The sequence below is a fragment of the Streptomyces sp. NPDC002602 genome (assembly GCF_042889445.1).
Taxonomy (GTDB): domain Bacteria; phylum Actinomycetota; class Actinomycetes; order Streptomycetales; family Streptomycetaceae; genus Streptomyces.
This window is the reverse complement of the sequence record NZ_JBIAQX010000010.1, coordinates 168,983-268,065: the sequence shown is the minus strand read 5'-3', so window position 1 is coordinate 268,065 and position 99,083 is coordinate 168,983. Positions and strand designations below refer to the sequence as shown.

Sequence of the window (99,083 nt, the reverse complement as noted above, 5' to 3'; positions counted from 1 at the left end):
CGCCCGCCCCCAACGCCCATGGGGCCCCGCCCCCCGGCCAATGAATATAAAATTGCCGGCCTTACTGCCCCCCCCCCCCGCCCCCGGGGGGGGGGGGGCCCCCCCGGGGGCCCCCCCCCCTCCAGCACGTTCGTCGTGGTGTGTGGATCGGCATCAACATCGGCAGTGTCAGGAGTGCCAGGCGGGACGACCGCCGAATGCACGGGACACACGGGATGCGCGGGATGCGCGGGACGTCGCACGGGACACACGGGATGCACGTGTACGCAGGTCCATGCCGGGCCGGGACGGCTACTGCTTCCCTGGAGGCGGGTTCCTGCTACATCGCGGCAACCGCCCCGGCAAGGGTTCTCATGCCCTCGATATCCGACTTCATCCGACATGGGGAAACCAATTTCTCGGGGCACTCGACAGCATGGCGGTGGCCCGTCCCGATACCGGGACGGGCCACCGCCACACCACTGTGAGATACCGGCTGCCTACCAGCGGTACCAGCGGCCGCTACCCCCCTTGGGACGGGCAACGAAACCGACCAGCCACAACACCAACACCGCGATCGCGACCCACCAAAGGATCTTCACCGCGAAACCGGCGCCGAAAAGAATCAGAGCGAGCAGAAGAACAAGAAGCAGGGGAACCATGATTATCAACCTCCGAAGCGCCTACTGCCCGTGATTCCAGGTCTCACACCTCGCCCTTTCTCGTGCTCATCTCGTGCTCATCTCGCGCTCATTCCCGCGTGGATGCCGGCACGACCGGAGCGTGTGTGCCGGTGCATGTACATGAGGCATGCAAATGAGGGACGGCCCGTTTGAGACGGTTCTTGCGGGCCACAAGGGGTTCCGTAAGACGTTTTCCAACACACAGGGAGTGATCAGCCGTGTCGGGTGAGCAGAAGATCGAGGCCAAGGCCGAGCAGGCCAAGGGCAAGCTCAAGGAGACCGCCGGCCGCCTGACGGGCAACGAGCGGCTGACCGCCGAAGGCCGCGCCGAACAGGCCAAGGGTGATGCCCGCGAGGCCAAGGAGAAGGTCAAGGACACCTTCACGCACTGATCCACCGAAACACCGCGCCCACGGGGCCGGGACAGCAGCTACCTGCGGTCCCGGCCCCGCGGCATGTCCGCACTGTGCCGCGCGGTCACCGACGGGCTCCCTCATCAACGTCCGCGCCCGCGCCCACGCCCACGTTCCACTCCTGCGGCAGTTCCCCGTCGCAGAAGACACAGACGAAGTCCTCCTCCCGTACGACGTTGAGTCGGCGGCAGACGGGACAGCGCCGGAACACCACCTCGTGGGTGAAGCCGTCGGGGTGCTCGATCCCGGCCGAGTCCAGCGCCCGCGCGACGGCCGGCCACGAGTCGGCGTCCGGGCAGTACCCGGTCGACTGGTTGGTGACCTCACCCACCTCCCATGGTCCGGACTCCTGGTGGAAGCTCATCTCCCCGGCGCCCAGAACCCTTTCTCCGCCGGCACACACCACGTGCTCGCTCCTGCGCGGCGCCAACCGCAGTACACCCGTGGCATCGACGACGAACGTGAACGGCTCGGCCAGTTCCTCGGGCGTCAGAGCCGATGCCCAGTCGTGGAAGTCCGCCGCCGAGCGAACGGGGCGACCCTCGCGCCCCGGTCGAACCAGTGCCCGCAAATCGTCCGGGCCCACATATCCGTAGTTCCGCCCCCGCGCGTCCATGCCGGTCAATGTAGTGGCGCCGCCGGAGCTTGCGATGGCTCGCCGGCCCGGTCCTGGCGGCAGTTGTCCGGAGGGGCCGGGGGCGGAGGTGCGGAACCTGACACAGCTCTGGACGCGCCGCCGGTGACAACGGTGATCGCCTGGCCGCGCGGAGCCGACTCCGCGCGGCCGCCGACCTGATCCGTGTCGCACCGGGGCTGTGACCCTCCTCGGTCGCCTTCGCCCCTGGCCTCACCGCCACCTTCGCGTTCCAGGGCCGCACTGCGGAGCCGGGAGGCGCGCCCTTCGGCCCTTCGGCGCTCTCCTGTGCGCTGATGCCCGGCGCGGGGCGCAAGGGGGCCGGGGACGCACGCCACACACTGCCGGAGGGCGACTGACCGCCGCCCGCACACTGATCGAGGGACGGTAGCTGCGGTACGGCCGGCGAGCCGTGTCCGTCCGCCTGTCCGCCTGTCCGCCCGTCCGCCCGTCCGTCCGCCCGTCCGCCTGTCGCCTGTCCGTTCGATCGTTCGTTCGTTCGTGAGACCGGGACGGTGCCCGCATCTTGTGGTTTCTGCCAGTACGGACGCTCCGCCGGGGTGCGCGAGACTGCCCGCCAGAGGCTGCGGGGCGTCCCGGTACGGGGGTGGCCCGCGATCGAACGCATGACGAGGTGTGGGGGGGTTGACGGCACTGTGAGCACGCAACAGTACGACGGTATCGGTGAGGCGTACGAGGGCTTCAAGGCCCTGCCGTTGGAGCGGTACGCGGTGGTGCCCGGTTTCCTGGCCATGGTCGGGGACGTGCGCGGCAGGTCGGTCCTCGACCTGGCTTCCGGCACGGGCTTCTACAGCAGGGAGTTCAGGCGGCGCGGCGCCTCGGAGGTGCTCGGAATCGACATCTCCGGTGAAATGGTGTCGGTGGCACAGCAGTTGGAGGAGAGCGACCCGCTGGGCGTGCGCTACGAGGTCGGTGACGTGGCCGACCTGCGGACCTTCGATGCGAGTTTCGACGTCATCCTGGCGGTCCAACTGCTGAACTACGCGCCGGACATCGCCACGACGGAGCGGATGTGTCGCAATGCGCACCGGAGCCTGAAGCCCGGCGGCGAATTCTTCGGGCTCAACCAGTCGCCCGATTTCCGTTTCGACGGGCCGCCCCCGGACAGGTACGGCTTCCACACCGAGCTCACCGGTGAGGAGGTCGAGACCGGCCGGCAGGTGCGGACCACGGCGCTGCTCGACCCGCCCGTCTCGTTCGTCGCCAACCTCCCGCGTCGGGAGGTCTACGAGAAGTGCCTGCGGGCAGCCGGATTCAGCGACGTGACCTGGGTCCCGGTGACGGTGTCTGATGCCGGGGTGCGCGAGTTCGGTGCGGACTTCTGGGCGGACTTCCACGCCAATCCCCCGCTGGAGATGCTGCGCTGCCGCGCCTGACCGCCGAGCGCACATCCGCCCCGGCCCGGCCCTCGTGACGTGCCCGAGCACGCGCCCGAACAAGCACCCGAACGAGTGGCCGAACAAGCGGCCGGGGCGGGGCCCGCGACTTCGTGGCGGGAACATCGGCCGGGCCGGGTCGGGGCGTCGGTGACGGCGCCCGGGGGCGCCGCTCAGGCAGGCGCGTTCCAGGCGGTCGTCAGGCCGTCCAGCCAGGCGGGCGGCAGCTCCGCGGCGTCCCACTCCTCCCGCAGCCCCTGGGGGGCGGCGACGAGCCGTTCCAGTACCGCGATGCTGGTGACGGAGTGGACGAGCGAGTAGCGGCCGTGCACCGTGATCGCGCTGCCCGGTCCGAACGCCGCGAACAGCCTCTCCAGCCGGGGCCGGTGGGCCGCCACGAATGCCGTCAGCCGCCCGGCGTACGCGGCCCGCTGGCGGGGGGTCATCGTGGAGAGCACGGCGGCGAGCACCTCGTCGGTCACCTCCGGGTCCAGCTCGGACACCGCGGTGTACGACAGGTACAGAGGGGTGAGGGCCACGCGCGCCCGCTCCACTTCCATGCGACCGGGCCGTGGACGTTCCTCGGCCTGGGCCGGCAGCCCGTCGGGCCCCACCACCTGGAGCAGGGTCCGCTCGGCCACGTCGCCGAGTTCCTCCAGGAGGTCCCGGGCGCCGTCGAGCCAGCCGGACTCGTACATCTCGCCCTTGTCCCCCGGCGCGCTGCGGCCGGTGCCGCTCAGCTCCTCGTGCGCGAGGGCCAGCGCGCCCGCCTCCAGGAGCCCGATCAGTTCCCGTGCGTCGCCGGAAGGGACCCCCGCCCGCGCGAGGAGCTGCAGCAGCATCGTCCTCGCGTTGTCGACACTGGCCTCGTCCGGCCACTGCCGTCCCTCATCGGCCGTGCTCATCGGGTCCTCCTCATCGTTCGGGTGGTGCGGTGTGTCCAACGAGATCGTTCCCTTCGACGGTCCAACGTCCGACACCCGGGCTGTGCTCCCCTCGGTGTTCACGGCGGTCATCATGCCGCAGAGCGGGGACGATCGGGGCGTCACGATCAGTCCCCCGGTGCGGATCCCGGCCGACCCTCCGCTCGCGCCGGGGTCGGGCCCGCCGGGCCGGACCACATGGGGTCCGTGCGGGAGCCGAATGGGCGAGTGTCCGGGTGCGGAAGGTGTTCTCGCGTGTGTATGTGGTGATGGGTTCCGTGTGGATCCGTACCGGCGCCATCTCGCTTGAGGAGTTCCCATGAAGCGTCTTCCCGTGATCGGCGTGCTCTGCGCCACCGCGGTCTTCGGTCTCACCGCCTGCTCCGACGACAGCAGCTCCCCCGCGGAGGAGGCCACCAAGGCCGCGAGTGAGCTGTGCAGCGATCTCACCGGACTCAAGGCCGACAACGCCAAGCTCAAAGCGCTCAACCCGTCGTCCGCGACCAAGGACCAGATCAAGGATGCCGTCCAGTCCGTCCAGGACGGCTGGAACAGCGTCAAGGAGAACACGAAGCAGCTCAAGGAGGCCGAGGCCTCGGCCGTCAAGAGCGCCGCAGAGGACCTGAAGAAGTCGTACGAGTCACTGCCGGGCGACACCACGGGCCAGAACGCGATGACCCAGCTCCAGCCGCAGATCCAGAAGCTGGACGAGGCCACGAGCGCCGCGACCACCCGCCTCAAGTGCTGACGACGGCACCGCGGCGGTGACCCAGACGTCCGGCCGGCCGACGCGGGACGGCCCGCCCGTCATCCGTCTCTGACCGGGCGTCGGGTCGGCCGCCCGTTTCCGGCTCCGGGGCGAAGGAGTACGACTCGTCGCCCCGGGCCGCACGTCGCCGTGCGCGCCCGCTCGCGGACGGTGGCCGAGCGCTGAACCGGTCGGCGCGGCGGCAGCCTGGAGGAGGTGGCCGACGCCCTGCACCGGATCGATCCGGCGTGGGGCAGACGGTTCCGCGGTGGTGGCGGCCCGGACGACACGGGGCGGCCGGCCCCACCGGGACGGTCAGTGGGAGCTGTTGTCCCCGGCAGGCAGGCGGGTGGACGTTCCCGCCGCACCACGACACGCCGCCGGGGGCCTTCCCGGAGGGGGAAGTGCGGGCGGCGCAGTGGGCCGGGCAACAGCGGTGGGAGCGGCCGTCGATTGGTTCAGGAGGCTTCGGCGGGGGTCCACACGAGCGGGTACGCCTCGCGGCCGGTTGTCTCGACCCACCGGAGCCGGTCGTGCAGGACGGCGCGCCTGCGCTCGGGGGCCCGCTCCGCCAGCCCGCGCAGCAGGTCGCGCATTCTGCGCAGGGCCATCGGGGAGCCGGCGGCGGCGAAGACCACGTCGTCGACGGCGGTGCGGACGTAGCGGTCCCAGTCGGGCACCGGGACGCTCACCCTCAGCCGTCCGGCGGGGTCGTCGAACCCGCCGATCTCCAGGTCCCGGTCGGCGAGGCGGGTCAACAGGTCTTCGAGCCGGTCCAGGGCCTCCACCGCCGTGGCCGGATCGTTCACCGCCGGGGACAGGGCGCGCAGCGCGATGTCGGCGAGGAGCCGGAACGGCAGTTCGGGGTCTTGGACGAAGCTCCGCTCGACCCCCGCCGTCAGGGCCGCGCGCAGCGCCTCTCCCGTCGGGCCGTCCGCCGTCACCTCGGCGAGCACCGTGCCGGCCGTCAGGGTCGCGCCCGGGGCCACGTGAAAGGCGACCTCGGAGTCGTGGTCACGGGCCAGGCCCACGAGGGTGCGCATGTCGATCCGCTGGAGCACGGCCGGCGGTCCCGTCCAGCGGACCACCGTACGGCCCGCGCCGGTGTCCGACGGCCGCGGGAGGGGGTCCCGGTCCGGGCGGGCGGGGGGCGCGTCCGGGTCGTAGGGGCGTGGGTACAGGCCGTCGTACACATCGTGCGCGCGGGTGGCGATGGCGGTCAGCGAGTGACCGAGTTGGATGGAGTTGAACGCCCTCATCTGGAGCGACCTCATCAGGCCGAGCGCGATCAGCGTGAGGACCATGGCGACGCAGGGAACGAAGGCGGAGACGCTGTCATGGTTGCCGATGGCCAGGCCCGAGGTGACGCAGAAGACGAACACACCGACGGTGAAGGCGAAGGCGCGCCAGACGATCGGCTCGTCGCGGAACAGGCCCAGGCGCGGAGTGAACATGGTCGAGGAGAACTGCACGACCAGGAACAACATCGAGTAGATGATGCTCACCAGGCTGACGACACCGAAGCCGATGGTGAACAGGACGCTGACCACCCGCCCCGCGGCCACCTGCGGTCCCAGCGTGATGAGGGGGGCGACCAGGCCCAGTACCAGCCCGACGACGGCGCAGAACAGTTGGGCCAGGTCGCGGCGCAGGGCGTTCGCCGGCCGCCTGTACGGCACGCGGCGCCGACGGCCTTCGCGTGCGCCGGGGTGGGCGGGGCCGTCAGCAGAGCCGGGCATCCGGCCTCCTCCAGGGTCGTGTCTCACGGTGGTCGCTCACGGCCCGCGCCGTGCACCGCGCCGGACACCGCGCCGGGCACCGCGCCCGGCCGCCCGTGGCGGAGCGGTGCCGTGCCGGTGCCGGTGCCGGCGTGCACGGGCGTGCGGCGTGCGGCGTTCGGTTCGGGCGCCCGCCCCGCACGGCACCGGAGCATCAGGCAGGACACCGGGCGAGCCGGGCGGTGGTGAACGCGTCGTGTCCGGCGGCCGGACAGCGGCGCTGTTCCGGCCGGACGGCACGAAGGGCTTCAGCCCGGCACGATCCCACAACGACGCGGCGTCACCAAGGACCTTCCGCTCGAACCGCGGGTGATCCGAGCGGTCTCGCGCGCCGGGCACGCTAGGCCGTCTCTTTCGGAGGCCGCGACGGGCACGGGACTGACGGCTGGTCAGGAGCCGTGCGGGAGCCGGTGCGGATCCGGTACGCGAGCCGGTACGCGAGCCGGTGCCGAAGCCGGCACGAAGGGACCGGCACGGGGACGGTACGAAAGAGGCGGCACGGGGCCGGCACGGGGCCGGTACGAAGGGGCCGGCACGAAGGGAGCCGGCACGAAGGGAGCCGGCGCGAAGGGAGCCGGCGCGGGGCCCGGCCGTGCGGCCCTGGCTCGGGCGTCGCGCCGTTGCTCCCGGCTCCCCGCCGGTTGATGTGCTCGGGACCGCCGGCCGGCCGGTTCCGAGGCGTCAGCACGAAGCCTGGACAGCCGTACCGGGTTCAACCTTTAGGGCGACACCCGAACGGTCGAGCGGTCGTAACGTTTCTTCATTCGCGCCCCCTGAACTGCGCGGACGGCGCCGGGATACGCGCACCGCACATCCGCATCGACGGAGGCGCCGCCCGCTCCCTGTAGCGGTGCGGCGAGGGCTGCGTGTTCGCGTGCGCGTGTTCCTGCGCGTGCGCTTCCGCGTGCGCGTGTCCCTGCGCGTGCGCGTCCGCGTGCGCGTGTTCCTGCGCGTGCGCGTCCGCGTGCGCGTGTTCCTGCGCGTGCGCGTCTCGACGGGGTGATGGCTTTCAGGTTCGGCGGGCGGCCCAGACGGTGCGGCGGGTGCGGACGGCCAGGTCGGACCGGTGCAGGATGCCGTGCGCACCCGTGGTGTCCAGGAGCCGGTCGAGTGCGGCGAGGTCCTCGGGCGACAGGTGGTCGCCGACGGCGGCGCGTACGCGCCGCAGGCTGCTCAGGGCGTAGTGGCCGACCGCGTTGGAGGGGGAGGCCTTGATGTCCACCGTGATCGTCCGCTCGGCTTCGACGTCGAATCCGGCGGCCGTGAGCATGGGTCCCCAGTCGGCGCCGCGGTGCGGGAGCCGGCTGTCGTGGCGGCGTTCACTCGCTTCGTGGCAACGTTCCTCCAGGCCGGGGCGGTCTTCCGGGGCGTCCGCGGGCAGGAACCGGGGGAAGCCCGCCAGTTCGACGACGGCGAACAGGCCGCCGGGCGCCAGGCTGTCGTGGACCTGACGCAGGGTGCGTCGGGGGTCGGCCATGTGGTGCAGGGACGCGGACGCCCATACCAGTTCGGGGCGGTTCGGTTCGAGCCTGGCCGGGTCGGTCCGGTCCAGGTCGGGGTGGGACGGATCAGAACTGGCCGGGTCGCGGCCGGACAGGTCGGGCCAGTGCGTGTCGAGGTCGGCCAGGACGGTGCGCACGCGGCCGGCCATCCCGCCGGCGCCGGCCTTCTCCCGCAGACGCTTCAGGTGGGCGGCCGAGGAGTCGACCGCGGTGACCTGCGCCTCGGGGAAGCGTGCGAGCAGGGCGAGAGTGCCCGCACCGGTTCCGCACCCCAGGTCCACGACGTGCCGGGGAGCGGCATCGACCGGCAGCCACGCGGTGATGGACGCGAGATGCTCGGCGAGGACGTCCGCGTCCAGGTCGAGGATCTCCGCGTGATCGTGATCGTGATCGTGGGTGGGTTGGGGGGTGGGATGGGGGGTGGAGGCGGGGGTGGATTCGTGGCCGGCCCGGGCGTGGGGGTGCGAGTGGTGCGTCATGCGGCCAACGTAAGGGGAGCATGCGTCATCGGCATGAAGTCTTGCCGGATGCGCAAGCCATGGACCGCGTGGCCTGCCGAAACCGCAAACGTCCGGCTCTCACGCCGATGGGCGGTCCTGGCGTTCGGCCTCCTGGCCTCGGGGGATGCGTTCGCCGGCTCGCTGATGGCCGCGTCGGGCGTCGCGGTCGAAGATGCCCATGATCTCGCACGGGCCGCCCGCGGTGCCGATGGAGTGGGGAAGCATGGTGGGGAACTCCGCGGCCTGGTTGGTCTCGATCCGGTAGCGCCGATTGCCCAGCAGCAGGATCGCGGTACCGGACAGGACGACGAGCCACTCGCGGCCGGGGTGGGCGCGCAGGCGCGAGGGGTTGTCCGGGGGCGGTTCGGTCATGCGTTGGCGTACCACGGTCATGCCCGGGTCGGCCTTGACGGGCCAGCGCATCAGCCCGTGGGCGCCGTCGATCACCGGGCTGGAGATCACGTCGTCCGTGGCGTTCTCGACCAGCTGGTCCAAGGTGGTGTCCAGGGCGCGGGCGAGGATGACCAACTGGTCCAGGGCGAGGCGTCGCTGCCCGTTCTCGATGCGACTGAGGGTCGACTGGCTGAGGTTGGCGCGCGCCGCGAGCTCCTCCAGGGACCAGCCCTGCGCCACGCGCAGCGCGCGGACGCGTTGGCGGACCAGGCTGTCCAGTTCCCCGTCGTCTTGCGTCATGGGCAAGATGGTATGCCCCTTCCGCAAGGCGCGCGCACGATGTGACGGCCTGGCCGACGCTCTCGCCCACGTGTTCTCGGTCGTCGCGCCGCCGCCGAGCGGGCTTCACCCGAGGGGACCTGGACCTCGTCGACATCTCGGCGAGCATGCGGGGCGTGAGCCGGCTCGCGGCGGCGAGGCGGGCCAGCGCGGCCGGCCAGTGGTGGGGGTTGTCAGGGTCACAGCACCAGGCGAAGGCGCCGACCGGTTCGGCGGTGTCGAAGAGGCGCGGTACGAACGCGGTCGGCCGGCGCTCCGGGCCGCGGCCGTTCGACCGCCATCGGGCGTACGGACGGGTACGGAGCGGTGTGGCGGTGATGTCCGCGCGGGCGGCCGGTCGTTGTGCGGGACAACGAAGGAGAGGTGCCATGCCCACTCAGGAACCCGCCGATCGAACCACGCCCACACCCACACCCACGCCCGCACCCACGACCGAGCTCGACGGGCGCTACAGCTCCGCGCTCAATCCCCGCCCGGGCGCCGAGGACGTCACCGCCACCGAATGGGCCGACGCGCAGCAGCAGTTGGAGACCGCCGAGATCTTCTGGGTTTCCACGATGCGACCCGAGGGCCGGCTCCACGTCACTCCCGTGATCGCCGCCTGGCACGACGGGGTGTTGTACTTCTCGACCGGCCCGGGCGAGCAGAAGGCGAGGAACCTCGCCCGGGACGGCCACTGCGCCCTGACCACCGGGGGGAACTCGCTCACCGAGGGGCTCGACCTCGTGGTCGAGGGCGTGGCGAAGCAGGTTGCCGATCCGGCGGTGCTGGAGGAGGTGATCGCGGCGTACGAGGCGAAGTACGGGGCACACATCACCTCGCCCGAGGGCACCTTCCACGGCATCGGGGACGCCTTCCGGGCGGGGCACGCGGTGGTGTTCGCGGTGGCCCCGGACACCGCGTACGGCTTCGGTCGGGACGACGGGCTGTACACGCACACGCGGTGGACGTTCTGAGCCCCGGCGAGCGCGGGCCCGCCGGGGGTCATGGTTGCGGTTGCCTCGCCGTGAGTCTGCCGTCGGGTGTGAGGGTGAAGTCGGTGGGGAACATCCCGCTCGTTTTGCGGGCTGTTTCGCCGTACGCGTCGAGGTCGACGTCCTCGGCCTTGCCGTAGTGGATACGGGCCTGGGCGGCGTGCACCCAGGAGTTGGTGCGCACATGCGTCGACCAGGCGCCCATCGTTTCGCTCTTCCACGGGCCCCAACTGCGTTCGGGGTAGAGTCCCGGCGTCCTGCCCTGGTGAAAGAGCACACCGGTGAGGGCGAGCACCACCACGGCCACGAGGACAAGGACCCGCGCAATGGCGCGGTCACGTTTCGGCGGCACGGGCCTCACTCCTGACGATCGGTGGGTCGGTGGGTCGGTGGGTCGGTGGGTCGGTGGGTCGGTGGGAACAGCAGGACACACGACACGTCCTGCCAGTGGCTCGTTCGACCTCAGCATCCGTCATCGCGGCCGTCCCCGGGGGCCCTGTTACCGCATCGCCGGGTAGCGGGACTCACCGCGCCCCGGGCGGAGTTGCCCGGCGCTCGGGGCGCGGGTCGTGTCAGGATGCTCGGCATGTCCGGTCGCGCACTGAGTTTCGGAGCAATGGCGGAAGCCTACGAACGGTTCCGGCCGGGGTATCCAGACCGGCTGTTCGACATGGTCGCGGCGTACGCGGGTCATCCGCTCCGGACCGCGCTGGAAATCGGCGCCGGGACGGGCAAGGCGACCCGTCTCTTCGCCCGACGGGGGGTCGAGGTCACCGCGACCGAGCCTGACGGGGCCATGCTCGCCGAGCTGCGCGAGCACGTACCGGCGCACGTCAGGACGGTGCGGGCGGCGTTCGAGGACGTGCGCTCGGGCGAGAGGTACGGGCTGGTCTACGCGGCGGCGGCGCTGCACTGGACGAACCCGGAGGCGCGGTGGTCGCGGGTGGCCGGGTTGCTGGAGCCGGGCGGCGTGTTCGCCTCGTTCGGTGGACCGTTCCGACTGGCCGACCCGGCCGTGGAAGAGGCCGTTCGCGCGGTGCGGGCGCCGTTCCTGGAGAGCGACGAAGTCCCCTCCCCGGACGGGACACCGCCGGAGCACACCATGCAGTGGCCGGGTACGGAACTCCAACGGTCCGAGTGGTTCACCGATGTCCAACAGTCGCTGATCGAACGGAACCTGACGATCAGCGCGCGCGACTACGTCGGTCATCTCTCGACGATCTCGGCCTATCTCGTCCTGCCGGCCGCGGCGCGCAAGCAGGTGTTCGACCGGATCGCGCGGGTCCTGCCGGAGCGGGTCGGGATCGCGGCCGACCTCACCGTCCACCTCGCCCGTCGCCTCGACGAGCGATAGCACGTCGGGGGACACAGGACGGCGCCGCTCCCCCACCGCCCGGCCGCGTCGACCCGTGCCCGCGCGCCGGTGGCCGGTGGCCGGTGCGCCCGCGGGCTGGTGGGCGGTGGCCGGTGCGCCCGCGGGCTGGTGGGCGGTGGCCGGTGCCCGCGCGCCGGTGGCCGGTCACATTACGTCGGGGTGACCGATGCCGGTCACGGGGCGGCCGACCTAACGTCAGTGACATCACCCCACCGTTTCGAAAGCAGGTCCACGTGCGTCGACTCACCTACTACGTCGGCACCACCCTCGACGGTTTCATCGCGGGCCCGGACGGCCAGTTCGACTTCCTCCCCTTCGAGGGGGACCTCGCCGCCGCGCTGCTGGCCGAGTACCCCGAGACCATCCCCGTGCAGGGTCGGGGGCCGTTGGGCATCGAGGGGGTCCCCAACCAGCGCTTCGACACGGTCCTGATGGGCCGGGGCACCTATGAGCCCGGTCTCGCGGTCGGCGTCACCAGTCCCTACCCGCACCTCACCCAGTACGTCTTCTCCCGCACCCTGTCCCGACTCGACCCCGCCGTGGAGATCGTGTCCACGGACCCGGTGGCGTTCGTCCGCGACCTGAAGCGGCGGGACGGGGCGGGCATCTGGCTGTGCGGCGGCGCGGACCTGGCCGGGCAACTGTTGGAAGAGATCGACGAACTGATCATCAAGCGCTACCCGGTCGTCATCGGATCCGGGGTCCCGCTCTTCCGCGCGCCGTTCCTCCCGACGGGTTTCACGCTGACCGACTCCCGCGTCTTCAACACCGGCGCGACCATCACCACCTACTCGACCTCCTCGACACCTCAGAAGTGAGCACACGCATGTTGTTTCGTTCCACGACCGAGACCGACCTCGACCGCGTCACCGCCGTGACCGTCGACGAACCCGTCGGCTGGATTCCCGCCGACCGCTACCTCGAAGAACTGAAGGAGGGCATGTACCGACCGGAGTGGACCTGGATCGCCGAGGACGGCGACCGGGTTCTGGCCCGCGCCCTGTGGTGGGGCCACGCGGACGGTGAGCACCCGCTCGCCCTGGACTGCCTGTACGTCGACCCCTCGGTTCCCGACCGCGCGGCGGTCGGGGCCGAACTGATCACGGCGGGACTGCGGGCCTTCGCCGAACAGGGTGCGACCAAGCCCCCGCTGTACAACCTGACACTGCCGACCGGGTGGCGTCAGGACCCGGCCGTCGTCGCCGCCCTGGACTGGCGGCAGGAGGCCGCACGGGCGGCCGGGCTCACCGACCAGGTGGAGCGGCTGCGCCTGGAGTGGACCCCCGACGCCGGGCTCCCGGTCTCCAGCGGGCGCCTCGCCTTCACCGAGGGCTCGGACGAGGAGTTCCTCGACGTGTTCCGGCGGATCGCGGTGGGCAGCCTCGACGGCGAGACGCGCCGCAACCTCGCGTCCATGGGAGCCGAGGCCACCGCCCGCGAGGAGGTGGACTTCTACCTCGGGTGTCCGGGCGAGCGTTCGTGGTGGCGGCTGGCGCGCACTCCCGACGGGAGGGTCGCCGGGCTGGCGCTCCCCTCGGCGACGCCGTACAACCGCAACGTCGGCTACCTGGGCGTCGTCCCCGAACTGCGGGGGCAGGGGTACGTCGACGACGTACTCGCCGAGATCACCCGGGTGCAGGTGGAGGCGGGCGCCGAGCTGATCACGGCCACCACGGACACCGACAACGCGCCGATGGCCGCCGCCTTCGCCCGGGCGGGCTACCGGACCGTCCAGACCCGGATGATCTACTCGGTGCCGGAGGCCTCGGAGATGACGTCGGGGGCTCCGGACGGTTCCCGGGGGGAGTCGGTCACGGCCTCATGAGTCGTGTACCGGGGCCAGCAACGAGGCCAGTTCGGTGCGGGAGCCGACGCCCAGTTTGGGGAACGCGCGGTAGAGGTGGTGCCCGACCGTGCGGGGGCTCAGGAACAGTCGCGCGGCGATCTCCCGGTTGCTCGCACCGGCCGCCGCGAGCCGGACGACCTCGCGTTCCTGCGGGCTCAGCAGGCTGATCGGGCCGTCCTCGCGAACGGTCAGCCCGGTCTCCCCGCCGGCGGCTCCCAGCTCCGCCCGGGCGCGGCCGGCCCAGGGGTGGGCACCGAGCCGCTCGAAGGCCTCCAGCGCGGCGCGCAGTTGGTCCCGGGCGTCGATCTGGCGGCGCAGGCGGCGCAGCCATTCCCCGTAGAGCAGCGCGGTGCGGGCCCGGTCGTAGTCGCTGCCGTTCTCGTGGAGGGCCAACGCCGCGGTGAAGTGTTCCTCGGCCGTACTGTCGGGGCCGGTCAGCGCCTGGCAGCGGCGAGCCAGGGCGGACAGGGCCGGATGTCCCAGGGCGGTGGCCCATTCCCCGAGCAGCCGTGCCGGTTCCGTCGCCCGCTCCGGGCGCCCGGCACGACCGGCCGCCTCGACGAGGTCTGCCAGCAGGGGCAGGCAGAGCGGCGGGCCGGCCGTCTCGCGCGGCGCCGAGTCGAGTGGTCGCGACGCGGGCTCCGGCACCGAACCCGGATGTCGCGGCGCGCACTCCAGGGGGCGCAGAGCCGACTCCAGGGGTTCCAGCGCCGCCTCCGCGCGTCCCAGGCCGAGTTCGAGCACGCCCAGCGCCCACAGGGCGTCCATCGTGCCCCGCCCCACCCCGCGCGGTCGTGTGTACGCCAGGGCCTCGGCCGCCAGGGCGCGGCCCTGCTCCTCCTCGCCCCGTACGGCCGCCGTCATCGCCAGCGCGGCCCGCAGGTGGGCGGCCCGGTGCGCCAGGTCGTGGTACTCGGCGAGCCGGAGCCCCTCCGCGGCGTGCGCGGACGCCTCGTCGTGGCGGCCGAGCGCCAGTTCCGTCTGCGCCAGCAGGTGGAGCGTGGTGGGCAGCCATCCGCCGATGCCCTGTTCCCGGCAGTGGGCGACGGCTCCGGCAGCGGCCTCCCGCGCGGCCACGTGGTCGCCGATCAACTGACAGTGGATCCCGGTCATCAGCCGGTCCATGACGCCGGTGTCCGGATCCCGGCAGTCCTGGACGAGCGCGCGCAGCGCGTCGAGCGCGCCGGGTACGTCGCCGCCGAACAGCCGGGCGGGCACGGCCAGTACCGGCAGGTCCGGGGCGCGGGACGCGATCTCCTCGATCAGCGTGGCATCGCCCGCGGAGAAGGCGGCGTGGACCGCGTCGGTCAGCAGCGAGGCGACGGTGTCGGGGCGGTCGCTGCCGGTCAGGTCCGCGCTGTCGAGCAGGATCCGGGCGGCCTTCTCCGGTCTGCGGAAGCCGAGTTCGACGACCGCCCGGGCGCGCGCGAAGTCCGCCGCCACGCCGGGGTCCTCCAGCGGCAGCGGCACCTGGTCGGCGAGCGCGCCGCAGCGCTCGTCCTGTCCGGCGTCGGCGGCCCGCTGGGCGGCCCGGACCAGGCGGCGCGCACGGGGTCCGGGTTCCGCGGTGAGCTGGGCGGCCCGCTCGTAGGCCGCGGACGCGGACGCCATGGCCTGCCGGCTCCCGGCCCACTCGGCGACCCGTTCCAGTTCCTCGGCGACCCGCTCGTCGGGGCCCGTCGACGCGGCGGCCAGGTGCCAGGCCCGCCGGTGCGCCTGCCCGGCGTCGCCCAGCGCACGCGCCAACGCCCGGTGGGCGGCGATGCGCCGGACGAGCGGGGCGCCCTGGTAGGCGGCGTACCGCACCAGCGGATGGCGGAAGCGCACCATCGCCCCGGACACCCGCACGAACCCGGCGCGCTCGGCGGGTTCGAGGTCCTCGACCGCCGCGCCGAGCGGTCGCGCGGCCCGCAGCACCACGGCGAGGTCCCCGGAGTCGTCGGCGGCGGCCACCAACAGGACCGCCTGCGACGCTTCGGGAAGCCCTCGGATCTGATCCAGGAAGCCGTCCTGGATCCGGCTCGGCGATCCGGCGCCCTCCTCGGGGAGCGCCAACGGGCCCAGCCGACCGGCGCGCTGGGCCGGGGTGAGCGCGGCCGACAGCTCGATCAGGGCGAGCGGGTTGCCGCGGGCCTCCTCGATGACCCGGTCCGCCACGTACGGCGACAGGCCGGGCAACAACTCTGCGGCGACCGCGCGTTCGAGGCCTTCGACGTGCAGCCGGGGCAGTCCCGTCACGGCGGCGCCGGGCGCCCCGTCGCGGACCGCGAAGAGCATCACGACGCCCTCCGCCCGCAGTCGGCGCGCGGCGAACGTCAGCATGTCCACCGACGGCTGGTCGAGCCATTGCGCGTCGTCGACCAGGCACAGCAGCGGGCCGTCGGCCGCGGCCTCCGACAGCGTCGTGAGCACCGCGAGGCCCAAGGTGAAGCGGTCGCGGACGCCGTCCGCGGTCAGCCCGAAGACGGCCCGCAGGGCTGCGGCCTGCGGTTGCGGCAGGCCGTCGACGAGGTCCAGTACGGGCAGGAACAACTGGTGGAGGCCGCCGAAGGCCAGTTCCATCTCCGACTCGATGCCCTCGACGCGCAGTACGCGCGTCCCGTCCGCCCGGCCGGCGGCGTGGTCGAGCAGCGCGGTCTTGCCGATTCCCGCCTCCCCGTGGAGCAGCAGGGCGCCGCTCTTGCCCTGACGCGCGTCCACGAGCAACTGCTCGATCCGGTCCCGTTCCGCGTTCCGCCCCCGCACGATGTGCCCCTGTTCCTGAGTTGCCTGTACCCGTGTCGCCTGTACCCGTGTTGCCTGTACCCGTGGATTCTCCGCCCGGGGTGTGGCAGCCATTGTCGCTGGTCAGGCGTTCCGCCCGGCGGTCCGGGTCGGATGCCCGGCGGTGCGTGTGCTTCCCTTGCCGGAGGCGGCGGCCGCACGGGCGAGGCGTCGAGTACGGGCGCCCGCCCCTGGAGCCGGAGGAAGGCAAGGAAGGGTACGAGAGGTGACCGAGGTCAACGAACCGGATCTCCAAGGACCGGATCTCCAAGGATGGGTGGAGGAAGGTCGCCGCAACGTCGAGGACGTGGCGGACATGCTCGGCGTACCGCCCGAGGTCTACGCGCGGGACCCCCTGAGTCTCATCCCCGCCCTCCAGGAGTACGTCTCACGTGCTCCGCTCGACGCATTCGAACCGTCGGACTGGATCACCCTGCACAGTGATCTGATGTCCTACGTGGCCGACTGCCTGACGCGCGGGCATGGGGCACGGTGGACGGTCGCGCAGGACGCCCGGGTCCCCCGCGGCCACCGCTTCGTCATCGAGGCGACGGGGCGTGACGGCCGGATCCGCGGCATCGATCCGATCGATGTGGTCAGGAGGGAGTTCTCCGACCTGCCGATCGACATCGCCCGCATGCTCGCGACGGCAGAGCTGTCGTTGGGCTTGGCAGCGTCGGGCGACGCGTGAGGAGTGAGGCGTCAGGCGTGCTTGGGGGCTCTCTCAAGGCGTGGTGGCCGTGAGTACGCCGATCTTGTCGATGCGGTGCTCCGGGTTGTTCTGCGCGTCCCGCCAGTGATTGCCCGCCGCTTCGTCCTCGGGTGTGAGGCAGGTGGTCACGGTGATCATCGCTCGGCTCGGTACGGCGCCCGGGGAGCCCGGGACCGCGGCCCGTTGGGCGTCCATGGAGGCCGGCGACCGGAACGAGGTCGTCCGCGTCGCGGTGATGGTGTACTCGTACGTCACGCCGCCGGCGGTGACGTGGACCGCCGCGCCGTTCGGCAGTGACGGCAACGCCCGCAGGGGCCCGCCCGCGACGATGCGGTGGCCCGTGACGATGTAGTTCCCCACGTCGCCGGGGCCGACCCCGCCGCCGGGACCGTGGGGGCTCGCCGCCGCGCCCTGGTCCTGGATCCGGGTGCCCGGCGCGTCGTCGGGGGTCCCCTGGTACGGGACGACCGTGAGCCCGGACACGCCGATGGCGGGGATGGACAGGGCGGCCGTCTGGATGCCGGTGACGGCGTGGCCGGGTGGGGCCGCCGGTACGGAGAGGGCGGCCGGCGAGGCCGGCGCCGCCATCAGCACCGCGAGGGCGGCGCCTGCGAGCACTGCCGGCGCGGCGCGGAAGGCCGCGGCGCGCAAGGCTGGGCACATGGGCATGGCTACATCCGTGGTTCAGCGGGCCGCACGGGGCAGAACCGGCCCGGGTGGCTCTTCCAGCGTTGCACAGGGAGGTCCGCGCGGCAGCCCGTGGACGGCGCGCCGCCGAGGGGCACGGTCTCCTCGGCGGCCCGACTCCCGTCCGCCTCCGTCGAGGCACACCCGCCGCGCACACACCCGCGGTCGGGCCGGGCGCTCGGTCGCAAGTGCCGCCGACGGGAGGCCGGTTGCCGGCGGTCCGAGCCGTCGAGGTCCGTGCCGCGTCGGCAACGCCCGCCTCGTCGCGGTGTGTCGCTCGGGGTGCCGCGCCGGCGTTCAGGCAGCGGTGGGAGGGAGCGGAGCCCTGTTGATCGCCGAAAGCGGACCGTTCACGGCGAAGATCCGGCCCCGGATGTCGGTGATGCCCCAGGACCGCAGCCGTTCGGTGTGCTTGGTCAGGTACTTCTGCGCGGTCGCCTCGGAATCGAAGAGGTAGATGCCGCCCGCTTCGCGGTCTTCGCTGTTCTCGGTCCAGATCTTCCAGATCATCCCCGGTTCGAGGTTGATGCTCTCGGCCAGTTGCCGGTACTCGGTCGCCATCTGTTCTCCGAAGGGACCGTTGCTCGGGAAGTCGACCTGAAGGAGGTACGTCGTGGCCATGTCTGTTCCTTCGTGCTGTGTCGTGCGCGTGTTCGTCGGGGTGGAGGGCCGACGTCATGCGGCAACCCCGGGGATGCGGACGAAATTCCCACGTCATGCCTGCCCAACGGGCCGATGGGGGCGTCACTTTCGCGGAGATGGTCGAGATCCTGGCCCGTCTAGATCCTGGCCCGCCGAGGTCCATGCCTGTCGTCGGCGTCGACGGGCCGGATCGAGCAGGGGGCGCCATGGGAGCCGGCGTTGCCGGAGGGGCACGAGAGGCGCGAGAGGCACTAGGGGCACGAGGGCCGGTCACGCGTCCGCCGCTATGCCGTGTGACGGCATCCGGCGAGGAGGGTCGCGACCATGTGCTTGGCGTCGGCCTGATCGTAGTCGGGGCCGGTGATCGAGAGGTTTCCGATGGCGCGCATCAGCGTGTAGGCGGTGATGTCGAGGCTGAGCTCGTCGGCGGCGGCGCAGGCGTCGAGCAGCGTCGAGCAGGCCGGGACCAGGGTGTCGAGCATGAGCGCGTGGAGGTTCTCCAGCCCTGGATCGCCGGACCCCAGGGCGGCACCGAGGCCGTGCTTGGTCACCAGGAACTCCACGAACGCGTCCGCCCAGCAGGTCAGGGCGGCGAACGGGGAGGCCGATTCCTCCAGGAGCCGCGGCGCGAGTGCGGTGCAGGTGTCGATCTGGTGCCGGTAGACGGCGGTGACGAGGTCCGCCCGGGTCGGAAAGTTCCGGTAGATCGTGCCGACGCCGACGCCGGCACGTTCGGCGATGTCTCGGATGGGGGCCTGGACGCCCTGGTCCACGAAGACCGCCGCCGCGGCCGCCAGTACGGCGCCGCGGGTGCGTTGTGCCTGCGCCTGGCGCACTCCGACCGATTCCGACACGAGATTCTCCCTTACTCGCGGAACAATGTTCCGCCAACCCTTTACTCGCGGAACATTGTTCCGCTACTTTGGCGGAACGCCGCTCCGCCAAAGTATGGCAGTGCGCCCCCATGGAGAAAGCACAGGTCCCCCATGTCTTCCCACCACCTCGACCAGCGGATCGTCGCGGTCAAGCCCATCACCGTGCCCGCGCCCGGCCGCGGCGTCGACCTCCAGGTGAAGGTCACGGCCCCAACGTCGGGCCGGAACCTTCCCGTCATCGTGTTCTCCCACGGCAACGCGTGGTCCATGGACGGATACGAACCCCTCGTCGACCGGTGGGCGGCCGCCGGATTCATCGTCGTGCAACCCACCCACCTGGACTCCCGCCGCAACGGCATCACATGGGACGACCCGCGCTTCCCCTCCATCTGGCGCGTCCGGATCGCCGACCTCCACGCGGTTCTCGACGGCCTCGGCGACATCCTTCTCCAGGCGGGCGACCTGGAGACCCGCGCCGACCGGGACCACGTCGCGGTCGTCGGCCACTCCTGGGGCGCCCAGACCGCCGGCGCGCTCCTCGGCGCGCGCGTGCTCGACGCCGACGGGATTCCAGGAGAGGACTTCTCCCACTCCGCGGTCTCGGCCGGTGCGCTGATCGCCGCGACCGGAACGGGCAACACCCTCACCCCGTTCGCCGCCGAACACCTTCCGTTCATGCGGCCGGACTACTCCACCATGACCGCTCCGATCCTGGTCGTCGCGGGCGGCAGGGACCAGTCTCAGCTCTCCACCCGGGGGCCCGAGTGGTTCACCGACGCCTACCACCTCGGCCCGGCCCCGAAGAGCCTGCTCGCCATCGCCGAGGGCGAGCACACCCTGGGCGGCCTGGCCGGCGAGAAGGTCGCCGAGACCACCGACGAGGACCCGGCCCGCGTCGCCCTCGTCGCCGACGCGATCTCCGCCTACCTCCGCGACGCCTTCAAGCTCGACACCGCCGCGTGGACCGCCCTCGAGGACGCCGCCGCGGCCGGCGACGGCACGTGGACCATCACCGGCAAGTGAACCCGGCCGGACCGCGCTGTCGAGCGAGCCGCGGCCCAGGGTCTCGACGGTGACCACCTCGCCCTCCCCCCGGCCGGACACGGACCACGGCCGCGGATGGCCGAGGTCGGGGCCGAGTTCGGGGTCGGGTTCAGGGCCGAGTTCGGGGTCAGCCGTTGCCGTCGAGTACCTCCCGCAGGGTTCGGGCGAACTCCTCCGGGGCGCCGTGCTGCCCGTACTCGCCACCCAGGAAACCGCCGTGATCGCCGGGGAACAGCGCCGGCAGGATGCCCAGGCCCGCGGCGGTCGCCGCCGCGGCGCGGGCGGGGAACTGCTCCCCCGACTCCTTGCCCGCCGCCACCACGATGCGCGTGGGAGCGGCGCGCAGCGCGGTGAAGTCGGGGCGATGAGCGGTGCAACCGCGCATGTTCTGGCCCAGCAGGGGGTCTTCGCGGGAGCCGTCGTCCTCGGTCGGCAGCCCGAAGTCGGCCGGGGAGGGCGCCGGCCGGTCGGTCCAGTCGGCGGGGAAGGGGCCCTGGTGGGAGACCAGTACGAAGAACTTCGCCATCGCGGGGCCCGTTCCCTCGCGCAGGTAGGTCCGGTGGATGTCCTCGCAGGCGGCGAGCGCCGCCTCCCGGTCCGGGAGCACCCGGGCCAGCGGGGGCTCGTGCGCGACGAGGGTGTGTACGAGGTCGGCGTGCCGTTCGACCAGGGTCAGCGCGTTGACCGCTCCGCCGCTGCTCGCGAACACGTCCACCGCTCCGACGCCGAGGGCCTCGATGACCCTGCGCAGGTCGTCGGCGTGCTCCTCGGGGCTCGATTCCGCGGCCCCGTCGGTACGCGCGCTGCGGCCCACGCCCCGAGGGTCGTAGGTGACCACGGTCCGGTCGGTGAAGTACGAGGCCAGGGTCCGGAATCCGTCGGCGCCCATCGGGGACCCCACCAGCAGCAGCGCGCGCGGCTCCCCGTCCGTGCCCGTGCCCGTGCTCCCGCTCCCCTTCCCGTTGTCGTTCCCGTCGTCGTTCCCGTTGTCGTTCCCGTCGTCGTTCCCGTTGTCGTTCCCGTCGTCGTTCCCGTCGTCGTTCCCGGGGATGGGCCGTCGAACGTCGAAGCCGAGGGTGGCGCCGGTCGCGTCGAGGGTCCCGGTCTCAAGGTCGGTCATGTCCGTCTCCTGCCGTGCGGGGGTCGTCAGGGAAGAAGACCGCCGCCGCCGCGGAAACTCATCGGTCTCCCGCGAACTTCCGGAGGAAGTCGGGGATGTCCTCACGGGTCGGGTGGTTCGGCAGGGGTGCCGGTTCGTCCTGGAGGAAGGCGTCGATGACGGCGGCGGCCCGCCGGTCGTTGTCGTCGAGGCCGTTCCACATGTGGTGGCCGACGCCGGGCATGTACTGGGTGCGTCGGATGCCGGGGGTGTCGGCGAGGATCGCGGTCGCCCACTCCCGGAGCTGGGAGGAGCACTCGGCGATCATCAGCATCGCGGGGGTCCGGGAGCGCCTCAACCGCGGGGCGATGGAGGGCGAGTCCTTGATCGTCTGCTGGACGCGGAGGCTCGCGGCGGGGCTGAAGGAGAAGGTGCGCGCGGTGTCCTCCTCGGGGATGCGGTGGGCGTCGCGGGCGCAGTAGGCGGAGGCGGTGTCGCTGCCGAGGTCGGCGGCGGTGAACGCGTTGACCCCCTCGGCCTGGCCCACCAGGGCGCTGTCAGGGCCGAGGAGTCCGAGCCGCATCAGTGCGAACGCGGTGGCGTAGCGCGGAAGTCGCGTCGAGCGTGGTCCGGCCACGGGCGGTGCGGTGTCGCGCGCGGACGGCAGGCCCCGGTGCCCGGTGAGGCGCGCGGTGGAGCCGTCCATCGGGCCGGGCTCGGCGATGACGGCCCGGTGGACGCGCGGGGCGACGTCCGGGTCGGCCAGGGCCCTGGTGAGTACGACGGCGCCCGAGGAGAATCCCAGGACGTCGACGCCGCCCTTGTCCAGCCGGCCGATGAAGGCGTCGAGGTCGCGGACCGACCTGGAGATCGTGTACTGGTCCATGGGGAGCAGATCGCTCCGTCCGCCACCTGCCTGCTCGTAGGCGTACACGTCGTAGCCCTGGCCGGCCAGCAGTCGCAGGAACCGGTGGTCGAGCGTGGAGATGCCGCGCACGGGTCCGCCGTGGAGGTACACGAGCGGCACGGGGTGCCGGGCGGCGGAGTTGGCGGGCGGGTGGTGGTAGACCGCGACCCGGCTGCCCGTGGTCAGGGTCCAGTGCTGCGCGGTCACGAACGGAAGGGCCGACGGCACGCGTCGCGCCGTGGGCACGGTCGGGACGCAGACGGACGCCGTCAGCGCCGCCGCGACGACCACGGGCAGGAACGGTACGCACCGTGCCCGCCAGGCGCGGCGGCGACCGCGCCACAGGGCGGCGGCGACCGCGACGGCGAGGGTGGCCGCCCATGCGAGGAGACCCGAGCCCGCCCCGTTCGTGAGGACGATCAGCGCCAGGAAGACGCCCACCAGAGCCACGACGGCGGCCACTGCCGCGAGCGCGCGACGGGTGACGCGGACGGCCGTGCGTAACGCGGTGGGGCGTGAGGCGGAGTGCGGGGCGGGCGATGGCATGGGTGTCCCCCGGGAGGTTCGGAACGATGTCGAAAGAGTTTCAGAACGCTGTTTCAAAACGATGTTATCAGCGCCGGTAGGCTGACCCCGTGGGTAGGCCGAGAACGAATGACGCCGCGGTCAGAGAGCGGCTTGTGGCATGCGCGACCGAGATGTTCGCCACCCGTCCGCGGGAGTCGGTCACCGTACGCGCCCTGGCCGCCGCCGCCGGGACGTCGACGGCGGCGGTGTACACGCTGTTCGACGGCAAGGACGCGCTGGTCGGCGAGGTGCGCGACCGGGCGGTCGCCGGCCTGTTCCGGGACCTGTCGGCGGTACCGACCTCCGACGACGTGCTCGCCGACCTCTACGCCCTGGCCGCCGCGTACCGGCGCTGGGGGGCCGAACACCGCCACCTCTACACGGTCTTGTTCGGCGGCGCGCAGTCCTTCGACCCGTCGGGGGCGATCGGCACCCGCGACCCCGTACGGCCGCTGGTCGCCGCGATCGACCGCGCGGTGGCGGACTCCGTCCTCGACGGCGAGGCGCCCCTGATCGCCGTCTCGCTGTGGGTGACCCTGCACGGGCTGGTCACGCTCGAACTCGCCGGAGCCCTGGACGCCGCCACGGCCGAGAGCGCCTTCGCGTCGACGGTACGGGCGGCGCTGCGCGGCTGGGCGACCCCCGAGGTGTTCGGCCGACTCCGGCGTGGCGACGGCGTGCGGTGAGGCCGGCCGACGCCACGGCGGCCCGGGGCCGAGTCCAAGGCCGGGTCCGAGTCCGGGGCGGGGTCCGAGTCCGGGCCCGTGTCCGTATCCCACTGACGATGATGCGAGAGGCGAGGGAGAGTCGATGACGTTCGAAGAGGGCCTGCGGGTGAAGCTGGCCGGGGACACCAGGCTGACGGATTCCATGGAGGTGTCGGGGCTCGTCGTCGGGTTCCTGTCCCTGGCGGCGGACACCGAGGGGACCGTCGAACGGGTGGTCGAGCACCGGGAGGAGAGCGAGGGTGTCCGCGAGTACGAGCGGCTCAAGTCGCTGCTCGACTCCTTCGGCGGCCAGATGCCCGCGGAGAGCAGGAAGCAGCTCGAAGAGAAGGTCGGCTCCCTGGAGCCCGAGTGGGTCGCCTTCCAGGAACGGGGCCCCCGGGTGACGGTGCGCGTCCGCTTCGACAACGGATTCATCCTCGACGAGGCGGACGCGGCCGTCTTCACCCCTGTCTGAGCCGCGGCGACTCCCTTCCCGAGCCGGCCCGAACACCCCGTGAGCGACCTGCGAACGACCCCGTGAACGACCCTGTGAGCAACCGATGACCCGAGATCTCCACAACGTCCGATACGCCTCGGCGGGACCCGCCCCGACGTCGACCCCGCTGACCGAAGACGAGGAGCGCCGCGCGCGGACGACCCTGTTCCACGAGCTCGGCGGCACGATCTCCGAACAGGGCTGGGTCCGTTTCCCCGCCCACTCGCCCGAGGAGCGCCGCCGTCTCGTGGACGTCGCGCGGCGCCTCGGCGCCCACTGGGGCCGGGAGGTGTTCGTCGAGGCCGAGGACCAGTGCGCGATGAGGCTGTACGTCGCCGGGTACGGGGCTGTCACCTCCCGGCAGTCGGACGCCTGACCGGCCCCCTCCACCTGGCGCCCGTGCCGGACCGCCCGCAGCATCGGATCATGGCCGACAGTGGCAAGTGGGCGGGGTCGGCGGGACGGGAGACCGCGGCCCGGCACCTGCGCCGGGGCGTGGACGTCGTCCAGGACGTGAGCCGGCGCGGTGCCGAACTGCCCTGGCGGACGCTCGTGGCCGCGCTCGTCGTCCTCGCGGTGGTCTGCGGGGCCGGGATCAGCCTGTACCTCGACGAGCGCGACACCCGACAGCAGACGGTCGTCATCGGCCCCGAGCAGGCCCCGGACCGCTTCGACGTCGACGCCGACATCCAGCTCACCGACCCCACCCTGCACCAGATCACCCTGCGGCTCACCGTCACCCCCGTCGGCCGCTACGAGGGACCCGACGGCTACCCGACCCAGCCCCTCACCCTCCACACGAACACCACCGGGCAACAGGCCCTCACCTTCGCCCCGGGCAGCGGGCTGTGGATGCGCGACATCGACCTCCCGCTCGAAGGCGGCACCTCGTCGGACTATCCCTTCGACCGCTACGCCGCCGAGTTCGCCTTCGCCGCGACGATCGGCGACTCGACCGAGCGGGTACCGATCGTGCTGTGGTTCCACGACAGCGACCCGTACTTCACCTACAAGCCGGGCGCGGGCTCGTACCGGGGCCAGTCGGTCCACCTGCTCAGCGAGGTGAAGCGCTCGCGCAGCACGTTCATCCTCGCCTGGTTCATGATCGCCGCCATGTGGGCCGTCGCCCTCGCGATCGTCACCGCCTGTTGGCTCGTCGTCGGTCAGCGCCGCGGCCTGCTCTGGCCCGCCCTCGGCTGGATGGCCGCCAGCCTCTTCGCCCTCGTCGGCCTGCGCAACGCCGCCCCCGGGTCGCCCCCCAACGGCTGCCTGCTCGACTACCTCGCCTTCTACTGGGCCGAGGCCCTCATCGTCCTCAGCCTCACCGTTCTCGTGTTCCACGGCATCCGCATCGAGCACCACCACGGGGGCCCCGTCTCCGAAGGCCGAGGGAACGGGGCGACGAGGCGCACCCGCTCACCGCGCACGCGCGCCGTCCCGACCGGCCACCGGCGCCGCCGCCGCTCCTGAGCCGTCGGGCGGCCGGGGCGCCGGCGCGGGTCGGTTGTCGTGGCCGACCTGGACGACCGGCCGCGAGTCGCAGCACCCCGTCCGTCGGGCGGGTCACCGTCCTCGACGATGCCGTCCTCGGGCCGGCCGAGAGGGACGGGCGGTCCGTGAGCGTGTACCGGCACTCGTACGTGAGGCTGCCGTGGGGACGTCCGGGGCGAGCCGGCCGCGCCGCTCGTGGCGCGTCCACGCGTTCGACCGGGCAGGGCGGGAGCCGAGCGCCGGGGCACGCCTTCGGCGTACGGACGTACGACCGCCCCCGCTCCCGCCGGCCCGACCGCGGCCCCCACCTCGGTGGATGCGGGCGGGGGCGGGATCAGGAAGGAGCCTGGTCGGACCGGTCGGTGTGATCGGTGGGGGCGGTATCGCGGTTCCGGTTGCGGACCGTGGCCCGGATCTTCTTGGCTGTGTACCCGAGCCCCGCCACGAGGAGGGCGGCGACGGCGTTGCCGAGTACATCGTGGCCCAGGAACGCGGAGAGCGTGGACAGGGTCATGGCGGTCTCCCCCGGTGGTGCGGTTGTTGCGGTGACGAGGGAGAGATTCGCCGCGAACGGGAGGCTGCCGGCCGGCCGAGGGACGTCGCGCCTGGTGGGAGGGGGTGTCGGGCTGGACTGCGGGTGGTCATGGCTGGACAGGGTGGTCAAGGGAGGGGTGCGATGTCTCCGAAGAGGGAGATCCCGGAGGGGACGCCGACGGGTGATCTGGCCGTGTTCCTCGTCGGGTTGACGCGGGGTGCGACGGTGCGCGCGCTGGCGGAGCGGTTCGGCCTGAGCAGTTCGACGTGGGGGAACTACCTCAACGGGTCACAACTGATTCCGAGACCGTTGCTGGGCAAGCTCGTCGAGGCGTACACGCCGCCGGGGCCGGCGCGGAACGTGAAGGCGGTCCGGGCGAGCGAGCTGTGGAGCGCGGCGGATCGGGAACGTCGCGTCGGCCCGGCCGTCGTTCATCCGGTGCCCACCGAGCAGCGTGACGAGGCGTTGTGGCAGGTCGTGAAGTACCAGGCCCTGGCGGCGAACGCGGAGAAGCACCTGGCGGAGCTGCGGCCGATGCTCGCGTACACGCAGAGCCGGCTGGACAACGCACGGATGCGGTTGCGGGTGGCGGACGACCGGGAGCGGGAACGGGTCGAACGGCAGCTCGGTCAGGCGAAGGAGCGGCTGGGCCGGGTCCAGGTCCAGCAGGAACGTGCGAGGAACCGCAGGCTGACCGCGGAGGAGCAGCAGCAGTTCTGGACGACGGAGGCGTTGACCGCGCAGCAGGAGATCAACCGCCTGGAACGTGAGGCCCGGAGCCTCGTCATCCCGGTGGGTCCGCCCGACGCGGACGGGCGGTCGCCGAGCGGTGCCGGTGCCGCGGAGGGCGACGACGAAGCGGACGAGACGACCTTCGACATCCGGTTGGAGCACATCGTCGCCGAGGGCTTGGAGGACGAGGCCGTGATCGAGGCCGACATCCGGTTCGAGGCCGATGCCCGCTTCGAGTCCGAGGTCGAAGTCGTCGGAGCCGCTGTCCCGCCCGTGTCCAATGTCCCGTTGGACACGGGCGGTGTCGATGGCGACGGCTCGCGTCCCGCGCGTCAGGCCTTGCCGTACCGGGTGCTCCGCACGATCGGCAGGACGCTGGGTCAACCCCTGGTGAAGGCGCGTCTCCACGTCATCGCCGCTCTCCTGTGCCTGGGGGCGGTCTTCATCATGTACCGGGGGGCCGAGCAGGTGGAGAGCGAGAAAACCTCGTCCGGAGTGGTCGTCGCCACCCTGTTCGGCCTCCCCTTCCTGTACGGGGTCCTCAGGTTCGGCGCGGTGCCCCGGCGGGCGGCCCGGGTCGCGGCCGTCGTCCTGCATCTCGCGTGGGCGGTGGTGTTGCTCCTCGACGCCCTGCCGTGGCCGACGCTCACCCGTCGGTGAGACGGGCGCCGGAACCGGGGCCGCCCGAGCCCCCCGGCGGCGCACCGCCCCGGGCGGCTCGGGGCCGCGCGGCTCAGGACCGCGCGGTCGGCGGCTTCTCGGACGTCGGCGGGTTCTCGAATCCGGCGGCGGCCGCGAGGAAGGCGTCGTTCTCCTCGGGGGAGCCGATCGAGACGCGGGCGCCCTCGCCCGCGAAGGGGCGGATCGCCACGCCCGCCTCCGCGCAGTGGCGCCCGAAGTCCAGGGTCCGTTCGCCGAGCGGGAGCCACACGAAGTTGGCCTCGCTCGGGGTGACGGGCAGGCCCAGGGCTCGCAGGGCCTCGCGTACCCGTTCGCGTTCCCGGGTGGTGGTCTCCACCCGGGCCATCAGCTCGGCCTCGGAGCGGAGTGCGGCGATGGCGGCTGCCTGCGCGACGCCGTTGACGCTGAAGGGGAGGAAGGCCTTGCGGATCGCCTCGATCGTCTCGCGGTGCCCCACCACGTAGCCGATGCGCAGGCCCGCGAGGCCGTAGGCCTTGGAGAAGGTGCGCAGGACCACCACGTTGGGCCGGTCGGTGCGGAGCGCGAGGCCGTCGGGGACCTCCCGGTCTCGAACGTACTCGTGGTAGGCCTCGTCGATGACGACCAGGCAGTCGGCGGGTACCCGATCGAGGAAGGCTTCCAGTGCGGCCGCGTGCACCACGGACCCGGTCGGGTTGTTCGGGTTGCAGACGAAGATCAGGCGGGTCCGGTCGGTGATCGCGGCGGCCATCGCGTCGAGGTCGTGGGCCCCGTCGCGCAGGGGGACCTCGACGGGGGTGGCGCCCGAGAGCCGGGTCAGGATCGGGTAGGCCTCGAACGAGCGCCAGGCGTACATGACTTCGGCGCCGGGCTCGGCGACGGCTTCCAGGAGCATCTGGGAGACGCCGACCGAGCCGCAGCCGACGGCGATCTCGTCCTCGGCGACCTTGAAGCGCGCCGATATCTCGGCGGTCAGCTCGACGCAGTTGTTGTCGGGGTAGCGGTTGACGCCGAGGGCCGCCTCCTCGATGGCCTTGACCACGGCGGGGAGCGGCCCGTACGGCGACTCGTTCGCGGCGAGGGGGTACGAGCGGCCCTCCGCGGAGCGCACCGGCGGACCCGGCTTGAAGTTGACGAGTCGTTCGAGCACCGTGCGGAAGGTGGGGTCGGGCATGCGTGATCTCTCCTTGTGGTGGTCGCCGGCCGGTCGGCGCGTGCCGTCAGCCACGTATGGCCTTGCGGAGCGGCACGTCCGGGTCGACGGCCAGGTCGAGGTCCAGCCGGCCGGCGTCGGTGATGAGGCGGCGGCCCTGCACCAGGTCGCGGGGGCGGTCGACGGTCAGGATGGCCTCCAGCCGGTCCCCGGTCAGCCACAGGACCGTCCAGGCGGCGCTGTCGGGCGAGCCGCGGAAGAGCATCCGTTCCGCCGCCGGGTGGTGGCCCGCGTACTGGACCATCCGTCCGAACTGCTCCGACCAGAAGTAGGGCACGGTGTCGTGGGCGGCGTCGCGGCCCAGGAGCGTCGCGGCGGCGGTCTCGGGGGCGTTGAGGGCGGCGTCCCAGTGCTCGACGAGCAGCCGGCGGTCGTAGCGGTCCGACCACCAGGCGGCGCAGTCGCCGACCGCGACGATCTCGGGGCGGGAGGTCCGGAGCGCGGCGTCGACGAGGACACCGCGCCCGACCTCGATCCCGGAGCCGTGGAGCCAGTCGACGTCGGGGCGTACGCCGATGCCGGTGACGACCACGTCGGCGGCCAGGAACTCCCCGTGGTCGAGGGTCAGTCCGCCGTGGTCGACGGAGGTGACGCGCACGCCGCACCGCAGGTCGATGCCGGCCTCGGCGTACCAACCGGCGGTCAGCGCGCCGAGTTCCGGCCCGAGGGCCTGGGACAGCGGGGCGGCGGCGGCCTCCACGACGGTGACCCGGCAGCCCTTCGCGGCGGCGGCGGTCGCCACCTCGGCGCCGATCCAGCCGGCGCCGACGACGGCCACGCGCGCGCCCTCGACGAGTTCGGTGCGCAGCGCCAGGGCGTCGTCCCGGGTCCGTACGACGTGTTGGGGGCCGTCGCCCGGCAGCCGGACGGGGCTCGCGCCCGTCGCGAGGACCAGGGCGTCGAACTCCAGCGGGCCGCCGGTGGTCTCCAGGATCCCGCCGGGCCGGTCGGCGTGCGGTCGCAGGGCCTCGGCGCGGCGGCCGAGGAGCAGGGTGCAGCGGAGCTTGTCCCAGTCGGTGGGGAAGGCCGTGTCGTCGGTCTCCCCCGTCAGGACGCCCTTCGACAGCGGGGGCCGGTCGTAGGGGGCGTGGGTCTCGGCGCCGACGAGGGTGAGGTCACCCTCGTGGCCCTGGGCGCGCAGCGCTTCGGCGGTGCGCAGGCCGGCGAGACCGCCGCCGACGACGATCACATGGCGCATGGTCGGACCTTCGGTTCTCGGGCGGTGGCGCCGGCGGCCGCGATCACGACCGCCGGGGGTCCCGGCCGGGTGCCCGGCCGGGACGTGGGGTGGGGCGTCGGGTTCACTCGATGCCGAGGGCGTGCGTCATCGGGCGGAGTTTGGCGCAGGTCTCCGCGTACTCGGCCTCGGGATCGGAGTCGGCGACCAGCCCGCATCCCGCGTACAGGGAGGCGGTGGCGCCGTCGAGCAGGGCGGAGCGGATGGCGACCGCGAACTGGCCCTGGCCGGTGCCGTCGGCCCAGCCGACGGCTCCCGCGTACCAGCTGCGGTCGAGTCCCTCGTTGTCGGCGAGCCAGCTCAGGGCCGCCTCGCGGGGGTGACCGCCGAGGGCCGGGGTGGGGTGGAGGCGTTCGACGAAGTCGAGGATGCCGGCCGGGGAGTCCTCGGCGAGCCGGCCGTGGACCTTGGTGGACAGGTGCTGGACGTTGGCGAGCTTGACCACGCGGGGCGGGGTCTCGGCGTCGACGTCGGCGCAGGAGTCGCCGAGCGCGTCGCGGAGCATCTGGACCACCACGTCGTGCTCGTGCTGGATCTTGGCGCTGTCGACCAGCTCGCGTTCGTGGACCTCGTCCTGTTCGGGCGTGGCACCGCGCGGGGTGGTGCCGGCCAGGCCGAGCGCGTGCACGGTGCGGTCCTCGACCCGTACGAGGTACTCGGGGGTGGCGCCGAGGAAGGTGCATCCGTCGTGGTCGACGGCGAAGACGGTGGTGCCGGGGTTGGCCGTACGCAGCCTGCGCACGGCGTCCGGGACGTCGAAGGGCGTGGACGCGGTGACGCGCAACTCGCGGGCCAGGACCACCTTCTCGAACCCGCCGGCGCGGATCCGGCCGGTCGCGCGGCGGACCAGTTCCTTCCAGTCCTCGGCGGCCGGCAGCTCGACGGCGGTGTGGGCGCGGCCGGCCGGGGGGGTGGGCAGGTCCCGGGCGGGCCCGGGTTCCCACAGCAGGCAGGTGTCGGCGAGGGCGGCGAGTTCCTTGGCCCTCTGCTCGGGGTCGTCGTCGGGCGACAGGATCGCGTTGAGGCGCAGTTCGGCGCGGGTGGGGGCCTCGGCGGTGAGGCCCTGGGCGGTCGGGGCCTCGGCGGTCGGGGCCTCGGCGGCGGCGCGGGCGGGCGCCAGGCTGCGGATCTGCAGCGCGGGCACCCACATCAGGGCGTCCGGGAGCCGGCTGCCGCGCGGGTCGGCGGCGGCGAAGGCGAAGCCGCCGATGACGAGGGGGCCTTCGCCCGATGCCGTGGAGCGGTCGGCGGCGCCGCCGCGGACCGGGTCGCGGACGAGTTCCGTCCAGCCGGCCCGGACGGCCGCCACCCGGTCGGCGCCGTGTCCGTCGAGGTCGTGGGCGCTGCCGAAGGCGACGACGGAGCCGCCGTCCCAGGCGGACTGCCACAGCAGCGAGCGCGTCGTGAGGAGCCGGGCCCGCTGCCAGATGTCGACGGCGGAGCCGAGGGACAGGGGCTTGGCCCAACTGGCGAGCGTGGGGCGGCCGGTGTGGCGGGCCCGGTCGGAGGCGAGCCGTAAGGTGGCGAGCAGGCTCTCCAGGTCGCGGTGGTCGAGGGCTCGGTCGTACGGCGCGGGCTCGCCCGGCGCGCCGAGCGGCGGCGTGAGCGGCAGGGTGGCCACCGGGGCGGCGACCGCCGGCGTGATCGCCGGGTCGGCCGCCGGGTCCGTGAGGGGCCGCGGCGCGGTGAGCGAGTCCGGCGACGCGAGGGACTGCGGCGCGGTCAGGGAGGGTGTCGCCATGCTCAGTACACCCCTTCGATGGCGGTCGGGCCGCCTTCGACGGTGAGCGGCTGGACATCGGCCAGGCCGTCCTGGGGGTACTTCGACGTCGGGGTGACGCGGAGCACGGAGTCGCGCTCCAGGGTCCACGGCAGCAGCAGGTCGCGGGAGACGAGGCTGATCCGGGCCTGGCCGCGCTCGCCGTAGCCGACCTGGGCGTCGGTGTTCTCGGGGTCGACGACCGTCACGCGGCTGAACGGGTGGAACGGCACGAAGACGCAGCGTTCCTCGTCGGGTTCGCCGGTGCGGGGACGCTGCGGGGCGATGCCCATCATGGTGTTTCCGTACAGGCCGACGACGGTGGCCTGCGGGAAGAGCTCGTCCTCGAAGACGCTGAGGGTCTCGGGGCTGACGCTGGTGCCGGCCCAGATGATGCCGCGCACCTTGTCCTGGACGAGGTCGAGCAGTTTCTCGTCGGCGGCGATCGCCTCCAGCACCGGCGGGGTGGCGAAGAGCACGGAGACGGGTTGGGTGGCCAGGATGTCGTGGGCCTGCGCCAGGATGTGCTTGACGTAGCGGCCCGCCTCCTCGGCGCGCCCCTGCTTCACGCTGCTCTTGACCCAGCGCGGGTCGAAGTCGATGTAGTGGCAGAAGGTGCCGCGCTGTTGGGCCAGCAGACCGACGGAGCGTCCGACGATGTGCGGTCCGGTGGGGCCGATGTGCAGCCAGTGGCCGTCGCCCTCGCCGGGCATGCCGTGGTCGGCGAGGACCTCGCTGACCCACAGGACGCCGTTGCGGCGGGACCGGGATTCGACGATGCGCTTGGGGCGGCCGGTGGTGCCGCCGCTGTCGAACACCTGGAAGTCCCAGCCCTGCCGGCCGATCCCGGCCGGGACGAGCGCGTCGACGGGTATGTCCCGCCATTCCTCGCTGACGTCGGGGAAGAGGGCGAGGTCCTCCCAGGTCCTGATGTCCGTCAGCGGGTCGAAGTCCAGTGCCCCGGCGCGCTTCACCCAGTACGGGGAGCCGGTCGCGGGAGAGAAGTGCCATTGCATGGCGGCGCGGATGAACTCGTCCGGCGCGAGATCGGCGGTGAAGGGCTCGACGGTGTCGTCCAACATGTTCTTGTCTCCAGGAGGGGGCGGGTCAGACCGAGGCGAGGGAGTGCGCCCGCGTGGGCGCCATCGTCCGGCCGACGGCTTCCACGACGGGCGTGAGCCGGGTCATGACGTCGGCGAACTGTTCACCACTGAGCGCCTGGGCTCCGTCGCACATCGCGTTGCGCGCGTCCGTGTGCACGTCGATGATCAGGCCGTCGGCGCCGCAGGCAGCCGCGGCCAGGGACATCGGCGCGACCAGGTGGGGCTGTCCGGTGCTGTGGCTGGGGTCGACGATCACCGGCAGGTGCGTGAGCCGCTTCGCCTCGGCCACGGCGCTGAGGTCCAGGGTGAACCGGGTGCTGCGGTCGTAGCTGCGGATGCCGCGCTCGCACAGGACGACGTCGCCGTTGCCCACGTGCAGCAGGTACTCGGCCGCGAGCAGCCACTCCTCGATGGTGGCGGACATGCCGCGCTTGAGGAGGACGGGCCGGCCGGAGGCGCCGGCCTCGCGGAGCAGCTCGAAGTTCTGCATGTTGCGGGTGCCGATCTGGAGCATGTCGCTCTCCTCGGCGACGAACTCGACGTCCTTCGGCGTGACCACCTCGGTGACGACGGGGAGGCCGGTGCGCTTGCGCTGCTCCGCGAGGAGGGTCAGTCCCGCGAGTCCCAGCCCCTGGAAGCTGTAGGGGGAAGTACGCGGTTTGAACGCGCCGCCGCGCAGCATGACCGCGCCGCTTCCGACGACGGTGTCGACGGCCGCATTCATCTGCGTCACGTTTTCGACCGCGCACGGGCCGGCGATGACGACGAATTCCGGCCCTCCGAAGACGGCACCTGTGAGGGCACCCACCCGTACGTGGGTATTTTCCGGCCGGAAGACCCTGCTGGTCAGTCGCTGCACGCCCGGGACCACGACGACGCGCTCCACGGCCGGCAGATTTTCGACAATAGAAATCAATTCGGAAGTTCCGGTTCCCTCGCTGATGAGCATTGAGGAATCCATTACCGAACTCTCCATGGCGGACAATCCATGGGCGTGAAGTATTTCCTTCACGGATTCAATCTCTTCACGCGAGCTGTGCGGACGCAATACCACAATCACGATGATGCCTTCCATGGGATCAATCGCCGGGATTTCGCACTTCAGATTGCGGCGAGGCTAGCGCACAGATATTTGGGCGAGCAACCGCCAAAAATGGAGTCCGCTCCTCCGTAACTCGTTTCAGGACAGCGGGCGTTCATGGCCAGAAACGTTCGTAGACAACGGGGTTGGGGCCCACACAAATGGAAGCGTTAAATCCATAAAGAAGTGCCTGGCAGGCTGTAGTCCGACCCCTTCCGCTGTGGTAGAAAGTCATGCCGCGGTGAAGGCGACAGCACACCCGGGACTTCTCCCTTTGGTCACTTAAGCGACATGGCTCACCGCCATTGCCTCGCCGACCGCTGTGCTAGCTTCCGCAATGTTCCCGCGCGAGTGGGAGCCGAGATGTACGCCGCTTGATCAATGGAGTAGATCGTGAAGATGATTGACATTAGTCAGGGCTGGCACGAGGGCATGCCCTCCTACGACGCCCCCTGGTACCCGAAATTCGGGATCCGTCGGGCCATGACCCCGGAGACGGATCCGGCCAAGGGTGGGCGGACATTCTCGGATCTGCAGATATTCCCGCACAACGGGACACACGTGGAGTCGGGCTACCACTTCTTCGAGGACCGCGAGAAGATCGACGAGGTCCCCCTGGAGACCTTCGTCGGCCGCGCGTGCGTGGCCGATCTGTCGCACAAGCGGGATCTGGATCCGGTCACCGGCGAGGACCTGGAGGCGGCGCTGCGCGACGTGTGGCAGCCCGGCGACCGGCTGCTCATCCGCACCGACCACCCGAACCGCTACCTGGGCCGCGAGGACTACTGGGACAAGCCCCCGTACCTCACCCTCTCGTCGGCCGACTGGATGGTCGACAACGGCGCGACCCTCGTCGGGATGGACTGCATCACCGAGCGTCCCGACGACCGCAGCGGCCAGGTGCACCGCCGTCTGCTGGCCGCGGGCATCCCGATCCTGGAGAACATCCAGAGCCTCGACCAGATCACCAACCCGATCGTCCAGTTGATGGCGCTTCCGATCAAGGTCGCCGGTGTGGAGGCCGCCCCGTCGCGTGCCGTGGTCTTCGACGGATGGCAGTTCTGAGGCTCCCGAAGCCCCGAAACAGCCCGCACGCACAGGGAGTTCGCATGACCGGCGGGTCCACGGCCGTCGCCCCCACCGGGGCCGAGGCCGTGGGCTGCCCGCCCCGGGCGATCCGGACGGCCGGTCTCGCCCGGCCCGTACCCGAGGAGTTGGTCTGACATGACGCTCGCCATACCCGTGCTCCGGGACGGACGGGAGCGGACCTCCCGGGACACCCGCGTCCTGAACGGCGTCGACGGCGTCCCGCTCGCCACGGTCCACGAGGCCCCCGCCCTGGTGACGAGGCTGACCGTGAAGGCCATGCGCCAGGCGCCGCGCATGGCACCGGACGAGCGCCTGGCGGTGCTCGCCAAGGCCGGTGCCCTCTTCGGCTCGGCCACGCTGGGCGGGGTGACGCCCGAGGAGTACTGCCGGGTCCAGGCGCTGGCCTCCGGTGTCCCCGTCGACGTGGCCCGGCGGACGCTCGGCCGCATCGGCGACGACTGCGCGCGGCTCGGCGAGGTCGTCGACCGGCAGGCGCCGGTCGGGGCCGGTCGTACCGCCCGGTGGGTACGCCGCGGCTCCGTCTTCGGCGTCGTGGCCCCCAGCAACCACCCGGCCACGCACGGCGCGTGGCTCCAGGCCATCGCCATGGGCTACAAGGTCCTGGTGCGCCCCGGGGCGCGCGACCCGTTCACCCCGCTGCGGCTGGTGCGGGCGCTGCTGGAAGCCGGTCTGGAACCGGGGTGGATCAGTCTGCTGCCCGGCCCCCACGCCGCTGCCGACACGCTGGTGGAGACCGCCGACCTGTCGTTGGTCTACGGCAGCGAGTCCACCGTGGCCCGGCTGCGCGGCAACGACCGGGTACTGGTCCGCGGCCCCGGCCGCAGCAAGATCCTCGTGGACGGTCCGCTCGACGAGGCGACCCTGGACCACCTGGTGGCCGAGATCTCGGCGGACGGCGGCGTGCGCTGCACGAACACCACCGCCGTCCTCACCTCGGGCGATCACCGGGCACTGGCCGAGGCCCTCGCGGAGCGCCTTGCCGGCCTCCCGGCCCACCCGGTCACCGACGACCGGGCGGTCCTGCCCGTACGACCGCGGCGGGAGGGGGAAGGCCTGCGGGCGGCCCTCGACCTGGCCGCGGCGGGCGCGCCGGACCTGGTCGCGCGCCACCACGAGGACGGTCCGCTGCCGCTCGTCGCCGCGGACGCGGTGGCGCTGCGGCCCGCCGTGATGTGCGTGGACCGCTCCGACCATCCGGGGCTGGCGACCGAACTCCCCTTCCCCTGCGTGTGGGTGGCGCCCTGGCGGCGCTCGGAGGGGGTGGGTCCGCTGGACGATTCGCTGGCCCTGACCCTGCTCACCGACGACTCCGCGCTCGTCGCCGAGGCCCTGGAGTCCCCCGGTGTCCGCACCGTGCTGCACGGCAGGGTCCCCGGCTGGTGGAAGGACCCGTTCCTGCCGCACGACGGTTATCTGGGGCAGTTCCTCAAGGAGGCCCGCGGTTTCGCCGCGCCGTCCTGACACCCGCGGGCCCGCGCCCGGCCTTCCCCACGGCAATTTTCGAACGTTCTGAGGTGACCGACATGTTTGCTGCCTGCCCTGACATCCCCATCGTGGTGCTTCCCGCGAACAACCTGGTGCGGGCCGCCGCCCGACCCGCCGAGCGGGTCGAGACGGCCCTGACCGCCGCGATCGAGCAGCTGACGCGCCTGCACGCCGCACTGCTCGACCCGCAGGGGGCGAGCCCGGCCGCGACGGCGGCCATGGACGCGGCGGTGGAGGGCGTCGGCCGGCTCGCCGCCGAGGCCCGCGTCGCCCCCCTGGACGCCGCGGCGCTGACGCCGATCGTCCCCAACCACGAGTACTTCGGGGTCAGGACGGCGCCGATCGACGACGCCCGCCTCGTCTGCGAGGTGACGACGATCGTCGCTCGGGCGCTCACCGACCTGCGCGTGGCCCGGCTCGACCTCAACGACCAGGCCGCGGTGGTCCTGGCGATGGTCCGGATCCTGCGCGGGCTGCTCGCGGCCGACGGCTCCCCCGCCGCGCCGTCCGCGACCGGCGAGGACGCGGCGGAGGCCGGCGCCCCGTACGCCGTGGGCTCGGACGAGCTGACCCGATGGGTCATCACCCACCACTTCTACTTCGTCCTGAACCTCGCGGCGGCCGACGCCGTCTCGCGGGCGATCACCGCCCTGAAGGCGCTGGACCGCGACACGGCGCTCGCCGCCGTGGAGGAGGCCATCGTCCTCGTGCGCGGTTTCACCGCGGCGATGTTGCACTCCGGGGACATGTCGGCGGCCTGCTACGGCGCCGTGGTGCGGCCCACCATGGCCGCGCCCGCCTGCCCGGTCGCGCTCACCGGCCGTACCCAGCCCGAACACAAGGCCTTCCGCAAGGCCATGCGGAACCTGATCAAGGTGTCCGCGGAGCCGTTCGCGAAGCTGGCCGCGGCCGATCCGGAACTGGCCGCCGCGCGCGACGCGTTGCTGGAGGCCGACCTCCAGGACATCGAGAAGCACGTCATCATCACCGCCAAGCTCGTCGGCGACGACCGCTCGATCGTGCAGGGCGAGGACTCCGAGAGCGCGATCGCCGTACTGCGCACGATGCGGCACGCCCGCGCGGAGTCGTACCGCGACCTGATGCGGTTCGGCGACACGGTCACCCTCATCGGGGGCTGACGCATGGTTCCCACGACACCGCTCCCCCTGGAAGGTTCCGAGATGGCTCCGCGCATCGCCCTGCTGGGCGGCCGACCGAGTGTGTTGAAGTCCGCGTCCGACCTCGGTTGCGAGGTGGTGCTGATCCAGACCCCGGGCGTGTACGACCCGGAGGCCGCCGCCGCGTACTGCGTACAGGTCGTCGACACTCCGCTCGTCGACCAGGAGGCGGCGGTCGCCGCCGGTCGCAAGGTGTTCGCCGAGCAGCCGGTGGTGCGGTTCTTCTCGCCCGCCGAGCTGGGTCTGGTCGCCGCCGCCCGGTTGAACGAGGAGTTCGGTCTCGGCGGCAACTCGGTGGAGACCGTCCGGCTGCTCAAGGACAAGGCCGCGATGCGCGGGCGGCTGGCCGAGGTGGGGCTGTCCCCCGTCCGCTTCCGCGTCGTGGAGAGCGAGGCGGAGCTGCTGGAGTTCGTCACCGAACTCGACGGCCCGGTGATGATCAAGCCGCTGGACTACGGCGGCAGCCGCGACGTCCACCGGGTCGACGGGCCCGACCGGGTCCCGGAGATCTGGCGGAAGGTCGAGGCGGTCGGGCGCGGCCGCATGCTGGCCGAGGAGTTCCTGTCCGGTCACGAGGTCAGCGTCGAGGGCTTCTCGCTGGACGGCGTCCACACGGTCGTCGCGGTGACGGACAAGCTGCTGGGCGAGGGCGGATCCGGGTTCATCGAGGCCGGCCACTCCGTCCCGGCCCGGGTGGACGAGGCGACCCGGCAGGGAATCGTGGACCTGACGGGGCGGCTGCTCGACGCGGTCGGCCTGATCGAAGGGCCCTCGCACACCGAGATCATGATCACCGAGGCGGGTCTGCGGATCATCGAGTCGCACAACCGTGCGGGTGGCGACAACATCCCCGAACTGGTGCGCCTCGCCTACGGCGTGGACCTGGTCCGGGCCGCGGTGGCGGTGCCGCTCGGCCTGGAGGAGTGGGATCCCGAGGTCCCCGAGGCCACCGCGGGCTCGGCGATCAGGTTCCTGCTCGCCGAGCCGGGCACCGTGACCGACGTCGAGGTGCCGAGCGAGGTGGAGGAGGGCGTCACCCTCGCCGTCCAGGCCGTGCCCGGGACCGTGGTGCCCCCGCTCACCTGGTCCGTGGACCGGGTCTGCGGCCATGTGATCGCCGTCGGCGCCGATGCCGCCGAGGCCGTCGCCCGCTGCGAGAAGACGGTCGCCGCCGTCGAGATCAGGACCAGGCCGGTCGGCTGACGCGGCTCCGTCACACGTCCACATCCACAGCTGAGGTAAGTAATGAGTGGTGACACCGTTCCCCGTACGGTCGTGATCGTCGACGCGTATGCGAGCGCACGCTGCCTGGCGCCGCTGTTCCGGGCCCGGGGCTACGCCTGCGTCCACGTCCAGAGCACTCCCACGATTCCGCCCGCGTACGAACGGAGCTTCCGACCGGAGGACTTCGTCGTCAACATCGTCCACGACGGGAACGTCTCCCGGACGGCCGCGGCCATCGCCGCGCACGCCCCCAAGGCGCTGGTGCCCGGTGTGGAGCGGGCCGTCGTCCTCGCCGACCGGCTGAACGAGGAACTCGGCCTGCCGGGCAACGGGACCGCGCTGAGCGCGGCCCGCCGCGACAAGTACCGCATGATCGAGACGGTCAGGGAGGCCGGAGTCCCCGGCACCGACCAGGTGCTGGCCGCCGACATCGACACCCTGCTGCGGTGGTACGAGAAGGCCGACGGCCGTGTGGTGCTCAAGCCGGTGAGCAGCGCGGGCAGCGACGGCGTCCACTTCTGCGACACCGTCGAAGAGGTGCGGGCCGCGTTCGACGCCCTGCTCGGCAGCACGAGCGCGCTGGACCAGGACAATCACGCGGTGCTGGCGCAGGAGTACCTCGTCGGCAACGAGTACATCGTGAACACGGTGAGCCTGGACGGCCGGCACTACGTCAGCGACATCTGGAAGATGCACCACCTCAGCGCGAACGGCGTGCGCGACCTGCCGGCCGGCGCCGAGCTGATGACACGTCACGGCGAGGAACAGGAACAGCTGGTGGAACACACGCTGCTGGTCCTCGACGCCCTGGGCATCCGCAACGGCCCTGCGCACACCGAGCTGAAGCTGACGCCCCGGGGCCCGCGGCTGGTCGAGACGGGCACCCGCGTCTGCGGGGCCGACGTGCACGTACCGGTCGAGGCGGCCATCGGCGAGAGCCAGTTGGACTGGACCGTCGACGCGTGCGTCGATCCCGAGCGGTTCGCGCGGCGGTGGGAGAGCGGCTACGAGCTGAACCGGCACGCCCGGGTCGTCAACATGGTCTCGCCGGCCGAGGGCGAGCTCGTCGGCTATCCGAGAATGGCCGAACTGCGGGCGCTGGAGAGCTTCCACGACGTACTGTTCCGCGTCACCCCCGGCAACCCCGTCTTCCGGTCCGTCGACGACTGGACGTTCCCGCTGCGGGTGTACCTGCTGCACGAGACCGCGAGCACCGTGGCCCGTGACGCGCTGACCGCGCGGTACATGGACGGGGATGGCTTCTACGACATCGGCTGAGACGTCTTGGCCGGCGGTCCCCTCCCGCCACCGCACCCCACTTTTGGAGATCCATGTCCTTCCTGCGCCCTCGGTTTCCCGGTGAGCGCGCCCTGGCTGCCGGGATCGCGATCGACGCGACCGGCAACGGGATGTACGTCCCGTTCAGCCTGGTGTTCTTCCTCCACGTCACCGGATTGCCGCTGGCGCTGATCGGCCTGGTGCTCACCGTCACCGGGCTGATCGGCATCGCCGCGCTGCCGGTGGCGGGCATCGCCGTCGACCGCTTCGGCGCGCGGAGGGTGCAACTCTTCCTGTACGTCCTGCGCGGGCTCAGTTTCGCCTGCTTCCCGCTCGCCCACTCGCTGCCCGCCTTCGCCGCGGTGGCGATGCTGGCCGCGATCGGCACCCGGGCCTTCCCCGCCGCCCTCCAGGCCAGGATCGGGGAACTCGTCGACGGCGAGAACCGGGACCGGATGCAGGCGCTCAGCCGCAGCCTCGGCAACGCCGGACTGGGCATCGGCACCCTGATCGCCTCGCTGCTCATCGCCACGTCGGGGGACTCCGGCTACATCGCCGCCGCCTTCCTGAACGCGGCGAGCTTCCTCGTCGCGGCGGTGTTGGCCGCGCGTACGCCGATCACCCCGCCGGCCGCCCGGGCCCGGGCCGACAAGAGCGGCGGGTACCGGCTGGTCGCCAAGGACCGACCGTTCCTGACGCTGACCCTCGCGAACCTGCTGGTGGCGTTCGGCTACACCTCGCTCAGCGTGTTGTTGCCGGTGTACGCCGTCGACTGGCTGCACCTGCCCCAGGGGCTCACCGGTGTCGCGTTCGTGGTCAACACCGCGCTCTGTGCCACGGTCTCCGTGCCGGTCGCCGCGTTCGCCCGGCGCCGCTTCACGACCCGTACCCGGGCGGCGGCGGCCGGGGCGGCGCTGTTCGGGACCGGTTTCATCGGGCAGATCGTGCTCGGCACGCTGCGCCCGGAGAACGTGCGGGTGCTGTTGGCCGGGCTGCTGGCGGCCGTGATCGTCATGACGGTGGGCGAGATGGTGCACAGCACCTTCTCGGGCTCGCTGGCCCAGGCCGCGGCGCCGGAGGCGCTGCGCGGGCGGTACCTCGCCGGGTACCAGCTGTCCTGGTCCCTGGCGTACGCCCTCGCACCGACCCTGTTCACCGCCCTGATCACCCTCGACGGCCGGCTGCCCTGGGTGCTGGTCGCGTCCACGACCCTGCTGGGCGCGGGCCTCCTCCTGCGCGTCGAGCGCTCCCTGCGCCCGGAGGTCGTCGCCTTCCCCGCGCCGCCCGTCGAGAGCAAGGCCGCCGCCGCGAGCCGGTGACCGCCGGACCGGCCCCGGCACGACCGATCGGCGTGCGCCGGTCGTCACCCGACAACCAATCGACCCACATCGCACAGAAGTCAGAAAGAGGTTCGCATGGATCGCGTCGCCTTGACCGAGGAGTACCTGGCCGAGCTGGCCGGCGGCAACCTGAAGACGAGCGAGCTGCTGGGAGGGCTGCCGCAGAACAAGATCCTCAACAGCGACAAGCCCAACGGCATGGGCTCGTGGCTTTCGCGGCCCCTGTTCCTCGGCCGCGAGGAGCACACCCGGCTCGCGGGTGACCTGGACAACCTGCTGAACGCCCTGTCCAGCCTCCCCGACCGCCTCTTCGGCGGGGACTTCGCGGCGTTCGCGAGCGCGGGCGGCCTGAACGAGGTGCAGGTCGCCGCCGTCATGCGCAACCGGGGCGCGCGGATGACCCGCCAGACCCGGGCGGACCTGATCTGCGACGAGGCCGGCTTCAAGCTGCTGGAGTTGAACATCGGCAGCGCGGTCGGCGGCATGGACAACGTGGACGTGTGCCGCGAGCTGCTCGCGCACCCGGTGCTCGCGGAGTTCGCCGAGCGGCACGGGCTCACCTTCATGGACTCGCTGCGCGAGCAGGTCAACAACATCCTGGTGGAGAGCGGGTTCGCCCCGGGAGACCGCCCGGTGGTCGCGCTGACGGAGTGGCCGAGCGTCTTCGAGGACGAGATCCCGTACATGACGCAACTGTGCGAGCGCTGGGGCGAACTGGGCCTGGACGCCTCCCCCTGCCACCTCGGGCAGTTGGAGGTGCGCGACGGTCGGGTGTGGCTCGGCGAGAAGCCGGTGGACATCATCGTGCGCACGTTCCTGATCCGGGACCTGCTGACTCCCGGGGCGGAGGAGCTCACCGCGCCGGTGTTCGACGCGGCGAACCGGGGCGAGGTCAAGATCTTCACCCCGCTGGACACCACGGCGTACGCCAGCAAGGGCGCCCTCGCGATGCTGTCGGACGAGGAGAACCGCGGGCTGTTCAGCGCCGAGGAGCTGGCCAGTCTGGACCGCATCCTGCCGTGGACGCGGATGGTGCGGCCGGGTCTGGTGACCCTGGAGAACGGTGAGCGCGTCGACCTCGTCTCCTACGCCGTGGAGCACCAGGCGGACCTGGTGCTGAAGCCGACCTCGCTGTCCGGCGGCAAGGGGGTCGTACTCGGCTGGTCCGACGACCTGACGCCCGAGCAGTGGCGGGAGCAGGTCGCCCTGGCGCTGGAGAGCCCGTACGTCATCCAGCGCAGGATCCGCTCCGTCCTGGAGTCGGTGCCCGTGGACGAGGACGGCACGCTGGGTCGGTTCCGGCCGGTGTGGGGCGTGGTCACGGGGGTCAACGGCTTCACCGGCGCCAGTGTCCGGGCCATCCCGGAAGCCGCCGGGGACGTGGTGGTGAACGTGGTGAACGGGGCGCACGTGGGCGGAGTGCTGCACCAGACGGCCGAGTCCGGCGCCTGACCCGGCCCATCGGCTCCGTCGGCCCCCGGCTCCGTGGTGACACGGTGTCGGGGGGCCTTCGCGTGCGGTGGGACCGGTCGGTCGGGCCCCGCTCTCGGGGCGTCAGTCGGGGTCGGGGAAGAGGGTGTGCGGGCTGAGCAGGTGGTCGGGGTCCAGGGCCGCCTTCACGGAACGCATGACGGCGATGTCCGCGGCGGACCGGGTGAGGTGCAGGTGGCGGGACTTGGCCCGGCCGATCCCGTGCTCGGCGCTGATGCTCCCGCCGGCCGCGGCGACGCGGCCGAGCACGGCCTCGGTGACCGCCTCCTCGTCGTCCGGCGCGACCTCGAGGAGGTTGACGTGCACATTGCCCTCGGCCAGATGGCCGAAAAGGTACGGCGTGGCCCGCCCGGCGAGCAGGGCGGGCAGCTCGGCGGCGAACGCGGGGAGATCGGCGAGGGGGACGGTGACGTCCAGTTTCAGCGGGATCCCGGCGGCGTTCAGGGACTCGGTGTGTCGTTCGCGGTATGCGGCGAGCCGGCGGCTGTCGGAGGCCGTCCGGGCGACGGCCACCTCCCGTGCGGGCGCCTTCTCCAGTACCTCGGCGAGTTCCTCGGCCGGGTCGCGCCGGCCCGCGCACTCGACCAGCAGGTAGACGGGGTGGGTGGTGCGGAAGGGGGCGGCCAGTCCGCTCTTGTCCAGGACGAGGGCCAGGCCATCGGCCGTGAAGAACTCGACCAGTTCGAGGGATTCGAGCCGGCGCAGGTCCGTCAGGAGGGTGACGGCGGCGGCGAGGGAGTCGAGGGCGAGCAGGGCGGTGACCCGTCGGGGCAGGTGCGGGACCAGTGCGAGTCGGGCCCGGGTGACGACGGCCAGGGTGCCCTCGCTGCCGACCAGCAGGCCGGTGAGGTCGTAGCCGGTGTTGTCCTTGGGCAGACCCGCCAGCCGGTCCAGGACGCTGCCGTCGGCCAGGACCGCCTCCACTCCGACGACGTTGGCGCGCGTGGTGCCGTACAGCACGACGCGTTCGCCGCCCGCGTTGGTGGCGATCATGCCGCCCAGGGTGGCCGAGTCCCGGGAGGCCAGGTCGACCCCGAACTCCAGCTCCCGCGGGGCGAGGTGCCGCCGCAGCGCGGCGAGCGGGACGCCCGCGCCGACCGTGACCCGGCGCGCGGCCACGTCGATCGGGCCGAGTTCGGTGAGGCGGCGCGTCGAGAGGACGACCTCCGTTCCGGATGGGTCGGGGACCGAGCCGCCGACCAGCCCGGTGTTGCCGCCCTGCGGGACGATCGGGGCGCCGGCGGCGTGGCACAGTCGCACCACCTCGGCGACCTGGGCGGTGTCGGCGGGGCGCACCACCAGCCGGGACCGGCCGACCCAGCGGCCGGTGAAGTCGCTCTCGTGGGAGGCGCGCAGCGACGGGTCGGTCAGCACGTGGGCGTCCCCGACCACGGCCGAGAGGTGGGTGGCGAGCGGGTCGGGTTCCATGGGGGGTCGGTGGGTCCTCTCGGTCCTGGGGTGTTCGCCGGTCAGGTGGGGGCGCCCGCGAGGATGGACTCCCCGACGGAGGTACGGGCGTAGAGCACCGAGCGGCCGGCCCGGTGGGCGCTGACCAGGCCCGCGTCGCGCAGCGCCGTGAGGTACTGGGACACCCCGGCCGTGGATATGCCCGTGCGGTGGGCCAGTTCGGTGGTGGACGCCGGGGCGTCCAGCTCGGTCAGCAGCAGGGTCCGTGAGCGGCCGAGCACGGCGGCGATGGCCTCGGTCCGGGCGACCGGGCGGGACTCCCACAGCGGGCCGATCCCCCGTGCGGGGTAGGCGAGTTGGGGCGGGTCGGGCAGTCTCACCCGGGTCAGGACGCGGGGTCCGGCGAAGGCCGAGGGGACCAACAGCAGGCCCGCGCCCGCCGTCTTGCGGGACAGGGTCCGCTGCCGGCGGACCATGCGCAACCCGTTGTCGACCCAACTCAGCGAGACGTGCAGTTCGTTGAAGAGGCGCCCGGCGCCGTGCTCGGCGACCTGCCGGGCGCGGTGGAAGACGTCGGCTTCGAGCACGGTCCGGATCCGGGCCCAGTAGGGGGCGAGCGCCAGTTCCCAGTACGCCTCGATCTCCTCGCCGACGCGCGCCAGTTGGGGCCTCGGCTCGGCGTACAGGGCCCGCAACCGGGGCCCGCGCGAGCTCATGTGCTTCTCCAGGTGATCGAGGTCCTGGCGGACCCGCTCGTCCGGTTCCTCCCGGATCGCGGCCAGTTCCTCGGCGAGGGTGGGCGCCGCGCCGGGGGGCGCGGGGGTGAGGAAGTCGGGGAGGTAGCGCGCGGGCGGGATCAGCTCGGCGAGCCAGCCGCGGTCCAGACCCGCCGCCTCGACGCGCGGTCGCACCTGTTCGACCCAGGGCCCGTGCACGGGGTGCGTGAGACCCGTTCGGAGCAGCCGGAAGCTGGTGACGACCTCCCACATCGGCGAGACGGCGAACCGCATCTGCGCCAGGTCACTTGCCGAGAACGTCAGTTCCGCCACGACAACCACCCCATGGATTCAGGCATTTCTTAATCAATGGCCTTCAGCGTACAGCGGCGGGAGGATCCGGCACATGCTCTCCACCTTCAGTGGGCTGCCCCGCACAGCCTGGATCGTCTTCGCGGGCACGATCGTCAACCGGCTCGGCTTCATGGTCACCCCCTTCCTGGTCTACTACCTGGGATCGCGCGGGATCAGCACCTCCGACGTCCCCTACGTGCTGGGGGCGCTGGGGGCCGGCAACCTGGTCGGCCCGCTCCTCGGCGGTTTCCTGGCCGACCGCAGCGGCCGGCGCGCGACGATGGTCATCGGTCTGGTGGGCGTCGCCGCCTCGCACGGCCTGCTGTTCGTCGCCCCGAACCTGCTGAGCCTCATGCTCACGGCCGCGCTCCTGAGCGTCACCGGCAGCCTCGTCGGTCCGGCCGCCTCCGCGCTGGTCGCGGACGCGGTCGACAAGGACCGGCGCCGGGCCGCGTTCTCGCTGGTCCACTGGGCGGTGAACATCGGTACCGCGGGCGCCGGCATGCTCGGCGGATTCCTGGCCACCAAGGGGTACTGGCTGCTGTTCACGGTGGACGCGGCGACCTCGCTCGTCTACGCGGTGATCGCGGCCACGATGCTGCCCCGGGGCACCGGCCCGAAGGCGGCCGGTCCCAAGGCCGGCGCCGGCGGGGCCGGTTACGGCGTGGTCTACCGGGACCGTCTGATGCGGGCCCTGCTGCCGCTGTTCGCCACCTCCGTCGCGATCTACTGCCTGATCGAGGCGAGCCTGCCGCTCGCCATCCGCGACGACGGCCTCTCCCCCACCGTCCTCGGCCTGATGTTCGCGCTCAACGCCGCGCTGGTCGTCATATTGCAGCCGATCGCGACGGCCGTGCTCGCCGACGTGAAGCCACTCCCGGTGTACGTGTCCGCCAGCGTCCTGGTCGCCCTCGGCGTCGCGCTGACCGGTGTCGCCGACACCCCCTGGGCGTACGCCGGTACGGTGGCCCTGTGGTCCCTCGGCGAGGCGTCCCTCGGGGGCCTGCACTCGTCGATCATCCAGAGCATCGCCCCGGAGGACGCGCGGGCCCGCTACCAGGGAGCCTTCCAGTGGTCCTGCGGCATCGCCCGGTTCACCGCGCTGACCGCCGGCACCGCGGTCTACGCCCACGCCGGTCCCGCCGTCCTCTGGTGGATCGCCGCCGTGGCGGGCGTGGCCGCCTCCCTCACGGTCGGCGCCCTCGGCCCCATGATCAACCGCCGGCACACCGCCATCGAACAGGCCGCCGCGTCGGACTCCGCGCCCGTCGCCGGCTGAACCACCGAAAAGGAACGGCAATGCCTGAAGCACAACCGAGGAAGAGGGTCGTCCACCGCGGACGGGTCCTGCGGACCGAGCGGATCGCACCCGCGATGGTCCGGATCGTCCTGCACGGCGAAGGACTCCGGGAGTTCAGCGCCGGGCGGTTCACCGACCACTACGTCAAGATGCACTTCCCGCCGCCGGGCGTGGAGTACGCGGACCCCACCGACATCCCCGCGATCCGCCGCGACCACCCGAGGGAGGAATGGCCGCGCACCAGGACGTACAGCGTGCGCGACTGGGACGCCGAGACCGGGCGGCTGACCATCGACTTCGTGGTCCACGGCACCGCCGGAGTGGCGGGCCCCTGGGCGGCGGCGGCCCGACCGGGCGACGAGGTGGTCTTCTCGGGCCCGGGCGGCGGCTACGCCCCGGACGCCGGCGCCGACTGGCACCTGCTCGCCGGGGACGAGAGCGCCCTGCCGGCCATCGCGGCGGCCCTGGAGGCGATGCCCGAGGACGCCGTCGTACGGGCGTTCGTCGAGGTGGACGGCCCCGCGGACGAGCAGCCGCTCGCCTCGCCGGCCCGGGTGGAGACGACCTGGCTGCACCGCGGGGCGCGCCCCGTCGGCGAGGCGCTGGTCGAGGCGGTGACCGGGCTGGAGTTCCCCGCCGGATCGCCGCAGGTCTTCGTGCACGGCGAGGCGCACTTCGTCCGGGAACTCCGCCGGTACCTGCGGATCGACCGCGGCCTTCCGCCCGCTTCGCTGTCGGTGTCCGGCTACTGGCGCAGGGGCGCGGACGAGGAGGCGTGGCAGGCCACCAAGGGCGAGTGGAACAGCGATCCCGTGCCCGCCGCCGGCTGACCGGCCGCGCCACCGCCCTCGGGGGCGACCCCGGTCGCCGGCCGCGTCATCGGCCGGCCGGGGTCGCTCGTGTCGCGTCCGGCGGGCGCTCACGTCCCGAGCGGACCGGTTGGCGTAGTGTGCCCGAGGGGTTTCCGGCGGCGGTGCCCGGTCGGATTCAGGAGTGGGATCACACGGTGCGGGCGGGCGAACAGGGGCACGGCGCCTCCGGGGCGAGCGGGGCGGCGAAGGCGGACGACTGGGCGGCGGACCTCCACGCCCTGTGGTGCGCCGCCGTCGAGGTCCTGGACGTCACCGCTCTGGCCGACCGGCTGTACCGGGTGCTGCGTGACCAGCCCGGGGTCGTGACGGTCGTCGGCGCGCGCTGGAACGGCGACCGGATCCGTTACGTGCGGTACCTGTCCGCCGGCGACGCCGCGCCGTCCATCGCGGACCCGACCGACCGGGAGTCCACCGACCCGGCCCCCGGCCCCGCCCCCGGCGCCAGCGGCGGCGGCACACCGAACGGGAGGCCGGTCCTTCGCGCGTACGACCCGGCTCGGGACACGACGGCGGACCCGAGGACGCTCGGCGTGCTGCGCGCGGCCGGCGCCGCCACGGCGTTGGAGTGCGGGTTCGCCCTGGACACGGGCGACCGGGCGACGTTGACGGTCGGGCTCTCTCCCGGCGTGGACGCCGACGCGACGCTGCCGGCCAGGCTGGTCCAGGTGTGCGAGGTCCTCGTGGCCAGCAACCGGCGGATCCTGGAGGAGCACCGCCACGAGCGGCGGCAGGTCAGTGACGCCTTCCTCGCCGAGGCGTCCCTTCAGATGGACAGCAATCTGGACGTGCAGGAGACACTCGGGCGGGTGGCCCGGCTGGCCGTCCCGGCGCTCGCCGAGGGCTGCATGATCCATCTGTCGGGGCCGGGCGACCGGCTGGTGCCCAGCGCGTCCGCGCACGTCGCCGCGGTGGAACAGGCCTGGATCGCCGACACCGCGCGGCACGACCCCTGGCTCGCCGACCTCCTCGGGGTCGTCCGGCGCCGGCGTGACGGCGTGGTGCTCGGCGGCCAGGAGTTGGCGGGCGGACCCTTCGGCGTCGGAGCCCGGGGGGCGGGCCGCTCCGTGGGAGCGGTCAGCGTCAGTCCGCTGCGGGCGCGCGGCCGTGTGCTCGGCACGATCACCTTCCTCTACCGGCGTGACGACGGGACGGTCGACGTACGGCTGTTGGACGACCTGGCCGATCGGGCCGCACTGGCCATCGACACCAGCACGCTGTACGAACAGCGCCGCAGCCACGTGCAGTCGTTGCAACGGCACCTGCTGCCGCAGGCCCTTCCCGAGGTCGACGGCCTGCGACTGAGCGCGTCGTACGAGGTGTCGGACGGCATGCTCGACGTGGGGGGCGACTTCTACGACGCGGTGGTCACGGCCGACGGAGTGGCCCTGATCATCGGCGACGTGTGCGGCCGCGGGGCGGAGGCCGCGGCGCTCACCGGTCTCGCACGGCACACGCTCAGGACGTTGCTGGAGGACGGCGCGGATCCGGGGAGCGCGCTGTCGCGGCTGAACCGCTCCCTGATCAGGGAGGGGACGTCCCGGTTCGTGACCGCGGCCGTGGCCGTGCTGCGGCGCGGTCCCGCCGGGTACGTGGCCTCGGTGGCCGGCGCCGGGCATCCGTACCCCCTGGTGCGGCGGTCGAACGGGACCGTGGAGGAGGTGCACGTCGCGGGGATGCTCCTCGGGGTGACGCCGTCGGTCACGTACGCGGCGGTGGACGTGGCGTTGGGCCCCGGGGACGGCCTTGTACTGTTCACCGACGGTCTGACGGAGGCTCGGAACGCCGAGGGGGCGTTCTTCGAGGGCTTCCTGGCGGACGCGGTGGCACGGTCCGGGGAGGGTGACCCGGGAGCGTCGGCCGCGCGGTTGACGGCCGAGGCCAAGCGATTTCGTACGAGCGGCGCCGACGACACCGCGGTGTTGACGGCGCGTGTGGAAGAAGGCGCATGAACCAGGCAGAGGACGCAGTCCAGCCCATCGACCGTGCGCTGGTCCTGGTGATCGAGGACTCGCAGGAGGACGCGGAGGCCATCGAGCGGGCCCTGGGGCGTTCCCACCCCGATCTGACGCTGGACTTCAGGGACCGCGGGGACGGGGTCGTGGAGGAGCTGCTGGACGCCGACCGGCTGCCCGGGCTGATCCTGCTGGACCTCAACATGCCGGGATTGAGCGGCCACGCGGTGTTGGGCGCGATCCGCGCGCAGCCGTCGCTGGGCCGGGTGCCCGTGGTCGTGTTCACCTCGTCGACGGCGCCCACCGAGGTGGACGCCAGTTACGCGGCCGGCGCGGACAGCTACATCTACAAGCCGGTCAACTTCGAGCTGTTCCGTACGGTCCTCAAGGGCGCGGTGGACTACTGGCAGGACCGACCGGTCACTCCGGCCGACCCGGAGTGACATCGGCGGCGGGCGCGCCGAGGGTGAACAGGAAGGTGGTCCCCTCGCCGGGGGCGCTCTCCAGCCACAGCCGTCCGCCGTGGCGTTCGACGACGCGTTTGACGACGGCGAGGCCGACCCCGGTGCCGCCGCCGTGCTCCGACGGTCCGTGCAGGCGGCGGAACAGGTCGAACACCTCGTCGTGACGGTCGGGCGGGATGCCGATGCCGTTGTCCGCGACGGTGATCGTCTGCTCGGCGCGGTCGGATCCCGGGGGTGTGGCGTCGACGACGGAGACTTCGACGCGGCGTTCCCGCCGGTCGGGGTCCGCGTACTTCGCGGCGTTCACCAGGAGGTTGACCAGGATGTCGGTGACCCGGTCGGGGTCGGCGTCCAGGGTGGGGAGGGAGACGGGCCGCACGAGGTGGACGTGCTGTTCCGCCAGGCGGGGGCCGGCGATCTCCATGGCGGCGTCGAGGACGGCGTCGAGGTCGGTGCGGGCGCGGCGCAGGCCCGAGCGGCCGAGCCGCGCGTAGTGCAGGAGCGAGTTCAGGAGTTCGTCCATGCGGCCGGTGAGCCGGTGCATGGTGTGGAGCCGGCGCACGGTCTGCTCGTCAAGGGTCGGGCCGGCGTCCTCCAGGATGAAGGTGGCGGCGTTCGAGATGCCCCGCAGGGGCTCCTTCAGGTCGTGCGCGGCGACGTGCGCGAAGGAGTCCAGGTCGATGTTGGTCATGCGCAGCTCTTCGTTGAGCAGCCCGAGCGCGGTGGCGTGGCGCAGGACCAGGCCGGTCAGGAGTTGCCTCAGCTCGCGGGCCACGGCGAGGTCGACCGGGGTCCAGGGCAGGCTTCGACCACGTACGGTCGCCCGGAACACGGCGCCGGATCCTCGGGGGGTGAGGCGTTCACCGCGCGGGCCGGTGCGGACCGGGGTCGCGGGGTCGGCGGCCCACTGGCGGGGCAGGGGCCGTTCGTGGCGGGTCCACGCGATGAAGTCACCGTCCCCGAGCGGGATCATCAGTACCCCGGCCGGGGTGGCGCCGTCCGCCGGGTCGCGTTCCTGCGAGCCCAGTTCCTCGGGGAGGCGGTCGGTGGCCCAGACGGTGCCCGGGGTGAGTTCGGACGCCCGGCGCGCGAGGTGGTCCGTGACGTCCGGGTGCGGGGTGGTTCCCGTGGTCTTTCCGCCGCGGGAGACGAGGAGTCCGTCGGCGCCCAGCAGGCCTTCCAGGGCGGCGCGGTGCTCGGGCAGTTCGTCCGCCGACGCCGGGGCGAGGAAGTGCGCGGCCCGGGTCAGTTCCCGGCGGGCCGACTCCAGGGAGCGGGCCTGCTCGCGTTCCTCGACGACGTCGAGCCGGAGCGAGAACGCCGACCCGAACAGCTCGCAGGCGGAGCGCAGTTCCGGCCCCAGGACCGCGGGCGTACCGCCGTGGCAGGCGATCAGGCCCCACAGCCGGCCGTCCCGGACGACCGACACGGACATGGAGGACCGCACCCCGATGTTGCGCAGGTACTCCAGGTGGAAGCCGGACACGGTGCGCAGCGCGGATCCGGAGAGGTCCAGCGGCCGTCCGGTGGCCGCCCGTACCTCGGGGACCAGGCGCGCGGAGTCGTCCTCGACGTCGCAGATGACCCTGATCCAGTTCTCCAGGTAGAGCCGGCGGGCCTGCGGGGGGATGTCGGTGGCGGGGAACCAGAGTCCGAGCCAGGGTTCCCAGCCGGGTGCCAGGGCCTCGGCGACCACCTCTCCGGGGCCGTCGTCGCCGTCGAACCGGTACGCGACCACCCGGTCGAAGCCGGTGAGTCGCCGCATCTCGCGCACCGCGATGTCACAGCACTCCGTCACCGAGCCGGCCGACCGCAGGCGGGCGAGCGCGCGGCGCACTCCCTGGTAGAAGACCGTGAAGTCGAAGGGTCCGGTGGCGTCGCGGGGTTCCAGTTCGAGGACGAGCAGGCCGTCGCGGCGGTGCGCCGACAGGTCGAAGTTCCGGTCCCGGCCGTCGACCGCGATGACCACCGGCAGGATGCTCGCGGGTCCGCCTTGACCCTCGGTGCTCTCCAGGGCTTCCCGGAAGTCCTCCCGCGACACGATCCCGGTCACCGGGGTGCCGACGAGCGGTTCGGGCGGCAGGCCCAGCAGGGCGGCGAGGTTGTCCGAGGCGACCTCGATCCGGCCGTCGGCCGGGTCCACGGCGAGCAGGGCGCCGTGGGACTGGACGCCGCCGAGGAGGTGGATCGGCTCGCGTACGCACTGCTCCAGGTCGAAGCCTCCCGGTGCGGCGCGCTCCGCCTCCTCGTTGCGGCGGGACAGCCACTCGCGTTCCACTTCGACACCCCTCGGTCTTCTGCACGGTCGTGAGGAGCCTGCCACACGTGCCGTGGTGTGCGCGGGCGGCCCGTCCGTCCGCGCACACGACGGCGGGGCCCGCCCCCGGGTGGGGCGGGCCCCGCGGGCCGTGTGGGTCGTCGCCGCGAACGCGGCGCCGTACGGGTCAGGAGGAGGCGACCTGCCAGATGAAGCAGTCGGCGACCTTGCGCGGTTCCTGGTCGAGCAGGGCGGTGAGCGTGCCGCGCAGTTCGGGGGCGCGCTCCTGGGTCACGGGGAGGACGATCAGACCGGCCTTCCAGTGGGCGAGGTCCGCTCGTGCCTGCTCCCGCATCGGCGGGGGGATCTCGGAGGGGCCGTCCGCGCCCCAGCGGACGTCGCGCAGCAGGTCGGACAGCATGCGCGGCTTCGCGCCGTAGATCCCGACGCGGTCGGGGCCGTCCGGGCCGTTGAAGTAGCCGCCGGCCAGCTTGAAGCCGAAGCCGGTACCGCTCTGCCAGCGCAGCGCGGCCGCGGAGCCGGGGTCGGGGAGCGGCACGGGGACGAGGGAGCGGCCGTCCTCCAGGTAGTCCTTGTAGTGGCCCTCGGCGATGAACGCCGGCACGGGCTCGCGGTCCGCGGTGACGAGCGGGAGCGGCAGGATCGGCACGAGCGCCGCCGCCACGGCCAGGTATCCGACGACGCGGTGCTCGCGGGCCCGCAGGCCCCCGATCCGGTCGAGGGCCAGGGCGATCAGCATGCCGAAGACCGGCGCGCACACCATGGCCACCCGGCCCTCGATGACCGATTCGAGCAGGGGCAGGTGCCGCAGCAGCGCCCAGGGGGCGGGCAGGGTGACGTCGAACTTCTCGATCCTCACCTGGGGGCCGAGGGAGAGCACGGCCGCGGCGAGGGCGGTGAGGCCGAGGGCGCGGACGGCGGGCCGGCGCCACAGCCACAGGGTGATCCCGGCGGCCAGGGCGATCAGCGGCCAGCCGTAGAAGGCGTTCTGCTCGGTGGTGTTCAGCGAGAGCCTGCCGGCCGTCTCGGCGTCGCCGAACAGCGAGCGGGCCGAGTACTCGGCCAGGGCGCCGAGCGGGTTGCCGGCGCCGCCCTCGCCGTGCAGCACGGAGTGGTAGCTCTGCGGCCCGAAGAACTGCCAGGCCAAGGGGAAGGCGACCAGGGGCACGGAGACGATCGCGGCGAGGGTCAGTCCCTCGCCCAGCGGGCGGACGGCCGCGCGGGCGCTCTCGCGGTCGTACAGCGCGAAGACGAGGGCGAAGATCATCATGCCCATCGCCGCCAGCAGGAACGGCTCCTCGCCCAGGAAGACCTGGTAGGCGGAGAACAGTCCCAGCAGGATGCCGTCGCGGACGACGTTCCTGCCCTCGCAGAGCCGCAGGGCCCGGTCGATGATGACCGGGATCATGAAGAGGACGACGAAATTCGGATGCGCGTTCGCGTGCGAGACCATCGGCGGCGCGAAGGCCGCCAGGGCCCCGCCGACGGCCGCGGCCCAGCGTTTCTCCGTGAGCCGCCTGTGGATCAACCAGTACCAGGCCCAGGCCGTGCCGGCGATGCCGAGGGTGAACACCAGGGCGAGGGTGATGGTGGGACCGAAGAGCAGCGTGACGGGGGTGAGCGGCACGGACAGGCCGAGCATCACCGTGTTCCCCATCAGGTTCACGCCGTCGGGCATGTTCTGGAAGTCGGTGAACAGGGGGTTGCGCAGGTGCGCGACATTGTCCGCGGTGACCCCGAAGAACCATTCCCACTGGTTCTGGTCCTGGAGGGAATGGGCCAGGATCGCCCCGTCCGGATCCGCCCACAGGCCCTTGTAGAGGAAGAACGCGGCGAAGAGGTACAGCGCGGCCACGAGGATGCCGTGGGCGTTGAGACGGACCAGTTCGCCGAGGGTGCGCGCGTAGTCCGGGAAGCGGACCTTGGAACCGTCCTGGTGTGCCCAGCGGACGGGTACCTCGGCCACCGGCCACCCCTTGCGTCGGAAGTACTGGAGGATCTCCACGTCGATGGCCCAGCCGTCGAGCCGGGAGGCGCCGAAGGCGGCGCGGGCCTGGTCACCGTCGAACAGCTTGAATCCGCATTGGGTGTCGCGGATGCCGCGGACGGCCACCAGCCGGATGACCCGGTTGCCGGTCCAGCCGAGCACCTCGCGCAGCGCGCTCTGCTGCCGCTCCACGGTGGAGTCGCGGTGGGCGCGCGAGCCGATGGCGGCGGCGAGCCGCGGGTCGTCGGCCAGCGTCTTCTCCAGACCGGCCAGTTCCTCCATCGGGGTCGACAGGTCCGCGTCCATGACCAGGACCCGCCGGCCCAGCGAGGTCGCCACGCCGAGGCGCAGCGCGCTGCCCTTGCCCTTGTTCTCCTCGGACCGCACGAGCCGGATCCGGTGCTCCCGCACACCGGCCTTCAGCGCGATGGCGGTGGTCCGGTCCGGGGAGCCGTCGTCGACGACGATGACCTCCCAGTCCTCCGGGCCGCTGCCGACGTGAGCGTCGAGGTAGGCCCGGACCACCTCCAGAGTCGGAGCGAGCCGCTCCTCCTCCAGGTAGGCCGGGATGACCACGGACAGGCCGACGGACCCCGGTCCCTGGTCGACGGGTTGACCCGTGATGGTCGCACCACGAGGCCTGAGTCTGTCGTTCTGCACGTGCAAGCCATTCGTCGAGTTGTCCCGTTCCACCGGGAGATGCACGGCGACCGCGCGGGTGACGGATCCGAAGCCACTGCGTGCGTCCGCCGCGGAGACGGCGCGGGGAATGGCCCTCGGACCACGCCGACCGTTCCGATCTTCATGACGGTGCCGGGTCTACCCCGCGGTGTGACGCATCGTCCCCCCTCGGAGCGACCCCGGCTGTCTGTTCTTCGCAGCGGAACGGGCGGACAGCCCGACCAATATAGATCAGCCCTCGCAGGGGCCACCGACGCATGGCGGCCTTCGGGTGCCGGTGCGCCGTCGGCGCGCCGGGGCGGCGCCCCGCGCGGGCCGGGCGCCCCCGCGCCCGGCCGAGGGCCGGGCGGGCCGAGCCGGGAGGCATTTCTCACGGCTCGGCCCGCCCGGCGACGGCGGCGACGGGGTTCCGGCGGGGCGACGGCTCAGGCGAGCCCGTCCGGGGACTGCTGTCCGCGCCTGCGGTCCACGACCGCCGGCAGTTTGCCGCTCGTCGGCGTGCGGAAGAGGGCGGCCCCGTCGACCGCCTCGACCGTGAAGTCGAGCAGCTTCTCCTCGACCGCCGAGCGCACCTCCGGGTAGGCGGCGAGGAAGGCCTCGCGCGCCGTGTCCGGGTCGAGCGCGTGGGACCGCTCCATCCGCAGGGTGATTCCCTCGCGGGTGGGCCCGCTCGTCAGGACGGTCTGCATCTCGCCGGCGTGGCCCAGGTGCTCCGCCGCGATGGAGACGAAGCGGCGGTGGTTGAGGAAGTACGTCGCCACGCGCATCACCTCGCCGAGCCGGCCGAGCAGTTCGAAGCGGGGGGCGTGGCTGCCGCAGGGGCAGCGGCCGGGCAGCGCGCGGCCGAGGTCGCCTATGACGTACCGGTCCAGGTGCTGGCCGCGGCGAGCTCGGGTGGTGAAGACGAGGCGGCCGGTCTCCCCCGGTGTCACCGGGCGGTCGGTGTCGACCTCGACGATCTCCAGGGTGTGGAGGTCGGCGTGGAGGTGGTGGACTCCGCCGGTGCCGTGTGTGCACTGGTAGCCGAGGGGGCCGAGGTCGGTGCTGCCGTAGGTGATGGAGTGGACGACCTCGATGCCGAACGTCTCGGTGAGGACGCGGCGCTGTTCGTCGGTGAAGTGCTCGCCCCCGTAGTAGATCTTGCGGAGGCCGCCGTAGGAGCGCAGGAGGTCGGCTTCCTCGTGCAGGAGCTGCCAGAGGTAGGAGGGCATCCCGAAGAGGGTGTCGACCTCGTACGCGACGATCATCTCCGCGGTGGCGCGGTGGTCGGGGCCGGCGGCCATCGGCATCTGGACGCCGCCCAGGCGCTCCAGGATGGAGAAGAAGCTGATGAACCCGCCGTACATGCCGCCGCAGTAGAAGAGGTTGGCGGTGCGGTCGCGCGCCGGGTCGTAGCCGGCGGCGAGCAGACCGCGGGCGGCGGCCCGCATCTGCGTGTCGTAGTCCTCGTACGTGAAGAGCGACAGGGCGGGCGCGCCGGTGCTGCCCCCGCTGCGGAAGTACAGCTCGGCGTCGGCGCGGTCGACGCCGCGGTTGAGGTCGCGGACGTCGTTCTTGTCGAGCAGCGGCCCGGCGGGGCGGGGGAAGTCGACCGGGCGGGCGAGGTCGTCGAGGCAGGCGGTGGCGGCGAAGCGTTCGTCGGCCTGGACCGAGACGCGGCGGCTGTAGCGCTGGAGGGCGTAGACGCCGTCGTGCGGTTCCCCGGAGTAGCCGGCGGTCATGGCGCCGACGGGTGTGACCCGGGTGGCTCCGGCGGCCAGGACCAGGGTGGAGAGTTCGGCGATGTCGGTGCGGCTGCCGGCGAGGCCCGCGGTCTGGAGGTAGCGGCGCATGGGGCGCAGCGTCGCCATGAGGTGCTTGCGGGGCAGCGGCTTGACCCAGACGCTGCGGTGCAGCGGGGAGGCGGTGAGCGCCGGGCGGATGTCGGCCATGACGCGCCAGGTGCCGTCGGGGGCGGCGAGGACGCGGGTGAAACCGAGGTGTTCCTCCAGGCGGGCGAGGTGCTCGGTGGTGGTCAGCTCCGCGTACTCGGCCGGGTCGAGTTCCTCGTCGGCGGGCGCGGGTCGGGCGGCGAGGGCCGCGGCGAGCCGGTCGCAGAACGCGTGGAGTTCCCCGGTGTCCTCGGTGTCGAGGTAGACGACCTGGGGGCTGGAGCAGGCCTGCTGCTCGAAGAGGCAGACGTCCTCGGCCAGCGCGTCCAGGGTCGCCTCGTCGGCCCAGGCGTCCCGCGTGAGGTAGGCGAAGGAGATCTTGTGTCCCCATTCGACGAGCCGGCAGCCGGCCGGGACGTGGGCGGCGACGCCCGCCACGGCGGACTCGCCGCCCCAGACCGCGACGGCGTCGGCGGGGGCGCACATCAGGCGCAGCCAGTCCTGGCGGGAGGAGGGGAAGCGCAGCACGATGACGCGTTCGGCGAGGGCGCCGGTCGGGTCGAGCGCGACGAGCTCGGCGAGGAGGTGCGGGGCGAGGAGGGTGTCGGTGCTGCTGGTCTTGAGGACGTTCACGTTGCCCGCGAGGAGGCCCTCGACCAGGCTGAGGGGGGCGACGGTGGCGGCGTTGCCCGGGGCGATGTGGGCGACCAGGCCGACGGGCGCCCAGGCCTCGTACACCGTCTCCTTGGCGTCGGGGCGGTTCAGTCGCTGCGGGGCGGCGCCGCCCAGTTCGCGGCGGAGTTTGCGGGTGAGGGCGCCCCGGTCGAGGAAGGCCGCGAGTTCGGCGTACAGCGTGTCGGCGTCCTCGGCGTCGCCCGCGGGCAGGTGGGGGGCCAGCCGGTCCCGGACGGGGTGGTCGGGGTCGCGCAGGGCCGCCGCGAGGGCGTCGCAGGCGGCCAGGACGGTCTCGGTGTCGAGGGGCTCGGCGAGCGCGGCCTCGACGGCGGCGGGCAGCGCGGCCAGCCGCTCGGCGGCCTCGTCGTCGCCGATGAAGGCGCCCTGCCAGTAGTGCTGGTTGATGGTGTCGGTCATGACATTCCCTTCATCAGTTCGGCGGCGGCCACGGCACAGCTGCGGTTGCGGCTGACTCCGGCGCGACCGTGGATGGTGAACCACGGGGTGGTCAGCTCGCAGCCGCACTCCTCGCCCGGGTGCAGCGAGGCGAGGTCGCCCATGACGACGCTCTGTGCCGGTACGGAGGTGATGTACGGGGACACCAGGTGGAGGTAGCCGCGTTCGCCGTACGGGAGGGGCTCCAGGGTGCGGGTGGAGCGGATGAACACGCGGGACCAGACGGGCGCGTGGAGGTTGTGGTGCGAGCACTCGATGTACGGGATGCAGTGCTCGACCGAGCCGAAGGTGTCCCGGATCCGCTCGGACGGCACGCCCAACTGTTCGGTGACCCGGGCGTACAGCTCGTCCTTGCCGATCCGGCGGTCGGCGTGGCCCTTCCAGCCGCCTCCGAGGATGATCAGGGAACCCTCGGGCAGGCGCAGCGGCTCCAGCCCCATGGCACGCATCCGTTCCAGGGTGAACCAGAGGAACGCGGGGAAGCCGAGGATGCGGACCGGGACGTCGTCCTCGGCGAAGCGGCGCAGCGCGGCGACGCAGCCGAAGGGGTCGAACTCGTGTCCGTTGCCGGTGTCGCGCAGGGCGTACTCGACCTGTCGGGCCGGGGCGAAGTCGCACAGGTAGTTGTCGGTGAACGAGGTGCCCAGGTTGAGGTCGCGGGCGGGCTCGTAGCTGTAGAGGAGGTAGTTGACCGGCTGGTCGGGGGTGATCCAGCCGTTGTGGTCGAAGATGCGGGCGACCATGCGCTGCGCGGAGCGGATCGTCCACTCGTCGAAGAACATCTGCGACTTCTGTCCGGTGGTGCCGGAGGAGGTCAGGTGCAGGTGGACGTCGTCACGGGGGATGGAGAGGACCTCGTGGCGCTTGAAGAAGTTCGCGTGCACCAGGGGCGCCTCGTACGGGACGTCGTGCGCGGCCGCGTCCTGGAGGTCGCGGAAGAACGGGGACCGCTCCCGGTGCCAGGCGTTGATCTCCGCCATGGCCGCGGTGAACAGTTCCTCCTCGGCGGGACCGCCGGCGTAGGGGTCGGTCAGGTCGCAGAGTTCCTGCAGTCGGGCGAGGGCGGCGGCGTCGGGGACGTCGACGGGGGCGAGATGGGGCTTGGAGCCAGTCATGGGGCGACCTCACGGGAGGGCAGATGCGCCGACGCCCAGGCCGACACATAGGAATCGAGGAAGGGTTGGAGCGGCGGGTCGACGACCACGCCGCGGAAGTCGATGTGCTCGGTGGTGCGGGACATCACCACGTAGTCGTGGAAGCCGTCCCCGTCCCGGCGCATGGCCGGGTACACGGCCCCGGCGATGAAGCCCTGGGCGGCGAAGGCGGACAGCGCGGCGTGCTGTTCGAGGGGGACGAGCGCCTCGACGTAGCCGGCGCCCGCGCGGGTGAGGGTACGGGTGACCGGCTCCAGCCACCCCGCGGCGGCGGTCGGGTCGGGGTGGGCGGCGACCAGGGCGCAGTAGCCCCCGGTGCGGTTGAGGTAGGCGTACACCTCGAAGTCGCCGTCGGCGGGGGTGAGCAGGATGTTCGGGGTGTGCAGCGGGTAGAACCAGCGGCCCCCGTCGGGGAAGTGCGCGTGGAAGCGGCGGCGGACGAACGCGGGTGCCTCGATCACTTCCAGGGGCGCGGCGGCGGGCCCGGCGGGCAGTGGCGTCGGCGCCGTGGGCCGGGCGTCCGCGTAGCTGATGCCGAGGCTCGCCCCGGCGGTGCGCAGGAGCGGCGTCAGGAGGGCGGGCACCTCCGCGACGGGGACCCGGCGGTCCAACACCCCCGGCGAGTGACGCGCGTAGAGCGCGAGGCTTTCCCGGCTGCCGAGGTCGACGGCGTTGGGCAGGATGCCCAGCGGGCGGAACCCGTGCCGGGCGACGACCCGTTGGGGTCCGGCGCTGACGGTGCGGACGGTGGCGTACACCGAGTCGAGGGTCCCGGCGTCGAGGGTGGCGGAGCACAGGGCCTCGGTCAGCCGCCCGGCGAGCCCCGAGCCGCGCTGGTCCGGGTGGACGGCGAGCCCTTCGAGGCGGCCGATGCGGGTGCCGGCCTCGCCGTGGATCGCGGCCGATCCGGCGAGGGCGCCGGTACGGGGGCAGCGGGCGACGAGCCAGAGGGTGTGCGGGTCGCGGATGAGCCGGGACATCTCGGCGGGGTCGGTGCCCAACGCCGTGGGGTAGTGCGGTCCGTAGACGGCGTAGTACAGCTGGCGCAGGTCGGCGATGTCCGTCGGCGCGGCCTGCTCGATGACGGCGCTCATCGGGTGCCTCCGGCGGGGGTCGCGGAAGCCGGGGCCGCGTGTACGGCGGACGTGGCGGCGGGCTCGGTGACGGGCGCGTCGGCGGGCCGGGCGTCGGATGCGTCGGCGGCTTCGGCCTCGGGGGCGTCCGCGGGCCGGCTCTCGGGTGCGTCGGCGGGCAGGGCGTCGGGGGCGTCCGCCGTGCGGTAGCGCCGGGGCAGCAGGAGCAGGGCGAGGGCGGCGGGCACCAGGCCGGCCGCCTGGATCAGGCACAGGGTCCGTGCGGAGAGGTGGTCGCCCAGCAGCCCGAACAGCAGCGAGGCGACCGGGAAGGTCGCTCCGAGCACGGCCTGCATGACCGCGAAGAAGGCCGGCTTGTCGGCGGCCGGGACCAGGCGCTGGAACAGGGCCACGAAGCGGACGCCGATCACCCCGACGCACCAGCCCGTCACCAGGAGGGCGCCCGCGATGACGGGCCGGGCCGCGATCAGGCCGGGGACGGCGAGGGCGAGAGCCATCGCGCCCAGGCAGGCGGAGCCGACCACGGTGGGACGGCCGGGCACCCGGGCGCCGGTGAAGGAGCCGATGAGGGTGCCCAGGCCGAGGGACGCCTCCAGGAGGGACACGGTGGCGCCGTCGCCGTGCAGGACCGTGGCGGTGTAGAGCGGCATGACGACGAAGACGGCGGTGGTGAAGAGGTTGGCCGCGGTGAAGCAGAGCAGGATGGCGCGGACGTACGGCAGTCGGCCCAGGATCCGCCGCAGTGTCCGCCGCGGGGCGGGGTCGGCGGCGGCCTTTTCGGCGTCGGCGTCGACATCGGCATCCGCGTTGCCGGAGGGCCCCTCGGTGGAAGCCGGGGTGCCGTAGGCCGGGGTGCGGAAGCGGACGGTCGTGATGAGCACCGCCGCCGTGCCGTAGGCGACGGCGCAGCCCGCCGCGAGGCCGGCCACGCCGGCCACGTCCACGACGAGTGCGCCGAGCAGGGCTCCACCCAGGCTCGCGAGCGACTGGGTGGACAGTTCGAAGCCGGTCGCCGCCTCGATGTCCTCGTCGTCGACGAGTTCGGGCACGGAAGTGGTCAGGCACGGGTCGAAGAAGGCCTGGCAGGTCGCCAGGGCCAGGGCAGCCGCGTAGACCGCGACGACCGGCAGGTCGCTCGCGGCGGCCCAGCCGGCGAGCACCGCGGCGGCCGTCCCCGCGCCGGCGGCCGCGCCGCGCAGCAGCGAGCGGTGGGAGCGGCGGGCGATGGCGCGGGCCACGAGCGGGGCCAGGGCCACGGCGGGCAGGGTGCTGAGGGCCATGAGCATGCCGGCGGCGAACCCGCCGTCGCCGGAGGCGACATGGCCGATGAGCCACCAGGAGGTGCCGACCTGGAACATGCGCGTCCCGGCCTGGGTGAGCACCTGGCCCAGCCACACGGTCCCGAAGGCGCGGTTGCGCAGGACGAGCGGGGGTCGGCGGCCGGGGACCGGCGTCGGGGTGCTCATGTGGTCGGCCTCTCGTCGAGGACGCGGACGAGCTTGCCGGAGCGCGTGTTGACGACGAGGTCGCGGTGACGGGTCCACTCGACGCCGAGGGGGTGGACGAATCCCGTGGCGACGCTGTCGGGGTAGAGCGGCCGGGCGGTGTTCAGTCCCTCGACGACCGCCTTGGCCAGGACCTCCAGTGTGCCCGGGTCGTGTTCGGGGGCGGTGGCCAGGCGCAGGATCAGACCGTCGCGCCCCTCCCAGCGGCGGACGACGAGTTGTGTACCCGTGACGAGGCCCTCGGTGTCCGCTTCGGCGACGGCGTTCGTGGCGTCGTCCCAGTACAGGGAGACGGGCCCGACGCGTACGCCTTCCTCGGCGCGGCCCAGGATGCGGAAGGCCCCGCCTTCGGCGTCGGTCCATTCGGCGCGGTCGCCGGCGGGGTAGCGGATGACGGGCATGAGGCTGCGGAACAGTTGCGTGACGACGACGCGGCCGGGCCGGCCCGCCTCGCGGATCGGTTCGCCGGTCGTCTCGTCGAGGATCTCCACGACGGTGTGCGGGGTGAAGGGCCGGTGCGTGCGCGTGTCCGGGCCGGCGACGGGCCTGCCGAGGAGGCCGCCGTCGACGCTGGCGTAGCCGAGCGAGCGGGGTTCGGCGTTGGGGAAGGCGCCCGCGAGGAGGCGGCGCTGGTCGGAGAAGAGCGCCTCGCCCCCGAAGAACAGGAGTTCCACCTGCGGGAGTCGGCGGCCCGTCGACGTCAGGTGCTCGGCGAGCCGGCACAGGGTGGTCGGCGTGCCGGCGACGACGTGGGCGCCGAAGTCCTGGAGGGCGGAGACCGTCGACTCCAGGGGCGCTCCGCCGCCGATGGGCAGGCGCACGTTGGACACGGGGGCGTGGGCGAGCGAGTCGAGGACGAACAGGAAACTCGCGTAGAGCTCACCCGCGTAGAACAGGTCGGCCACCCGGTGACCGGGCCGCAGACCCGCGTCGACGAGGCCGGCGCCGAACGCCGTGACGAACTCGCTCCACTCCTCCCGGGTGTAGCAGGAGAAGCGCGGGGTGCCGGTGGTGCCGCCCGTCTTGTACACGACGGCCTCCGCCAGGGGGGCCGTCAGGACCCGGTTGTCGTGCAGGGTATTGGCGGCCCAGAACGCGTTCTGATCCACCACGGGCAGATCGGTGAGGTCGTTCACCTCGGGCGGCAGGTCTGCGTAGAGGTCGGCGTAGAAAGGGGAGCAGTCTCGGGCGAAACGCACGAGGTCTGAAAACCGCTGGACGGGCATGCTGCCTTTACCTGGAAGACGAAGTTGAAAGGGAGAGGAAACAGGCGGCTTCCACGGCGCGACGGTCCCCCGACCTCATCTGTTGACTAGTCAACAATGCACGTGTGCCCTGTAGTTCGAAGGTGCGAGCCACACCTGATCCCGTCTCACATCATGGAACACGGGGAACGCACCGCCAAATCGATGGCGCGTACGAGCGGGCCACAAAGTGGTTTTCCGGCCCGCCTGGCCGAAAAGGTGGTGGCGCCGACGCCCCCGCCGGCCACCGACCTCATGTGTGCCGGACATCACGTTCCGCGAGCAGGTCGGATCGGGGAAATTCGGTACCGCCCATGCGGACACGCCGTGAAGGGGTGACGCCAATCACTCCCCCGGGCGGCTCCGGCCATGGACCGTGAAAGCCCTCTGGGCACGGTGAACTTGACAGTGCACGGACGCCAATGGAAACGTCATCCAGACCCGGAGCGTGCGACGTTGGGGGAACGTCAGCGCCATCACTGCCAAACGTGAGCGGTGGACCTCAGGCTTTGCCCGCAGGTCACTCGCAGCTCATCGCGGGAGCAGGCGTCTGCTCGCACCAACAGCTCCAAGGGAATACCCACGCACATGCTCCACCGACGCACCACCGGCCCGGGCGACGCGACCAGCGCCATTTCGCCCCTGCCCGCCCCACCGCGCGCGCTGAAAACGGTTCCGGCCCGCAATTCCCGCCCGCGGCTCCCGCTCCGCCGCCGGCTCGGTCACGCGCGCCCCGCCGAGCGCCAGGGGATGTGCCGGGCGGATCCCGATCCCGGGGGGAAAGCGTCGCGTCGATAGAGTCGCGATCATGCAAACCACCTTTTCTGTCGGCGAAGTGATTGTCCGGCGCGAAATCCTGGACGATCGGGAATGGATTCGCTATCCGGTGCGGGTCGCCGCCGACGACGGCCACACCCTGGCCGTCTATCTGGCCAAGAACACGCCACTCACTTTCGGGACCCACGAGTTCCGTTGGGGACCGCACCCCTGGGCCGCGTTCGAGCACGTCTGGCAGTCGGACGGCGTCCTGCAACTGCAGCGACCCGGGGAGGGCTACTCGGTGTGGGCGCGCCGGGAGGGCTCTCGGTTCCAGGGCTGGTACGTCAACTTCCAGGAGCCGATGCGCCGCACACCGGACGGTTTCGACACGCTGGACCAGGAGTTGGACCTGTGGATCCCCGGCGATGGTTCGCCCTACCGGTGGAAGGACGTCGACGAGTTCGAGGAGCGGGTGCGCTCCGGCGGCTTCACCACGCACGAGGAGACGTCCGTACGAGCGGCGGCCGCCGAGGTGGTCGCCCTGGTGGAGCGGGGTGCGGGCTGGTGGGAGGAGTGGCGCGACTGGCGGGCGCCGGCCTCCTGGGAGGTTCCGGCACGTTGAGAAAAGGCGCCGTCACAGGCCACCATATTGCCATTCCATAACCAGGGTCGGATTGCTTCGGCGGCTGCCATGTGATTGGATCATGTCATTCGCATTACCACCCAGTAACTCGGCTGTACGCGATCGGTCGACCATTCGAGTGGGAATTGATGGACGGCCGATCGCGGCGGCTTGCGGAAGGTTGTTAAAGGGGAGTCAAAAAGTTTCCCCGGCTCCCGCAAAAGATTTGGCGCGACTCGCGCTCCCTGGGCGGCTGTTGAGCATCCCCATTCCGTGCCGCCACCTGGTCGGACTCACCGGCAGTTCAAGCCGAAAGCACGTGCTCGACCTGGGCACACTCTTGCCCTGACGGCAGATTCGAGAGGATCGACATATTGAACGCGAGTATTGTGGAGACGCTTTCCCGCCTCTGGGAAGAAGCTCTCGGCGAGCCCGTCACCGATATTGACGCCGATTTCTTCGACCTCGGCGGTGATTCACTCATGGCGCTGACCATCGCGACCCGCGCGATCGATGCGGGCCTTCCCATGCCGCGTTCCGGAGTTCTTCGCCGGAGCACCATCAGGCAACTCGCGGAAGCGGTGGAAGAGCCGGAACTCTTCGAACAGGTCTGATTCAAGGAGTCGCCGCTCGGGGGTGGGCTCACCCCTCCACCGGGCCTACGCGTCGGTGGAGCACGCCGTCTGCCGCGACATGCCTTCCCGCCACACCGTGAGCGACACGTTCCCGCGCGTCATCGAGGTCAACGGTCGGCCTGGCGGCCACCAGGGGCAACTCTCCCCACAGACGACCGACTTGGACCTGATGTCACCGGCCGCCGAGTCGCTTTCGAGCCGACTGACCGGCCGGAGCGGATACGTCCGGACCGGATCCTCCTTCAGCTCAACGCACCGGACCCAAGCGCGCGTTACGCCCTCCTCAACGCACCGGACCCAACCGCGCGTTACGCCCTCCGCGACGGCAATGACGCGGCGGACGCGCCGCGTTGCCCGATGCCAGCCTCCGTCGTCCGTCTGTGCGTCCCTGAGCCACCGTCCGCCGGTGAAGCAATGGCGGGCAGCCGATCCGCAGCCCTCCCGCCGCTAACGGGGATCCCCTTGCCCAAGAGCCCTCCGCCCACCACACTCACCAGACCCCTCGACCTCCTGCGCGACCTGGTCCCCGAGCCCGGCGCGGCCCGCCCCATGGCCGCCCTGACGTTCGCACAGTCGCTCGGCACCGGTCTCTTCCTCACCTCCAGCGTCATCTTCTTCACCCGGACCGCGGGATTCTCCGCCGACCAACTGGCCATCGCCATGTCGATCGCGGGTGTCTGCGGGTTCCTCTGCTCGATGCCGGCCGGCCGGATCGCCGATCGGTTCGGGGCACGCGTTCCGCTCGCCATCAGCTACGCGCTGCTGGGCCCCCTGTTCTTCGTCTACCCCTTCGTTGACAACGTGGTCGAGTTCGCCGTGGTCGCGGCCCTCATCGGGGTCTGTGAAACAGGGGCCGGCGGCCCGCTGCGCGGCGCCCTGATCCACGCCCTGTTCGGCAAGGCCAAGGCCTCGGGGGTGCGCGCCCAGATGCGCAGCCTCTTCAATCTCGGCTTCACCGGCGGGGCGGCCCTGGCGGGCCTGGCGCTGGCCGACGGCAGCCGATCCGCCTTCATCGCGGTCACCACGGCGAACGCGGTACTACAGCTGAGCTGCGCCGTCATCGCCTTCCGGTTGCGGCCGCCGGCCGGTATGGAGCCCGCTCCGGCGGCGCCCGCCAAACGGTCCTGGGTCGCGATCAAGGACCGGCGCTTCCTGCTCGCGACCGGGCTCAGCGGTGTGCTGGAGTTCTATCTGCCGGTCCTGACGGTGGGCATGCCGTTGTGGATCGTCCACCGGACCGGCGCCCCCGGAGCCCTGACGGCCGTTCTGATCGCACTGAACACGATCATGGTGGTGCTCTTCCAGCGCGTCGCGAGCCGGGGCTCGGAAACCGTGCACGGCTCTGGTCGCCTGCTCGTACGGGCAGGAGTGCTGCTGGCGGTCGCCTGTGTGCTGTTCGCGCTGTCCGGAGGCAGGGGAGCGGTCTGGGCCACGGTGTTCCTGGTGCCCTCGCTGATCGCGCTCACCCTGGGCGAGCTGGCCCAGGCCTCGGGCAGTTGGGGACTGGCCTTCGCCCTGCCACCCCCCGACCGCATGGGCGAGTACCAGGGCGTCTTCGCTCTCGCGCGGGGCTTCCAGCAGTTTCTGGGCCCCGCCCTCGTCACCGTGCTCACGATGAGTCTCGGCGCCTCCGGCTGGCTGATCCTGGCCGCGCTGTTCCTCGTCACCGGCCTTGCCGCCGGGCGGGCCTTCACCCGAAACACCCCATCGGACCCGGCGGCATCCATCGATGCCGCCGCACCAAAGGAGTCGACCCCATGATCCGCAACAGCTATCCGTCGTTCCGGCAGGTACTGGCCGACCATCCCCTCACCAAGATCGCCGGTGCGCACTCCTCCCTGGGCGGCCGCATCGCCGAGCAGAGCGGTTTCCAGGCCGTGTGGGCGTCGAGCTTCGAGATCTCCGCCGCGCGCTGCCTCCCCGACGCCAGCCTCCTGAGCATGACGGACTATCTGGAGGCGGCCGCCCACATCCAGAAGGCGCTCTCCGTGCCGGTCGTCGCCGACTGCGACACCGGGTTCGGCAACAGCATGAACGTCGCCTACATGGTGGCCGAGTACGAGAGCGCCGGCATCACCGCCGTGAGCATCGAAGACAAGATCTTCCCGAAGATGAACAGCTTCGCGGCCTCCGATCACACCCTGCTGGACGTGAGCGCCTTCGCCCACAAGATCGAGACGGCGAAGAAGGCCCAGCGGACCGACGACTTCTTCGTCATCGCCCGCACGGAGGCCATGATCAGCGGACTCGGCGTCGACGAGGCCCTCAAGCGGTGCAACGCCTACGCCGATGCCGGCGCGGACGCGGTGCTCGTCCACTCGAAGCAGAAGACCAAGGACCAGGTCCTCGAATTCCTCGCCCACTGGGACGACCGGCTGCCCGTCGTCGTGGTGCCCACCACCTACCCCGATTGGCACGCGGACGACGCCCGGGCCGCGGGTGTCTCGGCCGTCATCTACGCGAACCAGGGACTGCGCGCCACGATCACGTCGCTGCGCTCCACCTACCGGTCGATCTACGAGACCGGCCACACCTCTCACCTGGAGGACAGCATCTCCGGGGTCAAGGACGTCTTCGACCTCCAGCAGCTCGACGAGTGGCAGCAGCTCGGCGTCTGACAGCCGTATTCCCCCCATCGTCTGATGTTCCATCAGGCATGAACCAGGAAGGAACACAGTGTCGTTGCAAGACGCGGCCACGGTGCGCCGCCAGGCGGCGCGCGCCCGGGCGCTCGCGCTGACCACGGTCAGCACCGCCAAGACCGGCCACATCGGCGCGGATCTGTCCGCCATGGACATCCTCTGCGCCCTCTACTTCGGCGTGCTTCGCGGCGAGGCCGAGGAGGCGGACCGGGACCGGTTCATCCTCAGCAAGGCACACGCGTCCGCGGCCATGTACAGCGTGCTGGCGCTGAAGGGGCTGCTCCCGGAAGAGGAGCTGGCGACCTTCGGCGGCGCGAACTCGCGGCTGAGCACCGTGGTGTCGACCCGGGTGCCGGGCATCGAGTTCAACACCGGCTCGCTCGGCCACGGCCTCTCCCTCGGCGTCGGCTCGGCGCTCGGCGCCCGTATCCAGGGCTCCGCGCGACGCACCTTCGTGCTGACCGGCGACGGCGAGCTCCAGGAGGGCAGCAACTGGGAAGCCGCGATGCTGGCGGCCTCCCGCAACCTCGACGGCCTCGTCGCGGTCGTCGACCGCAACCTCGCCCAGAAGGGCGCCGGCACCGAGGACATCAACGCCCTGGAGCCGCTCGACGACAAGTGGCGCTCCTTCGGCTGGGAGGTGCGCATCGTCGACGGGCACGACATCGACGCGCTGCTCGACGTGTTCCGTTCGGCGCCGCTCACCCCCGGCAAGCCGACCTGCGTCATCGCCTCCACGGTCAAGGGCAAGGGCGTGTCCTTCATGGAACGCAACCTCGAGTGGCACAGCCGCCAGATCACGCCGGAACTCCTGCAGCAGGCGCTCCAGGAGCTTGAGGAGGTTTCCAATGACTGACTGCGCCACCGCGTTCTCCGCCGCTCTGCTCGAGCTGGCGCGCGAGGACGAGCGGATCTGCATCGTCAACAACGACTCGGCCGAGACCCACTCCGCGCTCGGCTTCCAGTCCGAGTTCCCCGACCGGTTCGTCGACGTCGGCATCGCCGAGCAGAACCTGGTGGGCGTCTCGATCGGCCTGGCCAACAGCGGCCTGCGCCCGTTCGTCTACTCCGCCTCCTGTTTCATGGCCTCACGGGCCCTGGAGCAGATCAAGAACGCCGCCTACACCAACTCCGACGTCATCTTCTGTGGCTTCGTCAGCGGGCTGGCCTACGGCGCGCTCGGCGGCACCCACCACGCGGTCGAGGACCTGGCATGGATGCGGGCCATCCCGCGCATGAAGGTGCTCGCGCCGGCGACGCCCCGCGACACCGTCGCCGCGCTCCACGAGGCCCTCGCCCACGACGGTCCGGTCTACATCCGGATCGTCAGCAAGCTCGACACCCCCGAGCTGTTCCCGGCCGACCACACCTTCAGCTACGGCGGATCGGCCCAACTGCGCGACGGCGCCGACGTCACCCTGATCGGCAGCGGTCTGCTCACCACCCGACTCGTGGAGGCCGCACGCCTCCTCGCCGAGGACGGCGTGGATGCCCGCGTCCTGCACCTGGGCTCGGTCGAGCCGATCGACAGCGAGGCCATCGCCAGGGCGGCTCGCGAGACGGGCCGACTCGTGGTCGCCGAGGACCACGTGGTCAACGGCGGCCTCGGCGGCGCCGTCGCCGAGGTCGTGGTGCGCACCACCCCCGTCCCCGTCCTGCAGATCGGCATACCGCAGGTGTTCGCCCCCATCGGGCCCGCCGAGTTCCTCTACGAGCACTTCGGGCTGACGGCGCAGGGGCTGGCACAGCGGGTACGGCAGTGGTTGGGATGACGGTGCGTGTGGCCGACTACGTGGCCTCCTACTTGCATGCGCTGGGCGTCCGCACCTGCTACGGCCTGTCCGGTACCGGTTCCATCCACCTCGACCACGCCTTCTCCCGGCAGCCGGACCTGCTCAGCGTCTGTGCCCGGCACGAGACCGCGGCCGCGCTGATGGCCACGGGCGCGGCCAAACTCACCGGGACCCTGGGGGTCGCCCTGGTCACCAGTGGCCCCGGCGCGGTGAACGCGCTCGCCGGGCTGGTCGACGCCTACGCCGACGGGGTACCCGTGCTGGTCATCTCCGGCCAGGTCGAGACCCGGCACATCGACGAGGACGCCCGTTCGTTCGGCGTCCAGGGCTTCGCCGTCGTGAAGAGCGCCCGGAGCATGACCAAGTACGCCGCGGTGGTGGAGGAGCCGTCCGACATCCGGGCGCATCTGGACCGGGCGGTCCGGGAAGCGCTCGCGGGCCGGCCTGGCCCGGTGTGGCTGGACATCCCGCTCGACGTGCAGGCGGCCGAGATCGACCCGGCGACCCTGCGCGGGGCGCCGTCCGCCGAAGGCGAACCGAGGGGTGCGGGTGCCCGGCAGGCCGCCCGACAGATCATGGCCATGCTGCGCGGCGCCGAACGGCCGCTGGTCGTCGCGGGCCAGGGAATCCGTCAGGGCGCGGCCGAGGAGCAGTTCCGGACGCTGATCGAGCGGCTGCGGCTGCCGGTGGTCGCCTCCCGGCTGGGCAATGACCTGCTGCCGTACGACTCGGCGCTGTGGTTCGGCCAGGGCGGCATCCGCGGCCGGCTCTACCCGAACCTGATCATGGCTCAGGCGGATCTGGTCCTCTCCCTGGGGTCCAGTCTGTCGATCGGTTTCGTCGGCGAGGACGCCGACGGCTTCGACCCCGACGCGACGGTCGTCGCGGTGGACATCGACCCGTCCCAGTTGAAGAAGAAGGGTGTGCGCATCGACTTCCCGGTGTGCATGGACGTCCGCGACCTGCTCGACGCGCTGCTCATCGAGTCGGCGGAGTCGACCGAGCCGGCCGCGAGCGAACGCTGGCTGGCCACCTGCGCCGAGCTGAAGGAGGCGCACCCCACGATCGCCGGCGGCGAGCTGCGGGAACCCCTCAACTCGTACCGCTTCGTGGAGCGGCTGGACGCGCACACCGGTCCCGGCCACGTCTTCGTGGTGGACACCGGAAGCGCCTACTACGTGACCGGCCAGACCCTGGAGTTCTCCGCCTCGCAGCGGGAGATCACCTCCGCGGCGTTCCTCAACATGGGCGCCGCGGTGCCCATGGCGGTGGGTGCGGCGTTCAGCAGACCCGACTGCCAGGTGCTGGTGCTCGTGGGCGACGGAGCCATCGAGCTCAACATCCAGGAGCTGGCGACCATCAGTCAGTACGCCCTGGACATCAAGGTGTTCGTGCTGAACAACGGCGGGTACGCCTCGATCCGGGAATCACAGGAAGCCCTGTGCGACGGCCCCGCCCTGGATGAGCCGGAGGCGCTGAACTTCCGCGATGTGGCGAAGGCGTTCGGCCTGCCGTACCGCAGGCTGGAGCGCGCCGACTCGCTCGACACCGACCTCGCCGGGCTGTTGGCGCACCCGGGACCCGAGCTCGTCGAGGTGATGTGCGACCCGAAGCAGTTGCTGCTGCGCCCGCTTCGAGCGGACGGTGGCGTACGGGCCCATGACGGCGCCTCCCTCGTGCGACCGGTGAAGGAGCTCCATCATGCGTGAGTCGATGCCCGTCTCCTGGAACCAGCGGCACCGCCTGGGCCAGACCCTGGAGGACGCCGAGAGCGGCGTCTTCAACCCCCACCACGCCACGCTCCCGCTGGCGTTCACCGGGCCCGTGGACCTGGCCGCCATGAACCGTGCCTGGCACGCCCTGCAGCGGCGCCACCCGGTGCTGCTGAGCGGCTTCGACCTGGACGCCATGGTGTGGCACATCGGGCTGGCCGATCCGGTGGACCTCCGGCAGATGGCCACCGCCGGGACCGAGGACGCCGATGTCGCGGCCCTGCGGGCGGCCTGCGCGGCCCCCTTCGACCTGGAGCGGGGCCCGATGGCCCGGCTTCTGGTGATGACCCGCCCCGACGAGGAGACGTACTTCGCCCTCGTCGCGGAGCACCTGGTCAGCGACGGCTGGTCGCTCAACGTCCTGGCGCGCGACCTGTCCGCGCTCTACGCCGCCGAGCGCGACGGCTCGGGGCTCGAACTGCCGCCCGTGCGGATGACCTTCCCCGACTTCGTCCGGCGGCAGAACCGGATGATGGACTCCCCCGAGGGGAAGCAGGCCCTGGAACGGCTGGCGGAGGGGCTGAGCGGGGTCGGGGCGATCCCGACGATGCCGATCTCCGGTTTCAGCGGGCGGTCGCCCGTCCGCTACGAGGCGAAGGACGGCTTCAGCCGCCGGCTGTCGCTCGACGTGTGCCAGAGCCTGGGCGCGGTGGCCAGGCCACTGCGGATGACCGCCTTGAACCTCATGCACGCCGCGCTGCACCGCTCGCTGTCCACCCTTTCCGGCAGCGAGGCGGTGGCCACCACGCTCTCGACCGCCAACCGGGAGCTGCCCGATCTGCACCAGACCACGGGCTGGCTGGCCAGCAAGGCCGTCCTGACCAGCGAACCGGGGAGCCGGCCCGACACGGAGGACTATCTGCGGCACTTCCGCCGGCGGATGCTCGCCACCCTGGACGACGGCCATGTGCCCTGGCCCGCCCTGATCGACCGGATGGACCCGCAGGCCGTGGGACGGCAGTCCCGCGTCCCGTACGTCACCTTCAACGCCCGCCCCCTCGGCATGCGCAAGACGGTCGGCACCGTCGAGATGCCCGGGGTGCGGACCCGTCCGCTGCCCATCGCCGTGGGCTGGCACGACGCCTCGATCGCGACCTTCTGGGTCGAGGACGAGGACGGCGTGACGGCGACCGTCAACTTCAAGACCGACTGGTACGCGCGCGGGGACGTCGAGGCCCTGTGGGACGGGGTGGACGCCCTGCTGCGCACCTGGGCCACCCAGCGCCGCTGACGGCACGTTCCCTGTTGTCAAGAGAGGATTCATCATGATGCACGTTTCGACCATGCGCGACTCCACGTTGGTGACGCGGCGAGAGCGCGACTGGACACCGCTGACGGAGGAGCAGCTCGAAAGCTACGAGCGGGACGGCTACCTCCACCTCAAGGGCGTCTTCGACCAGGACGAGGTGGCCCGGGGCCTCGAACTCATCGACGACGTGGTCGCCAAGGGCGCCCCGACGATCGAGAACCACGCGAGTTTCACCGACCGCAGCCACACCGTCCGCGTCCGCGACGCGGTCAGCCGCACCTCGGAGATGGACCACTTCCTCGACCACCCCAAGCTGGTCGGGCCGCTGATGTCCCTGTTGAACGGCAGCGTCCAGATCCTGGGGACCGAGATATTCGTCCGGTCCCTGCAGGAGGAGGCACTGGAGTACTGGCACACCGACGGCGGCGAGTACCTGCAGCGGATCCAGCTGACCCCGGGCAGCCCCGGCCTCCAGGTCAAGGCACAGATCTTCTTCACGGACGTCACCGAGTCCAACAGCGGCAACTTCCTGCTGATCCCCGGCAGCCACCGCAAGCTGCCCACCAGCAACAACGCACTGTGCTACATGGAGGAGCTGGACGAGCCGCTGCGCCGCGGCGTGCTGCCGGACGACGCCATCGAGGTCAAGGCAGCGCCGGGCGACGTGCTCCTCTTCCCGTACTCGCTCTGGCACGCCGTGGCGCCCAACACCCACCGTGAGCGGAAGACGTTCATCCTCCGCTACGGCCACCTGTGGCACCGTCCGCACGACTACTTCAGCCAGCCCCGGGAGATCCTGGACCGCATGTCGCCCCGACTCCGTCGCATGTTCGGCGACTTCGGCGACGACGCGCACCCCACCGACTACTACAAGCCGGTCGACCAGGGTGACGTCATGGCCGGCGGAGGTACCCGTGACCAGCGCTGACCCACTGGTCGGCGCCCTCAGCCTGACCGACCTGTTCGCCGGGTCGGTCAGGCTGAGGGGCGAGGCCGCCGCCCTCTGCGAGAGCGGCCGGGAGATCACCTATGCGGAGCTCGACGAGGCGTCGGACTCCGTCGCCGCGCAGCTCGCCGACGCCGGGGTGGGCCGCGGCGACCTGGTGGGCGTGCTCCTGGAACGCTCCCACCGGGTGCCCGGCTGGATCCTCGGCATCCTCAAGGCGGGGGCGGCCTACGTACCGCTCGACCCGACCTATCCCCGCGAGCGGCTGCACTACATGGTCGCCGACGCCCAGGTGAAGATCCTGGTCGGCGACCCGGAGCAGGCGGCCGCCTGCGGGCTGGACGGCGTCGAGGTCATCGACCCCCGCTCGTCCGCGGCCGGCGTCGCGTCCCCGGTGAAGCCCGCCGCCACACCGGACCCGCAGGATCCGGCGTACGTCATCTACACCTCGGGGTCCACCGGGCAGCCCAAGGGCTGTGTCGTGACGCACGCCAACGTGCTGGCGCTCCTCGAAGCCACGCTGCCGCTGTTCGACCTCGGACCGCGGGACCGCTGGTCGCTCTTCCACTCCTTCAGCTTCGACTTCTCCGTCTGGGAGCTGTGGGGGCCGCTGGCCACCGGCGGTACCGCCGTGGTGATTCCCGCGGCGGCGGCCCGCGCGACCGAGGACTTCCTGCGGCTGCTGGCCGACGAGGGTGTCACGGTGCTCAACCAGGTGCCCTCCGTCTTCCGGTTCCTGGCCCGCGAGTACGCCGACTCCGGCGCGCCCGACCTCGCCCTGCGGTATGTGATCTTCGGGGGCGAGAACGTCGACCTGGACGTCGTCAAGGCGTACACGGACGCCGCCGGGGACCGGGCACCGGAGTTCGTCAACATGTACGGCGTCACCGAGACCACCGTGTTCACCACGGTCAGGACGCTCACCCCCGAGGACCTCGCCGGCGCCGTGCGCTCGCCCATCGGGGTACCGCTCCCCCATCTGTCGGTCCGGCTCCTCGACCGTGACCTCGCACCGGTGCCCGACGGCGAGGCCGGCGAGATGTGGGTGGCCGGCACCGGGGTGACGGCGGGCTATCTGCACCGGCCCGAGCTCACCGCCGACCGCTTCCGCACGTTCGACGGGACGCGCTGGTACCGCACCGGCGACCTCGCCCGCCGGCTGCCGGACGGCGCCCTGGAATACCTGGGCCGCAACGACCAGCAGGTCAAGATCCGCGGCCACCGGGTGGAGCTCGCCGAGGTGGAGGAGGCGCTGCGGGCCGACGCGGCCGTCCACGACGCGGCCGCCGCGGTGACGTACGACGCCGACGGCACCGCCGTTTTGGTGACGCTGGTGGTTCCGGCGGGCGACGGCGCCTTCAGCGTCGCCGCGCTGCGCCGCCACGCCCGCGCCACCGTGCCCGCCTACCTGGTGCCGAACCGCTTCCTGCGGGTGGACACGCTGCCGCTGACCCCGTCCGGCAAGCTGGACCGGCGCGCGGTCCAGGAACTCGCCCGAGCGGGCGGCGCCCCGCCGGCCGTGCCCGCCGCCGCGCGCACGCGGGTGCTGGTGGTGGACCCCATCCACGAGAGCGCTCTGGCGGAACTGCGCCGCACCCACGACGTCCACGTCGAGCTGCGGCCCCCGGCCGACCGCCTGATGCGGCTGGTCGAGGACGTCGAGGTCATCGTGGTGCGCAGCGGCGTGCGCATCGACGCGGACGTCATACGGGCTGCGCCCCGGCTGAAGGTGGTGGCGCGGGCGGGTTCCGGGGTCGACAACATCGACCTCGACGCCGCCGAAGCCGCCGGGGTGGCCGTGTTCAACGTTCCCGGCGTCTCCGCGCCGGCCGTCGCCGAACTGGCCCTGGGGCTCATGCTGTCGGCGGCCCGCCACATCGTGCTGGCCGACCGCCAGGTGCGGGCCGGAGTGTGGAACAAGGCCGCCCTCGCGGGCATCGAACTCGGCGGGAAGACCCTCGGCCTGGTGGGTCTGGGCCAGATCGGCACGCGCCTCGCCGAGTTGGCGCGGGGCATGGGGATGCGGGTGATCGCCACCGTCGACCGGGACACGCCCGAGCGCCGGGTGCGACTGCGTGGACAGGGAATCGAAGCCGTTCCCCTGGAGGAGCTGTTGGCCACCGCCGACGTGGTGTGCCTGGCCGTGCCGCTCACCGACCGTACGCACCATTTGATCGACGACCGCTCGCTGCGGGCCATGAGGCGTTCGGCGTTGCTGGTCAACATCTCGCGGGGGCCCGTGGTCGACGAGGATGCCCTGTACCGGGCGCTCACCGAGGGCGAGATCGCGGGCGCCGCGCTCGACGTGGTGGCCGAGGAGGGCAACCCGGGCCGCCTCGCCGAGTTGGACAACGTCGTGATCACGCCGCACATCGGCGCGATGTCGGCGGACTCCCAGGAACGCATCGGCCGGATCCTCCTCGACTCGCTGCACGAGGTGCTCGCCGGACGGAAGGTGGCCACCTCGTGCCGATGAACAGCGCCGTACTCACGGAGTACGGGCGGATCGAGTACCGCAGCGGGCCACTGCCCCCCGTCGCCGACGGGGAGGAGCTGCTGGTCCGGGTGCTCGCCACCGGCGTGTGCGGGTCGGACCTCGCCACCTACCGGGGCGCGCACCCCTACAAGACCGCACCGGTCGTCCTCGGCCACGAGCTGTGCGGCGTCGTGGAGCGGGCGGCGGGCGGCTTCGCCGTCGGCGACCTGGTCTGCTCGGCGGCCTACGCGCACTGCGGGAGCTGCGACCGGTGCGCTCAGGGGCTCACCAACCTCTGCCGAGACAAGCGGAATCTGTGCCACCTGGGGTGGGAGGGCTCCTTCGCGGAGTACGTGACGCTCCGGCCGAACATGACCTTCGCCCTGCCCCCGGGGCTCGATCCGGAGCTCGGCGCGCTCGTCGAACCTCTCTCCATCGGCCTGCACGCCGTCCGGCTCGCCGGCCCGGCATCGGGGCGCACGATGCGCGTCATCGGATCCGGCAACATCGGCCTGGCCTGCCTGATCGCGGCGCGCCGGCTCGGCTTCACCCGGATCACCTGCACCGACGTCGGACAAGAGAAGGGCGACCGCGCCCTGGCCCTCGGCGCGGACGCGTACGCCGACGTACTCGCCCCGGCCGGCCCGTCCGCGGAGGCGGACGTCGTCGTGGTCGCCGCCGGCCACCCCGGCGCGCTCGACGAGGCGGTCGGCCACGTGCGGGCCGGCGGCACCGTGATCGTGGTCAGCTTCTTCGACGGCCCGGTGACGCTGGCGGCCAACGCCCTCGTCGGCCGGGAAGTGACGGTCGTCGGCTCCTCGTTGTCCACGGCCGCGGACTTCCACACCGTGATCTCCTGGCTGGCCGCCGGGGAGATCGACCCCCGCCCCATGGTCACGCACCGGTTCGCGCTGGCCGACACCGCCGAGGCCATGAGCCTGATGGCCGAGGGCAGGGCCACCACCGGCAAGATCATCCTTACTCCGCGAGGTGACGCATGACGCTCCGTATCGGCATCGTGGGAGGCACGGGCCACGCCGGCGGCGAACTCGCCCGACTGCTGCTCAACCACCCCGCAGTCGCCTCCATCACGCCCACGGCCCGGGGCGGGGAGGAGTTCGACCGGGTCCATCCCAATCTGCTCGGCTGCGGGCTGACCTTCGTCGACGTGGATGAACTCCGGCGCCGCGCGGACGACCTCGACGTGGTGTTCTTCTGCACCCCGTCGGGCGAGGCGATGCGCTCGGCGGCCTTCTTCCTGGACCGCGGGGTGAAGGTCGTCGACGTCAGCGCCGACTTCCGCTTCCGCGACCCGCAGCGGTACGCCGAGGTCTACGGCGCGCCGCACGCCGCCCCCCACCTGCTCGACGAGGCCGTCTACGGGGTGACCGAACTCCACCGCGAACAGGTCGCCGGTGCCCGGCTGGTGGCCAACCCCGGCTGCTACGCCATCACCACCGTGCTCGGACTGGCCCCCCTGCTGCGCAGCGGCCTCGCCGACCTGGACGTCCCCGTCCACCTCGCCGCCGTCAACGGCACCACCGGGGCCGGGAACAAGCCGCTCACCGAGATCATGCACGCCGAGGCGTTCGGCTCCATGCTCCCGTACAGCCTCGAAGGGCACCGCCACGCCCCGGAGCTGGAGAACCATCTCGCGCCGCTGGCCGGCCGGGAGCTGTGCGTCGACATGACCACGGCACACGGCAACTTCGCCCGGGGCATCTACATCCAGGCGAGTCTGGCCGTCCGGCCTCAGGAGCGCGCGCGGATCGACCGGGCCTCGCTGTTGGACCTCTACGAGCGCCACTACGCCGACGAGTTCTTCGTCCGCGTCAACAGCGCACCGAAGAAGGCCGGTCTCAACGCCAAGGAGTACGGCGTCTATCCGAGCCTGAAGGCCGTCACCGGCTCCAACTTCTGCCACATCGGCGTGGACTACGACGCCGCCCGGGGGTTCGTCAAGGTGATCGCCGTGACCGACAACCTCGTCAAGGGGGCGGCCGGATCCGCGATCCAGAACATGAACGTGATGTTCGGTCTCGACGAGCGGACCGGCCTGTCCCACTACGGGCTGTGAGCACCATGCGGCTGCTGCGCGATCATCCCGTCGTGCCCGGGGAGCGCTGGGTCTACTCCGCCGGGTTCAACGTCGGCCCCGCACTGACCGACACCGGCCGGATCGACACCGAACTGGACGACCTGCGCGGCCTGGCCGCGGCGGGCGCCCGGGTCGCGCTCCTCAGCCACCAGGGCAGCGCGAAGGACGGCACGGCCCGGCACCTGGACCATCTGGCCGGGTACCTCGGCCGGCGCCTGGGCCGGGAGGTCCGCTATCTACCGGAGTGCTCCTCGCGGCAGGCCCGGCGCTGGGCCGAGGAGCTGCGCGACGGGGAGATCGCACTGTTCGGCAACGTCCGGCTGGAGGCGGGCGAGGAACGCGGCGACCGCGAACTTGCCGCCGCGCTCGCCCGCCTGGGCGACCGGGTGGCGGTCGGCGGATTCTCCAAGGCACACCGCCGCCACGCCTCCAACGTCGGCATCCTCGACTTCCTCCCGGGCTACGCGGCCTCCAGCCTCCTGCGCGAGACCGAGCTGCTGCGGCCGTGGGCGGCCGGTGGCGGGGCGGCCGGTGGCGGGCCGGCCGGTTCGGTGGCCGTGCTGGGCGGCGTCAAACCGGAGAAGACGGTGGTGGGGCTGGAGAGCCTGACGCGCACGTACGACGTGGTGATCCCCGGCGGGGTGGTGCTCAACACCCTGCTGGCGGTCGGTGGTCACGCCATCGGCGCCTCCGAGCTGGGCACCGATGCCGAGCGCTGTGCCACCGCGGCACGCACCGTGCTCGGCGGCCGGCGCCGGGCCCGCATCCACCTGCCCCGTACGGTCCTGATCGCCGGCCCCGGCGGCGCGACCCGGACCGTGGACGTCGAGGCGGGTGTCCCGGACGGCTGGGCCATCGTCGACTTCGACCTGGAGGGGTGGGCGGTGGACGCGGTCCGGGAGGCCGGCCGGGTCCTGGTGGCCGGCACCCCCGGCAGACACGCCGAGGGCAACCACCGTGCCGCGGCAGCGGTGTTGGGTGCCCGTGCGCCCGGCGATCCGCACACCCTGCTGCTCGGCGGCGACACCGTCGCGGAGCTTCCCTGGACCGGCCCCCGGTCCACCGGCGGCGGCTCCGCACTGCACTACCTCGCGGACGGCACCTGCGCCGTCTTCGAGGCACTCGAGGACAACCACAAGAAGGGAGTCGGTGACCATGCGGCTTGAGTTCCCCGTACCCACCCACGTGGTCTTCGGGAGCGGCACCCTGGACCGGGTCGGCGCGCTCTCGGCCCAGTGGGGCGGGCACGCGCTGATCGTGTGCGGGCGCACCGCGATGCGCCGACACGGCTTCCTGGACCGGGCGGCGGATTCGCTGCGCCGGGCGGGCCTGTCGGTGACCGTCTTCGACAGGATCAGCGCCAACCCGCGGTCCGACGAGATCGACGAGGCAGTCGCGCTGGCGAGGTCGCGGTCCTGCGACGTCGTGATCGGCCTCGGCGGCGGCAGCGCCATCGACGCGGCCAAGGCCGTGGCCGTGGCCGGCCCGTACGACACCGTGCGCGAGATCATCGGCGAGACGCTCGACGCCTCACCGTCCGCGCTCCCCGTCATCGCCGTGCCGACGACGGCCGGCAGCGGGTCCGAGGTCACCAAGGGGGCGATCGTCACCGACGTCGTCCGGGGCTTCAAGTCCGGCATCCGCGGCGACGACGTCTTCCCCAAGGTCGCCGTCGTGGACCCGGACCTGACCGCGCCCCTCCCGGTCGCGGTCGCCGTCGAGACCGCCTTCGACGCGCTCGCCCACGCCATCGAGGGCTACGTGGCGGCCCGCGCGACCGACGAGAGCCGGTCCCACGCGCGGCACGCCATCGCGCTGATCCACGACCACCTGCCCCTGGTCGCCGCCGGGAACGCCGGCCCGCGGACCCGGGAGGCGATGGCCCACGCCGCGCTGCTCGGCGGCGTCAACGTCGCCTGCGCGAGCACCTGTCTGCCGCACCGCCTCCAGCAGGCGATGGGCGCGGTCCGGCGGATCGACGTACCGCACGGCAGGGGCCTGGCCCTGCTCTACCCGGCCTGGCTGCGCACCGTCCAACCGCACGCCGAGGACGGTCTCGCCGACGTCGCCGAGGCCCTGGGCCGGCACGACATCCACCAGGCCGTGTCCGGCGTGCTGGACACGGCGGGGCTGGCGACCGGACTGGAGGACTGGGGGTTCACCGCACGCGACATCGACACGTTCGTCGACGGGATCAGCGGCAATCTCGACAACGATCCCACCCCGGACATCGACACCGACCTCATCCGGCACATCTACGCGGAGTCCTTCCGCAGGCCGTGAGAGGTCGCGCCGACAGGCCGGGTTCGGGCAGGCGCTCGGGGGGAGTGCCGAAGGCGTCGGTGTCGGTCACCTGCTTCGTCGGAAGGCCCTCGGGCGCGCCGGGTTCTCGGCCGCGGCGGCGACGGAGAGGAGGTCCGCCTCTCGGCCGCGGCGGCCCACCAGGTGGAGTCCCACGGGTTCGCCGTCGGCGGTGAGGCCGGCGGGGATGCTGATGGCGGGATGACCGCTGATGTTGAAAGCCCAGGTCAGCGCCACGCTCAGGGTGTCGCCCGGGCCGTCGTGACCGTGGGGGGCGTTGGGGGTGGTGGGGGTCGCCAGGAGGTCGACCTCCGCGAAGACGCGGTCGAGGGCGTGAGCGAGCGCGGCCCGGGTCCGCGCGACGCGTTCCGCGTCCGCCGGGGTGTGTCCGCGCAGGCTCCGCCAGCACGCGGCGGGATCGACGAGGAGCACCGGTACGTCGACGGGCTCGGTCGCCCCGGCGCGGGACAGGTCGTGGAGGAAGGTACGGGCGCGTTCCGCGATGTCGGGCCGGGTCGCGGCGAATCCCAGGTCCGGGGACCACGCCGTGCGCAGGGGGCGCGCGGGGGCCGCGAGGGCACGGGACGCGGTGCTCGTCCCGGTGAGCGCGTCCAGGTACACGGCGGCGTCCGCCGCGTGGCGGGCCAGCGGGCCGGCGATGTTCAGGCCGGCGCGGTCGCGGGCGGGCACGAGGCCGTTGGTGGGCTTGAGGCCGATGACCGCGCACCAGGCCGCCGGGATGCGCACGGATCCCGCCCCGTCGCTTCCCGTGGCCAGGGGCACCATCCCGGCGGCGACCGCGACGGCCGATCCCGCGCTGGAGCCGCCCGGACTCCACCGCGGGTCGAGGGGGTTGAGGGTCACGCCGCGATCGGTTGCGCCCCAGGTCTGCCAGCGGGTGCCCGGGCCGGGGGTGGAGGTGGCGCCCACGGGTACGCAGCCCGCGGCGATCAGGCGGGCGGTCTGGAGCGAGCCGGGCCCCTCGGTGCCCTTGACCCCCAGGGGCACCCCGGCCAGCGGAAGCCGGTGGCCCTCCCGTACCCGGCGGTCGACGGCCGCCGCGTGCTCGGCGGCCTCGCGCGGCCACAGTGCGGTGAAGGCCCGTAGCCCGGTGTCGTCGCGGGCGATCCGGGCGAGGGCGTCCTCCGTCGCCTCGCGCGCGGACAGCCGACCGGCGTTGACCTCGCGGGCGATCGCGCACGCGGACAGCTCGCCGCGCTCCTTCATCCGGCTCCCCTTCCGAGATCCGCTCGATGATGACACGCCCGAGCGGCCGGTCGGCTGCCCGGTCGGCTCAGTAGACGTCGCGGGCGTAGCGCCTGTCCGCGGCGAGCTGCTTCAGGTAGGCGGTCGCCTCGTCGGCGCTCAGGCCGCCGTGGGTCACGGCCACGTCGCGCAGGGCCCGGTCCACGTCCTTGGCCATGCGGCTCGCGTCGCCGCACACGTAGAAGTGGGCTCCGTCCCGGAGCCAGGACCAGAGTTGAGCGCCGTGCTCGCGCATGCGGTCCTGGACGTACACCTTGGTCCGCTGGTCGCGGGAGAAGGCGAGGTCGAGGCGGCTGAGGGTGCCGTGCCGATGGAGTTCCTCCAACTCGGCACGGTACGAGAAGTCGGTGGCGCGGCGCTGTTCGCCGAAGAACAGCCAGTTGGCGCCCGGGTGGCCGAGGGCGCGGCGGTGTTCGAGGAAGCCCATGAACGGTGCGATGCCGGTGCCGGGGCCGACCATGACGGCCGGGGTGTCCGGGTTCGCGGGCGGCCGGAAGTTCGCCGAGCGCCGGACGAACAGCGGTACGGGTGTGCCCGGTTCGGCGTCCGCGAGGAAGCCGGAGGCGACGCCCTTGCGCCGGTGGCCGCGCGGTCCCTCGTAGCGCAGGACGGATACGGTCAGGCTGACCTCGCGCGGGTCGACGAGGGGGCTGGAGGAGATCGAGTAGAGGCGGGGGCGGAGCGGTTTGAGGCGGTCGACCCACTCCTGGGCGCCGAGTCGGACCGGGTACTCGGTCAGGACGTCGACGGGCTGTCGGCCCCAGGTCCAGCGGGCGAGGCCGTCCTTGTTGTCGGGGCGCGTCAGGTGCTTCAGGGTGCGGTCGCCGGTCTGTTCGGTGACGAGGCGCAGCAGGTCGGTGGTGACGCGCGTGATGTCCAGGTGCCGGTGGAGCGCCTCGACGAACGGCATCGGGTCGTGGCCGTCGACGGCGACCTCGGCGTCCGGGGACAGGCCGGTGGTCGCCAGCCATTGCGTCACCAGGTCGGGGCAGTTGACGGGCTGGACCCCGAGGGCGTCGCCCGCCTCGTACGCGGGGCCGTCCTCGCCCAGGTCGAAGGTGAACCGGCGGATCTCCTTGGCGGCGCCGGGCAGGCTCAGCAGCCGGTTGCCGGACAGCCGGGCGAGGTGCGGGGCGTCCTTGCGGGCGGGGCCCGGAGCGGCCGGGGACGCGGAGGTCGGGGACACGGGGGTCGGGGACACGGGGGTGGGGGACACGGGGGCAGGTGCGGGCTCGGGGCCGGCCGTCGGGTGCGGGGCGGCGGTCAGGGCGGCGCGGACCCGCTCCAGCCACTGACGGGCCGGTTCCTCGTAGTCGGGCTCGCAGTCCACCCGGGGCAGCAGGCGTACGGCACCGAGTTCGTCGAGGCGCCGGTCGAGCCGGCGGCCGTGGCCGCAGAAGGCGTCGTACTGGGAATCGCCGAGGGCCAGTACGGCGTACCGGACGTCCTGGAACGCGGGGGCGGCAAGGTCGCCGAGCGCCTCCCAGAACCCGGCCCCGTTGTCGGGGGCGTCGCCGTCGCCGAACGTGCTGGTGACGACCAGCAGGTCGGTGCCGGGGGTCAGGGAGAGCGGCGTGCGGTCCGCCATGTCGTGCACGGCCGCCGGGTGGCCGTCCGCGGCGAGTCCGTCGCCGATGGTGGTGGCGAGGTCCTCGGCGTTGCCCGTCTGGGAGGCCCACAGGACCACGATCCGACGGGCCGGGGTGTCGGTGACGGACGGGGCCGGCGCCCCGCCCGGTGCGGTCTCGGGGGGCGCGGGTGGTCCCGAGGGCGGCTCGGGCGGCGACGCCGGTCCGCGGGAGTACGTCCCGGCGAGGACGCCGTCGATCCAGAGCGCGTGCGCGGCCTCGAACGGGGCGTCCGGGGGGAGCGTGGGCACGCCCGCGTCGGGCGGTGCGGCGGCGAGTCCGGTGAGGAAGCCGGACAGGTAGCGGCGCTCGTGGTCGGCGAGGACCGGGGGCGCGAGGCCGCCGGGGCCGCACAGCGCCGCCAGGGCGGGGACGGGTACGGAGGCGGCCTGCGGGGTGGTCGTCTCGGCGGCACCGGACGGGGCCGGGGGCGTGGCGGGCAGCGGGGCCCGGGTCTTGGTCAGTGTCACCGCGCAGGCCTTGAACTCGGGTTGGAAGGAGATCGGGTCGACGGCGTCGTTCGTGACGGCGTTCACGCCGAGGTACTCGCCGAACAGGTCGTTCCAGTGGAAGGGGGCGAAGCAGTTCCCCGGCCTGACCCGGTCGGTGACGACGGCGGGCAGCACCGCCCGGCCCCGGCGGGAGGCCACCTCCACGGCGTCGCCGGCGGTGATGCCGAGGGAGGTCGCGTCCCGCGGGTGGATCTCGACGAACGGCCCGGGGTTGAGCTTGTTCAGCCTGGCGACCCGGCCCGTCTTGGTCAGGGTGTGCCACTGGTGCTGGAGGCGCCCGGTGTTGAGGACGAACGGGTAGTCATCGTCGGGTAGTTCGGCGGCGGGCAGGTGTGGGCGGGCGTGGAAGACGGCCCGCCCGCTGTCGGTCGGGAACACCAGACGGGGGCGGGTGCCGTCCGGGCGCTCGACCAGGGTCTGGCTGACGCCGTCGTTGAGGTAGCGGATCGGGTTCCGGTCGGGGCCGCCGGGCGCGGCCGGCCACTGCACGGGGGTGGAGCGCAGCCGTTCGTAGGTGACGCCGCGCAGGTCCCAGCCGGTCCGGGGGTTCCAGGCCTGCCGCAGCTCCTCGAACACCTCCTCGGCGCAGGTGTACGTGAACGCGTCGGCGAATCCCATCTCGCAGGCCACCCGGGCGATCAACCGCCAGTCGGGGACGGCCTGACCGGGCGGGTCGGCGGCCCCCGGGACCAGGGTGAGGTTGCGCTCGGAGTTGATCATCACCCCGTCCGACTCCGACCACAGGGTGGCGGGGAGCGCGATGTCGGCGTAGGCGTTCGTCTCGGTCTCCGCGAACACGTCCTGGGTGATGACCAGTTCGGCGGTCTCCAGGGCTTTGATGACCGTGCCGCGGTTGGCGACCGAGGCGACCGGGTTGGTGCAGATGATCCAGCACGCCTTGACCGCGCCGGCGGCCATCTCCTCGAACATCTCCACGGTGCCGCGCCCGACGTCGGTGCGCAGGGTGCCGCGCGGCACGCCCCACAGGTCCTCGGTGAACTCCCTTTCCTCGTCGACCAGTACGGAGCGTTGCCCGGGCAGGCCCGGCCCCATGTAGCCCATCTCGCGGCCGCCCATGGCGTTGGGCTGGCCGGTGAGGGAGAAGGGGCCGCTGCCGGGTCGGCAGATCGCGCCGGTGGCCAGGTGCAGGTTGACCAGGGCGTTGGTGTTCCACGTGCCGTGGGTGGACTGGTTCAGGCCCATGGTCCAGCAGCTCGTCCACTCCCCCGCCTCGCCGATCCAGCGGGCGGCGAGGCGGATGTCCGCCTCGGGAATGCCGGTGATCTCGGAGACCCTGTCGGGCGGGTAGTCCGCCAGGAAGGCGGGCATGGCCTCCCAGCCCTCGGTGTGGGCGGCGATGAACTCGGGGTCGGTCCGGTTGTTCTCGACGAGCAGGTGCAGCAGGCCGTTGAGGAGGGCCAGATCGGTGCCCGGCCTGATCTGCAGGAACAGGTCGGCCTTGTCGGCGGTGGCGGTGCGCCGGGGGTCGACGACGATGAGTCGGGCGCCGGCGGCCTTGACCCGGTCCATCATCCGCAGGAAGAGGATGGGGTGGCAGTCGGCCATGTTGGCGCCGATGACGAGGAACGCGTCGGCGTGCTCGAAGTCCTCGTACGAGCCCGGCGGTCCGTCGGCGCCGAGCGAGGACTTGTAGCCGCTGCCGGCGCTCGCCATGCACAGCCGGGAGTTGGACTCGATCCGGCTGGTGCGCAGGAAGCCCTTGGCCAGCTTGTTCGCCAGGTACTGGGCCTCCAGGGACATCTGGCCGGAGACGTAGAGCGCGAGTGCGTCGGGGCCGTGGGCGTCGAGGATCTCCCGGAGGCGGTGGGCCGTCTCGGTGACGGCCGCGTCCACGTCGGCGGGGGCGGGTTCGCAGCCGCGGTCCCGGCGGATCAGCGCGGTCTCCAGGCGGCCGGGCGCGGCCGTCATGTCGACGTGGGTGGCGCCCTTGGTGCACAGGCGTCCGGAGTTCGCGGGGTGCCGCCGGTCGCCGGTGACCTTCACCGGTGTCCGGCGTCCGTCGGGGCCGCGGGCGAGGTCCAACACGATTCCGCAGCCGACACCGCAGTAGGAGCAGACCGTCCGTACCCGGCTGGTCGCCGCATCCGCATCGGCCACAGGAGCCCCCCGTCGGGAACACCGGGTGGCGCCGGGAGCTTCCGGACGCCACCGGGGTGCGCGGGTCCGTCCCGCGGCCCTCACCGTAAGAAGCGCGTGTTGCGCGCGCGTGACGGGCGGGACCGCGCGGGCGTTACGACGAACCACACACGGCGCGAGGGGCGGGCGTGAGGTGCGGGGGCCCGGGAGGTGGGGGCTGTCGTCCGGCGCCTCCCGGCCGCCGCGTGGCCCGTACGCGCGGCCTGGTGCCCGTACGCGCGCGGGGCGTCCCGAGTGCGGGTCGGTACGGCTCTGGACTGCCGCTGGTGCCCGTACGCGCGCGGGGGCGTCAGGGAGGCCGAAGAGGGCCCAGGCGGCCCGGGCGGCGGTGCCCGTACGCGCGCGGGGGCGTCAGACCGCCGGCGGGTTGAGGCGGGCGAAGCCCTCCTGCCGCCGGTACGGGAAGTGGGGGTAGGGGGCCGGGCGCTCGCTCGCCGTGTCGAGCCTCGCCATCTGGTCGGGGGTGAGGGTCCACCCCACGGCGCCGAGGTTCTGGCGCAGTTGTTCCTCGTTGCGGGCGCCGACGATGACGGAGGACACGGTCGGCCGCTGGAGCAGCCACCGCAGGGCGATCTGCGGGACGGCCTTGCCGGTCTCCTCCGCGATCTCGTCCAGGACGTCGACCACCCGGTACAGGTGCTCGTCGTCGACCGGCGGACCGTAGTCGGCGGTGTCGTGCAGCCTGCTGCCGGCGGGCAGCGGCCGGCCCCGGCGGATCTTGCCGGTGAGCCGGCCCCAGCCGAGCGGGCTCCAGACGATCGCGCCCAGTCCCTGGTCGAGGCCGAGCGGCATCAGCTCCCACTCGTAGTCGCGGCCGATGAGGGAGTAGTAGACCTGGTGGGCCACGTAACGCGCGCGGCCGTGCCGGTCGGCGGTGGAGAGGGACTTCATCGTCTGCCAGCCGGAGAAGTTGGAGACACCGGTGTAGCGGATCTTCCCGGCCCGGACCAGGTCGTCCAGGGTGGACAGCACCTCCTCGACGGGGGTGCCGGCGTCGAAGGCGTGCAGTTGGAAGAGGTCGATGTAGTCGGTGCCGAGGCGGCGCAGGGCGTCGTCGACGGAGGTGATCAGGCGGGAACGGGAGGTGCCGGCGTCACCCGGGCCCTCGCCCGTGGGCAGGCCGGCCTTGGTGGAGATGATCACCTGCTCCCGTCGGCCCTTGAGGGCGGCTCCGAGCACCTCCTCCGAGGCGCCCGCCGAGTAGACGTCGGCCGTGTCGAACATCGTGATGCCGGCGTCGACGCAGATGTCCACGAGGCGGCGCGCCTCCTCGACGCCCGTGTTGCCCCAGGCGCCGAAGAGCGGCCCCTGCCCGCCGAAGGTCCCCGCACCGAAACTCAGCTCCGGCACCTGAAGCCCGGACGCACCCAACCGCCTGTACTCCATGACGCATCTCCTCCTCAGCCGCGAACCCTCGAACTAATGGGTCCGCAGTTCCGTTAAGATGGGGCCAGCGTAACAAGCCATGCTCATTAATGGAACAGGAGTCCCGTTATGGAGTTCGCGAAGGGCGAGCCCGAGGGTGAGACCGAAGTCGGGACCGGAGTCGGGACCGAAGCCGGTACGGAGACCGGAGGTACCGGGAGCGAGGCCGGCGCCGAGGTCGAACCGGGAACCACCCGGCCGGGCGGTCGCACCGCGCGCGTACGGGCGGCGGTGCTCCGGGCTGCCGGGGACGTCCTGGCCGAGCGGGGTTTCTCCCATCTGGACCTCGCCGACGTGGCGCGCCGCGCCGGGGTGGGGAAGACGACCGTCTACCGCCGCTGGGGAACCGTCACCGGCCTCGTGACCGACCTCCTGTCGGACATGGCGCAGCAGTCCGTGCCCCGTACGGAGACGGGTTCGCTCCTCGGGGACCTGACGGCGAACACCCGGCTGGTGGCGCGGACGCTGGCCGATCCGAGGCAGGGCGCCCTGTTCAAGGCGGTGATCGCGGCGGCGACGTGCGACGCGAAGGCGGCGGAGGCGCTGCACGGCTTCTACGCCGTCCGCGTCGAGGAGTGGGCCCCGTGCGTCGCGCGGGCCGCGGCCCGGGGCGAGGTGCCCGAGGGCACCGACGCGCACGAGGTCGTCCGCGCCGCGTCCGCCCCCCTCTACTACAGACTGCTGACCACGACGCTGCCCCTGGACGAGGCGGCCGCCGACCGTGCCGCGACGGCCGCGGTGGTGGCCGCGCGCGCGGGGGCGTACGTACGGAACCCGTAGCGCGGGCGACGGGCGACGGGCGACGGCCCGGTGCGCGGCCTGCGCGGACGCAACCTTCAACTCCCCCCGGAGCAGGGCCCGATACCGGACGGAGCACCGGCTTCCGTTGGCCGGGATATTGGCTGCATCTCCCCTCCAGCGGTCCTGCAGCACCGTGCATGATCGTGGATGCCTGGCCGGTCAACGGCCGGACGGAGCCCGGATCCAGGAGATCGAACCGCGGTCCTCACCCAGGGGACGGAGGATCGCTCGCCTGCGGGCCCGGCCGGACGTACGCCGGAGACCCTCGGGGCCGGGTGACACCGTCCCGTGGACCGGGCGTTCGGTCACGGCACATTCGGCTATCACTTCCACCTTCCGGGAGACACGCATGTCCGACATCGCACGCACCCCCGAGTTCGCCCTCCAGGACCTCGACCTCGACCTCGGCGACCTCACCGTCACCTCCATGCGCGACACCGTCGCGCTGCCCGAGGGCGGGGCGTCCTGGGGTTCCTGTTCCTGCCAGGGCTCGTCCTCCTGCGCCCAGCCGACGCTGGACGCGGGCGAACTCGCGGGCTGACCTCCGCACGCCTTCGCACGCCTTCGCACGACGGCCGGCACATCACGGGCCGGCGCACCACGGCCTCGGCACCACGGGCCTGAGCACCACGCACCACGCACCACGCGACGCACCACCTCACGAGCGGCGCGCACCCACACCGGTGCGCGCCACCCGCGGCGGACACCCGACCGCCGCACGCCCCGACCGTCGACCGTCGACCCGTCGCACCCGACGGCCCTCGCCCGTCGACCGTCGCCCTTCCGATCGGAGGAGACCTCCATGGACCGAGCCACCCCCGGCCCCGGCTTCGCACTCGACGACCTCGACCTCGACCTCGGCGACCTCACCGTGACCTCCATGCGGGACACGGTGGCACTGCCCGAGGGCGGGGCCTCATGGGGTTCCTGCTCCTGCCAGGGCTCGTCCTCCTGCGCCCAGCCGGAGCGACCCGAGGTCCCGACGCTGTAGCCGTCGGGCACGAACACCCGCTCACGTCGTGACACCTCCCGCCGTACGCCGCGCACACCGCGTACGGCGGGAGGCCCGCGCGTCATCACCGACAGGAGGGAACCGTCATGTCGCAGCCGCGCCGGCCGGCCACCGACACGGACACCGGCGCCGGCGGCTACCGGGTGCGCTCCGCGCCCTACGCGCTGGTCCGCGCCACCGTGCTCGCGCACCCGGCCCAGCAGCCGCCCGCCGCACGGTTCCGTGCCCTGCTCGCCCACCTGCACCGGCTCGACACGCGGTTGCCGCGGATCACCGGGCCGCTCTGCGACGCCCTGTACGACAGCCGGGACGGTCATCCGGCGGAGTTCCACCGCGACGTCGTGCTCCCGCTGCGCCGGGCCCTGCACAACGGTCGCGAGCCCCGGCCCGCCCTGCTGGAACGCCTCGGAGACCTACCGGACCGGGTTCCCCCGCTCGCGTCCTGGCTCGCGCTGCGCGCCCGACGGGGCGCGGTGCTGGCCGAGTTGGGCGACGCCGCCGATCAGGCGCTGGCCGGTGAGCGCGCCGCCCTGGCCGCCCTGTGTCGCGAACCGGCCCTCGGCAAGGCCGTCGCCCTCACCAGCGCCGATCTGCTCCGGGCCGTGGAACGGGCCGGCACCGGCGTGCTCGACCGCAGGGCGCGCAAGGAGGAACCCACCGTACTGCGGTACGCCTTGCGGGCCAGTACCAAGACGAGCCCGCTGTCCTGGTTCACCGCCGTCGGCTGGGGCGTCTCGTCGGGCTCCGCACCGGATCGGCCCGGTACCGCGTGGGGAACCGCGCCGCTCTTCACGGACCCCCTGCACCCGGTCGTGAAGGTCAACCGCACCCTGACGACGGCCCTGACCCTCGCGCTCCTGACCGCGCCGCACCGCCGGGCGGCCCTCCCCCACCGGATCACCAGCAGCGCCCGGGTCAAGGACGGCCGGGCCGCGTTCTCCCGCGACCGGACCGCCTTCGCCGGCGGCCGTTACCTGGTGGCCGAGGAGGACGAGGTCGAACTGCCCTACGGCGGCCCCCTGGACCTGGTCACCGAGCACGCCGAGACCCCGGTGCCCCTGGCCGGGTTGGCACAGCGGCTGGCCGAAGCCCTGAAAGGGGCGGGCGACGACGGCCCCGCCGCCGCCTCGGCCTTCCTCGACCGCCTGGGGCAGGCCGGGCTGCTGGTGCCGGGCGACCCGGTGGCGCCCCAGGACGGCGACCCGCTGGAACGCCTCTCGGCGTGGCTGCGCACCCTCGGCGCGACCCACCCCGAGGACGCGGCACGCGCCGACCTCGTCGACGAACTCGCCCGGGTCACGGCCGCCTTCGCGGCGGCGTCCGCCGCCGAACGGCCCGCCCTGCTCGACGACCTGTCCCGGGACTGGAAGGCGACCCTGGCCGACGCGGGACGTCCCGTACCGCCGGTGTCCGCGCCCCTGAACGTGCTGTCCGAGGACGTCGTCGCCCCCCACCCGCTGCCCGTCGACGGCTTCCTCGACGACGCCGACCACGAGGCGCTCGGCGAGGTCACCGCGCTCGCCGAGCTGTTCGACCTCGGGCACCTGCTCCGCCGCATCGTCCGCGACCGCTTCGTCGCGCGGTACGGATCCGGCGGCACCTGCCGCCACCCGTGGGAGTTCGGGGCCGAGGTGGCCGAAGCCTGGGAGGCGGCCGGTCGGCTCGCGGCGCTCGCCCCCGGCGACCGGGCCGCCTTCCCCACCGGGGCCGGCGCGCTCGCCGACCTCCGCGCGGAGGTCGTCCGGGCGGTCACGGACCCCCCGCAGGGCCCTCCCGCCGCCGACGACGCGGTCGTGTTGCCCCCGGACCTCGTCTCCGGTCTCGGCGGGCGGCTGCCCGACTGGACCGCCGAACGCCCGCTCGGTTACGCGTACTTCCTCCAGCGGGAGCCGGGTCCGCGGCCGGCCGACCTCGGCCCGGGCCCGCTGTGCGTGAACCACGTGTACGGCGGGTGGGGCCGGTTCACCAGCCGGTTCCTGGACGCCCTCGATCCGCGCGCCGCCGCCGAGGTGTCCCGGCAGATCCGCCGCGGGCTGGGCCCCGGCGCCCGCGCCGCGCAGATCCGACCCGTCGGCGGCTTCAACGCCAACCTGCACCCGCTGCTCGTCCCGGACGAGATCGGCCCCGACCGCGGCCGGGCCTCGATCGGCGAGGGCGACCTGGACCTCGTCCACGACGAGGCGACCGACCAGGTGCGCCTGCGGCTGCGGAGCACCGGGGAACACCTCGACGTGCTGTACCCGGGGTTCCTCGCGCCCGTGCTGTTGCCGCGCCGCATCGGCGCCCACCTGGCCGACCACCCCGAGGGCGCCGTCGACTTCGGGGCGCTCGTGCCCCGTCGCGCCGTCACCGCGCCGGGCGGGCTCGTGACGCGCACCCCCCGGCTGCTCCACCGCCACGTGGTGCTCCGCCGGCGGCGTTGGCTGCTGCCGCCCGACGTCGTCCGGGCCCTGCGCGCCGACCTCGGCACCGACCCGGTGCCGGCCGCGGCCGCGGTCCGCTGGCGCGCCCTGCTGGACCTGCCCGAGCAGCTCTTCCTGCACCCGGTCGGCGGCCCCGTCACCGGGCGGGCCACCGCCGACTTCCTGAACCGGCTGAACCGCCCCAAGCCGCACCTGGTGGACCTCGGCAACGCGCTGCACCTGCGGTGCCTGGCCAAGTGGCTGTCCCGACACACCGAAGGCGGCGCGGTCCTGGAAGAGGCGCTCCCCGCACCCGGCGGCCTGGACACCCCGACCCACGCGGTCGAACTGGTACTTGAGGTCAATCGGCCCGGACGGCTGCGATGAACCGGGACACGACGACGGTTCGAGAACGACAAGAACGACAAGCATCACGAGAACCACGAGAATCACGAGAGCCGGAAGAGAGCGTGCGAGGCGTGCGAGGCGTGCGATCCAGCGACGGCCACGCCCCGGAGGCCGGGGACGTCCGGGAAGCCCGGGACGTGGTCGTCTACCACCACCACCCCGTCAAGGCGCCCCTGTTGCGTGAGGTGGTGTTGCCGCTCGCCGAGGCGTTCGCGGCGGACGGGTGCGCCGCCCACGTGGAGCGGCACTGGCTGCACGGCCCGCACCTGAGGCTGCGCCTGGTGGGCCCGCGCGAACGGGTCGACGCCGCCGCCGAGGCCGCCGTGACCGACGTCCGCGCCTGGCTCCGGGTCCACCCCTCGCACGGCGACCTCACCGAGGCCGAGCTGTTGGAGCGGGCGGAGGAAGCCGGCCGCGCCGAACTCGTCGCCGGTCCCTACGGGCCGATCGTCGCGGACAACACCGTCCGGGTCGAGGCCGTCGACCGCACCGCGCTGCGCGGTCTCCTCGGCGACGACGGCGCCGACCTGCGCGACGAGCTCCTGCGCGCCGGCCTGGGCCCGTTGCGCGCCGGCGCCGCCTTCCTCGGCGAGCACGGCGATTCCGCACAGGCCCGGGTCCAGCTCGCGGTGGTCGCGCTCGCCGCGCACGCCGGCGCCCACCCCGGCGGGCTGGCGGGCGGTCACTACTCGTACGTGTCGCACCTGGAGGACTTCCTGTTCCACGAGGATCCGGACGGACGGCTGCGGGACCGGTTCGAACGTCACGCCGAGCGCGTGGAGGACGCGGTGACCGGGCTCGTCGGGCGGATCTCCGGCGGTGGCGCCGAGGGGTGGGAGCGGGCCTGGTCCGCGTACTCGGCGGGCGCCTGGGACCTGGTCCGGGACCGGTACGAGGGGGGCGCGGACCTGCACGGTTCCCCGGACGCGTACCGGGCGCGGGCCGCGGCCACCGGGGACCCGGGGACGGCGCGGCGCTGGAACCACGAGGAACGCACCGGCTACAGCGCCTTCCACGAACTGCTGAGTCGCTCCGACCCCGAGGGGTCGATGTGGAGCCGCCCCGACTACCTGATCCACCGTGCGTCCACGAACGCCCTGTACCGGCTGCTGGCCATCTGCGACGTCCGCCCGCCGGAGCGGTACCTGGCGGCGCACCTGGTGATCCGTACGGTGCCAGGCCTGACCGGCTGCGACTGGCGTACGGAGCTCGGCGCGGCCGTCGACGCCGTGGAGGGGGCCTCGTGAGCGCCGAGCACCCCACCACCCCGCGCGAGCCCGCCACAGCGGACGCCGACCCGGGCTCGGGCTCTGACGCGCGTACGGGCACGGGCGCGGACGCGGACGCGGGCTCTGCCGCCCGTCCGGACGCGGGCACGGGCACGGACGCGCGCCCGGGGCAGGGGCCGGGGCCGGGGCCGGGCGCGCGCCCGGGGCCGGATGCGGGCTCCCGGGCCGTGCGGCGGCTGCGTCCCGGGGTGGCCGTGACCCCGTTGCGCGAAGGCCTGCACCTGCGCGGGCGGCGCGGGAGCGTCACCCTGGAGGGCAGCAAGGCGCTGCCGACCCTGTGGCGCGTGGTGGAGGAGCCCCTGCGCGACGGGGGGTTCGAGGAGTTCCTGGGCGGCCTGGAGCCGGGCTCCGCGCTGCGCCGGGCGGTGGACACGCTCGTGGGACAACTGGAGGCGCACGACCTGCTCATGGCGGACCCGACGCCACACCCGACCACCGCACGGACCACCCCGACCGGTCCGGTCGAGGACTGGCTCGGTGTGACGGCCGAGCGGCCCGACACCGCGCGGGCGGCGCTCCTCGGAACCCGCGCCGAGGTGGTGTCGGGCGCTCCCGACGGCCCCCTGGCCAGGGCTGCCGGGCGGGCGTTGGCGGCGGGCGGGCTGCCCGTCGCGTACACCGTCGATCCGGATCTCCCCGGAGACCGGGTCCTCCTGTACGCCCGAGGGCCGGGTCCCGTCCGGGGCGTGGCGGTCGGCCGGCGCGCCGGGCGCGGGTACGCCACCGCGCTCGGCAGTCCCGCCCAGATCCGGTCCGAGGCCGAGGCCCTGGAGGCCCGGCTCGACCGCCCCGGACCGCCGGGAGCGCCCGCCACACAGGCCACGCCCGCCGTGTTCGCGACGGCCGAGGTACCCGCCGTACCCGCCGTGCCCGCCGCGTTCTTCGCGCTGCTCTCGGGCGCCGCCGCGCACCGGCTGCTGTGCGGGGCCGCCGGGCTGCCGGACCCGGCGGACGAAGGGGAGGACGACCGGCTGCTGCCCGGGCTGCCCGCGGTACTGCTCGCGAACGCCCGGCCGTCGCGGGCGGACTACCGCAACTGGCTCGGACCCGACCTGGTGGATGCCGATCGGCGGGGGCTCCTGCCTGCGGCCGCCACCCTCGGGGAGGCGCTGCGGCGGTTGGCGGCCCTCACCGACGACCGGTGCGGGCTGCTGCCCGAGCCGCTCCCGGGGGACCTGCGCCAGTTGCCCGTACCGCTCGCGCACTGCGTAATGCGCCGGGCGGGCCACCCTGACGGCGTCCTGGTCGGCGGCGCGCCCCGGCTGGACCTGGCCCGCCTGGAGCTGTTCTGCCGGGCCGCCGAACTCCTTCTCGGCGGCGACGGCTTCAGCGTCGGGGCGAACCCGGGGCACGCCCGGGGCCGGGCCCTGCGCGCGGTCGCCGGCGGCCTGCCGGAGCCGGCGGACGGGTTGCGTGCCGTGCCCGCCGACCGGTGGTCCGGACACCCGCAGGTGCGCCACTGGTGGACCACGCTGACCGACCGTCTCGGCGTCCCCGCGCACCTGAAGGTGTTCCGGGTCGCTCCGGGCGAGGACGTGTACCGCGCGGTCGTCCGCCCGACCGGGCACGGCGAGGCGTCGTCGGCCGCGTCGCGTGTTCTCCCCCTGCTCGGTGACGCGGTGGAGGCGACGCCGGGCGACGCGGCCGCCTTCGCCGCGCTCGCGGCCGTGGCCTGCGTCTCGGCCCCCGATCCCACCAGCGCGTTCGCCTCGGGCTCGGGGGGCGCGGTCGCGCCACTGGCCGCCGCCGGGGTGCGGACTGCCGCCTGGGAGGACTCGGGGTGGACCGGCCGCTGGTTGGCCGAACTGGCCGGGCGCGAGGAGGCGCTCCAGGACGCGCTGCGCCGGCTGACGGGCGCGGATACGGCCCCGGACGCGCCCACCGCCGGGAACACCGGCGAACCCGGGGCGTTGCTGCGGGCGTTCGGATTCACCGTTCTGCGCACCCCCCGGGAGACACGATGACCTCCGCGACCCCGACTGCGACCCCGACCCCGACCCCGACCAAGACCCCGGCCCCGGCCCCGACCACGGCCCCGACCACGGCCCCGACCACGGCCCCGACCACGGCCCCGATGCCTGCCCCGTCCGGTCCGCTCGGGGCGCTGCCGGTCCCCGTGCTCGACGCCGGTTCCGCGACGGCGGCCGTGTCCGGGGCGGCCGTGGTCCTGTTGCCCCGGTGGACGCTCGGCCTCGCCGAGGAGCTGACCCGGCACGCGCTGGGCCACCCCGTGGAGTTCGTACCGGTGCGTCTCGACGGGGCGCTGGCGGTGGTCGGGCCAGTGCTGCGGCCGGGCGCGGCGGCGTGCCTGTGCTGCGCCGAGTACCAGCGGCTGGCCACGGCGGGCGGCCGCGTGCCGTGGCGGAGCCCGACCCTGGAGCTGGCCGGCGTGCCCTCGCCTGCCCTGTCGGAGTCGCTGGGCGCCCTCGCGCTGGAGCTGCTGGAACCGGCCGCCCCCGAGGAGACCGAGCCCCATACGGAGCCGGGTACGGAGCCCGATACGGAGTCGGCCGTCGTGTACGTCGTGCACCTCGGGCGCGGCACCTGGTCCACGCACCGGGTCCGCCCCGTCGGCGGCTGCGCGGTGTGCCACCCGCTGCCCTCGGACTCGGCGTCCGACGTCGCCGCGCTGCCGTCGGCCCCCCGGCCGCTCCCCGATCCGTACGTGCTCCGCGCGCCCAACCCGCTGACCGCGCCCGCGCGACTGCGCGAGGCCCTGTACGACGAGCGGTTCGGCCCGGTGCGCCGGCTGTTCCGGTCCGAGGACTCGGCGTTCTGCCTGACCAGCGCGTTCGTGACCGACGGTCGTCTCGTGGACGACGGCGGGTACGGCCGGTCCCGGGACTTCGACGACAGCGAGCGGATCGCGCTGTTCGAGAGCGTGGAGCGGTACACGGGCATGCGGCCGACCGGCCGGCGCACGGAACTACGCGCCTCGTTCACGGAGTTGGGGCCCGAACGGGCCGTGGACCCGCGGCGGCTCGGCCTGCCCGACCCCGCCCACCACGGCCACCCGTCGTCACCGACCGTGCCCTACACCCCGGACCTGGTCATGGACTGGGTACACGGCTGGTCGCTCACCCGGCGGCGGACCACGGCCGTCCCGGAGCACGTGGCGTACTGGGACGTCCCCGGCGGCGACCGGACCCGCGTGGTGTACGAGTCCTCGAACGGCTGCGGCCTCGGCAACAGCCCCGAAGAGGCCGCGCTCTACGGGCTGTTCGAGGTGGCGGAGCGCGACGCGTTCCTGATGGCGTGGTACGCGGCGACGCCCCTGCGCCGGGTGCTGCCCCCGCCGGACGACCCGGACACGGCGCTGCTGGCGGACCGTGCGGCGCTGGCCGGTTACCGGCTCGTCCTCCTCGACGCGACGAACGACTTCGGCGTCCCGGCGGTCGTGGCGGTCTGCCGGTACGAGGGCTCCCACCCGCAGGCGCCCCGCATGTTCCTGGCGGCCGGCGCCCACCACGACCCGCGCGCGGCGATCCGCTCCGCGGTGGCCGAGGTCGTCACCAACGTGCTGGACGCGGGGCACCGTTCCCTGGCCGAGGCCGGCCCGCGCGACCCGCGACGGCTGCGGCCGATGCTGGAGCGGCCGGAGCTGGTGGTGTCCCTGGACGACCACGTCGGCGTGAACACCCTGCCCGAGGCGGGCCCGCGCCTGGAGTTCCTGTTCGCCGACACGCCCGTCCTGTCGGTCGAGGAGGCCTGGCCGGGGGCGCCGGAACCGGTCGGTGACCTCGCCGACCTGCTCGGGGCGAACGTGGAGCGGCTGTCCCGGGCCGGTCTGGAGGTGATCACCGTCGACCAGTCCGAGCGGGGGCTGCGCCGGCGGCTCGGACTGCACGCGGTGAAGGTCGTCGTCCCGGGCGCCCTGCCGATGACCTTCGGGCACGTCAACCACCGCACCCGGGGGCTTCCCCGGCTGCTGGAGGTGCCGTACCGACTGGGGCGCACGGACCGGCCGTTCCGCCCGGAGGACCTCACGATCCACCCGCACCCCTTCCCCTGACCCCACGACGCACGGGCCCACCGCGGGCACGGGCCCACGACGAGGACCGCTGATGACGACGACCGACACCTGGCAGAGCCACCACCTGTTCCTGCACTCCACCGCCGAGGACGCCGACGCGTTCCTGCTGGAGGCCGCGGCCCCGCTGCTGGACGGCCTGGTGGCGGCCGGGGAGGCCGACCGGTGGTTCTTCATCCGCTACGGGGAGGACGGCCCGCACCTGCGGATCCGGGTGCGGGGCGCGGACCCGGCGGCGGCGGCCCGGCTGCCGGAGGAGTTGGCGCGGGCCGCGAAGGAGGTGCCCTCGGTGCCGGGCCCGTGGCCGTCCGCCCACGGGGAGGTGCGGTCGGTGCCGTACGTGCCCGAGACGGACCGGTACGGCGGCCCGCTCGCGCTGCCGGTCGCCGAGGACGTCTTCGCCGCCTCCACCGGGGTGGTCGTCGAAGCCCTGCGGGAGGTGCGGGACGGGGGCGCGGCGACGCGGCTGACGATCGCGGCCGACCTGGCGCACGCGACGGCGTACGGGCTCGGGATGGACGAACTCGCCGCGGCGCGCTGGCTGCGCGGGCACGCGGCCGGCTGGCGGTGGGTCACCGAGGTGCCGCTGCTGCCCGGCGCCTCGATACACGCCCGGGTCAACTCCGTGTACGCGGCGCAGCGTTCGACGCTGGGGCGGCGCGCGGCGGACCTGCGGCGGCGGCTCGCGGACGGCACGGCGGCGCCCTGGCTGCTCCGCTGGACGGACCGGGTCCGGGAGGCCGACGCGACGCTGCGGGCGGACGGCGAGCCCGGGGCCTCGTACGCCTGGGTGTGGGCCTCGCAGCTCCACATGCTGTTCAACCGGCTCGGCGTCACCCCCGACGAGGAGCGGGCCGTGTGCCGGCTGGTCGCCCGGACCCTGCTGGAGACGACGGGCTCGGGGTCGGCGGGCCCGGGGACGACGGACTCGGGAACGCCGGGCTCGGGGTCGGCGGAGGCGCCCGCCGACTACTTCCCGGTCTCGCACGCCGCCCCCGACTTCCGCTACCTGGAGCGCAGCAAGTTCCAGATCGGGCGCGGCGAGGACACGGCCCTGCGGCCGTCGGCGCCGCTCTCCCCCGCGTCGGCGTCCGGCCGGTCGGGATGGGGATCGGCCGGGCCGGAGATCGCGTTGCCGACGGGTCCGCTCCCCGAGGTGTCGCTGCGCGAGGTCCTCGCGGGCCGGTCCTCGCTGCGCGGCGCACTCACCGGGCCGCTCGACGCGGACACGCTGGGCGCGTTGCTGTGGCACTCGCTGGCCGAGAGCGGCCGCTCCGAGCAGCACCTCGCGGACGGCTCGACCCGTTCCCTCGTGCACCGCCCCCACCCGAGCGCCGGCGCCCTGTACACGGCCCGGGTGCGGCTGCTGGTCCTCGACACGGCCGGTGTCCCCGCGGGCACCTGGGAGTGCGTTCCGCGGTCGCGGACGCTGCGCCGCGTGGGGCCGGTCCCCCCGGTGGAGGCGATCAAGGCGCTGTCGACGTACCTGTCCCGGCCCGCGACGGACCCGGACTGGATCGGCATCGACGACGCGCCGGTGGTTCTGGCCGTGTACGCGGACCTCGGCGTGCTGCGCCGCCGCTACGGCCTGCGCGCCCTGCGCCTGGCCCTGCTGGAGACCGGCCACCTCACGCAGACGCTGCTGCTCACCGCGACGGCCCTGGGCCTGGCCGGCACCCCCCTCGGCGGTTTCCACGACGACCTGGCCCACGAACTCCTCGGGCTGGACGACCTCGAACAGCCGCTGCAGTACCTGCTGCCGCTCGGCCGGCGGCCCGGGGCCACCCCTTAGGGCCTGTCGTCAAAGTGTCATCTGCCTCGCGACGCCTGGCACGCACTCTCGCCGCACCGGGCGAAAGCCCCAGTACGTCCAGTACGCGGGCTTCCGCCCGGCACGCCGAGAGCACGCACCAGACGCCGCGAGGCCGCCCTTCGGGCGACGACGCCACC

At 72.9% G+C, this 99,083-nt stretch carries 79 protein-coding genes; 48 read left to right on the top strand and 31 right to left on the bottom strand.

Features of this window, described 5'->3' with window-relative positions; genetic code table 11:
• Positions 1–479: 479 nt before the first annotated feature.
• Positions 480–641 carry a hypothetical protein gene (locus ACFYW3_RS25430; protein WP_053676175.1) on the bottom strand — a complete coding sequence of 54 codons (162 nt, stop codon included), beginning with the start codon at positions 639–641 and terminating at the stop codon, positions 480–482.
• Positions 642–880: 239 nt separating this feature from the next.
• Here ACFYW3_RS25430 and ACFYW3_RS25425 point away from each other — a divergent pair, with 239 nt between their 5' ends.
• A complete protein-coding gene (locus ACFYW3_RS25425) occupies positions 881–1,054 on the top strand; it encodes a CsbD family protein (protein WP_351756411.1) in 174 nt (57 codons plus the stop codon).
• An 85-nt stretch (positions 1,055–1,139) separates the two neighbouring features.
• Here ACFYW3_RS25425 and ACFYW3_RS25420 read toward each other — a convergent pair whose 3' ends face one another.
• The gene (locus ACFYW3_RS25420) at positions 1,140–1,691 is read right to left on the bottom strand and encodes a hypothetical protein (RefSeq protein WP_389387425.1); all 552 of its coding nucleotides are present in this window, start codon (positions 1,689–1,691) and stop codon (positions 1,140–1,142) included.
• Between the two features lie 674 nt (positions 1,692–2,365).
• Here ACFYW3_RS25420 and ACFYW3_RS25415 point away from each other — a divergent pair.
• Complete coding sequence (locus ACFYW3_RS25415) at positions 2,366–3,106, top strand: class I SAM-dependent methyltransferase (RefSeq protein ID WP_351756405.1); 741 nt, start codon at positions 2,366–2,368, stop codon at positions 3,104–3,106.
• Between the two features lie 173 nt (positions 3,107–3,279).
• Here ACFYW3_RS25415 and ACFYW3_RS25410 read toward each other — a convergent pair whose 3' ends face one another.
• Positions 3,280–4,011 (bottom strand): hypothetical protein, encoded by a 732-nt coding sequence (locus ACFYW3_RS25410; protein WP_389387424.1) that lies wholly within the window; start codon positions 4,009–4,011, stop codon positions 3,280–3,282.
• A 337-nt stretch (positions 4,012–4,348) separates the two neighbouring features.
• On the opposite strand from ACFYW3_RS25410, the gene ACFYW3_RS25405 reads away from it, so the two are divergent.
• Positions 4,349–4,777: a hypothetical protein gene (locus ACFYW3_RS25405; protein ID WP_389387423.1), complete on the top strand. Its 429-nt coding sequence runs from the start codon at positions 4,349–4,351 to the stop codon at positions 4,775–4,777.
• Positions 4,778–5,235: 458 nt separating this feature from the next.
• On the opposite strand, the gene ACFYW3_RS25400 is transcribed toward ACFYW3_RS25405, so the two are convergent.
• Positions 5,236–6,516 (bottom strand): DUF2254 domain-containing protein, encoded by a 1,281-nt coding sequence (locus tag ACFYW3_RS25400; RefSeq protein WP_389387422.1) that lies wholly within the window; start codon positions 6,514–6,516, stop codon positions 5,236–5,238.
• Positions 6,517–7,429: 913 nt separating this feature from the next.
• Between ACFYW3_RS25400 and ACFYW3_RS25395 the strand changes: the two genes are divergently transcribed.
• Positions 7,430–7,558, top strand: a complete 129-nt coding sequence (locus tag ACFYW3_RS25395; protein WP_389387421.1) for a hypothetical protein — start codon at positions 7,430–7,432, stop codon at positions 7,556–7,558.
• 6 nt (positions 7,559–7,564) lie between these two features.
• Here ACFYW3_RS25395 and ACFYW3_RS25390 read toward each other — a convergent pair whose 3' ends face one another.
• Both ACFYW3_RS25390 and ACFYW3_RS25385 read right to left on the bottom strand, forming a co-directional pair.
• A complete protein-coding gene (locus ACFYW3_RS25390) occupies positions 7,565–8,536 on the bottom strand; it encodes a class I SAM-dependent methyltransferase (RefSeq protein ID WP_389387420.1) in 972 nt (323 codons plus the stop codon).
• Between the two features lie 99 nt (positions 8,537–8,635).
• Positions 8,636–9,250, bottom strand: a complete 615-nt coding sequence (locus tag ACFYW3_RS25385; protein ID WP_389387419.1) for a helix-turn-helix domain-containing protein — start codon at positions 9,248–9,250, stop codon at positions 8,636–8,638.
• A 407-nt stretch (positions 9,251–9,657) separates the two neighbouring features.
• On the opposite strand from ACFYW3_RS25385, the gene ACFYW3_RS25380 reads away from it, so the two are divergent.
• On the top strand, positions 9,658–10,245 hold the full coding sequence (locus ACFYW3_RS25380) for a pyridoxamine 5'-phosphate oxidase family protein (protein ID WP_389387418.1): 588 nt from the start codon (positions 9,658–9,660) through the stop codon (positions 10,243–10,245).
• Between the two features lie 28 nt (positions 10,246–10,273).
• Here the strand turns inward: ACFYW3_RS25380 and ACFYW3_RS25375 are convergent, their stop codons facing one another.
• Entirely contained in the window at positions 10,274–10,615 is a 342-nt protein-coding gene (locus ACFYW3_RS25375; protein WP_351756384.1) for a hypothetical protein, read from the bottom strand.
• Between the two features lie 264 nt (positions 10,616–10,879).
• Between ACFYW3_RS25375 and ACFYW3_RS25370 the strand changes: the two genes are divergently transcribed.
• From ACFYW3_RS25370 to ACFYW3_RS25360, 3 genes are all read left to right on the top strand, one after another.
• Positions 10,880–11,617 carry a class I SAM-dependent methyltransferase gene (locus ACFYW3_RS25370; protein ID WP_389387417.1) on the top strand — a complete coding sequence of 246 codons (738 nt, stop codon included), beginning with the start codon at positions 10,880–10,882 and terminating at the stop codon, positions 11,615–11,617.
• A gap of 254 nt (positions 11,618–11,871) precedes the next feature.
• Complete coding sequence (locus tag ACFYW3_RS25365) at positions 11,872–12,456, top strand: dihydrofolate reductase family protein (protein WP_351756378.1); 585 nt, start codon at positions 11,872–11,874, stop codon at positions 12,454–12,456.
• Between the two features lie 8 nt (positions 12,457–12,464).
• On the top strand, positions 12,465–13,463 hold the full coding sequence (locus ACFYW3_RS25360; protein ID WP_389387416.1) for a GNAT family N-acetyltransferase: 999 nt from the start codon (positions 12,465–12,467) through the stop codon (positions 13,461–13,463).
• Here the strand turns inward: ACFYW3_RS25360 and ACFYW3_RS25355 are convergent.
• Entirely contained in the window at positions 13,458–16,229 is a 2,772-nt protein-coding gene (locus ACFYW3_RS25355) for an AAA family ATPase (protein ID WP_389387415.1), read from the bottom strand. The two genes, ACFYW3_RS25360 and ACFYW3_RS25355, sit on opposite strands and share 6 nt — an antisense overlap.
• A 244-nt stretch (positions 16,230–16,473) precedes the next feature.
• Between ACFYW3_RS25355 and ACFYW3_RS25350 the strand changes: the two genes are divergently transcribed.
• The gene (locus ACFYW3_RS25350) at positions 16,474–16,938 is read left to right on the top strand and encodes a hypothetical protein (protein WP_389387414.1); all 465 of its coding nucleotides are present in this window, start codon (positions 16,474–16,476) and stop codon (positions 16,936–16,938) included.
• Between the two features lie 33 nt (positions 16,939–16,971).
• On the opposite strand, the gene ACFYW3_RS25345 is transcribed toward ACFYW3_RS25350, so the two are convergent.
• The 3 genes from ACFYW3_RS25345 to ACFYW3_RS25335 form a co-directional block, all read right to left on the bottom strand.
• Positions 16,972–17,622 (bottom strand): sortase domain-bontaining protein, encoded by a 651-nt coding sequence (locus ACFYW3_RS25345; RefSeq protein WP_389387433.1) that lies wholly within the window; start codon positions 17,620–17,622, stop codon positions 16,972–16,974.
• A 321-nt stretch (positions 17,623–17,943) separates the two neighbouring features.
• Positions 17,944–18,267 carry a monooxygenase gene (locus ACFYW3_RS25340; RefSeq protein WP_351756366.1) on the bottom strand — a complete coding sequence of 108 codons (324 nt, stop codon included), beginning with the start codon at positions 18,265–18,267 and terminating at the stop codon, positions 17,944–17,946.
• Positions 18,268–18,572: 305 nt separating this feature from the next.
• Positions 18,573–19,142, bottom strand: a complete 570-nt coding sequence (locus tag ACFYW3_RS25335) for a TetR/AcrR family transcriptional regulator (protein ID WP_389387413.1) — start codon at positions 19,140–19,142, stop codon at positions 18,573–18,575.
• Positions 19,143–19,274: 132 nt separating this feature from the next.
• On the opposite strand from ACFYW3_RS25335, the gene ACFYW3_RS25330 reads away from it, so the two are divergent.
• On the top strand, positions 19,275–20,186 hold the full coding sequence (locus ACFYW3_RS25330; RefSeq protein WP_389387412.1) for an alpha/beta hydrolase family protein: 912 nt from the start codon (positions 19,275–19,277) through the stop codon (positions 20,184–20,186).
• A 148-nt stretch (positions 20,187–20,334) separates the two neighbouring features.
• Here ACFYW3_RS25330 and ACFYW3_RS25325 read toward each other — a convergent pair whose 3' ends face one another.
• Positions 20,335–21,327 carry an alpha/beta fold hydrolase gene (locus tag ACFYW3_RS25325; RefSeq protein ID WP_389387411.1) on the bottom strand — a complete coding sequence of 331 codons (993 nt, stop codon included), beginning with the start codon at positions 21,325–21,327 and terminating at the stop codon, positions 20,335–20,337.
• Positions 21,328–21,385: 58 nt separating this feature from the next.
• Positions 21,386–22,759: an alpha/beta hydrolase gene (locus ACFYW3_RS25320; RefSeq protein WP_389387410.1), complete on the bottom strand. Its 1,374-nt coding sequence runs from the start codon at positions 22,757–22,759 to the stop codon at positions 21,386–21,388.
• Between the two features lie 89 nt (positions 22,760–22,848).
• Between ACFYW3_RS25320 and ACFYW3_RS25315 the strand changes: the two genes are divergently transcribed.
• The 4 genes from ACFYW3_RS25315 (at position 22,849) to ACFYW3_RS25300 (ending at position 25,453) form a co-directional block, all read left to right on the top strand.
• Positions 22,849–23,466: a TetR/AcrR family transcriptional regulator gene (locus ACFYW3_RS25315; protein WP_351756351.1), complete on the top strand. Its 618-nt coding sequence runs from the start codon at positions 22,849–22,851 to the stop codon at positions 23,464–23,466.
• A 124-nt stretch (positions 23,467–23,590) separates the two neighbouring features.
• Positions 23,591–23,962 carry a hypothetical protein gene (locus ACFYW3_RS25310; RefSeq protein ID WP_389387409.1) on the top strand — a complete coding sequence of 124 codons (372 nt, stop codon included), beginning with the start codon at positions 23,591–23,593 and terminating at the stop codon, positions 23,960–23,962.
• 85 nt (positions 23,963–24,047) lie between these two features.
• Positions 24,048–24,359, top strand: coding sequence for a hypothetical protein (locus tag ACFYW3_RS25305; RefSeq protein ID WP_351756345.1), 312 nt, complete (start codon positions 24,048–24,050; stop codon positions 24,357–24,359).
• A gap of 50 nt (positions 24,360–24,409) precedes the next feature.
• Positions 24,410–25,453: a DUF4436 family protein gene (locus ACFYW3_RS25300; RefSeq protein ID WP_351756342.1), complete on the top strand. Its 1,044-nt coding sequence runs from the start codon at positions 24,410–24,412 to the stop codon at positions 25,451–25,453.
• Between the two features lie 355 nt (positions 25,454–25,808).
• On the opposite strand, the gene ACFYW3_RS25295 is transcribed toward ACFYW3_RS25300, so the two are convergent.
• Positions 25,809–25,988: a hypothetical protein gene (locus tag ACFYW3_RS25295; protein WP_351756340.1), complete on the bottom strand. Its 180-nt coding sequence runs from the start codon at positions 25,986–25,988 to the stop codon at positions 25,809–25,811.
• A 162-nt stretch (positions 25,989–26,150) separates the two neighbouring features.
• Between ACFYW3_RS25295 and ACFYW3_RS25290 the strand changes: the two genes are divergently transcribed.
• The gene (locus tag ACFYW3_RS25290; protein WP_389387408.1) at positions 26,151–27,401 is read left to right on the top strand and encodes a hypothetical protein; all 1,251 of its coding nucleotides are present in this window, start codon (positions 26,151–26,153) and stop codon (positions 27,399–27,401) included.
• Positions 27,402–27,474: 73 nt separating this feature from the next.
• Here ACFYW3_RS25290 and hisC read toward each other — a convergent pair whose 3' ends face one another.
• The 5 genes from hisC to aroF all read right to left on the bottom strand — a co-directional run bounded on the left by hisC (position 27,475) and on the right by aroF (position 33,788).
• Positions 27,475–28,575, bottom strand: coding sequence for a histidinol-phosphate transaminase (gene hisC, locus ACFYW3_RS25285; RefSeq protein WP_389387407.1), 1,101 nt, complete (start codon positions 28,573–28,575; stop codon positions 27,475–27,477).
• Between the two features lie 46 nt (positions 28,576–28,621).
• On the bottom strand, positions 28,622–29,812 hold the full coding sequence (locus tag ACFYW3_RS25280; RefSeq protein ID WP_389387406.1) for an NAD(P)/FAD-dependent oxidoreductase: 1,191 nt from the start codon (positions 29,810–29,812) through the stop codon (positions 28,622–28,624).
• Positions 29,813–29,915: 103 nt separating this feature from the next.
• Positions 29,916–31,592, bottom strand: a complete 1,677-nt coding sequence (locus ACFYW3_RS25275) for an isochorismate synthase MenF (RefSeq protein ID WP_389387405.1) — start codon at positions 31,590–31,592, stop codon at positions 29,916–29,918.
• Positions 31,593–31,594: 2 nt separating this feature from the next.
• Positions 31,595–32,692, bottom strand: coding sequence for a phenazine biosynthesis protein (locus tag ACFYW3_RS25270; RefSeq protein WP_351756326.1), 1,098 nt, complete (start codon positions 32,690–32,692; stop codon positions 31,595–31,597).
• Positions 32,693–32,717: 25 nt separating this feature from the next.
• A complete protein-coding gene (gene aroF / locus ACFYW3_RS25265) occupies positions 32,718–33,788 on the bottom strand; it encodes a 3-deoxy-7-phosphoheptulonate synthase (protein WP_389387404.1) in 1,071 nt (356 codons plus the stop codon).
• Between the two features lie 405 nt (positions 33,789–34,193).
• On the opposite strand from aroF, the gene ACFYW3_RS25260 reads away from it, so the two are divergent.
• The 7 genes from ACFYW3_RS25260 (at position 34,194) to ACFYW3_RS25230 (ending at position 42,861) form a co-directional block, all read left to right on the top strand.
• Positions 34,194–34,859, top strand: a complete 666-nt coding sequence (locus tag ACFYW3_RS25260) for a cyclase family protein (protein ID WP_351756466.1) — start codon at positions 34,194–34,196, stop codon at positions 34,857–34,859.
• A gap of 159 nt (positions 34,860–35,018) precedes the next feature.
• Complete coding sequence (locus ACFYW3_RS25255) at positions 35,019–36,365, top strand: aldehyde dehydrogenase family protein (protein ID WP_351756322.1); 1,347 nt, start codon at positions 35,019–35,021, stop codon at positions 36,363–36,365.
• 62 nt (positions 36,366–36,427) lie between these two features.
• Positions 36,428–37,528 carry a hypothetical protein gene (locus ACFYW3_RS25250; protein ID WP_389387432.1) on the top strand — a complete coding sequence of 367 codons (1,101 nt, stop codon included), beginning with the start codon at positions 36,428–36,430 and terminating at the stop codon, positions 37,526–37,528.
• Positions 37,529–37,570: 42 nt separating this feature from the next.
• Positions 37,571–38,770 (top strand): ATP-grasp domain-containing protein, encoded by a 1,200-nt coding sequence (locus tag ACFYW3_RS25245; protein WP_389387403.1) that lies wholly within the window; start codon positions 37,571–37,573, stop codon positions 38,768–38,770.
• Positions 38,771–38,812: 42 nt separating this feature from the next.
• Positions 38,813–40,069 carry an ATP-grasp domain-containing protein gene (locus ACFYW3_RS25240; protein ID WP_351756317.1) on the top strand — a complete coding sequence of 419 codons (1,257 nt, stop codon included), beginning with the start codon at positions 38,813–38,815 and terminating at the stop codon, positions 40,067–40,069.
• A gap of 53 nt (positions 40,070–40,122) precedes the next feature.
• A complete protein-coding gene (locus ACFYW3_RS25235) occupies positions 40,123–41,388 on the top strand; it encodes an MFS transporter (protein ID WP_351756314.1) in 1,266 nt (421 codons plus the stop codon).
• Positions 41,389–41,484: 96 nt separating this feature from the next.
• Positions 41,485–42,861 carry a hypothetical protein gene (locus tag ACFYW3_RS25230; RefSeq protein ID WP_351756311.1) on the top strand — a complete coding sequence of 459 codons (1,377 nt, stop codon included), beginning with the start codon at positions 41,485–41,487 and terminating at the stop codon, positions 42,859–42,861.
• 102 nt (positions 42,862–42,963) lie between these two features.
• Here ACFYW3_RS25230 and ACFYW3_RS25225 read toward each other — a convergent pair whose 3' ends face one another.
• Together ACFYW3_RS25225 and ACFYW3_RS25220 are read right to left on the bottom strand one after the other, a co-directional pair.
• Entirely contained in the window at positions 42,964–44,328 is a 1,365-nt protein-coding gene (locus ACFYW3_RS25225; protein WP_389387402.1) for an FAD-binding oxidoreductase, read from the bottom strand.
• Positions 44,329–44,369: 41 nt separating this feature from the next.
• The gene (locus ACFYW3_RS25220) at positions 44,370–45,347 is read right to left on the bottom strand and encodes an ArsR family transcriptional regulator (protein ID WP_389387431.1); all 978 of its coding nucleotides are present in this window, start codon (positions 45,345–45,347) and stop codon (positions 44,370–44,372) included.
• Between the two features lie 82 nt (positions 45,348–45,429).
• Here ACFYW3_RS25220 and ACFYW3_RS25215 point away from each other — a divergent pair, with 82 nt between their 5' ends.
• From ACFYW3_RS25215 to ACFYW3_RS25200, 4 genes are all read left to right on the top strand, one after another.
• On the top strand, positions 45,430–46,656 hold the full coding sequence (locus ACFYW3_RS25215; protein ID WP_351756306.1) for an MFS transporter: 1,227 nt from the start codon (positions 45,430–45,432) through the stop codon (positions 46,654–46,656).
• 20 nt (positions 46,657–46,676) lie between these two features.
• On the top strand, positions 46,677–47,507 hold the full coding sequence (locus tag ACFYW3_RS25210; RefSeq protein ID WP_351756304.1) for a siderophore-interacting protein: 831 nt from the start codon (positions 46,677–46,679) through the stop codon (positions 47,505–47,507).
• A gap of 143 nt (positions 47,508–47,650) precedes the next feature.
• Complete coding sequence (locus ACFYW3_RS25205) at positions 47,651–49,498, top strand: PP2C family protein-serine/threonine phosphatase (RefSeq protein WP_389387401.1); 1,848 nt, start codon at positions 47,651–47,653, stop codon at positions 49,496–49,498.
• Positions 49,495–49,944, top strand: a complete 450-nt coding sequence (locus ACFYW3_RS25200) for a response regulator (RefSeq protein ID WP_351756299.1) — start codon at positions 49,495–49,497, stop codon at positions 49,942–49,944. The genes ACFYW3_RS25205 and ACFYW3_RS25200 overlap by 4 nt, the downstream gene beginning before the upstream one ends.
• Here the strand turns inward: ACFYW3_RS25200 and ACFYW3_RS25195 are convergent.
• The 7 genes from ACFYW3_RS25195 to ACFYW3_RS25165 all read right to left on the bottom strand — a co-directional run bounded on the left by ACFYW3_RS25195 (position 49,922) and on the right by ACFYW3_RS25165 (position 62,892).
• Positions 49,922–52,243 (bottom strand): ATP-binding protein, encoded by a 2,322-nt coding sequence (locus tag ACFYW3_RS25195; protein WP_389387400.1) that lies wholly within the window; start codon positions 52,241–52,243, stop codon positions 49,922–49,924. The genes ACFYW3_RS25200 and ACFYW3_RS25195 overlap by 23 nt on opposite strands.
• A gap of 166 nt (positions 52,244–52,409) precedes the next feature.
• Entirely contained in the window at positions 52,410–54,890 is a 2,481-nt protein-coding gene (locus tag ACFYW3_RS25190) for a dolichyl-phosphate beta-glucosyltransferase (protein ID WP_389387399.1), read from the bottom strand.
• 446 nt (positions 54,891–55,336) lie between these two features.
• On the bottom strand, positions 55,337–57,874 hold the full coding sequence (locus ACFYW3_RS25185; protein ID WP_389387398.1) for an acyl-CoA reductase: 2,538 nt from the start codon (positions 57,872–57,874) through the stop codon (positions 55,337–55,339).
• Positions 57,871–59,028, bottom strand: a complete 1,158-nt coding sequence (locus ACFYW3_RS25180; protein WP_351760191.1) for an acyl-protein synthase — start codon at positions 59,026–59,028, stop codon at positions 57,871–57,873. Before ACFYW3_RS25180 ends, ACFYW3_RS25185 begins: the two co-directional genes overlap by 4 nt.
• The gene (locus ACFYW3_RS25175) at positions 59,025–60,161 is read right to left on the bottom strand and encodes a GNAT family N-acetyltransferase (protein WP_351760194.1); all 1,137 of its coding nucleotides are present in this window, start codon (positions 60,159–60,161) and stop codon (positions 59,025–59,027) included. The genes ACFYW3_RS25180 and ACFYW3_RS25175 overlap by 4 nt, the downstream gene beginning before the upstream one ends.
• Positions 60,158–61,627 (bottom strand): MFS transporter, encoded by a 1,470-nt coding sequence (locus ACFYW3_RS25170; protein ID WP_389387397.1) that lies wholly within the window; start codon positions 61,625–61,627, stop codon positions 60,158–60,160. Before ACFYW3_RS25170 ends, ACFYW3_RS25175 begins: the two co-directional genes overlap by 4 nt.
• The gene (locus ACFYW3_RS25165) at positions 61,624–62,892 is read right to left on the bottom strand and encodes a phenylacetate--CoA ligase family protein (protein ID WP_389387396.1); all 1,269 of its coding nucleotides are present in this window, start codon (positions 62,890–62,892) and stop codon (positions 61,624–61,626) included. Before ACFYW3_RS25165 ends, ACFYW3_RS25170 begins: the two co-directional genes overlap by 4 nt.
• A gap of 826 nt (positions 62,893–63,718) precedes the next feature.
• On the opposite strand from ACFYW3_RS25165, the gene ACFYW3_RS25160 reads away from it, so the two are divergent.
• The 14 genes from ACFYW3_RS25160 (at position 63,719) to ACFYW3_RS25095 (ending at position 80,185) form a co-directional block, all read left to right on the top strand.
• Entirely contained in the window at positions 63,719–64,291 is a 573-nt protein-coding gene (locus ACFYW3_RS25160) for a DUF402 domain-containing protein (protein ID WP_351382560.1), read from the top strand.
• Between the two features lie 389 nt (positions 64,292–64,680).
• Complete coding sequence (locus ACFYW3_RS25155; RefSeq protein WP_351760202.1) at positions 64,681–64,905, top strand: phosphopantetheine-binding protein; 225 nt, start codon at positions 64,681–64,683, stop codon at positions 64,903–64,905.
• A gap of 483 nt (positions 64,906–65,388) precedes the next feature.
• The gene (locus tag ACFYW3_RS25150) at positions 65,389–66,687 is read left to right on the top strand and encodes an MFS transporter (protein WP_351760205.1); all 1,299 of its coding nucleotides are present in this window, start codon (positions 65,389–65,391) and stop codon (positions 66,685–66,687) included.
• Entirely contained in the window at positions 66,684–67,544 is an 861-nt protein-coding gene (locus ACFYW3_RS25145) for an isocitrate lyase/phosphoenolpyruvate mutase family protein (protein ID WP_351760208.1), read from the top strand. Before ACFYW3_RS25150 ends, ACFYW3_RS25145 begins: the two co-directional genes overlap by 4 nt.
• 58 nt (positions 67,545–67,602) lie before the next feature.
• Entirely contained in the window at positions 67,603–68,424 is an 822-nt protein-coding gene (locus ACFYW3_RS25140; RefSeq protein WP_389387395.1) for a transketolase, read from the top strand.
• A complete protein-coding gene (locus tag ACFYW3_RS25135) occupies positions 68,417–69,340 on the top strand; it encodes a transketolase C-terminal domain-containing protein (protein ID WP_351760214.1) in 924 nt (307 codons plus the stop codon). Before ACFYW3_RS25140 ends, ACFYW3_RS25135 begins: the two co-directional genes overlap by 8 nt.
• Positions 69,337–71,070: a thiamine pyrophosphate-binding protein gene (locus ACFYW3_RS25130; RefSeq protein ID WP_389387394.1), complete on the top strand. Its 1,734-nt coding sequence runs from the start codon at positions 69,337–69,339 to the stop codon at positions 71,068–71,070. The genes ACFYW3_RS25135 and ACFYW3_RS25130 overlap by 4 nt, the downstream gene beginning before the upstream one ends.
• Positions 71,063–72,364: a condensation domain-containing protein gene (locus tag ACFYW3_RS25125; protein WP_351760222.1), complete on the top strand. Its 1,302-nt coding sequence runs from the start codon at positions 71,063–71,065 to the stop codon at positions 72,362–72,364. The genes ACFYW3_RS25130 and ACFYW3_RS25125 overlap by 8 nt, the downstream gene beginning before the upstream one ends.
• Positions 72,365–72,398: 34 nt before the next feature.
• On the top strand, positions 72,399–73,310 hold the full coding sequence (locus ACFYW3_RS25120; protein ID WP_351760225.1) for a phytanoyl-CoA dioxygenase family protein: 912 nt from the start codon (positions 72,399–72,401) through the stop codon (positions 73,308–73,310).
• The gene (locus tag ACFYW3_RS25115) at positions 73,297–75,804 is read left to right on the top strand and encodes an amino acid adenylation domain-containing protein (RefSeq protein WP_351760228.1); all 2,508 of its coding nucleotides are present in this window, start codon (positions 73,297–73,299) and stop codon (positions 75,802–75,804) included. The genes ACFYW3_RS25120 and ACFYW3_RS25115 overlap by 14 nt, the downstream gene beginning before the upstream one ends.
• Positions 75,801–76,805, top strand: coding sequence for a zinc-binding dehydrogenase (locus ACFYW3_RS25110; protein ID WP_389387430.1), 1,005 nt, complete (start codon positions 75,801–75,803; stop codon positions 76,803–76,805). The genes ACFYW3_RS25115 and ACFYW3_RS25110 overlap by 4 nt, the downstream gene beginning before the upstream one ends.
• The gene (gene argC / locus ACFYW3_RS25105; RefSeq protein WP_389387393.1) at positions 76,802–77,881 is read left to right on the top strand and encodes an N-acetyl-gamma-glutamyl-phosphate reductase; all 1,080 of its coding nucleotides are present in this window, start codon (positions 76,802–76,804) and stop codon (positions 77,879–77,881) included. The genes ACFYW3_RS25110 and argC overlap by 4 nt, the downstream gene beginning before the upstream one ends.
• A 5-nt stretch (positions 77,882–77,886) precedes the next feature.
• Positions 77,887–79,068, top strand: coding sequence for a phosphoglycerate kinase (gene pgk / locus ACFYW3_RS25100; protein ID WP_389387429.1), 1,182 nt, complete (start codon positions 77,887–77,889; stop codon positions 79,066–79,068).
• Complete coding sequence (locus ACFYW3_RS25095) at positions 79,058–80,185, top strand: iron-containing alcohol dehydrogenase (protein ID WP_351760263.1); 1,128 nt, start codon at positions 79,058–79,060, stop codon at positions 80,183–80,185. The genes pgk and ACFYW3_RS25095 overlap by 11 nt, the downstream gene beginning before the upstream one ends.
• A gap of 66 nt (positions 80,186–80,251) precedes the next feature.
• On the opposite strand, the gene ACFYW3_RS25090 is transcribed toward ACFYW3_RS25095, so the two are convergent.
• The 3 genes from ACFYW3_RS25090 to ACFYW3_RS25080 form a co-directional block, all read right to left on the bottom strand.
• Entirely contained in the window at positions 80,252–81,430 is a 1,179-nt protein-coding gene (locus ACFYW3_RS25090) for an amidase (RefSeq protein ID WP_351382531.1), read from the bottom strand.
• 67 nt (positions 81,431–81,497) lie between these two features.
• Positions 81,498–85,727, bottom strand: coding sequence for a molybdopterin-dependent oxidoreductase (locus tag ACFYW3_RS25085; RefSeq protein ID WP_389387392.1), 4,230 nt, complete (start codon positions 85,725–85,727; stop codon positions 81,498–81,500).
• A gap of 390 nt (positions 85,728–86,117) precedes the next feature.
• Positions 86,118–87,152: an aldo/keto reductase gene (locus tag ACFYW3_RS25080; protein ID WP_389387391.1), complete on the bottom strand. Its 1,035-nt coding sequence runs from the start codon at positions 87,150–87,152 to the stop codon at positions 86,118–86,120.
• 108 nt (positions 87,153–87,260) lie between these two features.
• On the opposite strand from ACFYW3_RS25080, the gene ACFYW3_RS25075 reads away from it, so the two are divergent.
• The 8 genes from ACFYW3_RS25075 to ACFYW3_RS25040 all read left to right on the top strand — a co-directional run bounded on the left by ACFYW3_RS25075 (position 87,261) and on the right by ACFYW3_RS25040 (position 98,925).
• A complete protein-coding gene (locus tag ACFYW3_RS25075) occupies positions 87,261–87,971 on the top strand; it encodes a TetR/AcrR family transcriptional regulator (RefSeq protein WP_389387390.1) in 711 nt (236 codons plus the stop codon).
• Between the two features lie 370 nt (positions 87,972–88,341).
• On the top strand, positions 88,342–88,533 hold the full coding sequence (locus ACFYW3_RS25070) for a thiazolylpeptide-type bacteriocin (protein ID WP_053684594.1): 192 nt from the start codon (positions 88,342–88,344) through the stop codon (positions 88,531–88,533).
• 261 nt (positions 88,534–88,794) lie between these two features.
• Positions 88,795–88,983 (top strand): thiazolylpeptide-type bacteriocin, encoded by a 189-nt coding sequence (locus tag ACFYW3_RS25065; RefSeq protein WP_267799757.1) that lies wholly within the window; start codon positions 88,795–88,797, stop codon positions 88,981–88,983.
• A 107-nt stretch (positions 88,984–89,090) separates the two neighbouring features.
• The gene (locus ACFYW3_RS25060) at positions 89,091–91,793 is read left to right on the top strand and encodes a lantibiotic dehydratase (protein ID WP_389387389.1); all 2,703 of its coding nucleotides are present in this window, start codon (positions 89,091–89,093) and stop codon (positions 91,791–91,793) included.
• Positions 91,794–91,894: 101 nt separating this feature from the next.
• Complete coding sequence (locus ACFYW3_RS25055; protein WP_351760246.1) at positions 91,895–93,061, top strand: lantibiotic dehydratase C-terminal domain-containing protein; 1,167 nt, start codon at positions 91,895–91,897, stop codon at positions 93,059–93,061.
• Positions 93,058–95,067, top strand: a complete 2,010-nt coding sequence (locus tag ACFYW3_RS25050; RefSeq protein ID WP_389387388.1) for a hypothetical protein — start codon at positions 93,058–93,060, stop codon at positions 95,065–95,067. The genes ACFYW3_RS25055 and ACFYW3_RS25050 overlap by 4 nt, the downstream gene beginning before the upstream one ends.
• Positions 95,064–97,115 (top strand): TOMM precursor leader peptide-binding protein, encoded by a 2,052-nt coding sequence (locus ACFYW3_RS25045; protein ID WP_389387387.1) that lies wholly within the window; start codon positions 95,064–95,066, stop codon positions 97,113–97,115. The genes ACFYW3_RS25050 and ACFYW3_RS25045 overlap by 4 nt, the downstream gene beginning before the upstream one ends.
• 52 nt (positions 97,116–97,167) lie before the next feature.
• On the top strand, positions 97,168–98,925 hold the full coding sequence (locus tag ACFYW3_RS25040) for a thiopeptide-type bacteriocin biosynthesis protein (RefSeq protein WP_389387386.1): 1,758 nt from the start codon (positions 97,168–97,170) through the stop codon (positions 98,923–98,925).
• The last annotated feature ends 158 nt before the right edge of the window (positions 98,926–99,083 follow it).

Coding starts and splice junctions, on each gene's coding strand:
- ACFYW3_RS25090 (WP_351382531.1), bottom strand. CDS start 81,430: ATGAAGGAGCGCGGCGAGCTGTCCGCGTGCGCGATCGCCCGCGAGGTC.
- ACFYW3_RS25410 (WP_389387424.1), bottom strand. CDS start 4,011: ATGAGCACGGCCGATGAGGGACGGCAGTGGCCGGACGAGGCCAGTGTC.
- ACFYW3_RS25200 (WP_351756299.1), top strand. CDS start 49,495: ATGAACCAGGCAGAGGACGCAGTCCAGCCCATCGACCGTGCGCTGGTC.
- ACFYW3_RS25390 (WP_389387420.1), bottom strand. CDS start 8,536: ATGACGCACCACTCGCACCCCCACGCCCGGGCCGGCCACGAATCCACC.
- ACFYW3_RS25295 (WP_351756340.1), bottom strand. CDS start 25,988: ATGACCCTGTCCACGCTCTCCGCGTTCCTGGGCCACGATGTACTCGGC.
- ACFYW3_RS25420 (WP_389387425.1), bottom strand. CDS start 1,691: ATGGACGCGCGGGGGCGGAACTACGGATATGTGGGCCCGGACGATTTG.
- ACFYW3_RS25305 (WP_351756345.1), top strand. CDS start 24,048: ATGACCCGAGATCTCCACAACGTCCGATACGCCTCGGCGGGACCCGCC.
- ACFYW3_RS25230 (WP_351756311.1), top strand. CDS start 41,485: ATGGATCGCGTCGCCTTGACCGAGGAGTACCTGGCCGAGCTGGCCGGC.
- ACFYW3_RS25380 (WP_389387418.1), top strand. CDS start 9,658: ATGCCCACTCAGGAACCCGCCGATCGAACCACGCCCACACCCACACCC.
- ACFYW3_RS25060 (WP_389387389.1), top strand. CDS start 89,091: ATGTCGCAGCCGCGCCGGCCGGCCACCGACACGGACACCGGCGCCGGC.
- argC (WP_389387393.1), top strand. CDS start 76,802: ATGACGCTCCGTATCGGCATCGTGGGAGGCACGGGCCACGCCGGCGGC.
- ACFYW3_RS25320 (WP_389387410.1), bottom strand. CDS start 22,759: ATGCCATCGCCCGCCCCGCACTCCGCCTCACGCCCCACCGCGTTACGC.
- ACFYW3_RS25210 (WP_351756304.1), top strand. CDS start 46,677: ATGCCTGAAGCACAACCGAGGAAGAGGGTCGTCCACCGCGGACGGGTC.
- ACFYW3_RS25095 (WP_351760263.1), top strand. CDS start 79,058: ATGCGGCTTGAGTTCCCCGTACCCACCCACGTGGTCTTCGGGAGCGGC.
- ACFYW3_RS25245 (WP_389387403.1), top strand. CDS start 37,571: ATGGCTCCGCGCATCGCCCTGCTGGGCGGCCGACCGAGTGTGTTGAAG.
- ACFYW3_RS25180 (WP_351760191.1), bottom strand. CDS start 59,028: ATGACTGGCTCCAAGCCCCATCTCGCCCCCGTCGACGTCCCCGACGCC.
- ACFYW3_RS25250 (WP_389387432.1), top strand. CDS start 36,428: ATGTTTGCTGCCTGCCCTGACATCCCCATCGTGGTGCTTCCCGCGAAC.
- ACFYW3_RS25175 (WP_351760194.1), bottom strand. CDS start 60,161: ATGAGCGCCGTCATCGAGCAGGCCGCGCCGACGGACATCGCCGACCTG.
- ACFYW3_RS25070 (WP_053684594.1), top strand. CDS start 88,342: ATGTCCGACATCGCACGCACCCCCGAGTTCGCCCTCCAGGACCTCGAC.
- ACFYW3_RS25400 (WP_389387422.1), bottom strand. CDS start 6,516: ATGCCCGGCTCTGCTGACGGCCCCGCCCACCCCGGCGCACGCGAAGGC.
- ACFYW3_RS25280 (WP_389387406.1), bottom strand. CDS start 29,812: ATGCGCCATGTGATCGTCGTCGGCGGCGGTCTCGCCGGCCTGCGCACC.
- ACFYW3_RS25065 (WP_267799757.1), top strand. CDS start 88,795: ATGGACCGAGCCACCCCCGGCCCCGGCTTCGCACTCGACGACCTCGAC.
- ACFYW3_RS25430 (WP_053676175.1), bottom strand. CDS start 641: ATGGTTCCCCTGCTTCTTGTTCTTCTGCTCGCTCTGATTCTTTTCGGC.
- ACFYW3_RS25300 (WP_351756342.1), top strand. CDS start 24,410: ATGGCCGACAGTGGCAAGTGGGCGGGGTCGGCGGGACGGGAGACCGCG.
- ACFYW3_RS25385 (WP_389387419.1), bottom strand. CDS start 9,250: ATGACGCAAGACGACGGGGAACTGGACAGCCTGGTCCGCCAACGCGTC.
- ACFYW3_RS25165 (WP_389387396.1), bottom strand. CDS start 62,892: ATGCCCGTCCAGCGGTTTTCAGACCTCGTGCGTTTCGCCCGAGACTGC.
- pgk (WP_389387429.1), top strand. CDS start 77,887: ATGCGGCTGCTGCGCGATCATCCCGTCGTGCCCGGGGAGCGCTGGGTC.
- ACFYW3_RS25045 (WP_389387387.1), top strand. CDS start 95,064: ATGACCTCCGCGACCCCGACTGCGACCCCGACCCCGACCCCGACCAAG.
- ACFYW3_RS25145 (WP_351760208.1), top strand. CDS start 66,684: ATGATCCGCAACAGCTATCCGTCGTTCCGGCAGGTACTGGCCGACCAT.
- ACFYW3_RS25330 (WP_389387412.1), top strand. CDS start 19,275: ATGTCTTCCCACCACCTCGACCAGCGGATCGTCGCGGTCAAGCCCATC.
- ACFYW3_RS25130 (WP_389387394.1), top strand. CDS start 69,337: ATGACGGTGCGTGTGGCCGACTACGTGGCCTCCTACTTGCATGCGCTG.
- ACFYW3_RS25405 (WP_389387423.1), top strand. CDS start 4,349: ATGAAGCGTCTTCCCGTGATCGGCGTGCTCTGCGCCACCGCGGTCTTC.
- hisC (WP_389387407.1), bottom strand. CDS start 28,575: ATGCCCGACCCCACCTTCCGCACGGTGCTCGAACGACTCGTCAACTTC.
- ACFYW3_RS25325 (WP_389387411.1), bottom strand. CDS start 21,327: ATGACCGACCTTGAGACCGGGACCCTCGACGCGACCGGCGCCACCCTC.
- ACFYW3_RS25340 (WP_351756366.1), bottom strand. CDS start 18,267: ATGGCCACGACGTACCTCCTTCAGGTCGACTTCCCGAGCAACGGTCCC.
- ACFYW3_RS25170 (WP_389387397.1), bottom strand. CDS start 61,627: ATGAGCACCCCGACGCCGGTCCCCGGCCGCCGACCCCCGCTCGTCCTG.
- ACFYW3_RS25225 (WP_389387402.1), bottom strand. CDS start 44,328: ATGGAACCCGACCCGCTCGCCACCCACCTCTCGGCCGTGGTCGGGGAC.
- ACFYW3_RS25310 (WP_389387409.1), top strand. CDS start 23,591: ATGACGTTCGAAGAGGGCCTGCGGGTGAAGCTGGCCGGGGACACCAGG.
- ACFYW3_RS25360 (WP_389387416.1), top strand. CDS start 12,465: ATGTTGTTTCGTTCCACGACCGAGACCGACCTCGACCGCGTCACCGCC.
- ACFYW3_RS25370 (WP_389387417.1), top strand. CDS start 10,880: ATGGCGGAAGCCTACGAACGGTTCCGGCCGGGGTATCCAGACCGGCTG.
- ACFYW3_RS25260 (WP_351756466.1), top strand. CDS start 34,194: ATGATTGACATTAGTCAGGGCTGGCACGAGGGCATGCCCTCCTACGAC.
- ACFYW3_RS25185 (WP_389387398.1), bottom strand. CDS start 57,874: ATGACCGACACCATCAACCAGCACTACTGGCAGGGCGCCTTCATCGGC.
- ACFYW3_RS25290 (WP_389387408.1), top strand. CDS start 26,151: ATGTCTCCGAAGAGGGAGATCCCGGAGGGGACGCCGACGGGTGATCTG.
- ACFYW3_RS25080 (WP_389387391.1), bottom strand. CDS start 87,152: ATGGAGTACAGGCGGTTGGGTGCGTCCGGGCTTCAGGTGCCGGAGCTG.
- ACFYW3_RS25120 (WP_351760225.1), top strand. CDS start 72,399: ATGATGCACGTTTCGACCATGCGCGACTCCACGTTGGTGACGCGGCGA.
- ACFYW3_RS25160 (WP_351382560.1), top strand. CDS start 63,719: ATGCAAACCACCTTTTCTGTCGGCGAAGTGATTGTCCGGCGCGAAATC.
- ACFYW3_RS25235 (WP_351756314.1), top strand. CDS start 40,123: ATGTCCTTCCTGCGCCCTCGGTTTCCCGGTGAGCGCGCCCTGGCTGCC.
- ACFYW3_RS25075 (WP_389387390.1), top strand. CDS start 87,261: ATGGAGTTCGCGAAGGGCGAGCCCGAGGGTGAGACCGAAGTCGGGACC.
- ACFYW3_RS25135 (WP_351760214.1), top strand. CDS start 68,417: ATGACTGACTGCGCCACCGCGTTCTCCGCCGCTCTGCTCGAGCTGGCG.
- ACFYW3_RS25215 (WP_351756306.1), top strand. CDS start 45,430: ATGCTCTCCACCTTCAGTGGGCTGCCCCGCACAGCCTGGATCGTCTTC.
- ACFYW3_RS25240 (WP_351756317.1), top strand. CDS start 38,813: ATGAGTGGTGACACCGTTCCCCGTACGGTCGTGATCGTCGACGCGTAT.
- ACFYW3_RS25255 (WP_351756322.1), top strand. CDS start 35,019: ATGACGCTCGCCATACCCGTGCTCCGGGACGGACGGGAGCGGACCTCC.
- ACFYW3_RS25125 (WP_351760222.1), top strand. CDS start 71,063: ATGCGTGAGTCGATGCCCGTCTCCTGGAACCAGCGGCACCGCCTGGGC.
- ACFYW3_RS25110 (WP_389387430.1), top strand. CDS start 75,801: ATGAACAGCGCCGTACTCACGGAGTACGGGCGGATCGAGTACCGCAGC.
- ACFYW3_RS25270 (WP_351756326.1), bottom strand. CDS start 32,692: ATGTTGGACGACACCGTCGAGCCCTTCACCGCCGATCTCGCGCCGGAC.
- ACFYW3_RS25275 (WP_389387405.1), bottom strand. CDS start 31,592: ATGGCGACACCCTCCCTGACCGCGCCGCAGTCCCTCGCGTCGCCGGAC.
- ACFYW3_RS25040 (WP_389387386.1), top strand. CDS start 97,168: ATGACGACGACCGACACCTGGCAGAGCCACCACCTGTTCCTGCACTCC.
- aroF (WP_389387404.1), bottom strand. CDS start 33,788: ATGGAAGGCATCATCGTGATTGTGGTATTGCGTCCGCACAGCTCGCGT.
- ACFYW3_RS25345 (WP_389387433.1), bottom strand. CDS start 17,622: ATGTGCCCAGCCTTGCGCGCCGCGGCCTTCCGCGCCGCGCCGGCAGTG.